Below are 88,005 nucleotides of genomic sequence, written 5' to 3' on the forward strand. Positions count from 1 at the left end.
ACCGTGGGCTCGCCGGCGGTCGCCGGGGGCGGCCCCGGCTCGCCGGCCGGCGCCGGGCGGGGTGCGGCGGTGCGCGCGGCCCAGTCGGCGGGCACCACGGCGGCGGCGGCCCAGTCGGCGGCCAGCAGGCCGGGCACGGCGTCGACCAGGGTGGCCAGGCCGTCCTGCGGGTTGGCCGCGACCTGGGCCAGCAGCTCGGCGTCGTGGCCGCCGGAGACCGGCGCGCCGATGGCCCGCCAGACGCCGTCGACCTGCACGCCGGGTATGGCGGCGAGGCCCGCGAGGAGTCGCTCGACGCGGGAGGCGCCCGGCCACACGACGGTGAAGTCGTCGACGGCCCGCCCGGCGAGTCGCTCCAGCACCACGACCTGGACGATGTCGGCCCCGGCCACGCCCAGCGTGCGCGCGATCTGGCCCAGTGCACCAGGACGGTCCGGCAGAGTGACTCGTACCCGCAGCAACATGCGACTCCTCCCGTCTGTGAGACGGCACGGCCGTGCCGTCCTTGGCACCAAGATTGCCCAAGCGGCGTTACACACCCGTTGCGTCGCCGTGTCCCGGTCGTCAAGGAGCAGAGATATGCCCTGAATCACACCAGGGCCGAATCACCTCAAGGCTAGGGCAGCGTCAGGCGGAAGCGCGACGGACCAGATGGGTGTCGAGCAGAACGTGGGAATTCGCCACGGGCTCGCGGCGGATGCGGCACACCAGCAGCTCCGCCATCCGGCGGCCCATCTCCTCGACGGGCTGGTGGATCGTGGTCAGCGGCGGCTCGCACTGCCGGGCGACGGGCGCGTCCTCGAAGCCGACCACGGCGACGTCCTGCGGCACCCGCAGGCCGGAGTCCCGCAGGGCGCGCAGCGCGCCGCTGGCCATCAGGTCGGACGCCGCGAAGACCGCGTCGAGGTCCGGCTCCCGCTCCAGCAGGGCGCGCATCGCCCGGGCACCGCCGGCCTCGCTGAAGTCGCCGTACTCGACGAGCTCGGTGCCGGTCACGGCCGCGCGGTAGCCGGCCAGCCGGGCCCGGCCGACCTCCATGTCCTGCGGCCCGGCGACCGTGGCGACCCGCCGGGCGCCGTTGCCGAGCAGGTATTCGACCGCCTGGCAGGCGCCGGCGGAGTTGTCGACGTCGACCAGGAAGTCGCCCTCGGCCGCGCGGGTGGAGCGCCCGCCGAAGACGAACGGCATGTCGCGCTCGCGCAGCACCGCGGGCAGCGGGTCGTCGTCGTGCAGGGAGAGCAGCAGCACGCCGTCGACGTGCTGGTCGGTCAGGTGGTGCTCGACCCGCTCGCGCTGCTCGGGCGAGGCGGCCATCGCCAGCCACAGCTGCAGGGGCGTCTCCAGCAGGGCCGCGTTGATGCCGCGCAGCACGCCGGCGAAGAACGGCTCGCCGAACACCCGCTCCTGCGACTCCGAGACGACCAGGGCCACCGAGTCCGTGCGCTGGGTGACGAGCGAGCGGGCCGCCCGGTTGGGCACGTAGCCGAGCTCCTGGATCGCGGCCTCGACGGCGGCCTTCGCCTGCGGGCTGACCTGGGACGACCCGTTGAGGACTCGGGATGCGGTGCCACGGCCGACCCCGGCGCGCGCCGCGACGGCGTCGAGCGTCGGTCGCCCCGGTGAACGGACGGGCTGCCTGGTCATCCGGGCATTATCGCCCTACGGCCCGCCGATGTCTCGCCCGTGGCCGGGAGAATTGACCATGCTATTCCGCGCTTGCCCGCCCGGGGCCTAGGGTTTGCCCATGATCTGCCGTGCGTGCCGCGAGCGACGCCACGACGACTGCCGGGGCGGGTCGTGGTGCGACTGCCAGCACCGGCCCGCCGAGCCGACGCCGCCCGTCACGGGGCCACCGGGCCCGTGATCGACGTATACGGCGCCGATCTCGTCGAGCTTTATCCCCGCAATGCGGACCCGGTGCTGCGGGTCAACTTCATCGCCAGCCTCGACGGCGCCGTCACGGTGGACGGCAAGTCCGCCGGCTTGGGCGGGCCCGGCGACAAGCTGGTCTTCGACTCGCTGCGCAAGGTCTGCGACGCGCTCGTGGTCGCGGCGGGCACGGTGCGCACCGAGAACTACGACGGGCTGCGCCTCGACGCGGCCGCCCGCGACTGGCGCCGGGCCCGGGGGCTGCCCGAGTTTCCGCTGATGGTCGTCGTGTCGGCGGCCCTGGAACTGGATCCGGCACAGCTGGTCTTCGCGGACGCGCCGATCCGGCCGCTGATCATCACCCACGCCGGCGCCCCGCCCGCCCGCCGGGCCGCGCTGGCCCCGGTCGCCGACGTCGTCACCTGCGGAGACACCGCGGTCGACCTGGCCGCGGCGGTCGCCGAGCTGCACGCCCGGGGCGCGACGCAGCTGCTCTGCGAGGGCGGCCCGCGGCTGTTCGGCGCGCTGATCGCCGCCGATCTGGTCGACGAGCTGTGCCTGACCGTCTCGCCCCGGCTCGCCGGCGGCGGCGCCGGCCGCATCGCGACCGGACCCGCCACCCCGCCGCGCGAGATGTCGCTGCGCAGCGTCCTCACCGATCGCGACATGCTGTTTCTCCGGTACGCCCGCAGCCGCTAGTGGTTGTGGACAAACCTGTGGATGACCCCTAGAAGTTGTGGACAACGCGTGCCAACCGACGTGCCGTCCGTCGGATGTCGTACGTCTGAGGCAACATGATCGGCGTGTCTGACGAAGCAGTCGAAGTGAGCGAGCCGGTCGGGCGGGTCCTCGGCACCGCCGATGCCACCCCGTTGCAGTTCTGGACGGCGGTCGCGCCGGGCAGCTACCTCCAGCTCGACGACGTGGTGGTGACCACGCGCGAGCTGCCCGACCGCGAGCCCGTCACGATCGCCGGCGTCGTCACCCAGGTGCGCGCGCGGCACGAGGGCGCACAGTTCGACTCCGACGTCTTCGCCATCGCCGAGGGCGCCCTGCCCGCCCTCGTGCAGGAGGCCGCCGAGATCACCACCACCCGCGTCGACCCGGAGCTCTATGTGCCGCCGGCGCCGGGCGCGGTCGTGCACCGGGCCTCCGGCGCCACCCGCGACGCGGCGCTGCACTTCGACCGGATGGAGCGCCGGGTCCCGATGGGCACCGGCCGCGACGGCGTCCCGGTCTTCCTCAACGCCGACTTCCTCGACGGCACCCGCGGCGCGCACGTCTCGATCTCCGGCATCTCCGGCGTCGCGACCAAGACCAGCTTCGCCACCTTCCTGCTCTACTCGGTCTTCCGCTCGGGGCAGCTGGGCGGCGACGCGGTCAACGCCCGCGCGCTGATCTTCAACGTCAAGGGCGAGGACCTGCTCTTCCTCGACCACCCCAACACCCGGCTCGACGAGGCGACCACGGCGGCCTACGCCCGGCTCGGGCTGCCGGCGACCCCGTTTCCGGACGTGCGGGTCTACGCGCCGCCGCGCGCCGGCGACTCCTCCGGCGCGCCCGACGTGCAGAGCCGGCTCACCGGGGTGGACAGCTTCTACTGGACCCTCGAGGAGTTCTGCGCCACCCGCCTGCTGCCCTACGTGTTCGCCGACGCCGACGACGAGCGGCAGCAATACACGATGATCGTGCACTCGGTGACCGCACACCTGGCGCGGCACGCGCTGCCCGCCGAGGGCGGCGTGAGCATCGACGGCCGGCGCCTGTCGTCCTACGGCGACCTGGTGGACCACGTCGTCGACCAGCTCACCGACGACGAGACCCGCTCGATGTGGGCCGGCAGCGCGGTCAACATGGGCACGGTCAACGCGTTCGCCCGGCGGCTGATCGCCAGCAAGCGCGACCTGGCCCGGCTCATCCGCGGCGACCTGGCGAGCCGGCGCCCGCACCAGATCAAGACCGCCGAGAGCGCCCAGGTCACGGTGGTCGACCTGCACAACCTGCCCGACCGCGCGCAGCGCTTCGTGGTCGGCGTGACGCTCAAGACCGAGTTCGACGACAAGGAGAAGTCGGGCACCGGGCGCCCGCTGCTCTTCGTGGTCCTCGACGAGCTCAACAAGTACGCGCCCCGCGAGGGCTCGTCACCGATCAAGGAGGTGCTGCTCGACATCGCCGAGCGCGGCCGCTCGCTGGGGGTGATCCTGATCGGGGCCCAGCAGACGGCCAGCGAGGTCGAGCGCCGGATCGTGACGAACTCCGCGATCCGCGTGGTCGGCCGTCTGGACCCGGCCGAGGCCTCCCGCCCGGAGTACGGTTTCCTGCCCCCGGCCATGCGCCAGCGCGCCCTGCTGGCCCGGCCCGGCACGATGTTCGTCAACCAGCCGGACATCCCGGTCCCGCTCTGCGTCGAGTTCCCCTTCCCGGCCTGGGCCACCCGAAAGTCCGAGTCGGGGCCCCCGCCGCCTGCCACGATGCGCTCGATCGTGCAGGGCGTCGACCCGTTCGCGGTGGTCGGCGGACGCGGCGGTTCGTCTGACGACGACATTCCGTTCTAGGGTTCTGCGATGCGCATCCTGCACACGTCCGACTGGCACGTCGGCAAGGTTCTCAAGGGCCGGACCCGGCACGAGGAACACATCCGGGTGCTCGCCCAGGTCGTGGAGATCGCTCGCGCGGAGCGGCCCGACCTGGTCATCATCGCCGGCGACCTCTACGACACCGCGGCGCCGTCACCCGATGCCGTGCGGGTCGTCACCCGGGCGCTGTCGGCGCTGCGGCAGACCGGCGCCGAGATCGTCGCGATCGGCGGCAACCACGACAACGGCCAGGCCCTGGACGCGCTGCGGCCCTGGGCCGACGCGGCCGGCATCACGCTGCGCGGCTCGGTGCGCGACAAGCCCGACGACCTGATCATCACCGGGACGACCGCCGGCGGCGAGCGCTGGCGGCTGGCCGCCCTGCCGTTCCTCTCCCAGCGCTTCGCGATCCGCGCCGTCGAGATGTATGAGCTGACCGCGGCCGAGGCGAGCCAGACCTACGCCGACCACATCGCCCGGCTGATCGCCCGGCTCGCCGAGGACTTCGCCGAGCCCGGGGTCGTCAACCTGCTGACCGCGCACCTCACGGTCGTGGGCGCCAGCACCGGCGGCGGCGAGCGCGAGGCGCACACGGTGATGGGCTACGCGGTGCCGACCACGGTCTTCCCGCCGGGCACGCACTACGTCGCGCTCGGCCACCTGCACCGCTCCCAGCAGGTCATCGGCCCCTGCCCGGTGCGCTACAGCGGCAGCCCGCTCGCCATCGACTTCGGCGAGGAGGAGAACGTCAGCTCCGTCGCGATCGTGGACGTCTCGGCCGAGAAGGCGGCGAAGGTCCGCGACGTGCCGGTGACCTCGGCGAAGACGCTGCGCACGGTGCGCGGCTCGCTGGATCAGCTCGCGACGGTGAACCTCCCGGATGCCTGGCTGCGGGTGTTCGTCCGGGAGACGCCGCGGGTGGGCCTCCGCGAGGACGTGCAGGAGCTGCTGCCCAACGCGCTCGAGGTGCGCATCGACCCCGACATGGTGCCGGACCGGGCCGGCGAGCGGATGGCGCAGCGCGCGGGCCGCTCGCCGCGCCAGCTCTTCGGCGACTATCTGGACAATCGTGGCAACGCCGAGGAAGGTGTCCGCGAACTCTTCGACGAGCTCTACGACGAGGTGAGCAGCACTTCATGAGCAGGCGAAGCGGGCTGAGCGGACGAAGCGAGGGGGTGGCGTGAGGCCTTTGCGGCTTGATCTGGCCGGATTCACGGTGTTCCGGGACGAGACCACGATCGACTTCACCGACGCGGACTATTTCGCGTTGGTCGGGCCGACCGGTTCGGGCAAGTCCACAGTGCTCGACGGCATCTGCTTCGCCCTCTACGGCACGGTGCCGCGCTGGGGCGGCAGCCGGGGCATCGTCAACGCGCTCGCGCCCTCGGCCACCGAGGCCCGGGTGCGGCTCGTCTTCGAGTCCGCGGGCTCGCGCTACGTGGCGACCCGGGTGGTGCGCCGCGACGGCCGGGGCAACGTCAAGACCGCCGGCGCGGGGCTGCAGCTCATGCCGCCGGGCTTCGACGTCACCCGGCTCGACACCGGGATGAGCCTCGAGGATCTCGGCGACGTGCTCGCCGGCACGCCGGCCGAGATGGAGGGCGCGATCGTCGAGGCGGTCGGGCTGCCCTACGAGCAGTTCACCAGCTGCGTGGTGCTGCCGCAGGGCCAGTTCGCCGACTTCCTGCACGCCAAGCCGGCCACCCGCCAGCAGATCCTGGTCAACCTGCTCGGCCTGCACGTCTACGAGGAGGTGCAGGCCAAGGCGTCGACCCGGGCCACCCGGGCCGAGGCCCGGCTGACCGCCGTCGACCAGATGCTCGCCGGGCTCGCCGACGCCGACGACGAGACGGTCGCGGCCGCCGAGGCGCGCCTGACCACGATGCGCGAGCTCACCCTGGCGGTCGAGCGGGCCGTGCCGATGCTCAGTGCGGTCCGCGACCGCGAGGCGCAGCTCGCCGTCACCCGCGACGCGATCGCCGGCGAGCTGGCCGCGCTCGGCCGGGTGAAGGTCCCGGCCGGCAGCACGAAGGTCGCCGCGGCCGCGGCCGCCGCCTACGCCGCCGCCGCCGAGGCGGCGGAGGGCGTGCGCGTCGTTGAGGAGCGCGAGGAGAAGGTGCGCGGCGAGCTGGCGGCGGCCGGCGACGCGGGCTCGCTGGGCCTGCTGCTGGACCGCCACGTCGAGCTCGACCGGCTGATCGGGCAGGCCGAGTGGTTCGCCGGCGAGGTGTCGGTCGCCGAGGTCGAATACAAGGACGCGGTCGCCGCCGCCGACCTGACCCGGGCCGCGCACAACGGCGCCGAGCAGCTGCTGGAGCAGGCACGACTCGACTACGCCGAGGCGCAGACGCTGGACCGGGCCGCCGCGCTGCGCGCGCTGCTGCAGCCGGGGCACGACTGCCCGGTCTGCGCCCAGCCGGTCGCCGAGGTGCCGCCGATGCCCGAGGGCTCGGCCGTGCAGACGGCGGAGCGGACGGGCACGGCGGCCCGCGCGGCCGCGGACGTCGCCTCGACGGCGTTCCGGCAGCGCGACGCCGTGGCCCGGGAGCTCGAGCGTGGCCTCGACCGCAAGCGGGCCCAGCTGGAGCAGCACCGGTCCCGGCTGAACGAGGTGCGGGCCGCGCTGGCCGACTCGCCCGGGGTCGAGGCGCTGCGCCACCGGCTCGCCGAGCTGACCGGGCTGCAGCGCAGGCTGGACGAGGCCGGCGCGGCCGTCCGCTCGGCCCGCGAGGTCCAGCGCCGCGCCCAGGCGGCGGTGACCGCGGCCGACGAGCAGCAGCGGGCCGCGTGGCGCACGTTCGACACGATGCGCGACGGGGTGGCCCGGTTCGAGCCGCCGCCGGCCGACCGGGAGGACCTGGCCGCGGCCTGGGCGGCGCTGGCCGAGTGGGCGCAGGACTCGGCCCGCCGGCGGGAGCAGGCCCGCGCCGAGGCCGTCGCGGCCGTCGAGGCGGCGCACGCCGAAACCCAGCGGGCCCGGGCCGCCGTGCTGGAGCTGTTCACCGGCGGCGGGCTCAGCGCGCCGCCCGGCGACTCCGACGCCGACCTGATCCGGGCCGCCACGGTGGCGGCCGAGCGGGCCGGTGCGGCCTGGCAGCGGCTGGTCGAGCGGCGCGAGCAGGCCCGCGAGTTCATCGAGCAGCGGGCCGCGCTGCTGCGGGAGGGCCGGGTCGCCAAGGCCCTGGCCGGGCACCTGCGGGCCAACAACTTCGAGCGCTGGCTGCTCGAGGAGGCGCTCGATCTGCTGGTCGACGGCGCGTCGCGGATCCTGCGCGAGCTGACCGGCGGGCAGTACGACCTGATGCACGACAAGGGCGAGTTCTACGTCGTCGACCACCACGATGCGGGGCTGCGGCGCGGGGTGCGGACGCTGTCCGGCGGGGAGACGTTCCAGGCCTCGCTGGCCCTGGCGCTCGCCCTCTCCGAGCAGCTGGCCGGCATGTCGACAACGGCGGCGAGCCTGGAGTCGATCGTGCTGGACGAGGGGTTCGGCACGCTCGACGCGGCGACGCTCGACGTGGTGGCGGCGACCCTGGAGAACCTCGCGGCCCGCGGAGACCGGATGGTCGGCGTGGTGACCCACGTCAACGCGCTGGCGGACCGGGTGCCGGTCCGCTTCGAGGTGCACAAGGACGCCCGCACGGCCTACGTGGAGAGGGTCGGCCTGTGACGCGGATGTTCGTCGACGCCTGGGATCCGGCTTACGGGGCGTCGTTCGAGGGCGGCGAGTCTTCCGACGGCCCGGCCTCGCCGAGCAGCGCGCAGGTGGACACCGACGTCGAGGTGCCGGCCGCGAAGTGGGCGCCGATGGATGTCGCGCCGGGCGTTCGGTGCCCGGACGTCGTGTTCCTGGTGGACGGGGTGCGGCGCAACGACGCCGGGCTCTGGACCGCCGAGGACGACGGCATGTCCTACGCCGGCCTCGCCGCCTCCTACGCCGCCGGGGTGGTGCGGTGCGACCTCGCCAACGGAGTGGCCGAGCTGGTCGGGGCGCGGGTCGGTCGTGGGCTGTTCACCGCCTCGCCCAGCGCCTCGGATCTGCGGGCCGGATCGGTGCTCTACGAGGTGCACCGGGTCAGCGGGACCGGCGAGGCGAGCAAGCTGCCCGCGGCCGTGCAGGCGCCCCTGACGGCCCTGGAGATCGACATCTCCGGCGCGGCCCGGGACGGCGGGTCCGACGGGGCCGATCTGCTGGTGGTCGACGGGCCGCTGCGCAATCGGCGGCAGCTGCCGCGGACGGTCGGATACGTGAAGACGCAGCAGAAGCAGTACCTGCCGGCCGCGCTGACCCCGGTGGTGACGTCCCTGCGGCCCGGGCAGCGGACCCCGGTCTTCCAGCTGGGCACCGTCTGGGGCGGCTGGTCCTGGTACCTGCGGTTGCCCGGCGCGACGGGCGCCCCCTGGTCCGGAATCGTGCGGGTGGAGTGTTCCCCCGACCTGTCCGCCGAGGTGGCGGTGGAGCTGGCCGAGGTTTCATCGGCCGTTCTACCCCGATTTGCCTCTTCTGCCTATAAGGATCCGCGGGCGCCGCAGAACCTCGTGCCGATCGCCGGACTGGAGCGGCGGCTGCGCGGCCTCCTGGGGGATTCGCGGGTCCTGCACCGGGCGTTGGCGCTGGCCACGGCCCGGTCCCGGCTCTCGTAGCCCGGCCGGGTCCTCGCCGGATCCCCGCGTGCCCGGCCGGGTGCCGCGCCGGATCGGGCGCGGGCCGGGCCGCTCGGGGAGCTCGGCGGCGTGAGGATCCCCGGCCCTCGCTCGCGTTTTTATGACTTTCCGTAACTGCCGGGGCACCGGTTGCTGGTGTTGCATCCGCTTTGCGGGTGGAGTGTGCACCGGACGCCTGTCGACCAACGGTTGTTGCTGAGTATTATTCGCGTGCCCCCGAGTACATATCGGTGTCTATGGATTAAGTCGCGGTCCCCCGTGGCTTGGACCCGGAGGAACCTCTTGCAACTGCTCGTCCCTGCCGGTCGGCCCCTCGGGCTCCCGGAAATTTTCCCGTTCGCTTTGATCCCGGCCGGGGTTCCCGGCCGTATGACAGGCGACGGGGAAAGCACCGGCTGGAGGAATCGATGCATGCGTTGGTCATGGAGCGGCCCACGGCGGACAGGGTGTGCGCGATGACGCAGCAGCGGTCCGGCGGCGGTTGGCAGGCTCTCGACGGAGGCCGTGGTGCGGATAATGATGATGCCGTGATTCCACGACAGGCCCGCCATGGCGCTGCGCCGGAAGCGGCGAGCCACGAAGACACCCTCGTCCGGATGCTCTATGAGGAGCATGCGGGTCCGCTGTTGATGTTCGTGCTCCGGCTCACCGGCGGCGACCGTCAGCGCGCCGAGGACATCGTCCAGGAGACGCTCCTGCGGGCCTGGCGCAACGCGCACCGGCTCGGCGCGCAGGGTCAGCAGTCGCTGCGCCCCTGGCTCGTCACCGTCGCCCGCCGCATCGCCATCGACGATCACCGCAGCGTCAGCGCCCGGCCGCCGGAGACCTACGACCGGGAGCTGGAGAGTTTCCCCAGCACGGCCGACGACACCGACCGGGTCCTTCAGCTGATGACTGTGACGGACGCTCTGCGTACGCTTAGTCAGTCGCACCGGGAGATCCTGGTCGAGACGTATTTCCGCGGCAAGACCGTCCCGGAGGCGGCCGAGGTTCTCGGTCTGCCCCTGGGCACAGCCAAGTCTCGGGTGTATTACGCCCTGCGGGCCCTGCGTACGGCTCTGCAGCAGCGGGGGGTGACGGAATGACGCAGGAACAGCACTTCGACGTGGCGGCCTATGCACTGGGCGTGCTCGACGACCGCGACGCGGCCCGCTTCGAGGACCATCTGATCGACTGCGCGACCTGCGCGATCGAGCTCGAGTCGATGCTGCCGGTCGTCGACATCCTCTCGGACGTCGACGCCGACGCGCTGGTCGCCACCGAGCAGTCGCGCCGTGACGGCATCATGCTCAAGAAGATGATCGGCGAGGTCAAGGTCGAGCGGCGGCGGGCCAACAGCCGGCGCCTCTACTCCCTGGCCGCCGCGGTCGTGGTCTTCGCGATGCTGTCGATCGGCGCCCTGTTCGCCGGGGGCCAGTGGCTGGCGCCCGACCCGCGGACGGGGACGAGCCTGGATCAGCCGCGCAACAGCAAGCTGCTGGACCCGTTGCCGCTCTCCGAGGGTGGCGTCGGCATCGGCGGCCCCGACCTGGCCGGCGAGCGGCTCGGCAGCACCGACGCCCGGTCCGGCGTCCGTGCCGACGTGGCGCTGGAGCCCAAGGACTGGGGCACCCAGGTCTCCTTCGCGGTCTCCAACATCAGGGGCCCGCTGACCTGCCGGCTGGTGGCGGTCCGCACCGACGGCTCGTCCGAGGTCCTGTCGACCTGGCAGGTCGGCGACAAGGGCTGGGGCACGGCCGCCCAGCCGGACCCGCTGCTGCTGGTGGCGGCCACGGCGCTGCCCCGCGACGAGATCGCCCACCTGCAGGTCCAGTCGATCGACGACAAGGGCGCGACCGAGACCCTGGTCCGCGTTCCCTGATTCCGGCTGCACAGAACGCCCCGAAGCCCGGCCGCGGCACCGCTGCCGGGCTTCGGCGTTCCCCCGTCCGCCGGATAGGCAAAGCTGAATCGCCGTCGCTTATCGGCCGCATTATTACCGCGCGTCAATGACCCTGCCACGCTGCGCTATTAAGGTGCCGATGGGCCAGTCAAATACGTACCGTGCGGCCGTTCGGTTCAAACAAAATTCCGGGAATTTCATTGGGTCGATCCTTCAACCGCTGGCGGCTCGGGCGCGTACTACTGCCCGAACACCGAGATAGACAATCCAGTTGGAGGGCACACCGTGGTTCCGGAGAAGCGAAAGTTGATGGTCATCGGCGCCGCTATCGCGGCGGCGTTCGCCGTGACCGGCTGCGCCCCGGCGGGAGTGGACACCGCGAGTGACTACGGCGCACAGCCGGCCGCCAACGCGGTTGACGTCGCCGCCACCCCGACGCCCGGTGCCGAGCCCGAGGGCGACGCGGCCGCGGCGGACGACGCCGCCGAGCTGAGCGACGACGAGACCACCGGTGAGCTGAACGCCACCAAGGTCAAGCGGATGGGCGAGACGGTCCAGAACGAGGACGGCTTCGTGCTCTACCGCTTCGACGACGACAAGGTCAAGCCCAAGGTCGTCTCCAACTGCAACGACGCCTGCGCCAAGGTCTGGCCGCCCGCGGTGGTCAACAAGGGCGAGAAGCCGAAGCTCAAGGGCGTGGACGCCGCTTCCGTCGGCACCGTCGCCCGCGAGGACGGCACCCTGCAGCTGACGATCGACAAGTGGCCGGTATACACCTACATCGGCGACAAGAAGCCCGGGCAGTGGAAGGGCCAGAACGTCGGCGCCAAGTGGTTCGTCGTCACGCCCGACGGCAAGAAGAACCTGACCTGCCTCCCCGCGGTGTCCAAGGCCGTGGCGCCCCCGTCGGACGACGCCGGCGACTCGAGCGGTGACGCCGGCAGCGACGACAGTTCCGGCTCGGACTACAGCTACTAAAGGATTACTCACGGTGCGGCCGGCCCAACGCCACTGCGGCGGCGGCCGGCCACATCCGCGAGGGAATTCGGTCCATAAGTTCTCGTTAATTCGAGCCTAAGTGTTCCGCATTCCAATTGATTTACCCGAAGTGTTTCTTCTAGCTTCTTCCCGAACCCATCGTCGGAGGTGTTGAAAGATGATTGCCGTCCGCTCCTCTCGCCGGCTTCAGCGCTGGCTGGTGGGCATCATGGCAATGGTCCTGGCGTTCCTGCTGGCTCCCGCGGGCCTGGCCCGGGCCGCCGACGTCCCGATTCCGGTCCCGCCGAACTCCGGCACCGGCCTGACCGACAAGGGCGCCGGAGTGGTAAGCGCCGCCGACCGTGACTTCGTCATCAAGGTCCGGCTCGCCGGGCTCTGGGAGATCCCGGCCGGGAACATGGCCGTGGAGAAGTCGGAAGACGAGCGGGTCGTCAACATCGGCAGGAGCATCTCGGCGCAGCACGTCACGCTCGACAAGCTCGACATCGCCGTGGCGAAGAAGCTGGGCATCGCGCTGCCGAACGAGCCGAACCGGGATCAGGAGGGCTGGCTCAACGAGATGCGCAACGCCTCGACGGCCCAGCAGTTCGACCAGGTCTACGTCGACCGGCTGCGGGCGGCGCACGGCAAGATCTTCCCGGCCATCGCGACGATCCGGGCCAGCACCCGCAACGACTCGGTCCGCAAGCTTGCGCAGGCGGCCAACCAGTTCGTCATGACCCACATGACGCTCCTGGAGAGCAGCGGCATCGTCGACTACGGCTCGCTGCCGACGGCGCCGGCCCCGGTCGCGCCCGGAAGTGGCCCGGTGCCGGTCGACAACCAGATGCTCGCCGCCGCCGAGGAGAACGGCATCCCGGGCGTGAGCACCTCAGTCATCCTCCTAGTTCTTGCCGGCGCACTCGTCGCCGGTGTGATCACCACCATGCGCATCTTCCGGACGCGATAGCCCGCGAACGGTTTCGACCTGGCCAGCCGACCAGGCCGTACGGCATCACCCCCAGGCGGCTGCTCCACCGCCCGCCAAGTGTGCGACAGAGAAAGGTGTCACCATGCGAAGGTCGCAGTACCGGCGCGAATCCAAGTACTCAAAGTGGTTCACCGGTCGGCGCCGGATCATCGCCGCGGTAGCCACCCTGGTTGCCTTCGGCGGCATCGTCACCGTCACGCAGGTTTCGGACGCGAGTACCAAGAATCGCTCCACCCAGCGTGCTCTGGCCGCTTGCAACAACGTCCGGGCGCCCAAGTCCACGAAGCTCTCCACGAAGACGAAGCGCGGCACCTACACCACCAACAATGGCCGGGTGACCCAGCACGCGGACGACGGTGCCGGCGACGTGCCGACCACCGCCCAGATGCAGCAGCGCTGTCGCCAGTGGGTTCAGCAGAACGCCGGCAACAACAACGGCGGCAACAACAACGGTGGCGGGGCGGCGACCGCCGCGCCGACGGCCAGCGCGAGCACCGCGGCCGGCGACACCGGCAACGCCGGCGGTAACAACGCCGGCGGTAACAACAACGGCGGCAACAACAACGCCGGTAACAACGGTGGCAACAACGGCGGCAACAACGGTGGCAACAACGGTGGCGTCGTCACCCCGCCCCCGGGCGCCGGTCTCGGCGTCCTCACCAACAGCTGCGACACCAGCCAGCTGACGCCGCACGACGGCTTCCAGAACGGCAACCGCTGCGTCTCCACCGAGTTCGGTGAGGTCGGCGCGCAGGAGAACAACCCGTCGCTGCTGATCACCGAGGCGCCGACCCAGGTCGAGCCGAACACGCCGTTCACGCTGCGGGTCAGCACCCGCAACCTGATCCGGGACCGCTTCCTCGCGGCGGGCGCGGGCGGTTACTACGTGGAGAGCTCGGTCCTGCAGGGCGGCCTCGTCCGCGGTCACTTCCACACCGCCTGCCGCATGCTGGCGAACACCAACGAGGCGCCGGACCCGGCCCCGGTTCCCGCGTTCTTCGTGGCGACCGAGGACAAGCAGGGTAGTGCCGCCCCGGACGTGGTGACCATCCAGGTTGCCGGCCTGCCGACCGAGGGCACCGCACAGTGCGCCTCGTGGGCCGGTGACGGTTCGCACCGCATCCCGATGATGCAGCGCGCCAACCAGACGCCCGCGTTCGACGCGGTCCGCATCGAGGTCGGCGGTGGCGACCAGGGTGGCAACCAGGACCAGGGTCAGCAGCAGCAGGACCAGGGTCAGGGCCAGCAGCAGAACCAGGGCAACAACAACAACGGCAACAACAACAACGGGAACGACCAGAACAACAACAACTGAGTACGGAGCCCTGCCGCAACCGGGTCCGAACCCACGCGGGGCGCGTCGCCGAGGTGACGCCGCCCCGCGCGGGACCCCCCGTCGGAACCGGCCGCCGTCCACCCCCCTGAGGACGGCAAGCAGCGGCAGGCGGCTCGAGTAAGGAATCGGCTGACGAAAGGAGGCGCGGTACCACTCTCGAGCCGAGCTACGCAGCTCCGCTACCGGGTGACGCGGACCGACTCGGGTGTCCGCCAACCCCCACCGATGGCCCTGACCGGGAGCGCGGTCAGGGCCATCGGCATGTCTGCGCCCGGGTCAGGGAGCAACTTCCAACCTGGCCTCGGGCGGGTGGTATCCGGGCCGTCGACCTCCGCCGGGCATTTGCGGCCCGGGCCAGGTTGAAACGCTCAGTGGTTGGTCGCCGGGACGAGATGGTGGGACAGTGGCCGGGTGACGAAGACCCGCCGGCTCGGCCTGCCGGACGGCTACGACTTCCACGGCACCCTGCGCTCGCTGCTCGTCGTCCGCCACGATCCCTGCGGCACGCTCGCCGGCGACGAATGCCGGCTTGCCGCGCGTACCCCCGAAGGGCCTGGGTCTTTGCACCTCGCCCGGGTGGGCGCGGAGCTGACCGCGACCGGGCACGGACCCGGCGCGGCCTGGCTGATCGACCGCGCGGACGCGATCGCCGGACTGCGCGACGACCTCACCGGCTTCCCCACCCTGGCCGCGTCGCACCCGCTGGTCGCGCGCCTGGCCAGGACCTTCTCGGGGATGCGGTTCCTCGCCACGGGCCGGGTCTTCCAGCGGTTGATGCGGGCGATCCTGGAGCAGAAGGTGACCGGGATCGAGGCGCACCGGGCATACCGGGCGATCGTGCGGCACTTCGGCGAGCCCGCGCCCGGACCGGCCGGGCTGCTGCTCCCGCCGGAGCCGGAGGCCATCGCCGCCACGCCCTACTGGAGCTTCCACCCGTTCGGCGTCGAGCAGCGCCGCACCCAGGCCCTGCAGCGCGCCGCCCTGGTCGCGGCGCGCCTCGAACGGTGCGCCGACAGCGCCGAGGCGACCCGGCGGCTGACCGCGATACCCGGCATCGGCGTGTGGACCGCCGCCGAGGTGGTCCGCACCGCATACGGCGACGCGGACGCGGTCAGCGTCGGCGACTTCCACATCCCGAACACGGTGGCCTGGGGCCTGGCCGGCGAGGCCCGCGGCACCGACGAGCGGATGCTGGAGCTGCTGGAGCCGTTCCGGGGGCACCGCGGCCGGGTGTGCGAGCTGCTCGCGGCCGGCGGGATCGGCGCACCCAAGTTCGGGCCGCGGATGCCGGTCCGCTCCATTGCGCGGTTCTAGGTTTCGCCCGGCAGACAGCCGTTGCACACTTGGGCGTGGCTTTCACGTTGACGATCGACTGCGGTGGCGGCGGCATCAAGGGCTCGGTGCTCGACGCCGCCGGCACGATGCGCGCGCAGCCGCTGCGCGTGCCGACGCCGTACCCGCTGCCGCCCGACCTCTTCGTCAAGACCCTGCTGGAGCTCGGCGAGCGGCTGCCGAGCGCCGACCGGGTCACCGTCGGGATGCCGGGCATGCTGCGCCACGGCGTGGTCGTCGCCACGCCGCACTACGTGACCCGCAGCGGGCCCCGGACGAAGGTGGACCCCGAACTGGTGAACGCCTGGCACGGCTTCGACGCGCGTACCGCGCTGGCCGAGGCGTTCGGGCTGCCGACGCTGGTGCTCAACGACGCCGAGGTGCACGGGGCCGGCGTGGTCGCGGGCACCGGCTGCGAGCTGATTCTGACGCTGGGCACCGGGCTGGGCTGTGCGCTGTTCGACGGCGGCCAGCTCGCGCCGCACCTGGAGATGTCGCAGGCGCCGGTGCGCTGGGGGATGACCTACGACACCTACATCGGGGAGCACGAGCGGCGCCGGCTCGGCGACGCCCTCTGGTCCCGCCGGGTCCGCAACGTGGTCGAGGGGCTGCGCCCGGTCTTCCTGTGGGACCGCATCTACCTGGGCGGCGGCAACTCCCGCCTGATCACCTCGACGCAGCGGGCCCGGATGGGCGACGACGTGGTGGTGGTGCCCAACACGGCGGGCATCGTCGGCGGGGTGCGCGCCTGGAACCTGCGGGCTGACGACTCTCGATAGGTTCATGGCATGCTGCCCAGCCCGCGTGCCCTGCTTCTCGACTTCGGCGGGGTGCTCGCCGACGCTCCCCGCCAGGATCCGGCATCACCCGAGCTGGTCCGGCGCCTGGACGACCTGACCGGCGGGGTGCTGCCGCCGGGTGAGATCGAGCGGTCGCTGGTCGCGGGCCAGGCCGCGTACGCGTCGTGGCGGGACGAGGATCACCCCGACGAGCTGACCCATGCCGAGGCCTGGGGGCGGTTCGTCACCCACGGCTGGCCGGGGGCGGCCCGGGACGCCGTGGACGCCCGGGCGACGCCGCTCAGCTACGACTGGACCTGGCGGCCGGAGTGGCGCCTGCGCCCCGGCATTCCGGAGGCGCTGCGCGCGGCCCGGGCGGCGGGCCTGCCGATGGCGGTCGTCAGCAACACGTTGTGCGGCGCGGCGCACCGCGACTTCCTGGCCGGTGCCGGGCTCGGCGGGCTGTTCGCGGCGCAGGTCTACAGCGACGAGGCGGGCGTCCGCAAGCCGAACCCGGAGATGATCCGGCTCGCCGCGCGGGAGCTGGGGGTGCCGGCCGGGCAGTGCTGGTTCGTCGGCGACAGCCTGCAGCGCGACGTCGCCTGCGCCCGGCGCGCCGACGTGGCCGCGGCGATCCTGATGCCCTCGCCGCGCACCGACCGCGAGGAGCGGGCCGACTGGCCGGAGCCGGACGCCGTGGTCCAGGACGGCTTCGGCCTGCGCGACCTGCTCCCGGCTGCGCGCCTAGGGGAGGTGGCCGAGGACGACCCGCTCGGAGGCGAGTAGGTAGTCGCGGAGCAGGTCCGCCGCGCGCGCGGCCTCGCCCGCCTCGTAGGCCGTCGTGATCTCCTCGTTCATCGTCACGAACGGGCGGTGCAGGCCCTCCAGGTCCGGGGCCGCCACGAACGCCAGGCGCAGCTCGGCCGTCAACTGGCGCATCCACGCGTCCAGGCGCGGGCTGCCGGCCAGCGCGACGATCCGCTCGTGGAAGTGCATGTTGGCGGTGCCGACCGCGCGCCATTCGCCGGCCTCGGCCGCGCGCCGGGCCTCGTCGACCGCGGCATGCATCCCCTCGGCGCGGGGCGGCCGGACCGGCGCCTGCCGCAGGGCCGAGCACTCCAGCAGCACCCGTACGCGGTAGATGTCGGCGATCTGTGCCGGGCTGAGCGTCGCCACGAACACCCCGCGGTGCGGCAGCCGGACCAGCAGACCCTCCTCGATCAGCGTCGAGAACGCCTCCCGCAGCGTGTTGCGGGAGACCTCGAGCGGACCGGTCAGGGACGACTCGGCGAGCCGCGTGCCGGGCGCCAGCTCCCCGTTGATCATCGAGTCGCGGAGCCGCCGCACCGCCCTGGCCGCCGAGCCCGGCTGCTCCACCGTCGTCACCGGGTCAGTCAATCAGCCGTGCCGCCGCGACCACGAAGCGGACCTTGGCGCCGGGCCGGGCCTGCGCGGCCCGGTCGGCGGCCGCCGGGGTCAGCACCGCGATCACCGGATAGCCGCCGGTGACGGGATGGTCGGCCTGAAAGACGATCGGCTGCCCGTCGGGTGGCACCTGCACGGCGCCGCGGACCACGCCCTCGCTGGGTAGCTCCGCGGTGCGGGAGCGGGAGAGGGCCGGGCCGGTGAGGCGCAGGCCGACCGAGTCGCCGGCGGGGGAGACGGTGTATTCCGCGCTGAGGAAGGTCGCGACGGCGGATGCGGTGAACCAGTCATCACGCGGCCCGAGATCGACCTCCCACGGCCCGTCCCCGAGGCGCGGCCCGTCCCCGGTGCTGCCGAGGGGAGGGATCTCGCCGTGCTGTGGCGGGAGCGCGCCGATCGGCAGCACGTCGCCGGCCGCCGGGCGGGGCGGACCGACCAGCCGGTCCGTGGAGCGCGAGCCCAGCACCTCCGCGACGGCGAAGCCGCCGCGCACCGCGAGGTAGCTGCGCAGGCCCCGGCGCGGCATCGTCACCGTCACCTCGGCGCCGGCCGGGATCTCGACGACCTCCTCGACGCCCGCGCGGTTGCCGCCCACCGAGAGGACCGCGTCGGTGCCGGCGAGGACCGCGACGGCCGGCTCGTCGAAGCGGACCCGCAGGCCGCCGAGGGTGCACTCCAGCGCCGCCGCGCCCGGCGGGTTGCCGACCAGGGCGTTGGCCCGCGCATAGGCCGACCGGTCGACCGCGCCCGACGGCGCCACGCCCTGCCCGGCGTGGCCCGGGCGGCCCCGGTCCTTGAGGACCGTCAGCGGGCCGGCCCGCAGGATGGTGACCGTCATCGCGGCACCACCCTGAAGGTCACCCTGACGCCGGGCACGAGCAGCGCCGGCTCCGGCCGGTCGAGGTCCCACATGCGCTCGGTGGTGCTGCCGATCAGTTGCCAGCCGCCGGGGCTCTCGCTCGGATAGACGCCGGAGAACCGGCCCGCCAGACCGACCGAGCCCGCCGGGATCCTGGCCCGCGGCGAGGTGCGCCGTGGCACGTCCAGGCGGGGATCGCCGCCGGTCAGATAGCCGAAGCCGGGGGTGAAGCCGGCGAACGCCACCGTCCACGGCGAGCCCGTGTGCAGGGCGATCACCCCATCCGGGGTCAGGCCGGTGTGCCGGGCGACGTCGGCCAGGTCGGGGCCGTCGTAACGGACCGGGATCTCCACCGTGCCGGTGCCGACCGTGCCGGTGCCGCCCGGGCCGGGGCCGTCGACGGGCAGCCCGGCGGTCGCCCGCTCGACCGCGGCCGGGGACGTGACGGCCGGGTCGAGATGGATCAGCACCGTCCGGGCCGCGGGGACCAGGTCCACCACGCCGGGCAGGTCGGCCGAGCGCAGGGCCGCGTAGAGCGAGAGGGCGGCGTCGAGGTCGTCGACCTCCACCAGCACCGCCTCGCGGCCGCAGCGGAGGAATCTGGTCACGGCGCCGTCCCCGCGAAGGCCTCGATCGGCACACCCGCCCCGGTGAGCGCGTCGTGCACCGCGCGGGCCATCTCGACCGCGCCCGGCGAGTCGCCGTGCACGCAGATCGAGTCGGCCTCGATCTTGATCACGCTGCCGTCGACCGCGACCAGCGTGCTGTCGGTCACCAGCCGGAGCATCCGCTCGGCGACCTCGGCGGGGTCGTGCAGCAGGGCGCCCGGCTCGCGGCGCGACACCAGCGTGCCGTCCGGGCGGTAGCCGCGGTCCGCGAACGCCTCGCGGACGACCCGCAGGCCGGCCTCGTGGGCGAGGTGCAGGAAGACCGAGCCGGGCAGGCCCAGCACCGGCAGATCCGGGTCGTAGCGGCGCACGGCGTCGACCACGGCGGCGGCCTGCTGCTCGTGGTGCACGATCGCGTTGTAGAGCGCGCCGTGCGGCTTGACGTAGAGCACCCGGTCGCCGGCGGCCCGGGCCAGGCCGTCCAGCGCGCCGAGCTGGTAGATCACATCCGCGACCAGGTCGGCGGTCTCGTAGTCGATGAAGCGCCGGCCGAAGCCGGACAGGTCCCGGTAGCCGACCTGGGCACCGATGACGACGCCCTTGGAGACCGCCCGCTCGCAGGTGGCGAGCAGGGTCCGCGGGTCGCCGGCGTGGAACCCGCAGGCGACGTTGGCGCTGCTGACCAGGTCGGTCATCGCGTCGTCGTCGCCCAGCCGCCAGGCGCCGAAACCCTCGCCGAGATCGCTGTTGAGGTCCATGGCCCTCCTCGATCGGGATGACACCGACCCTAGGGATTGTTCAACGATCACGCAAGAGTTGTTCAACAATCGCGATTACCGGTGGGCGGAGACCACCTGCCACACGCTCGTCCGGCGTACCGGGACGCCCTCGAGGGCCTCGACCACCGGCACCTCGTAGGTGCTGCGGTGGATCATTGATTCGGTCGGCAGGTAGGCCCGCCCCGGGTCTCCGACCAGCACCAGCGCGCCCCGGCCCGCGGCGCGGCGCAGGAACGGCAGCACCCGGGCGGCCATCTCGCGGCTGTAGAAGACGTCGCCGGCCAGGATCACGTCGGCCTCGGCGAACCCGGTCTCCAGCAGGTCCTCCTCGACGGTGCGCACCTCGACGCCGTTGGCCTGGGCGTTCGCCTCGGCGGCCGCGAGCGAGAGCGGATCGATGTCGTTGGCCGTCACCGGCCGCGCCCCGGCGCGGGCGGCGGCCACCGCCACCAGGCCCGAACCGGTCGCCAGGTCCAGCACCGCCCGGCCCGCGACCAGGTCCGGGTCGTCGAGCACGTGCCGGGCCAGCGCCTGACCGCCGGCCCACGCGAACGCCCAGAACGGCGGCGGCTGCTCGGTGCCCGCCGCCTCCGTCCGTTCCCAGAGCTCGATCGGCTCGTCGGCCTGATAGAGGACGAGTTCCGGCAGGAAGGGCACGGGCGCGAGCCGCGTGTTCGCGCGGACGAAGTTGTTGGACACACACCGATTCTGCTCAGTTGACCTGGCCCGGGACCGATCAGGGTGCAGCGTCGAAGATTGTTCGGGAGAGGAGCGGTATGCCGACTAGATTGGCGGCTGCCCTCTTCGGCGCCGGGATGCTCCTGCTCGCCGCGGTCTTCCACGCCCAGCCGCACTGGCAGGTGCCGCTGCGAGTGGTCGCCGGCCTCGCCGCGATCCTGGTGATCGCCGTCGGCGTTCGGCGGCATCGGCCCAGCTCGCGCGGCCCCTGGCACCTGCTCTCCCTCGCCATCGTCCTCTCCGTGGTCGGCACGACCGCCAGCCAGGGTGGCCCCGCGGTCGAACGCGTGATCGCGAGCCTGGATGAGATCGGCACCGGAATACTGCTCGCGGCCCGCCCGCTGCTGGCGGGGATGCTGTTCTGGTTCGTGCGGCTGAGCGCCGGCGGGCGGCGCGACCGCGGCGGCCTGCTCGACGCGCTCACCCTCACCTCCGGCATGGCGCTGCTGGCCTGGACGTTCGTGCTCGGCCCGCACCTGCGCGACGCCGACCTGTCGACGCTCGAGTGGTGGGTCACCGTGGCGTTCGCGGTCGGCGACCTGATCTGCCTGGCCATGCTGACCCGGCTGCTCACCACGCCGGGGCGCACCGCCGCGGCCGCCGTCTGGCTGGCCGCCGGCATCCTGGCGCTGCTGCTGACCGACGTCGCGAGCGTGGTCTCCTTCCACGACGAGATCGCGTTCCTGACCGCCTTCGGGCGGATCCCCCTGTACGCGGCCGCCGGCCTCGCCGCGCTGAGCACCTCGATGACCGCGCTGACCCGGTCCGCCGCGGCGCCGGACGCCGAGCTCGGCTGGGTCCGGCTGGCGCTGCTGGCGCTGGCGTCGCTGGCCGCCCCGGCCGTGCTGGTGTTCCAGGCCCGCGTCGACGGTACGGTGTCCGACCTCAACGTGGTCGCGGTGCTGAGCGCCTGCACGTTCCTGCTGGTCCTGGCCCGGATGGCGGGCATCATGGCCAGCCATCGCCAGGCCATGGCCCGCGAGCGCGGGCTGCGCCGCGCCTCGGCCACGCTGGTCTCGGCCGCCGACGCGGACGAGGTCGGCGATGCCGTCCGTACGGCGGTGGCCCAGCTGCTGCCCGCCGACGTGCCGCACCGGGTGGTGCTCGCCATGGCGTTCACCGAGCCCGAGCAGCCGGTATCGCCCGAGGCCGCGGCGCAGTCAGCCCACGACCGCAGCACCGGTACGGCCGCCCGCCTCGTCGCCACCCGCGACGTCGACTGGGCCGTCGCGGTCCGGCTGACCCAGTTCAACACGGTGCTGCGCTGCCCGCTGGTGCTGAAGGACCGCCCGACCGGTGACCCGCTCGTCGGCGTGCTGCACATCGGCGGCCCCACGTGGGCCCTGCGCAACCTGCAGCGGGCCCTCGAGGTGCTGGCCACCCAGGCCGCGCTTGCCCTGGAGCGGATCGCGCTGAGCGAGGAGGTCACCAGGCGCAACAGCGAGACCTACTTCCGCACCCTGGTGCAGAACACGTCGGACGTCATCCTGATCGTCGACGACGAGGACCGGGTGCGCTACGCGAGCCCGTCCGCGGTCCACGTGCTCGGCGCCGACCCGGCGGGCGTGCGCCTGCCGGACATCATCCACCCCGGCGACCGCACCCGGCTGGCCGACGTGCTGGCCGCCGTACGCGGTAGCACCGGCACCCAGCAGGGCCTCGACTTCCGGGCCGTGGGACGCCGGCGTACCGAGGTCATGCTCGAGATGCACTGCCGGGACCTGCGCGCGGACCAGACCGTCGCCGGGCTGGTCGTCACCCTGCGCGACGTCACCGAGCGCCGCCAGCTCGAGCGCGAGCTCACCCACCAGGCCTTCCACGACTCGCTGACCGGCCTGGCCAACCGGGTCCTCTTCGCCGACCGGCTGCAGCACGCGCTGGCCCGCGGCGCCCGCGACGGCGCGGTGGTCGGCGTGCTCTTCATCGACCTGGACGACTTCAAGATCATTAACGACACGCTGGGCCACGCGGTCGGCGACCAGTTGCTGATCGCCGTCGCCGAGCGGATCTCCGGCGCGCTGCGCGCCGACGACACCGCCGCCCGGCTCGGCGGCGACGAATTCGCCGCGCTGGTCGAGAACGTGCAGGACCCCGGCGCGGTCGAGGAGACCGCCACCCGGATCCTCGCCGCGCTGGCCCAGCCGATCGTCATCGACGGCGAGCCGCTGCAGGCCGTGGCCAGCATCGGCATCACCACCACGCCCGAGGCGGACACCGCCGACGCGCTGCTGCGCCAGGCCGACCTGGCGCTGTACGTCGCCAAGGGCGCCGGCAAGAACCAGTGGCGGCGCTACCAGTCGCACCTGCACGACGTCATGGTCCAGCGGCTAGAACTGCGCTCGGCGCTCGACCACGCCGTCAACGAGGGACATTTCCTGCTGCAGTACCAGCCCATCGTCGACCTGGAGACCGACGAGGCGGTCGGCTTCGAGGCGCTGGTGCGCTGGCACCACCCGACCCGCGGGGTCATCGCGCCGGACCAGTTCATCGAGGTGGCGGAGGAGAGCGGGCTCATCGTGCCGATGGGCCGCTGGGTGCTGGACCAGGCGCTGCACACGGTGGCGCAGTGGCGACGCATCCTGCCCCGCGCACGCCAACCGTACGTGAGCGTCAACGTCTCTGTCCGGCAGTTCCGCCAGCCGGGCTTCGTCGATCAGGTCCGAGGCTCGCTCGACTACGCCGGCGTGCCGCCGCAGGCGCTGATGCTGGAGATCACCGAGACCCTGCTGATGGGCGACGACGAGCAGATCTGGGCCGACCTCGCCGTGCTGCAGGACCTCGGCGTGCGAATCGCGATCGACGACTTCGGTACGGGCTACTCCTCGCTGAGCTACCTGCGGCAGCGGCCGATCGACGTACTGAAGATCGACAAGACCTTCATCGACGACATGATCGGCAGCGCGCAACAACTGGCGCTGGTCGCGGGCATCGTGAGCCTGGCGCAGACGCTGAACCTGACGGTGGTGGCGGAGGGCATCGAGGACGCCACCCACCGGCAGATGCTGGCGCAGCTCGGCTGCCCGCTGGGTCAGGGCTACTACTACTCGGCGCCGCTGGATCCGACCGAGGCGCTGGCCTGGCTGCGCGCGCCCATGCCGCTCGCCGCCGCCTAGGTTTCTGCTCCCGCATCGTGGGACCCGGGGCTCTGATTTCGGGTCGCCGGATGCGCGGTGTGGCCGGTGTGGATACCGCGGCAGACGGCCTTAATGGGAAAAAGTCCGAGTTTAAGGCTGCATCATATTTAATCCGCAAAAGCGAGAAAAAGGCTGAGGGCCGGGTCAGTATTTCGGGTGTCAGTACCTCACCTGAAAGGACATATCATGCGACGTCCTGGCCTCCTCATCGCCGGTGCCTTCCTCGCAGCCGGGGCCGGTCTCGCCATTGCGGCGCCCGCGTCGGCTTCTCCTGGCAGCAGCGGTGGCACCGCCGTCACTGCCGGTAGCTCCCACAGTTCCGACTGGTACTGGGACGACGACGACGACTGCTGGTACGGCATTTACGGCGGCTACAACTACTACCGTCCGTGGTATGGCGTCGGACGCCCCTGGGGCTACGGCGGCTACGGCGGCTACGGTGTCGGAGTAGGCATCGGCATCGGCGGATTCTAACGAAGTCGCCAGCCCGTACGGCCAGGTCCGGGCGCCTGTGTGGGGCCCCGGATCGGCCTTGTCCCAATAGGATCGTCTGACCCGGGCGCAACCGCGAAGCAGTTCGCGGGGGCGCCCGGGTTGGTCCTGTTCTTGGTCGCAAATCCTCTGACCCTGAGTGCCTGCGGTTCCCGGGGTGCTGGGTGGTCCGTCTTGGTGGGGGATTTGTCCGACTCTGAGGTCGTGGGTGTGTCCTGGACCGTTTCGTCACGGTAGGAATTGTCTGACCTATGTGCCGGTCGCGATGTGGTTTCGCGGGATGGTTGGGCTGGTCTTGTCTTAACGAGAATTCCTACCCTGGGTGCCTGCCTTTCCGGAGTGCACTATTAGTCCTGTTTAGTGGCCATTATGTAAATCTGGTGCCAGTCGCGAAGCACTTCACAGGGGTGCCTGGGTTGATCTTGTGTGCCGCTCGCGGAGCGGTTCTCGGGGTGCCTGGGTTGGTTTTGGCTCGGCACGAGTCGTCTGACCGGGGCGTCGGCCGCGGAGCTCTCCGTGGCGTGGCTGAGTTGTTCCTTGTCCCGCCCGGAATCGGTGCGGGAGCGCAGCACGCCGGGCCGGACGGCGAGATGCTGCCGGACGCGCACGCGCACGCGGACTCGGATCCGGACGCGGACCCGGACCGGACCGGACGTGTCCCGGTCCAGGGTGATTCCGGCGAGCAGCACCGGTGAGCCGGAGCCGAGGATGATCGCCCAGCCGAAACGGTAGTCAGGGTCGGCGCGGTGCTCGGTGCTGGATCCACAGCCCGTGCCCGGCGTGCGGTGTGCTGCCGGGCCGCGGAGCGGCATCGCGAGGTTCCGAGAAAGGCCGCCGGCGTGGCGGGATCGCGTGGGTGTGCGCGGGTTGGTCGGCGGCCACCCCGCAACCGGGAATCTCTCCCGTCCCGCTCGGGTGCGCCAGGTTCGCCGCTTCGTGTGGCCACGGACGACGCCTCGGGTACGGCCCGGTTCACCATCTCGAATCGGACCGCCCGGCTTGGTCCCCGGGAACCTTCGCGGCCGGCTCGACCGGATCGATCAGGCGGTGGTCAGGTGGCCGATGACCGCGTCGGGATGGAAAATCCAGTTCAGGTGACTGCTCTCGACGGTGACCACCCGGAACTTGTTGCGCGGGGTCAGCCTGTCGGCGTCGGCGATCATCAGGTCCTGCATGGGGAGCGGGATCGCCCGGTCCTCGCTGAGCCGGATGAACGTACGGCGGACGCGGCCCCACCTCTCTGCGGCCGGCGTGATGGGGGTGTAGTACATCAGGATCGACTCGTCCGGTTGGCAGGAGTTGAGGAGGACGCGCATCTGATCGTCGGTGCCGTCGGCCAGGAAGGCGGCCTTCGCCGCGGCGAAGAAGGCGGGGTCGGCGCTGCGCCAGTTGTTACGCAGCGCGCCGGTGCCGCCCGCCGGGTCCGGGTTCCCGATGTTGGGCACCCGCAGCACGAGAGACGGCTGGCCCTCGGGGGTGCCGTAGTACTCGATGAGCGTCGGCCGCGCCGGGTCGGTGCAGCAGAACGCCGACAGGTAGACCAGCCGGTGCACCAGGTGCGGCACGACGTCGGCCACCCCGGTGATGGTGACGCCGCCCAGGCTCTGGCCGACCAGGACGACCGGCCCGTGCGCGGCCGCGCGGCGCACGACCTCGACCACGTGGGCGACGTTGTCGGCGGGCGTCACCCCGTTCAGCGGCGAGACCAGCGTGCTCAGCGTGTCGAGGTCCTGCGGCGCCTGGTAGGCCGCCGGGAACCAGCCCTCGCCGCCGTGACCGGGCAGGTCGACCGCGAACACCAGGTGACCGCGGGCGGCGAGCAGCTCGGCCACACCGGACCAGACACCGGCCGAGCCATTGGCGCCGTGCACGAGCACGAAGACCTCGGCCCGTTTCGACGCCCGCCCGGCGGCCTTCGCGGGCGAGGCGGCCAGTACACCGGCGGCGGCGGCCGCGCCCGATGCCGCGCCCAGCAGGAGACCGCGCCGGGTAGGTCCACTTTCATTCGTACGTTCGTTCGCCATTGATCCACAGTAGATCGATGGCCCGGATCGCGGTGCCCCGTCCTCCTCGGCCCGGCCACCGATCACTCGGGGTAAGCGAAGGTCTCCGTGATCGGCCGTCTCACGAGCGGACGATGCCGGAGCCGTAAGAGCCCGGTTCGGCCCTGTTCATAGCCGCAAGTGATCGTCGGCGTAGGCCGGGCCACCGGTGGTTTCGGTAGCCTGGCCTGCGTGCGGATCATGGCGGAGCAGACCCTAGGGCGTGACGAGGCGTACGAGTTGTACGCGGCGGTCGGCTGGTACGGCTACACCAAGGATGTCGGCAAGCTACTGCGTAGCCTCGCCGGCTCGCACCTGTTGCTCACCGTCCGGGGCGACGACGGGTGCTTGCTCGGACTGGCCAGAACGATCTCCGACGGCGAGACCGTTTGCTATCTGCAGGATCTGTTGGTGCATCCCCGGGTGCAGCGCGGCGGCATCGGCCGCGCTCTGATCGAGGAGCTCAAGCGACGCTACGAGCACTGCCGGTTCTTCCTTCTCGCTACGGACTCCGCCGATGCCGAGGCAGCCCGGGTATCGCACCCCTTCTACCGTGCGCTGGGTTTTGTCGCGCATGACGAGCAGGGGATGGCGGCGTTCGGCTTACCGGTCAAGCGCTGAGTCCATCGCTTGATCTCTCGCCCGGGGCCGTCGTTCGAATAGTCGATCACCGGAAAGCTCTTCCTTGCTCGCAGCCCAGGTGCATTTTCGTGGTCCAGCCGCCACGGGAGCGGCCCAGGGCATGATCGGCGGGTGCGGGCTCGCCGGCAGTCCACTCCGGCCTTGACCGCCATATCCGCCTTGCTTGCTTGGAACGCGAGCCGAAGTTTCCCAATCTTGAAGAACGGGACCGGCGGCTTATTGAGGGCGAAATTCGACAGGTGCGAGGGTGTGCCAATCCCGTCAGTCGTTGAGCAATTTTCGATCTGGCTTCGGGCCAGCGGTTATCCGGGTCGTCGATCTCCGCCGGGCGCTTCAGCCTGGGCCAGGTGCGGGGCGAGGCGGGGCATGCGGGCGAGTGGTGGGGGCGTGGCTGTGCGGGCGTGGCAGTGCGGTGCGGGAGTGCGGGCAGGCCTGCGGGTGGACGGGGCGGGGTGGGGCTTCGTGTTAGGCGAGGGCCTGCTGGATGGCCAGGGTGTTCTGGTACTCGCGCCAGAGTGCGATCTTGCCGTCGCGGGCCGTCAGCACGCTGATGAAGGCGGCCGTCGCCTGCCGGCCGGTGGCGGTCGAGGTGCCGGTCAACTCGTACTCGACCACGATGGTGTCGGGGTCGGTGGTGTCGTGGACGGCGGTGGTGCGGCACTCGTCGAAGCGGACCGGGAATACGGCGCGCTGCGGGTTGGCGAAGTCGAGGAATTGTTGCCTGCCCACGATCCGGTGCGGGCCGGGCGCGGCGAACGGGCTCTCGATGATCACATCGTCGGCCAGGAAATCGCCGGTCAGTGTTGGGGTCGGGCCGAACCATTGCCGGCGCATCTGCTCGAACAGGTCGCGGGGCGTGCTGGGCATGGCGGCGGACCTCCGTAAGATGAGTGGTGACTCAGGAAACGAACGATAGTGAGTGGTGACTCATCTTGTCCAGTGAGCCGGACCGGCCCCTGCGCGCGGATGCGCTACGCAATCGCCGGAGGCTGTTGCTGGCGGCGGAGGAGGTGTTCGCCGAGCAGGGGACGCAGGCCTCCACCGAGGAGGTGGCGCGGCGGGCGGGCGTTGCGGTCGGGACGGTGTTCCGGCATTTCCCCACCAAGGCCGACCTGCTGCGGGCCCTGATGAAGGGCCTGTTGCAGCAACTCGTCGACGACGCCGACGCCCTGGTCGCGCGGGGGGATCCGGGGACGGCGCTGTTCGAGTTCTTCACGCGACTCGTCGAGCGGACCACGGCGAACCGGACCGTGGTGAGCCTGCTGGCCGCCGAGGGGATCGACGTGCCGATCGCCGGCGCCCTCGGGCCGCTCACCTCCGCCGTGCAGGAACTGCTGCGGCGCGGGCAGCGGGCCGGCGCGATCCGCGCCGAGGTCCGAACCGACGAGGTGATGGCGCTGCTGGTCGGCGCCTGTCAGGGCGCGCTGTACGGCGGGTGGAGCCCTGACCTGCGCCGGCGGACCCTCGGCATCATGTTCGCCGGCATGACGGCACCGCCGGTGTGATCCGCCCGGGCGTTGCCACCCCAGAGCCTTACCTGTGCGGCGGATCCTCAAATCATGTTCGCGGGCATGATGGCGCCGGTGGCGTGATCCGGCGGGGGTCGCCGCCTTGGAGTCATTGTCTACAGTGGCTGGTCCGGTGCTATTGGGTGCGGGCCGCCCGGCCGGCGTAGGTGCGGTCGGGGATCTGGGGCAGGGCGCTCGCCGCCGCCATCGCGAGGCGATAGCGGAACGGCACCACGATGCGCCGCCGCGGCCGGCGTAGCGCCCGTTCGATCGCGTCGACCACGACATCGGGGCCCGGCATCCGGCTCTTGCGGTGTGCGGTCAGCTCCGTGGCGATGTGCCCCGGTTCGATCAGGGTGACGCCGATGCCGGTGCCGGCGAGTTCCCGCCGGACCGAGTCGGTCATGCCGCGCAGCGCGAACTTCGTCGCCGAGTAGGTGCCGCTGATGCCGATCTCGCCGGCCACCGAGCCGATGTTGATGATCGAACCGGAGCCCGCCTCCCGCATCAGCGGGATCACCGCGCGCATGAGCCGGATCGGCGCCAGCAGGTTGACGTCCACCATCGCGGTGACCGTGGCGTCGTCGGCCAGCACCGACGCCGAGCCGCCGACGCCCGCGTTGTTGATCAGGGCGTCGACCGTCCCGGCCTTCTCGACGAGGGCGGTGATCTGTGCCGGGTCCCTGATGTCGGTCGGTACGGCCATGGCAATGCCGCCGTTCGACTCGATCTCGGCGGCGACCTCCGCGAGTTCCGCCTCGCGCCGGGCCGCCAGCACGACCGTCGTGCCCGGCCGGCCCAGCCGCAGCGCGGTGGCGCGGCCGATCCCGCTGGAGGCGCCCGTGATGATGACGACCCGCATGCCCGTACCTCCCGAAAAGCAGGAAATCGGCGCCGCCAGTGCGCGGCGGCGCCGATTTCCGGTGGAGCGTGAATCTATCGCTTGCTGTGGTAGGCCTCGACGATCGAGCCCGGGATCCGGCCACGCTCGGAAACCTCGTAGCCGTTCTTGCTCGCCCACTCGCGAATGGCCTGATTCTGGTCGCGGCTGGCGCGACCGGTGCTCGCCGGCGCGGCGCCCCGCCGGGTGGCCCGGGCCTCGACGCCCGAGCGGCCGATGCGCGTGGCGACCGACAGGTACGGGTCGAGCGCCTTACGCAGCTTGCCTGCGTTCTTTTCCGACAGGTCAATCGTGTAGTTCACACCGTCGAGTCCGAACTCGACCGTACGGTCGGCCTCGCCACCGTCGAGGTCATCGGTCAGAAGGGTAATTACCTGCTTGGCCATGGTGTGGTTGCTCCCGTGACGGTGCCATTGTCTTAGAGAATTCCTGCGCATTCATTCTGTCCTCGAATGATGTCGAGTGCAAATTGTCCGGCCTGCATGTCGCGAATGTCATCCGCCGCATTCGGGTGCGCGGCCGGGGGTTGCGCGGGGGCAATCGGGCCGGCGGGCGGCCCGGCGCGGCCGTCACCTCGACAGACGTTCGAAACTTTCCCGCAACACTTCTCATGACTATCAATCTGTTGTAGGTTGCGTGGGAGCGCTCCCATAGCCCCTCCCCAGGGGTTCCCCCACCATCCAGGAGCAGTCATGAGACGCGCCATCCGCGCCATCACGGCGGCCGCTCTGCTCGCAGCGGCCTCGATCACGTCATTCGTGGTCGCCGGTCCTGCGCAGGCGGACACGCAAATCTGCGAGCAGTACGGATCCACCACGATCGGCGGTCGCTACGTGGTGATGAACAACCGATGGGGCACCTCCGCCGAACAGTGCATCAATGTCACCGGCAGCGGTTTCTCCATCACCCGCCAGCAGGGCACCGGCAGCACCAGTGGGGCGCCGGTGTCCTACCCGGCGGTCTTCCTTGGCTGCCATTACACGAACTGTTCTCCCGGCTCCAACCTGCCGATGCAGGTCAGCGCGATCGGCAGCGCAAACAGCAGCATCAGCTACAACTACGTCTCCGGCGCCACCTATGACGCCGCCTACGACATCTGGCTGGACCCGTCGGCAAGACGTGACGGCGTCAATGCCATGGAAATCATGATCTGGTTCAACCGGCAGGGTTCGATCCAGCCGATCGGTTCCGTCGTCGGCAACACCACGATCGGCGGCCGCAGCTGGCAGGTCTGGCAGGGCAGCAATGGCAGCAACAACGTCATCTCGTACGTGGCGCCCTCGGCGATCAGCAGCTGGAACTTCAGCGTCCTGGACTTCATCAACGACGTGAAGAACCGCGGCGCGATCACCAGCGCGTGGTATCTGACGAGCATCCAGGCCGGATTCGAGCCGTGGATCGGCGGCGCCGGCCTGGCGGTCACGAACTTCTCGGCGACGGTCAGCGGCGGCACCCCGCCGACGACGCCGACCACCCCGCCGCCCAACGGTGGCACCTCGGCGTGCCGGGTGACCTATGCGACGGACGCGTGGGGCAACGGCTACGTCGCCAACGTGACGGTCGCCAACACCGGCAGCGGCGCGATCGACGGCTGGACACTCGGCTTCACGCTCCCCTCCGGGCAGACGATCACCAACTCCTGGAACGCGACGCTCTCCGGCACCAGCGGTGCGGTGACCGCTCGCAACGTCGCCTTCAACGGCAGCATCCCGGCCGGCGGCAGCACCTCGTTCGGCTTCCAGGGCACCTACGGCGGCAGCTTCGCCACCCCGTCCACCTTCACCCTCAACGGCGCGACCTGCACCCGCGCCTAGGGTCTGTCCGGCCGGTCCGGGGGTCGCCCTCGGACCGGCGGGACTGACCCGCTATCCCCGAACGGCCCCGCCTCGTCATCGATCAACCCGATGGCGGGGCGGCTGGCATTTCGGCCGACGTGCTTCACCGGTACTGCCAGGCGAGGCTGACGTGCTTCACCGGTACTGCCAGGCGAGGCCGACGTGCCTCACCGGTACTGCCAGGCGAGGCGCGGTCGGGCGAGGCCGGGCGGCGTCGCGGGTCCGGGCGGCGTCGCGGGTCCGGGCAGTGGCGCGGGTCCGGGCAGGGCTGGGGGGTTCGGAGCAGCGCGGATGGGGCGCGCACGGGTGGTCGGGGCGCAGCAGGCTCAGCCGCCGGCTCATCGGCGCCGGTCGATCACCGGGTCGATGTGGAAGTCGGCAGGCTGGTTCGGGTCGTGGTCTGTCAGGGTGGGGGCGGGGCGGTCGGCAGGATGCGCAGCGCCGCCGGCGCGTGCGGCGGGACCGCGGGGGAGCGCGGCGCGATCGGATCCAGCCGCAGGTAGTCCGCGTCCGGCGCCGGGCGGGCGTCGGCCTCGCCGGCGTTGGGCCACAACGACATCGCCCGTTCCGCCAGCGCCGTGATGGTCAGCGACGGGTTGACGCCGAGGTTCGCCGGAATCACCGAGCCGTCCACGACGTGCAGCCCCTCGTATCCGTACACCCGCTGGTAGGGGTCGACGACGCCGGTCTCGGGCGAGTCGCCGATGGTGACGCCGCCGAGGATGTGCGCGGTCATCGGGATGTCGAAGACGTCGCCGATCGCGCCGCCCGGGTGCCCGCCGATCTTCGTGGCCATTCGGCGCACCGCGTCGTGGCCGACCGGGATCCAGGTCGGGTTGGCCGGCCCGTGGCCCGGTCCGGTGGTGAGGCGTCCGGCGCGGGTCCGGCTTACGGTCAGGGAGTTGTCCAGGGTCTGCATGACCAGCGCGATGATCGTCTTGTCGGACCACCGCCGGTTGGAGAGCGAGCGAAGCAGCAGGCCCGGGTGGCGCAGCGCCTGGCCGAGGAAGCGGATCGGCCGCGGCACCCGGCCGCCGCCGTCGACCAGCAGGGTCGTGAGCAGGCCCATCGAGTTGCTGCCCGGCCCGTAGCGGACCGGCTCGATGTGGGTGTCGGCGTCCGGGTGGAAGCTCGACGTGATGGCGACCCCGGCCGAGAACGGCTTCTCCGGCACCTTCAGCGCCTGGGCGCCGAGCAGCGCCTCCGAGTTGGTCCGGGTCAGCGCGCCGAGGCGGGCGGACAGTTTCGGCAGCACGCCGGTGTCCCGCATGGCGTGCAGCAGCCGCTGGGTGCCGAGCGCCCCGGCGGAGAGCACGACCTGGCGGGCGGTGAAGGTGCCCTTGGACGTGGTCAGCAGCCAGCCGTCGTCGACGGGTCGCAGCGACTTGACCTTCGTCTCCGGGTGTATCGCCGCGCCGGCGCGCTCGGCCAGGTAGAGGTAGTTGAGATCCAGGCGGTTCTTCGCGCCGGTGCGGCAGCCGATCATGCAGTCGCCGCACTCGGTGCACCCGGTCCGCTCGGGCCCGGCCCCGCCGAAGTACGGGTCCGGCACGGTCTTGCCGGGCTCACCGAAGAAGACTCCCACCGGGGTGCGACGGAAGGTCGCGCCGACGCCCATGTCCTCGGCGACCGACTTGACCACCTCGTCGGACGGCGTCATCGACGGCTGCACGGTGACGCCGAGCATCCTCGTCGCCTGCGCGTAGTGCGGCTCCAGCTCGGCGGCCCAGTCGGTGATGCCGGCCCAGCGCGGGTCGGCGAAGAACGCGCCCGGCGGCTGGTAGAGCGTGTTCGCGTAGACCAGCGAGCCGCCGCCGACCCCCGCCGCGGAGAGCACGACGATGTCCTTGAGCAGGGTGATCCGCTGGATGCCGCGCAGGCCGAGCGCGGGCGCCCAGAGGAACGCCCGCAGGTCCCACGACGTCTTCGGCAGCGTCTGCGGCGTGTAGCGTCGGCCGGCCTCGAGCACGCCGACCCGGTAGCCCTTCTCCGTCAGCCGCAGCGCCGTGACGCTGCCGCCGAAGCCGCTGCCCACGACGACGATGTCGTAGTTCGTCATGCCGCCTACCTCACCACGTCGAGGGACTTCCGGCCAGAGGGCCCGCGGGTCGGGCGGGTACTACGGTGGGGCCGTGCGTGCAGCGACGATGGCCGACATCGCCCGGCGTGCGGGCGTTTCCCGCATCGCGGTGTCGTATGCGCTCAACGGCCGCCCGGGCGTCTCCGCCGAGCTGCGCCGGCGCATCCTCGGCATCGCCCGCGAGGTGGGCTACCGCGCGAACGGCCCCGCCCTGGCCATGCACGGCGCCTCGGCCAGCGCGGTCGGGCTGGTGCTGCTGCGCTCGTCGGCGGCGCTGACCGTCGAGGTGTTCCGGCGGCAGCTGATCGCGGGCATCCAGGCCGAGCTGTCGGCGCGCGGCTTCGCGCTGGCGCTGCAGCTCGTCGCCGATCTGGGCGAGGAGGCGAAGGTCCACCGGCGGTGGAGCGCCGAGCGCCGGGTGGACGGCGTGCTGATCTGCGATCCGCGCCTCGACGACCCGCGGATCCCGGTCGTGCTGGGGCTCGGCCTGCCGGCCGCGCTCGTCGGGGGTACGCCCGATGACGTGCTGCCCGGTGCCTGGTGCGACGACACCGGCTGGACCCGGGACCTGGTCGACCATCTGGCCGGGCTGGGGCATGTCCGGATCGCCCGGGTCGCCGGGCCGGCCGGGATGGTCCACACCGCGATCCGCGACGCGGCGATGCGGGAGGCGTGCGCCCGGCGCGGCGTCGAGCTCACCGTCGTGCGGGGCGACTACACCGGCGCGGACGGTGCCGCGCGCACCCGGGAGCTGCTGGGGCCGGGGCGGCGGCCGACGGCGATCGTCTACGACAACGACGTCATGGCGGTCGCGGGGCTGGGCGTCGCGGGTGAGCTCGGCCTGGCCGTACCGGGGGAGTTGTCGGTGGTGGCCTGCGAGGACTCGCCGCTGTGCCAGGTGGTCGGGCCGCCGCTGACGGCGATCCGGCGGGACATCGCGGCCTACGGGAGCCTCGCGACCGCGCAGCTCTTCGCCGCGCTCGACGGCGAGCCGAGGCCGCCGGTCCAGGCGCAGAGCGGCCGGCTCGAGGTCCGCCGCAGCACGGGCCGGCCCGACCCGGTCATTTAGCGAATTCGCAGGCTCAACTGACCGGCGGCGCGGTGCTGCCGCGCGCGACCAGGCGGGCGGGCTCGTCCAGCCGGCTGCCGACCTGCTCGCCGCCGATGACGGCCAGCAGCAGCCGGGCCGCGTGCGCGCCGTACGCCGCGATGTCGCGGGTCAGCGCGGTCAGCGGCGGATGCACCAGCCCGCACACGGGCGAGTCGTCCCAGGCCACGATGGACAGTTCCGCGGGTACCCGCAGGCCCAGCTCCCGCGCCGTCGCCAGCCCCGCGATCGCCATGATGTCGTTGTCGTAGACGATCGCCGTCGGCCGGGGGTGGCCGCCGAGCAGGTCCCGGGTCGCCCGGGCGCCGGCCTCCCCGGTGTAGTCGGTCCAGATGGTGTTCGCCGAGGTGACCGGCAGCCGCGGGCACGCCTCGGCGAACGCCCGGGTGCGCGCGGCGGTGTGTGCCAGGCCGGCGATGCCGGCGACCCGGGCGACCCGCCGGTGTCCCAGGCCCGCCAGGTGCTCGAGGGCCTCCGCCACCGACACGGCGTCGTCGGACCACACGCTCGCGGACCCGCCGCCGGCCGGCGGGCCGACGATCACCGTGGGCAGGCCGATCTCCTCGACGGCCGGCACCCGCGGGTCGTCGGCGCGCACGTCGCAGAGCAGCACCCCGTCGACCCGGCCCTCGACCCACCACTGCCGGTAGACGTCGATCTCCGCGGCCGCGTCGCCGTCCGGAACCATCCGCAGCAGCAACGCGTAGGAGCGGGTGGACAGCTCGGCCTCGACCCCGCTGATCAGTTCCATGAAGAACGGCTCGACGCCCAGGGTGCTGGGCGGGCGCTGAAGCGCCAGCCCGACGACCTTCGCCGGCGCGCCCGCGAGCGCGCGGGCCGCGGCGCTGGCCCGGAAACCCCGCCGGTCGGCGATGGCCAGGATCCGCTCCCGGGTCGCCTCGGAGACCCCGGGCCGGCCGTTGAGCGCGTAGGACACCGCGCCCTTGGAGACGCCGGCCTCGCGGGCGATGTCGGCGATCGTCGGCCTCTTCACCCTCGTCAGCATGTCACGGGTCACGGGGGTGGCGCCCCGGGGCCGCCCGGCCCATGATGCAGAAATGCTCTCCTACGCCTGCGGGATCTCCGATGTGCCGCTGCTCGGCGAGACGATCGGCGCCAATCTCGAACGCACGGTCGCGGCCTTCGGCGACCGCGAGGCGCTTGTCGACGTGCCGTCCGGGCGCAGGTTCACCTACTCCGAGTTCGACGGCGCGGTGAACGAGATCGCCCGCGGCCTGCTGGCCCGCGGCATCCGCAAGGGCGACCGGGTCGGCATCTGGGCGCCGAACTGCCCGGAGTGGGTCATCACCCAGTACGCGACGGCCAAGATCGGCGCGATCCTGGTCAACATCAACCCGGCGTACCGGACGCACGAGCTCGCCTACGTGGTCGAGCAGGCGGGCCTGAGCCTGCTGGTCAGCGCGGTCGCGTTCAAGACCAGCGACTACCGCGGCATGATCGCCGAGATCGGCTTCACCGCCACGATCTTCATCGGTACGCCGGACTGGGACGCCCTGATCGCCGCGGGCGAAGCTCGCTCGCTCGCCGAGCGGGCCGCGACGCTGGCGTTCGACGACCCGATCAACATCCAGTACACGTCGGGCACCACCGGCTTCCCGAAGGGCGCCACGCTCTCGCACCACAACATCCTGAACAACGGCTTCTTCGTCGGCGAGCTGGTCGGCTACGGCGAGGACGACCGGATCTGCATCCCGGTCCCGCTCTACCACTGCTTCGGCATGGTGCTGGGCAACCTGGCCGCCACCTCGCACGGCGCGTGCATGGTGCTGCCGGCGCAGGGCTTCGACCCCGCGGCCACCCTGCGGGCCGTCGCGAGCGAGCGCTGCACCTCCCTGTACGGCGTGCCGACCATGTTCATCGCCGAGCTCGGCCTGCCGGACTTCGCGGGCTACGACCTGTCCTCGCTGCGTACCGGGATCATGGCGGGCTCGCCGTGCCCGGTCGAGGTGATGAAGCGCGTGGTCGCCGAGATGAACATGCGCGAGGTCGCCATCTGCTACGGCATGACGGAGACGTCGCCGGTGTCCACGATGACCCGCCGCGACGACGGCCTGGACCGGCGCACCGAGACGGTCGGCCGGGTGCTGCCGCACCTGGAGTCGAAGGTGGTCGCGCCGGAGACCGGCCTACCGGTGCCGCGCGGCGAGGCGGGCGAGCTCTGCACCCGCGGCTACTCGGTCATGCTCGGCTACTGGGAGCAGCCCGAGGCGACCGCGGAGGCGATCGACGCGTCCCGCTGGATGCACACGGGCGACCTGGCGACGATGGACGCGGACGGCTACGTCAACATCGTCGGCCGGATCAAGGACCTGGTCATCCGCGGCGGCGAGAACGTCTACCCCCGCGAGGTGGAGGAGTTCCTCTACTCGCACCCGGACGTCTCGGACGTCCAGGTGATCGGGGTGCCGGACCTGAAGTACGGCGAGGAGCTGATGGCCTGGGTGGTGCTGCGCCCGGGCGCGGCGCCGCTGACGGCGCAGGCGGTGCGGGAGTTCTGCGCGGGCCGGCTCGCGCACTACAAGATCCCCCGCTACGTGCACGTGGTCGACGGCTTCCCGATGACGGTGACCGGCAAGGTCCGCAAGGTGGAGATGCGCGAGCGGGCGGTCGAGATCCTCGGCCTCGGGGACGCCGCGGAGGTCCGCAACGCCTAGATCATCCGGGCGTGCAGGCGGGCCGCGCGCTCCGGGTCGGTGATCGTCCGCAGCGCCAGCCAGGCGGCTCCCGCGGCCGGGTCCCGGGAGGTCGTGACCGGGGCCGGCACGGCCGCGAGCACCGCGGCGCGCACGGGGGTGTCCCTGGTCAGGAGGCTGCCGGCGAGCACGACCGGTCCGGACGGCGGGCCGAGTTCGGCGAGGGTGGCGGCGAGCCGGGCGCCGGCCTCGGCGGTCAGCCGCTCGGCGAGGGGATCGCCCGCCGCCGCCGCCGCGCAGACCAGCGGGGCCAGCGCGGCGAACGCGGCCGGCTCTCGGCTCCCGGCCCAGTGCACCAGGGCGTCGCGGGAGTCCACTCCGGCGTGCGCGGCGATCCCGGCGGCGAGGCCGGCCGGCGCGGCGGGCGCCGACCAGGCGCGGGCCGCCGAGCGCACCGCCCGCAGGCCCAGCCACAGGCCGGAGCCCTCGTCGCCGAGGAGCCAGCCGAGGCCGTCGGCGGTGCGGCCGATCCGCCAGTCGCCGATGTGGGCCGCGACCGCGCCGGTCCCGGCGATGAGCACCGCGCCGGAGGGTGCCGCGGTGCCCGCGGCGAACGCCGTCACCGCGTCCCCGATCACCGTGATCGGGCAGGTCAGGCCCGCCGCCGCCCACTCGTGGGCGAACGCCGCGGCGATCCGTGGATCCGCCGTGATCCCCGCGCCGGCCACGCCGACGACGCCGGCCGCCACCGCCGCCGGCTCGTGGTCACCGAGCGCCTCGCGCACCGCCGTACCGATGGCGCGTGCGGCCGCCGGGCCGGCGGTGGTGGGGTTGCCCGGGCCCGCGTGGCCGCGGCCGACGACGGTGCCGTCCGCGGCGGCCACCACCGCCCGGGACGCCGTGCCGCCGGCGTCCACACCCAGTACGAGCATCATGCAGCAGATCGAAACATAGAAACTTCTTATTGACCAGACGGCGAAGTGGTCGTAATTTTCATCGTCATAACCAATCGATGAAAAGGACGACCACTGGTGACGGGTGAGAGCGGCGGGCTGCTGGTGCGGCTGCGCATCGAGGGACCGACCATGCCGGAGGCGCTGGCGAAGATCGCCGAGACCATTCTCGGCGACCCGGAGACGGCCGCGCACGCGAGCATCGTCGATCTGGCCGAGCGATCGGGGACGTCCACCGCGACGGTCACCCGGTTCAGCCGGGCGCTCGGCTTCAAGGGGTACGCGAACCTCCGCGTCGCCGTCGCGACCGAGACCGGCCGGGCCGAGCAGGCGCGCTGGGAGACCGACATCTCCGGCGACATCTCGCCCGGTGATCCGCTCGACAACGTGCTCGACGTGATCACCGCGGCCGACACCCGGGCCATCCAGGCGACCGCCGCCGGCCTCGACACGACAGCGGTCGAGCGGGTCGCGGCCGCGATCGCCACCGCCGGCCGGGTGGAGATCTTCGGGCTGGGCAGCAGCGGCACCGCGGGCAGCGAGATGGCGTTCCGCCTCGAACGGATCCGGATCCCGGTGCGCTACCGCGCCGACACGCACACCGCGCTGACCAACGCCGCGCTGCTCGGGCCGGGCGACGTGGCGATCGGCCTGTCGCACTCCGGCCGGACCCGCGAGGCGATCGAGATGCTCGCCGAGGCGGCCGACCACGGCGCGCTGACCGTGGCCGTCACCTCCTTCGCGCGCTCACCGCTCGCCGAGGTGGCCGACGTCGTCTTCACCACCTCGGTGCACGAGACCACCTTCCGGCTCGCGGCCCTCTCGGCGCTGCACTCGCAGCTGCTGATCCTCGACCTCATCTACGTCGCCGTCGCCCAGCGCACCTACGAGCGCACCACCGAGGCGCTCGAACTCACCGTGCGGGCCGTCGACGCGCACCGCGTACCCGAGAACGGCACCGGCAACCGCAAGCGAGCACGGAGGGAGAAGCCGCTGTGACCATCTCAAGCGCCGACTACGTCGAGGTCATCGAGAGGGCCATCGCGCGGGTCGGCACCACCCAGGCCGACCCGGTGGCGCGCGCCGCCGACCTGCTCACCGCGACGCTGCAGGCCGGCGGGGTGATCCAGGCGTTCGGCTGCGGGCACTCCGAGGCGCTCGCCATGGAGATCGCCGGCCGGGCCGGCGGGCTGGTGCCCACCAACAAGATCGCGCTGCGCGACCTCGTCCTGTATGGCGGCGAGCCGGCGAGCGTGCTCGGCGATCCCGAACTCGAGCGCACGCCCAGCGTCGCGCAGCGGCTCTACGACCTCGCGCCGATCAAGCCCGACGACGCCTTCGTCATCGCCTCCAACTCCGGCGTCAACGGCGCGGTGGTGGAGATGGCGCGGCTGGTCAAGCGGCGCGGGCACCCCCTGATCGCGATCACCTCGATCGCGCACTCGGCCCGGGCCGGCTCGCGGCACGACAGCGGGCTCAAGCTCGCCGACCTCGCCGACGTCGTCCTCGACAACGGCGCGCCGTACGGCGACGCGTCACTCGCCTACGGCTCGGACGCCGGCGTCGGCGCCGTCGGCGCCGTCTCCTCCATCACCGCGGCGCTGCTGGCACAGCAGATCGTCGTCGAGGTGGTGGCGCGGCTGCTGGCGCTCGGCGTCACCCCGCCGGTCTACCTGTCCGACAACGTGCCGGGCGGGCGGGAGCACAACCAGTTGATCGAAGCGCGGTACGCCGGGCGCATCCGGCGTACCGCTTAGGGAAAAGGCCCAGCTTATGAACCGTTCGCCCCTTTCAGGACCGTACCCCACGAGACGAACCGTGCTGCGCACGGCGGTGACCGCCGGTGTGGCGCTGCCACTGCTGAGCGCCTGCGTCACCGGCGGTGACGACGACGATGACCCGGCCGCCGGCAACGCCGGCGTCAAGAGCGCCGACAACCCCCTGGGGGTCAAGCCGGACGCGCCGCTCGAGGTCGTGATCTTCAAGGGCGGCTACGGCGACGAGTACGCGAAGAAGGCCGAGGCGGTGTACAGCCGCAAGTACCCCGACGCGAAGATCGACCACCAGGGCATCCAGAAGATCGGGGAGGCGCTGCAGCCCCGGTTCGTCGCGAACACGCCGCCCGACGTCGTGGACAACACCGGCGCGAGCCGCCTCGACATCGCCACCCTGGTCTCGGCCAAGCAGGTCAGCGACCTGAGCCGGCTGCTGGACGCCCCCGCGTTCGACGTGCCGGGCAAGACCGTGCGCGAGACGCTGCTGCCCGGCGTGGTCGACGACGGCACGTTCGACAAGGTGCCGCTGACGCTCAACTTCACATACACGGTCTGGGGTCTCTGGTATTCGAAGCGGCTCTTCGCGGCGAAGGGCTGGACCTTCCCGAAGACCTGGGACGAGATGCTCGCGCTCTGCGCCACCATCAAGGCCGCCGGCATCGCGCCCTGGACCTACCAGGGCAAGTACCCGGAGTACATCAACGACCCGCTGCTCGGCATGGCCGCCAAGACCGGCGGGCTTCCGCTGCTGCAGGCCGTCGACAACCTCGAGCCCAACGCGTGGAAGGCGCCCGGCCTGCTCGGCGCGGCCGAGGCGTTCGCGGAACTGGCCGGCAAGGGCTACCTGATGCCCGGCTCCGAGGCGCTGTCGCACACCGAGGCGCAGGCGGCCTGGTCGCAGGGGAAGGCGGCGATCATCCCGTGCGGCTCGTGGCTGGAGAGCGAGCAGCAGGGCGTCACGCCGCCGAACTTCGACATGGTGCTGGCGCCGGTGCCGTCGCGTACGGCGGCGGACGCGCTGAAGCAGACCGCCGTGCAGGCGGCGAGCAGCGAGTCGTTCCTGGTGCCGGCCAAGGCGAAGAACCCCGCCGGCGGCATGGAGTACCTGCGGATCCTGTTCTCGAAGGAGTCGGCGAAGGGTTTCGCCGAGTCCGCCGGGACGCTGCCCGCCGTGATCGGGGCGACCGAGGGGCTGACGCTGAGCAGCGGCCTCGGTTCGGTCCGCGACGCGGTGGCGGCGGCCGGCCGGGAGACCTTCACCTTCCGGTTCCGCACCTGGTACGCGCCGCTGGCCAAGGCCGTCGACGACGCCACCGGGGAACTGGTCAACCGGCGCAGCACCCCGGCGCAGTGGTCGGACCGGATCCAGAAGGCGGCCGACGCGCTGGCCAAGGACTCCTCGGTGAAGAAGTACACCCGCTGATGAGACACGGCCGGTGGCGGTTCCTGGCCGGCGCGTTGATCCCCGCGCTGGTGCTGCACGTCGTCTTCGTGCTGTCGCCGTACGCGCAGGCCTTCTACCTGTCGCTGACCGACTGGACCGGCGTGGCCGGCGAGGCGCACTTCGTCGGGGCGGGCAACTATGCCCGCCTCGGCGGCGACTCGCTGTTCCTCGACGCGGTTCGCAACAACGCCGTGATGCTGATCGTGGTCCCGCTGGTGACGATCGGGATCGGGCTGTTCCTGGCCAGCGTGATGCAGCTCGGCGGGCGCGGCGGGAGGCGGGGGATCGCGGGCTCGGGCGCGTACCAGATCGTCTACTTCTTTCCGCAGTTGTTGTCGCTGGTCGTCATCGCGGTGCTGTGGGGCTTCGTCTACAACCCGAACAACGGCCTGCTGAACGGCGCCCTGCGCGCGGCCGGGCTGGACGGGCTGACGCGAAGCTGGCTGGCCTCGCCGTCGCTGGCGCTGCCCGCGGTGATGGCGGTGCTGGTCTGGTCCTCGGTCGGCTTCTACGTGGTGCTGTTCAGCGCGGCGATCGACGGCATTCCGCGGGAGTTGTTCGAGGCGGCGCTGCTCGACGGCGCCGGCGGCTGGGCGACGTTCCGCAGGGTGACGCTGCCGCTGGTGCGCGAGAGCGTGCAGGTCGCGTTCGTCTATCTCGGCATCGCGGCGCTGGACGCCTTCGCGGTCGTGCAGGTGATGACGGTCGGTCCCGGCGGACCGGACGGCGCGACCGAGGTCATCGGGCTCTCGCTGTACCGCAACGCCTTCCAGTACGGGAAGTTCGGCTACGCCTCGGCCATGGGCGTCGCGCTGTTCTTCGCCACCCTGACCCTGGCCGTGCTCGCGCTGCGGTCCGGCCGCAAGGAGAGGCTGGAGCCGGCATGACCCTCGTACGCGAACGGCCCGCCGTCTCCTCGCCGCCCGCCGAGTTCCGCGGCTCGCGGCGGTCCTATGCGGTGTTCCCGGTGCACCTGGCGATGCTGGCCTGGGCCGTGGTCACCGCGCTGCCGCTGCTCTGGGCGGTGGTCAGTTCCTTCAAGACCGACGACGAGATCCTCAACCACCCCTGGTCGCTGCCCGCGTCACCGCAGTACGGGAACTGGGCGCGGGCCTGGACCGAGGCGAGCATCGGCCGCTATTTCCTCAACAGCGTGCTGGTGGTCGGCGGTGCTCTGCTGCTGACCATGCTGCTCGGCTCGCTTGTCGCCTATGCCCTGGCGCGCTACGAGTTCCGGGGCAATCGGCTCATCTACTACACGTTCGTCGCCGCGATGTTCTTCCCGGTGTTCCTCGCCCTGGTGCCGCTCTTCTTCGTCGTGCAGCAGCTCGGGCTGCTGGGCACGTACCAGGGTCTGATCCTGGTCTATGCGGCGTATGCCGTGCCCTTCACGGTCTTCTTCCTGCACGCGTTCTTCCGCACGCTGCCCGGTGAGGTGGCGGAGGCGGCGTTCATCGACGGCTGCTCGCACGGCGCGGTCTTCTTCCGCGTGATGCTGCCGATGGCCCGGCCGGGCCTGGTCGCCGTCGGCATCTTCAATTTCCTCGGGCTCTGGAACCAGTACCTGTTGCCGCTGGTTCTCAATCCCGACCCGGACCGGTACGTCCTGGCGCAGGGTCTGGCCGCCCTGTCGGTCAGCCAGGGGTACCGCAGTGACTGGAGCGGTCTGTTCGCCGGCCTGACCATAGCCATGCTGCCGGTGCTCATCGCCTATGTCGCGTTCCAACGGCACATCCGCGCCGGTATGACCGCCGGCGCGGTCAAGTAGGTCCCTTCCATCCCCCTTCATCGGAGGACCCTGCTCATGTCAATCGATAAACGTAAATCCCTGAGCTATGCCGGGGCGGTCGCGTTACTCGGCTCGCTGGCCGTCTTCAGCGGCGCGCCGAGTGCCTCCGCCGCCGACTGCGGCTACCTGTTCGACGACTTCTCCTACACCTCGTCGAGCGACGGTTCGCTGAGCGCGCACGGCTGGACGGCGCGCAGCTACGCCGGCGGTCCCGGCGTACCCGGGGCGACCTGGTCGCCGAACAGCATCACCTTTCCCACCTCCGGCGGCCAGAAGGTCATGCAGCTGACCGCCTCCACCGACGGCACCGGCGCCGGCACCAACCAGGCCGAGCTGTACAGCACCCAGAAGCGCTACTTCGAGGGCACCTACGCCAGCCGGGTCCGCTTCACGGACACGCCCTCCGGCGGCAACGACGGCGACCACATCAACGAGACGTTCTTCACCATCAGCCCGCTCAACGGCGACCTCGACCCGACCTACAGCGAGCTGGACATCTCCGAGTACCTGCCCAACGGCGGCTGGGGCGAGACCGGCCCGATCAACTATCAGACCACCTGGTACACCTACCGCAACGAGCCCTGGTTCGCCGACAACGTGCACTCCGAGCAGCGCAGCAGCCTCGCCGGCTGGCACGACCTGGTGGCGACGGTCGTGAACGGCCACGTCATGTACTACATCGACGGCGTGCTGGTCGGCGACCACTCGGGGAAGTTCTATCCCCGGCAGACCATGACGATCAACTGGAACCTCTGGTTCATCGACACGGCGGCGCACACCGGCGGGCTGAGCACGTACGCCCAGCAGGTGGACTGGGTGATGTTCGCCAAGAACCAGGCGCTGACCCCGGCACAGGTGACGTCGAAGGCGGCGGCGTACCGCTCCGCGGGCAGCACGTTCGCGGACACTGTGGACTCGACGGGCGGCTGCACCACGCCGACCAACCCGCCGACCACCGCGCCCACGACGCCGCCCACGACCTCGCCGACCACCCCGCCGCCCGCCGGCAACTGCGCGACGGCGCCGGAGTGGGCGTTCAGCACGGTGTACCTGGGCGGGCAGACGGTGAAGCACGAACGGAGCCGCTACGGCGACCCGAACGGGCCGGCCTCGGGTGACGGCAAGCACCTGTGGCGGGCGCGGTACTGGACACAGGGCTCCGAGCCGGGCTGGACACAGCAGTGGGAGGACCTCGGCCGCTGCTGAGCTCGACGCCACCCCGCCCGGTCAGCCCCGGTCGTGGAACTCGCCGGGCGGGGTGGCATCCGGGGACGCGTGCTTGACGCGTTCCGCGTCGCGTAGCTGCACCCGGCGGATCTTTCCCGAGATGGTCTTCGGCAGGTCCGCGAACTCGAGGCGCCGCACCCGCTGGTGCGGCGACAGGTGGGCCCGGCAGTGCGCGAAGATCGACCGGGCGGTCTCGTCGTCGGCGGCCCAGCCGTCGGCGAGCACCACGTACGCCTTCGGCACGTACAGCCGCAGCGCGTCCGGCGAGGGCACCACCGCCGCCTCCACCACCGCCTCGTGCTCGATCAGCACGCTCTCCAGCTCGAACGGCGAGATCCGGTAGTCGGAGGCCTTGAACACGTCGTCGGTGCGCCCCACGTACGTGATGTAGCCGTCCGCGTCGCGCGAGCCGATGTCGCCCGTGTGGTAGAAACCGCCGGCCGTCGCCGCAGTCGTCAACGCGGCATCGCCGTGGTAGCCGACCATCAGGCCCAGCGGGCGGGGATCCAGCTCGAGGCAGATCTCACCCTCTTCGGCGTGCTCGCCGGACGCCGGGTCGACAAGCGCCACCCGGTAGCCGGGCACCGGCCGGCCCATCGAGCCCGGATGCACCGGCTGGCCCGGCGTGTTCGCGATCTGGACCGTGGTCTCCGTCTGGCCGAAGCCGTCGCGGATGGTGACGCCCCAGGCCTTGCGCACCTGCTCGATCACCTCCGGATTCAGCGGCTCGCCCGCGCCGACGACCAGCCGCGGCGGGCTGCTCAGCGCGGTCAGGTCGGACTGGATCAGCATGCGCCACACGGTCGGCGGCGCGCAGAAGCTCGTCACACCGCAGCGCTGCATCTCGCCGAGCAGCCGGGGACCGTCGAACCGCGAATAGTTGTGGATGAACACGCACGCCTGCGCGTTCCAGGGCGCGAACACGTTGCTCCACGCGTGTTTCGCCCAGCCCGGCGACGAGATGTTGAGGTGCACGTCGCCGGGGCGCAGGCCGATCCAGTACATCGTGGACAGATGGCCGGCCGGGTACGACGCGTGGGTGTGCTCCACCAGCTTCGGCCGCGCGGTGGTGCCGGAGGTGAAGTAGAGCAGCAGCGTGTCGCCCGCGTCGGTGACACCGTCCGGCGTGAAGTCCGCCGGTCCCGCGTACGCGTCGGAGAGGGCGAGCCAGCCGTCGGTAGCGGCACCGACCGCGATGCGGGTGACGTCGTCGCCGATGCCGGCGAACGCCGCCGTCGCTCCGGTGCTCGCGACGACGTGCCGGGCGCCGCCGCGCGCCACCCGGTCGCGGGCGTCCGCCGGGCCGAGCAGCGGGGTCGCCGGGATGATGATCGCGCCGAGCTTCATCACCGCGAGGATCGTGTCCCAGAGCTCGACCTGGTTGGCGAGCATCAGCACCACCCGGTCGCCGCGGCCGACGCCGCGCTCGCGCAGCCAGCCGGCGACCCGGTTGGACCGGTCGGCCATCTCGGAGAACGAGTAGCGCTGCTCCGAGCCGTCCTCCTCGACGATCCAGAGCGCCGGGTCGTCGTTGCCCTCGGCGATGACGTCGAACCAGTCGAGCGCCCAGTTGAAGGCGCCGAGCCGGGGCCATTCGAATCCCGCGTACGCCCCGGCGTAGTCCTCCCGGTGCTCCAGCAGGAAGTCCCGGGCCTCGCGGAACGCCGTCGTACCCGCACTCGCCGCCATGTCTGCCTCCTCGGACCGTCTGAGTCAGACTGCCCCGCCGCCCGGCCGTCCGCCACCCCCGGGGCGGGTGGCCGATCAGGCGTCGCGGCGGCGCAGGCGCCAGGCGCCGGCGCCCAGCACGATCGCGACGTAGAGCGAGAAGACGGCCGCGCCGGCCCACGGCGAGAGCAGCGCCGGGTCCGGGCCCAGGTTCGTGACGGCCAGTCCCGCGGGCGACGGCAGCCAGCCGTAGACGTCGTCGGCCAGGCTCGCGGGCAGGAAGCCGGCCAGCATCTGCGGCCCGAGCAGCACGCCGAACACCGCCGCCACGCCGCCGGCCGTGTGCCGCAGCAGGGTGCCCAGGCCGAGGCCGAGCAGCGCGACCAGGGCCAGGTAGCCGGCGCCGCCGACGAGCGCGCGGGCCACGCCGGGCTCGGCCAGGGAGGTGTCGAGGTGCTTGGCGGACAGCACGGACTGGCCGGCGAGGAAGGCCCCGACGACGGCGGGCAGGCTCAGCGCGAACGTCACGGCCGCGAGCACCACCGCCTTGCTCCTGAGCACCGGGGTGCGCCGGGGCACCGCCGCGAGGGTGGTGCGGATCAGGCCGTTCGCGTACTCGTTCGTGATGACCAGGACGCCGAGCACGCCCACCGCCAGCTGCGCCACCTGCACTCCGGCCAGGCTGACCGCGACGGCGTCGAAGCTGGAGCCCTCGGTCAGCGGGTGGCTCACCCGCACCATCGCGTAGAGGATGCCGAAGCCGACGATCAGGCCCGCGGCGCTGAGCAGCGACCAGGCGGTGGAGGCGACGGAGCGGAACTTGGTCAGCTCGGCCAGGACGACGTTCATCGGTTCTCTCCCTCTGCTGTGGACGTGCGGAATTCGGCCGCCCCGGCGGTGAGCGCGAGGAACGCCTCCTCGAGCGAGCCGTGGCCGGAGTCGGCGAGCAGCCGGTCGAGGCTCGTGTCGGCGATCAGCCGGCCCCTGCCGATGACGACGACGTGGTCGGCGGTCAGCGCCATCTCGGTCATCAGGTGTGACGAGACGAAGACCGTGCGGCCCTCGGCGGCGAGGTCGCGCAGCAGGCCCCGGACCCAGCGGATGCCCTCGGTGTCGAGGCCGTTGAGCGGCTCGTCGAGGATCAGCGTGTGCGGGTCGCCGAGCAGCGCGGTGGCGATGCCGAGCCGCTGCGTCATGCCGAGCGAGAACCGCCCGGCGCGGCGGTTCGCGACCCGGTCCAGGCCGACCGCGTCGATGACCTCGCGCACCCGGGAGCGGGGGATGCCGTTGGACTGCGCGAGTGCGAGCAGGTGGTGGTAGGCGCTGCGGCCCGGGTGCGCGGCCCGGGACTCCAGCAGCGCGCCGACCTCGCGCAGCGGCGTGCGGTGCGCGGCGTAGGGCCGGCCGTTGACGCTGACCGAACCGCGGGTCGGTGCGTCCAGGCCCAGGATCAGGCGCATAGTCGTGGACTTACCGGCGCCGTTCGGCCCCAGGAAGCCGGTGACGATCCCCGGCCGTACGGTGAATGTCAGGTCCTGTATCGCGTAGCTGTCGCCGTACCGCTTGGTCAGGCCCGTTGCCTCGATCATGGTGTCCTCCTTCGTGGTCGCCTCCAGGCTTCCGGCCGCCGCTCGTCCGGTCAGTGGGGTGTGCTCGCCGCCGGGGGTGGGGATCTCCACACCCCAGGCCGGGGGAATGCCGGATGGCTTTGCGGCGCCCGGCTGCCTACGGTCGACGACGTGGACCACCTGACCGACGCGAAGCCGATCCGGCACCTGCTGGCCGGAGCCGTGCTGTCGGCGCTGGGTGCCGCGCTGCTCGCCAGCCTGGTGATCCTCTGGGGAGCGGCGTTCATCAGCGTGCTCAACGGGCTCGCGGGCGGCTGGGACCTGCTCCTGCTCTACCTGGCCGCCGTGTCGGTGCTGCCGATCGTGCTGTCCTGGTTCGTCCACGAGATCGGCGTGCTGCAGCGGCTGCGCTTCCGGCGCCTGCTCGGCGTCGACATCCCGGAGCCGTCCTGGACGCTGCGCGGCACCGGCCGGCAGCTGGCCTATCACCTGTGGGCGCTGGCGGTGGCCGTGCCGGCGACGGCGCTGATCGTGGCGCCGCCGGTCGCCCGGCGGTTCGCCCTGCGTGACTCGCGGGTCGCCGAGGATCTGCTCGGCCCGGACGACGTCGAGTCGCTGCACGCGCGGGTGGAGTCGCTGCGGAGCAGCCGGCGGGACGTCCTGCTCGCCACCGATCAGGAGCGCCGCCGCATCGAGCGCGACCTGCACGACGGCGCGCAGCAGCGGCTGATGTCCCTGGCCCTCAACCTCGGGATGGCCCGGGAGGCGATCACCGAGCCGTCGCCGGCCCGGGAGGCGATCGTCGCGGCGCACGAGGAGGCGATGCTGGCGCTGACCGAGCTGCGGCAGTTCGTGCGCGGGCTGCATCCGGCGGTGCTCGACGACCGCGGGCTGGACGCCGCCATCTCGGGCATCGCCGCGCGCTCGCCGATCCCGGTCGAGGTGTCCGTCGACATCGGGCGCCGCTGCCCCGGCCCGATCGAGGCCGTCGCGTACTTCATCGTCGCCGAGGCGCTGACGAACGTGGCCCGGCACGCCTCGGCCACCCGGGCGTCGATCGACGTGCGGCGCCACGGCGGCCGGCTCGCCGTCACGGTGAGCGACGACGGCCGCGGGGGTGCGGCGACCCGGCCCGGCGGCGGCCTCGCCGGCCTCGCCCAGCGCGCCGCCGCGGTCGACGGCGAGCTGCGGCTGACCAGCCCGGCCGGCGGGCCGACGGTCCTGCGGGTGGTCCTGCCGTGCGGGTGATCCTGGCCGAGGATTCGGTGCTGCTGCGCGCGGGCCTGACGAGGCTGCTCACCGACGGCGGCTTCGACGTGGTCGACGCAGTCGGCGACGGCGAGGCGCTGCTGCGCTCGGTCGCCGAGCACGGGCCCGACCTGGTGGTCGTCGACGTGCGGATGCCGCCGACCCACACCGACGAGGGCATCCGCGCCGCGCTGGCGATCCGGCGGCTGTGGCCGGACGTCGCGATCCTGGTGCTGTCGCAGTACGTCGAGGAGCGGTACGCGACCGACCTGCTGTCGGCGGCGACCAGTTCGGTCGGCTACCTGCTCAAGGACCGGGTCGCCCGGGTCGGCGACTTCCTCGACGCGCTGCGCCGGGTCGCCGCCGGCGGCACCGCCCTGGACCCGGAGGTGGTCTCCCAGCTCATGGTGCGGCGCCGGCCGGACCCGCACGCCCGGCTCACGCCCCGCGAGCTCGAGGTGCTGCGGCTGATGGCCGAGGGGCGCTCCAACAACGGCATCGTCGACGCGCTCGGCGTCAGCCACAGCGCGGTCGAGAAGTACGTGGGCAACATCCTCGCCAAGCTCGACCTGCCGCCGGCCGACAGCGACCACCGCCGCGTCCTGGCGGTCCTCAAGTACCTCAGACGTTGATCCGCAGCTGCGAATCCGAGTCCGATTCCAGGTGCTGTGCCGGGAGGGCCCGGCCCAGGGCGGCCGCCGCCCGCACCTTGGCCAGGGCGACCGGGAAGCCGCGCGTCGCCCGCCACAGCTTCACGATCAGGAGCAGCTCGAAGGCGACCAGCAGGGCGCCCGCGACCAGCGAGGTGGCGATGATCCAGCCGGTGAGCGGCCCGATGATGAGGACCGCCATCTCGAACTCGATGCCGCTGACCAGGTGGGTACGGATCCGGTGCCGCAGCAGGGCCGCGCGCAGCCGGGCCCGGGGTCCCTGCGGCGGAGCCAGCACGGCGTCCGGTGCCGTGGTGCGCGGCAGCGGGCCGGAGGCCTCCTCCAGGTCCGCGCGCATGCTTTCGCGGGCCTTGTTCATCTGCTGCGAGTTCAGGTAGCGGACCAGGTCGAGGAAGGTCACGACGGTCAGGGTCCAGAGGTACGCGACCTCGCCGGTCCGGGCGTACGCGCCGCCGAAGAGCGCGACCGCGCACAGGAAGACGCGGAGCCGGTCGAACATGAAGTCGAACCAGGCGCCGAAGAGCGACCCGGTCCCGTTCAGCCGGGCGACCTTGCCGTCCATGCAGTCGACGACGAAGCTCAGGTGGAACAGCGCCGCGCCGGCGGCGAGCCACCACCGCTGCTGCGGAAGGAGGCACGGCGCCAGGAAGCAGGCGGCCGAGGCCACGCCCAGCAGCGTGGCCAGGCCGGTCAGCAGGTTCGGGGTGATCCATCGGTAGGGCGCGACGAGGCGTACCAGCCTCGCCGCGAGCGGATCGACGAGCAGGACGGTCCACCACGCGTCGCGGACCTTGTAGGTCTGCTCGCGGATTTCCTGCAGTGAAGAACGACGCACCATAACCCGTGTCAACGGCGCGATCCGGGGGCAGACACTACCTATGCCCCATTTGTGACGAATTGGCCGCATCGTTATCTGCGTTTGCGTGTTTGAGAGGTTACAAGCCGCAGTCGGCATAGTAACGTCCGTTCATGGTCAACCGTCGATCTCCGGTCGGCCCGGCGGGGGCCGACGGCGACGCGCCCGGCCCGGTGTCCACTGTGGAATCCGAGCGGTCCGCGCGGGAGGCGCTCGCGGACCCGGCGGCCGTGCACATCGACGACGAGGAACGCCCGGCCCGCGTGCTGACCGGCCCGATCGCGACGGGCGTGGCCGTGGTCGCCTTCGCCGCGGCGGTGCTCGCGCTCTGGCAGGTGTTCCGGCCGCTCGCGCAGGGCAGCCAGTTCTACCTGATCATCTTCCTGGCCCTGACGCTGCCGCTCGTCTTCCTCGTCTACCGCTCGGGCTTCCCCTCGCGCGGCGCGGCGCGAACCGGCCCGGACCGGCCGACCGTGCCCGACTGGGCGCTGGCCGCGGCGACCCTGCTGGTCTGCCTCTACCCGGTGAACCCGTTCAACGGCGGCTACGACGGCTTCCTCGACCGGCAGGGGCTGCTCGAGACCGCCGACGTCATCGCCGGGGCGATCATGCTGGCGCTCGTCGTCGAGGCCTGCCGGCGCACCACGGGGCTCGCGCTGCCGGTGGTCTGCCTGGCCTTCCTCGCCTACGGCTACTACGGCGGCCTGCTGCCGCAGGACTGGGCCATCGCCCACTCCGGCCTGGACTTCGACCAGATCGTCGACGCGCTCTACAACTCCGGCAGCGGCTTCTACGGCACGCCGCTCGACGTCGCCGCCACCTACATCGTGCTGTTCACCATCTACGGTGCCGTCCTCGATCTCTCCGGCGCCAGCAGGTTCTTCGTCGACCTCTCCGTCGCCGCCTTCCGCAGGTCGCGGGGGGCCGCCGGGCGTACGGCGGTGGCCGCGGGCTTCCTGCTCGGCACCGTCTCCGGATCGGGCACCGCGACCGCGGTCAGCGTCGGCGCCGTCACCTGGCCGATGCTGCGGCGCGCCGGCTACCCGGCCGAGCAGGCCGGCGGCATGCTCGCCGCCGCCGGCGTCGGCGCGATCCTCTCCCCGCCGACCCTGGGCGCGGCCGCGTTCATCGTGGCCGAATACCTCGATGTCTCCTACCTGACCGTGCTCGGCTGGGCGATGATCCCGACCGTCCTCTACTACCTGGGCATCCTGCTCGCGGTCGAGATCGACGTGCGGCGGTTCGGGGTGCGCGCCGTCGACCTGCCGCAGACCAGCGCCGGGCGGCTGCTCCTGCGCTTCGGCTACCACTTCTCGTCGCTGGTGCTGATCGTCGTCCTGCTCGCCACCGGCCTGAGCGCGACCCGCGCGGTCGTCTACGCGACGCTGCTCGCCGCGGCGCTCTCCTTCCTGGACCGAAGCGCCTGGCTGACTCCGCGGCGGCTGTTCGCGGCCCTGTCGGCCGGCGTCCGGGGCGTCCTGCCGGTGGTCGCGGTCTGCACCGCGGCCGGCATCATCACCGCGACCACCACCAAGACCGGCCTCGGCGCCCAACTGGCGTCGCTGCTGGTCAGCGGCGCCCAGGCGGTCACCGACAACCCGACAGCGGTGCTCGCGTTGACCGTCGTGCTGGCCGCGGTCGCGCTGGCGATCCTCGGCCTGGCGGTGCCGGTCACGGCAAGCTTCATCATCGGCTGGGTGATCATCGGCCCGGCGCTGCTCGCGCTCGGCGTCTCGCCGCCCGCGGCCGCCATGTTCGTCTTCTACTTCTCCGTGCTCTCCGAGGTGACCCCGCCGACCGCGCTCGCGGCGGTCGGCGCCAGCGCGATCACCGGCGGACGCCCGGTGCCCACCATGTGGCAGGCCCTCAAGTACGCGCTGCCGGCCTTCCTCGTCCCGATCGCCTTCGTGATCACCGACCCCGGCGAGTATCTGCTGGCACGCGGGCCCGCGCTCGGCATCGTCTGGGCCACCGTCGTCGCGCTCCTCGCGGTGCTCGGCCTGGCGATCGCGACCGGCGCCTGGGTGCCCGGCGTCGGGCCGGCCGGGCCGGCCAGCCGGATCCTGGCCGGCATCGCCGGGCTGCTGCTGCTCTGTCTCGCCCCGCTCACGATCGCGCTGGGCGCCGTCGCGCTCGCCCTCGCCGCGGGGATCGCATTCATCCGTCGAACCGGGAGGACCACGCCATGAAGGTAATCGCACTGGCCGCGGTCGCGGCGCTCACCGCGTCAGCGCTGGTGGGTTGCGGCGGCAAGCAGGACGCCGCGGCGCAGGACACGGGCGGCGAGGTGACCTGCCAGGTCGCCGCGGACACCCGGGTCGGCATCGCCACCGGCAACGCGACGGGCGTGTACTTCGCGCTGGGCAACGCCTACGCCGAACAGGTCAACACCGTGGGCGGCAAGCTCAAGGCCACCGCCTCCGAGACCGGCGCCTCGGTGCAGAACATCCAGCAACTCGTCGCGGGCGAGTTCGACGTCGCCTTCTCGCTGGCCGACAGCGCGGCGGACGCGGTCAACGGCACCAACAGCTTCACCGCCAAGCAGCCGGTGCAGGCGCTCGCCCGGATCCACACCAACTACACCCAGGTCATCGTGCGCAAGGCGGCCGGCATCACCGATGTGGCGGGCATGAAGGGCAAGCGGGTCTCGACCGGCTCGCCGAAGTCCGGCACCGAGGTCATCGCCAGGCGGATGCTGACCGCGGCGGGGCTGAACCCGGACTCCGACGTCCAGGCGCAGCGGCTCGACCTGGCCAAGACCGTCGACGGCATCAAGGACGGGTCGATCGACGCGCTGTTCTGGTCGGGCGGCCTGCCGACGCCGGGCATCACCGACCTGCTGACGACCTCGGCGGACCAGGTCCAGTTCCTCGACGTCACGCCGCTGCTGCCCGAGCTCAAGAAGATCAACCCGGTCTACGAGACGGGCACCATCCCGGCCGCCGCCTACCGGACGCCGGCGGACGTGCCGACGATCGTGGTGCCGAACCTGCTGCTGGTCCGCGAGAACCTGGACGCAAACGTGGCCTGCGTGCTGACCAGGACGCTCTTCGAGCGCCAGCCGCAACTGGTGCAGGCGAACGCGGCCGCCAAGGAGATCACCCTCGGCACGGCCCGCAGGACCGACCCGGTGGTCCTGCACCGCGGCGCGGTGGCGGCGCTGGACGCCCTGAACGCACCGAAGTGACGCGAATGCGGCCGAGCGCCCCCGGGCGCTCGGCCGCATTTAAATACGTTGAGCATTCCGGTGCCGATCTTTACCGTATGAATCACACCGCACGAAGTGACCGGCCGAAGGGGGCTCGAAATGTTCCGCACCATGAATGGTGACCGGATGAAGCGCCCCAAGATGGGCCGGCGACGCGGCTGAGACCGCGACGACAGACGCCGCCCATCCCGTACGGGAGGGCGGCTTTTTGCTGTACACACGAGTGCCGCTAGCTCAATTGGTCAGAGCATCCGTCTCTTAAACGGAGGGTTCGGGGTTCGATTCCCCGGCGGCGCACGCGCAGGGTGGAGCAGCTCGGAGTGCTCGCAGGTTTCATAGGCCTGAGGTCGCGGGTTCGAATCCCGCCCCTGCAACGAAAGGAACATCGCAGGCTGAGCGCCGGCTGCTCATCCGCCCCTCATAAGGGCGGCCCGCCCGGTTCGACACCGGGGCCTGCGACGCGCCGGCGGGCGGCGTCGGGGGTGATGCCCCCACGCCGCCCGCCGCGATCTGCGTTACGTCCCTACCTGGCCCGGGCCGCCTCGCGGAGCGGCGCGCCGACCTCGTGCAGGTGCCGCAGCGCCTGCCGGTACGACTCCAGCAGGCTCGTCGACTCGTACGCGACGCCGATCTCGGCGCAGTACGCCTCGACCATCGGCTGCACCTTGCGCAGGTTCGGCGTCGGCATGGCTGGGAACAGGTGGTGCTCGATCTGGTAGTTGAGGCCGCCGAGCGCCGCGTCCGTCAGCCAGCTGCCGTTCACGTTGCGGGAGGTCAGCACCTGCTTGCGCAGGAAGTCCTCGGTGCCGTCCGGGTGCGGCATGCCCTTGTGGTTCGGGGCGAACGTCATGCCCAGGTAGACGCCGAACAGCGCCTGGTGCACCACGAGGAACGCGATCGCCTGCAGCGGGGACAGGACCAGGAACAGCGCGGTCAGGTAGGCGACCGCGTGGGTGATCAGCAGCCCGGCCTCGAGGTTGCGGCGCTTCATGTCGCCGCGGATCAGCGCCTTGACGCTGGACACCTTCAGGTCGATGCCGAGCAGGGTGAGCAGCGGGAAGAACAACCCGGCCTGGTGGCGGGTGATGAAGCCCTTCAGCCCGCGACGGCCCCAGGCGGACTCGGTGGCCCAGATCAGCACCTCGGGCGCGACGTCCGGGTCGAGATCGTCGTGGTTGGGGTTGTTGTGGTGGCGGGTGTGCTTGTCCATCCACCAGCCGTAGCTCATGCCGACGGCCAGGTTGCCGGCGATCCGGCCGGCGATCTCGCCGGGCCGCTTCGTGCGGAAGACCTGCCTGTGTGCCAGGTCATGGGCCACGAGCGCCACCTGTGCGAAGGTCACGGAGAGGAACGCGGCGACCGCCAGCGTCCACCAGGACGAGCCGACCAGGAAGAACGCCGTCCAGCCACCCACGAGCGCCAGGGTCACGGCGGTGAGCCGCACGGCGTAGTAGGCCGGCTTGCGCTCCAGCAGTCCCGAACGGGTGACCCGCCGGTTCAGCTCGGCGAAGTCACTTCCGGCCGTCGACCGCGGTCGCTCAGTCGTTGTCGTCATACCTCCAGCCTGAAGGCCGATGGCCGAATGGTCAGGAGTGTCAGATCCCCGCGGATGGTGGTGCTAGCACCCCCGTCCGCCGGATCGAGATGTGCAGGTGGTGGTGCTGGTACCAGCGATTCCGGGCTGACCGGTGGGGAGAATAGAGCCATGGAGACGCGATCGTGGGTGCGCGACGGCCTGCGGGCCATCGCCGGTGGCGTCTACGCGGTGGGCCTCGCGATCACCAACCTGCCGCTGCTGGCGGTCTCGCTGGTGGCGCTGGCGCTCAGCCCCGTACCGTTTCTCGGCCTGGCCCTGCTGCCGTGGGTCACCGACCTCGTCCGGATGCGCGCCAACCTGGAACGACGGCTGGCCGGGCGGGCCGGGATCGCGATCGCCTGCCCCTACCACCCGCCGCCGGAGCGGGCGCTGCCCGGCGGCTGGAAGCGATTCCGCTGGATCGCCACCGACCCGGCCACCTGGCGCGACCTCGCGTGGCTGGTGCCCGGCGCCCTGGTCGGCTTCAGCCTCGGCCTGCTCGCCGTGGCCATCCCGCTCTACGGCATCGAGGGCATCTCGCTGCTGCCGCTCTGGCTCTACCTCAGCGTCGACTGGTACGGCTACGGCGTCTTCTGGCCCATCGCCAACTTCAGCGAGGCGATGCTCTCGATGCCGCAGGGCGTGCTGTTCCTGGCGCTCGGGCTCGGCGCCGCGCCCTGGCTGCTCGAGGTCAACGCGCAGTTCGCCAAGCTCTTCCTGGCCCCGACGAAGGCCGCCGAGCTGCGCCTGCGGGTGGCCCAGCTCACCGAGACCCGGGCCGACACCGTCGACGCGCAGGCCGCCGAGCTGCGCCGGATCGAGCGCGACCTGCACGACGGCGCGCAGGCCCGGCTGGTGTCGCTCGGCATGACCATCGGCCTGGCCGAGGAGATGATCGAGCGGAACCCGGCGGCCGCCCGCAAGCTGCTCGTCGAGGCCCGCGAGGCGAGCGGCACGGCCCTGCTCGAGCTGCGCAACCTGGTCCGCGGCATCCACCCGCCGGTGCTCGCCGAGCGCGGCCTCGACGGCGCCGTCCGCGCGCTGGCGCTGAGCCTGCCGATGCCGGTGACGGTGGAGGTGGACCTGCCGGCCCGGCCGCAGACCCCGGTCGAGTCCGCGGCCTACTTCGCCACCGCGGAGGCCCTCGCCAACGTGGTCCGGCACAGCGGCGCCCGGACGGTCGAGGTGTCGATCCGGTACGCGGACGACGTGCTCGCGATAACCGTCAGCGACGACGGGACGGGCGGGGCCGACCCGGCCCGGGGCACCGGCCTGCGGGGCATCGATCGCCGGCTGGCCGCCTTCGATGGCACGATGACGGTGTCCTCCCCGCCGGGTGGACCGACGGTCGTGACAATGGAGTTACCGTGCGTGTTGTCCTCGCCGAAGACCTCGCCCTCCTCCGGGACGGCCTGACCCGCCTGCTCGAGGCGTTCGAGTTCGAGGTCGTCGAGGCGGTGGACAACGGTCCGGCGCTGCTGCCGGCCCTGATCAAGCACCGTCCGGACGTCGCCGTCGTCGACGTGCGGCTGCCGCCGACCTTCACCGACGAGGGGCTGCAGGCGGCGATCGCGGCCCGCACCGAGGTGCCCGGCCTGCCGATCCTGGTGCTCTCCCAGCACGTCGAGCCGCTGTACGCCCGGGAGCTGCTGAGCGACCGCAACGGCGGCGTCGGCTACCTGCTCAAGGACCGGATCTCGAACGTGGCCCAGTTCGTCGACGCGGTCCGCCGGGTCGCGGACGGCGGCACGGCGATGGACCCGGAGGTGGTGTCGCAGCTGCTCGCCCGCCGGGAGCCGCTGGCGGTGCTGACCGCCCGCGAGCGCGAGGTGCTCGGCGAGATGGCCGAGGGCCGGTCGAACGCGGCGATCGCGGCGAAGCTCTTCGTCACGGAGAAGGCGGTCAGCAAGCACATCAACAACATCTTCACGAAGCTGGGCATGCCGCCGTCGGACGACGACAACCGGCGCGTGCTCGCCGTGCTCACCTATCTCAACGGCTGAGCGCGCTTCGTCACAGCCGGGAAGGCCGGTTTGCCGCTCAGCCGTGACGCTCGGGATGAAGTATCGGGGTATGGAGACCGCATCCCAGCCGATTGCCGTGACCGTCGCGATCACCCGCAGGGCCGACCCGTCGCGCAACGCGGAGATGCTCGCGTGGGTCCGCGCCGGCACGACCCTGGCCGAGGACTTCCCGGGCTTCCTCGGGGTGGGCTGGATGCGGCCCGTGCTGGGCTCGACCGATTGGCACATGCTGTACCGCTTCGCCGACGCCGAGGCGCTGCACCTCTGGGAGGAGTCGCCGCAGCGGCAGTGGTGGCTCTCCTCGGCGCAGGGCATGGTCGAGCACACCCGCGTCGAGCGGCGTACCGGCATCGAGGGCTGGTTCGACCCGCCCCGGGAGCACACGGTCTCCGACCTGACCATCGCGGTGGCGCCGCCGCGCTGGAAGCAGGCGGTGACGATCTGGCTCGGCTTCTTCCCGGTCAGCCTGGTGGCGACGGTGACGCTCGGGCACCTGATCGCGGGGCAGAACGCGGTGGTGCGCACGCTGGTGACCACGCTGTGTCTCACGCCACTGATGGCGTATCTGGTGTTGCCGCAGGTCACCAGGATGCTGCAGTGGTGGCTGCAGGGTCAGCCCCCGCCGTGGCGGCGCTGAGCGAGCACCGCAGCACCGGCCGGGCGTGACCGCCGGCGCAACTTCTCCGCCGATTTCTTCAGGTGGTCCTTCCCGCACCCGATGAAACCCGGCGAGGAGGCAATCAGATGCGGCTGCGCAACTGGATCGCTGTGGTCGCCAGCGTACTACTGCTGGTAACCGTCGGCATCGTCGGCGTTTTTGTGAACCGTTCGGCACTACGTGCCGCGGATACGGTTCACCGTGCCGACACGCATGCCCTCGCGAAGAACAACGCCACGCTGGCCGGGCGGATGCAGCTGCTGTCCGCCAAGGAACTGCTGACCCTCACCGAGGGCCGCGTCTTCGACCTCGGCGTCGGCAACTCGAAGGACCGCAAGGCCCTCGAGAAGCTGGCGAAGAACGGCGGCACCTTCAGCTACGGCTCCGCGATCGCCTCGCTCGACGGCACCGTCCTGAACGCCACCCGGACCCACGTGCTGCCCGCGTCCACGGACGCCGGCTACGCGCCGATGCTCCGGTCGCTGCGGGCCGGCCAGCCCGGCTTCTCCGCGGTGATGCTCGTCAAGGACTCCACCGACGCCGCCGCGCCCGTCGCGGTGCAGGCCTTCGCGGTGCCGATCAAGGTCGGCGGGACGCCGCGGGCGATCCTCATCGGCTACAACAAGATCGCCACCACGACGCTGCAGCAGTACACCTCGCAGCTGCGGTCCGAGGGCAGCCTCACCACCTTCGTCGACGGGGCCGGCCGCGTCGGTGCCACCAGCGATGGCGAGAAGATCGGCACGCTGGTCGCCCCCGCCGTCGTCACGGCGGTCCAGACGATCACCGCCGGATTCGAGTTCGTCGAGTACAAGAGCGGCAAGACCGACATGATCTCCATCGTCGAGAAGGACGAGGCGTCGCTGCCGGGCGGCTGGGCGTACGTGCGTACGCAGACCAAGGCGTCGTTCGACGGCCCGGTGCACAGCCGCAGCCAGAACATCAACGTGACGCTGCTGCTCATGCTCCTGATCGGCGCCGTCGGCATCTCGATCCTCGGTTACCGCACCCAGGTGCAGCGCCGCCGGGCGGACGAGCGGTTCCAGGCCCTGTTCCAGCACGCGCCCGACATGGTCGCCGTGCTCGACGCCGACGGCCGGGTCGCATACTCCAGCCCCAGCGCCGCGTCCCTGCTGCACTTCCCGGCCGGTTCGCTGCAGGGCTCGACCGTCTTCGCGCTCGTGCACGACGAGGACCGCCCGCGGATGGTCGAGGCCTTCGCCAAGCTGCTCACCGAGCGCGACGGGGTGCTGCGGTTGCAGACCCGGATCCTCAACGCGACGGGGCAGGCGACCTGGTTCGACTTCACCGCGTCCAACCAGATGCACAACCCCGCGCTGACGGGCATCGTCATCAACGCCCGCGACATCTCCGAGAACCGGGCGTTCCAGGAGCGGCTGCACCACGAGGCCACCCACGACGCGCTGACCGGGCTGCCGAACCGGCGCCGGATGCAGGACGCGCTGGGCTCCTCGCTGCAGGGCGACGCGGTGGCCGTGTTCTTCGTCGACCTCGACGGCTTCAAGCCGGTCAACGACGCGCACGGGCACGAGGCCGGCGACGAACTGCTGCGCCAGGTCGCGGACCGGCTCAGCGCCTGCGTCCGCGAGGGCGACGTGCTCGCCCGGGTCGGCGGCGACGAGTTCGTCGTGCTGATGCCCGGAATCACCATGCAGGGCGACGCCGACGCGATGAGCAACCGCGTCCGGGCCGCGATCGAGCGGCCGTTCCTGGTGTTCGGCAACGAGGTCACCATCGGCGCGAGCGTCGGCGTGCACCTGGCGACGCCGAGCGACGACCCGGACCAGGCCCTGCGCGCCGCCGACCACGCGATGTACGCCGTCAAGCACCTCGGCGGCGGCCGCCGCGCGGCCTCCGAACAGGTTGAGCCCGCGAGGGCGGGACGCCACCGCGCCGAGGTGTGAACCGTTAGGTTGACTCCATGGCCACCAAGCCGCCCGCGGTCGAGATCGAGGCGGGGCAGCACACCGTCCGGGTATCCAACCCGGATCGGGTGTATTTCCCCGAGCTCGGGCTGACCAAGCTCGACCTGGTCAACTACTACGTCAGCGTCGGCGACGGCATCGTCCGGGCGCTGCGCGAGCGGCCGTGCATGCTGCACCGCTTCCCCGACGGCCTGGCCGGCGACAAGGTGCACCAGAAGCGAGTGCCGCACGGCGCGCCGCCGTGGCTGCAGACGGTCCGGGTGGAGTTCCCCCGTTACGGCCGGCACGCCAACGAGCTGTGCGTGACCCAGCTGGGCGAGGTCGTCTGGGCGGTGCAGATGTCGACGGTCGAGTTCCACCCGTGGAACTCGCGCCGGGCCGACACGGAGAAGCCCGACGAGTGGCGCATCGACCTCGACCCGATGCCCGAGTGCGGATTCGACACCGTACGCCGGGTCGCGCACGTCGCCCACGAGGTCCTCGACGAGCTCGGCATCGCCGGCTATCCGAAGACCTCCGGCGGCCGTGGCCTGCACATCTACGTCCGCATCGCACCCGAGCACGGCTTCGGCGACGTACGCCGGGCGGCGCTGGCCTTCGCCCGCGAGGTCGAGCGGCGCGCGCCGCGGGACGTGACGACGACGTGGTGGCGCAAGGACCGGGACCCCGAGGCGCTGTTCGTCGACTACAACCAGAACGCCCGCGACCACACCATCGCGAGCGCGTACTCGGTGCGCGGCAACCAGCGCGGCACGGTCTCCACGCCGATCCGCTGGGACGAGATCGACGACGTGCGCCCCGACGACTTCACCCTGCTGACCGTCCCGGCCCGCTTCGCCGAGCTGGGCGACCTGCACGCGGACATCGACGACACCGCGCACGACATCGCACCGCTGCTGCAGTGGGCGGAACGCGACGAGCGGGCCGGACTTGCGGGCCCCGCCGACACGGAGTGACGTCTACCCGGGAGCCTGCAGTTCCCGGTCTCCGGTGGTCACCGTAGCCGCTCAGTGACAGCATGTGTCAATGCGCTTCGGCCCTCATGAAACCTCGAGCGATCCTCCGTCCTGGTTCGAGCCGGTTGACTTCCGGGCCCGACCGCGGCGCCCCGCCCTGACGGCCAGGGCCGAACCGAGCCGGATCGCCGAGTGGGCCGCGGCCCGCTGCGACGAGATCTTCGGCGACCTCCGAGGTGGACTCTGGCGGTTCACCGAGGGGATCGCCGATGTGCTCTTCCCCGGCATCGGTCCGGCGGTCGGCACGGCCCGGCGGGCCACCAAGTGGGGTCCGACGCTGCTCGGGCTCAACGACGGGCGCGGCGCCGACGTCAAGATCGGCCTGGTCGGCTCGGAGAACATCGGGCTCTGGGCGATCTTCCGGAGCCGGATCGGCCAGTCGGATCACGGTCCGCGCCCCGACTGGTGTGCCGACCTGCCGCTCGGCCCGCTCGGCACCGAGGGCATCCGCGCGGACGCCGCGGCGATCAGCGCGATCGAGGACGTCAAGCCCGCCGACGTCGCGCCCCTGCTGCTCGTCGAGCCGGCCGTCGGCGCCGAGACCCGGCTGCTGCTGCGCGTCGACGTGCGCAGCCACTCGGGCGTGGTCGCCGTCGACGCCGGCGACGGGGCCTGGCAGCGGCGGATGTTCTTCACCCTGGTGCATCCGGCCCGCCGCGGCGTCGGCCACCACGAGGCGTACCGGGTGGTCTGCCCGGTCTGCGGCCGCCGGCGGCTCGCACAGTTCCGCGGCTTCGACGTCTGCTCCGACTGTGGCTGGTTGCACACCCAGCCCTGATCGGCCTGACGGGGGGCGTCTACCTGGCCAAACGTCCGGTTACAACCCTGATATGCCCCTGAGATACCCCTGAGTAGTGGGAAACCCACTTCCGGTGTGCTAGCGAGCGGGCCTAGGCTCCCGAGGTCGGACGACTTGGGGGGCGCGAGATGGCTTGGCTGGTTTGTGGACGGTGGACGAAATGGATCGTGCTCGCCCTATGGGTGGTCGTGCTCGGCATAGCCGGTCCACTGGCCGGCAAGCTGACCGGCGTCGAGAAGAACGACAACTCCGCCTGGCTGCCCGGTAGCGCCGAGGCCACAAAGGTCTCCGACCTGCAGAAGCGGTTCCAGCCCGACGACATCGCCCCGGCCGTCATCGTCTACGAACGCGCCGGCGGCATCACGCCGGCCGACACGGCCAAGGCCACTCAGGACGCCGCCGCGATGCGCCAGGTCGACGGGGTGAGCGGGGAGGTCGTCGGGCCGGTGCCGGCGAAGGACGGCCAGGCCCTGCAGACCATCGTCCCGATCAAGGTCGACGCGGACGGCTGGGACAAGCTGGTCGACGTCGTCGACGCGCTCAAGGCCACCACGGGCACGTCGGCCGCCGGGATGACCATCCAGTTCGCCGGTCCCGCGGCCAACGCCGCCGACAGCGCCGAGGCGTTCGAGGGCATCGACGGCACGCTGCTCTACACCACGCTCGCGATCGTCGCGATCATCCTGCTGATCACCTACCGCAGCCCGGTCCTCTGGCTGTTGCCGATCATCAGTGCCGGCGTCGCGCTCACCACCGCGCAGGCCGTCATCTATCTGCTGGCCAAGCACGCCGGGCTGGTGGTCAACGCGCAGAGCGCGGGCATCCTGACGGTGCTCGTCTTCGGCGCGGGCACCGACTACGCCCTGCTGCTCGTCGCCCGCTACCGCGAGGAGTTGCGCCGCCACGAGGACCGCCACGAGGCGATGGCGCTCGCCCTGCACCGGGCGGGGCCGGCCATCATCGCCAGCGCCGCCACCGTCGCCGTCGGCATGTCCTGCCTGACGCTGGCCGAGGTGAACTCCACCCGCGGCCTCGGCCCGGTCGCCGCGATCGGCGTCGTCGTCGGCCTGCTCGCCATGATCACCCTGCTGCCCGCGATGCTTGTCATCTGCGGCCGCTGGCTCTTCTGGCCGGTGCGCCCCAAGGCCGGCTCCGCCGAGCCGACCGCGAACGGCGTGTACGCCCGCCTCGGCCGCCGCATCGCCCGCCGCCCGCGGGCCGTCTGGGTCGGCACCGCGGCCGCGCTCGGCGTCATGTCACTGGGCCTGTTCGTGTTGAAGGCGGACGGCCTCTCGCAGGCCGACCAGTTCGTGAGCAAGCCGTCCTCGGTGGTCGGCGAGGAGGCCCTCGGCCGGCACTTCCCGGCCGGGCAGGGCCAGCCGATCGTGGTGATCGGCAAGGCCGCGGCGGCGTCGGAGATCCGGGCGGCGGTCGCCGCCACGCCGGGCATCAGCGAGGCCGGCGAGCCCGTGATCAAGGGCGACCTGGCCCTGATCGAGGGCCTGCTCACCGCCGCACCGGACAGCGACGAGGCGACGGCCACCGTCCACCGGGTCCGCGCGGCGGTGCATCCGGTCGGCGACGCGCAGGTCGGCGGCATGACCGCGATGATCTCGGACATCAACGACGCCAACTCCCACGACAACCGGCTGATCATTCCGCTGGTCCTGTTCGTCGTGCTGATGATCCTCGGCCTGCTGCTGCGCTCGATCGTCGCCCCGCTGGTGCTGATCGCCACGGTCGTGCTGTCCTTCGGCGCCGCCCTCGGCATCAGCGCGCTCACCTTCCGGTATGCCTTCGGCTTCGCCGGCGAGGACACGTCGTTCCCGCTGTTCGTCTTCGTCTTCCTGGTCGCCCTCGGCATCGACTACAACATCTTCCTGATGACCCGGGTACGCGAGGAGGCGCAACAGCACGGCACCCGCCGCGGCGCCCTGATCGGCCTGGCCGCGACCGGCGGTGTGATCACCTCCGCCGGCCTGGTGCTGGCCGGCACGTTCGCGGCGCTCGGCAGCCTGCCGCTGGTGGCGTTCGCGGAGATCGGCTTCGCGGTCGCGTTCGGCGTGCTGCTGGACACGCTGGTCGTGCGTTCGGTGCTGGTCACGGCGCTCAACCTGGACCTGGGCCGGTGGATGTGGTGGCCGGGCAAGCTGATGAAGGTCCGCGACACCCCGACCCCGACCGAGCCCGAGCGCGACCTCGAAACGGTCTCCTGAGCGGGGTAGATTCCCTGGTCATGAGGTTTCGCGCAGTGTTGCAGGCGACCGGCGGGAACACCACGGGCTTCCAGGTGGACGACGACCTCGTGGCCGGCCTCGGCGGTGGCGGCCGCCCCAAGGTCGTCGTCACCGTCAACGGCTTCGAATGGCGGAGCTCGATCGCCCGGATGGGCGGCGACTACTGGCTCGGCGTCAGTGCGGAGCGCCGGGCCGCCGCCGGGATCGCGGCCGGCGAGCTGCTCGACGTCGAGGTCGTGCTGGACACGGCGGTCCGCGAGGTCGAGGTCCCGGAGGATTTCGCGGCGGCGCTCGAGGCCGAGCCCGCCGCGAAGGCCTTCTGGGACGGCCTCTCCTACACCAACAAGAGCTGGCACGTCCTGCAGGCCACCGGGGCCAGGACGGCCGAGACCCGGTCACGCCGGGTGGCGAGGTCGGTTTCGCTGCTGCAGTCCGGCCGCGCCCGCTGACCGAGTAGAAAAATGGACGTTCATTCATTATTCTCGGCGGCATGCGGAACAAGACGAGTCGCTCCGCGGAACACGTCACGTTGTTCCGCGCGCTGGAGTCCGCCCGGGGACGAGACAAGATCTTCGACGACCCCTACGCGGTGAAGTTCCTGCCCGGCCCCTACCGGCTGGTCGCCAGGCTCGCCCGCGTGCCCGCCATCGGCCGCCAGGTGGAGCACTACATCGATGAACGCTGGCCGGCCGGGCCGCGCGCCTCTGCCGTGGCCCGCACCCGGCTCATCGACGACCTGGTCGGCGAGGCCTTCGCCGACGGCGCCGGTCAGGTGCTGCTGCTGGGGGCCGGCTACGACAGCCGTGCCTACCGGCTCGCCGCGATGGGGTCGGCGCGGGTCTTCGAGATCGACCACCCGGCGACGCAGAAGACCAAGCTGCGGTTCATCCGCGCCCACGTCCGCCCGGACCGGCGCGCCCACGTGCGATTCGTCCCCGTCGACCTGGACCGGGACGACCTCGCAACCGCCCTGCGGGAGCACGGCTTCGCCGGCCGGGAACGCACCGTCGTCGTGTGGGAGGGCGTGACCAACTACCTCACCGGCCATGCCGTCGACGCCACCCTGCGCGGCCTGGCCGGCCTCACCGCCGGCGGGAGCCGGCTCATCTTCACCTACGTCGACCGCGCTGCCCTGGACGGAACAGGCGGGTTCAGCGGCGTCGAGGAATGGCACGCCGCCGTCCGGCGAAACGGCGAACCGTGGACGTTCGGCTTCGACCCGGACGAGCTTGCCCGATACCTGTCCGAGCGGGGGATGAGGCTGAGCCTCGACATGTCCGCCCACGCCGCCGCCGACCGGTACCTGACGCCGCTCGGACGGCACGAGCGGGCCGCACCGTTCTACCGGATCGCACAGGCGGAGGTGCTGTAGGTGCCCAAGGTCAGCGACGCCCATCTGACGGCCCGGCGGCGCCAGATCCTCGACGCCGCCGCTCGGTGCTTCGCCCGCGACGGCTTCCACCGCACGTCCATGCAGGACATCGTCCGCGAGACCGGCATCAGCGCCGGGCTCGTCTACCGGTACTTCGACGGCAAGGACGCCATCATCACCGCCATCGTGACCGAGTGGCACGAGCAGCGCCGGTCCGCCCTCGATCCCAGGCGTGACACGGCCGGCCACCCGGATGAGCCGAGCGACCTGGCGGCGTCCTACCTCGACCTGCTGCGGTCCGTCGGCAGGCCGCAGGCGCTGGAGGAGCTACGGCTGGCCGTGCAGGTCTGGGCCGAGGCGGTGAGGACGCCACAGATTCGCGAGCTGGTCCGTGGCGGCGTGGACGGGCCACGCCTCAGCGCCGCCGAGCTCATCCGCGCGGAGCAGGCCGGCGGCGGGTTCCCCCCGGGCCTCGACCCCGACGCGTTCGCCCGCATCCTCATCGCGGTCTACCAGGGGCTGACGCTGCAGACCGCCTGGGACGACACGGTGGACAACGACGCCTTCGTACGCACCCTGGAAACGATCCTGGGCACGCTCACGGCCCGTTACTGATCGACCCGCTTGAGGGTGGTGCCGACCAGCTTCTGCCAGTCGGCGGAGAACTGCGGGTTGGCGCTCGCGGAAGACTTGCCGAGGCGGTAGATCGCGTACTGGTCGACCAGCAGGACGTTGCCCCGGGCCAGGGCGGCCACGGCGACGTCGGCGGTCGCCGCGTGCGCCTTGTCGTACTGCTTGTTGCGGACGGTGACGAAGCCGGTCCAGGCGTCCTGCTCCAGCGGCGCCGTCGAGGTCGTCTCCGTGTAGGCGGGCTCCTCCCGGTCGCCGGACTTCGCGGGCTGCGAGACGCTCGGCACGCAGGCGTCGGCGACCGTGCGCAGCGCGGCGAGCGCGGTGGCGGCGGAGACGGTGTCCTCGTAGACAAGGGCGTTCTGGGTGAGGCTCTGCACCCCCTCCGCGCCCTCGTCGGACAGCGGCGCGGAGACGATCTCCGGGCTGCCCGGGATCGCCACCGGCGGTGTGTCCGCGCCACAGATGCTGACCAGCTGGTTCGGCGCCGCCGACTCGCCCGGAGTCTTCCAGGTCGGGCCGACGTCGGCGGCCTTCAGCAGGGCGTTCTGCATGGCATCCTTGCTGATGACGCCGCCGTCCGGCGCGGGCGGATCATCCGACGAACACCCGGCGAAAGCGGCGACTGCGCACGCGGCGACGACGACCCGGACGACCCTGCCGATCACAACCATCCGGCCATGATGGCAGACGCCCGGCGGTCACCCGCCGTCACCGGCACCTCGTAGGCGAATCGTCACTCACCGGATTCGAGCGCGGGCCGGAATCCACGGTGATCCCGGCCCGCGGGCCGCCGGACGCCGGGGCGCACCTTGCCGGATGGTCGCCGCCCGCCCGGCGGGGGCGGGCGGCGAGGACACGTCCCCCTCGTCCGCGTCCAAGAGAACAGACCATTGGGCGACCCGTGCTGATACCCGCCGGTTCCCGCCCCGGTGTCGGCTAGCCGACACCGGGCACCGGCCTGAATCAGCGGTTCGCGTACGCCTCGAAGGAACCGGCCAGCGCCTTCCGCAGCTGGGACCGGGGCCGGGAGCCGACGATGGTGTGCACGGCAACACCCCGCTTGAAGAAGATCAGGGTCGGCAACGACATCACCCGGTAGGCGCGGCCGGTCACGGGGTTCTCGTCCATGTTCAGCGTCGCGATCACCAGCTTGCCGGTGAACTCGCCGGCCAGCTCGGCGAGGGTCTTCGCGAGCGGCCCGCACGGCGGGCACCACTCGGCCCAGAAGTCGACAACCACGGGCAGGTCGTTGCCGAGCACCAGCTCGGCGAAGGTGTCGTCGGCGACGGTCAGCAGCGAATCTTCAGGCATCGGATCTCCCGTTCCTCGATGGCCTGGGCGAGCTGGCCGCGCAACCGGTCGCGGACGTCGGCGAGCTGATCCAGGTAGGTCTCGACCTCGGCGAGCTTGCGCCGCAGCACGGCGACGGAGTCGGGGCAGACGTGGCCGGCGGCGTTGCCGGCGCGCAGGCAGGCCACGAAGGGCCGGATGTCGTCGAGCCCGAAGCCGACGGCGAGCAGGGACCGGATCTCGTGCACGACGCGCAGCTCCGCCTCGTCGTAGCGGCGGTAGCCGTTCGTGTCGCGTCGCGGCTCGACCAGCCCGTGCTGCTCGTAGTAGCGAAGCGTGCGTGTGCTCGTACCGGCCCGTGCGGCCAGTTCTCCGATCAGCATGCGGCTCACCTCGTCCGTAGGTCTGTTCGCACGCTAGGCCCTGCCACCGGCGTCAAGGCAAGCCGCGGCCGCGCAGTGATCGGGCTCATGAACCGTCACGACGACCGTTCCGGTCCGCGATGCAGACCCGGGACTACGTGCGTGACCCGGCGAAGCTGACCCGGTGGGGTCCGCGACCCCGCTCACCCGGATCGTCAGCGGCGCGCCACGTAGCTGAAGGACGCCGCCGCGCTCCTGCCGCCGGGGGTGGTGACCACGACCGGTGCCCTGCCGGCCTTCGTGCGCGCCGGCGCGGTCAGCTTGATCCGGGTGTCCGACACCCGCGTGAAGGCCGTCGACACGCCGCCCACCGTGATCCGGGTGGCGCCGGCGAGGCCGGTGCCGGTGATCGTCATGGGCGTCCTGGTCTTCGTGGCGGCCCTGGTGACGCTCAGCTTGCCGATCACCGGGACCGGCGGGGCCCGGTAGGTGAAGGTCGCGGCGGTGCCGGGCCTGCTCGCCCCGCCCGGGGCGGTGATCTGCAGGTTCAGCCGGCCGGCGGGGCGGGCCGGCAGGGTCAGCCTGAGCTCGGTCGCGGACAACCTGGTGAACGGCACCGCCGAACCGCCGATGGCGACCCTGGTGGCGCCGGCGAGGTCGGTTCCCCGGACCACCACCGTCGTGGCCCTGTTCGCCGGGCCGCTGCTCGGCGTGATCGACGTGACGACCGGTGCCGGCGGGGCGACGTAGGTGAGCAGGCCGGCCCGCGCGCTCGTACCGTTCGCGTTGGTCACGGTGACCGCGACGGTGCCGGCGGCCCGGGCCGGCGCCACGAAGGTCAGCGAGATCGAGGCGACCGCCCTGGCGGGCACGCTCGTGGTGCCGACCTTGACGGCCGTGACCCCGGTCAGGCCGTAGCCGAAGAGGGTGACCGTCGTGCCGCCGACGGCGCTGACGCCGCTCGGCACCAGCCGGTCGATGCCCGGCGGCGGTGGGACGTAGGTGAACCTGGTCGCCGCGCTCGCCGGGCTGGTGCCGGACGGGCTCGTGACGGTGACATCGACGGCGCCGGCGGCGTGTGCGGGGGCGACCGCGACCAGCCTGGTGAGGCCGCGCGCGGTCTGCGGGGTGAAGGTGGCGGGCTCGGCGCCGAAGCGGACCGCGGTGGCGGTGGACAGGCCGGTGCCGGAGATGGTGACGGAGGTGCCCGCGACGGCCTTGGCGGTGGAGAGCGCGGTGACGGCCGGCGCCGCCGCGGCCGGCGCGGCCGGGGTGACGATGCCGTTGACCGCGTACCCGCCGTGGGCCACCTTGGTGATGAACGCCCAGGAGAGCTTCGCGTCGCCGCCGTTGCCCCAGCCGGTGCCCCACGAGTTGCGGATGAAGACGCCCTGCGCGTCGTAGCCGTACGCGGTGATCATGTGCCCGCCGAGGCTCTTGCCGGTCAGCGTGTTGTAGAGGCTGTGCGTACCCAGGTACATGAAGTCCTGGAAGACCGGGATGCCGAGGGCGACCGGCCGGCCGGACGCCAGCGCCTGCTTGACCAGCGTCTGCGCGGCGCTGCCCTGGTTGTCGCCGACGAACAGCCGGTTCCAGCCGCTCACCCGGTAGTTCCGGGCGTTGTCGATCTCGTCCTGGGTGGGCGCGGTCTTCCAGTTCGTCGTGCCCTGCCAGTAGTGCTCCTGGGTGTCGACGCCCGCGGTCTGCGCGTTGCCCAGCACGGAGTCGGGGTAGAGCCCGGCCGTCGGCGCGCCGTTCGCCTCGACGTTGCGCAGGTACAGGAAGAGCGGGGCGTACGGGGCGCCGGCGCCGCCGGTGCGGTTCGCGTAGTAGCCCATGATGCTGTACCCGATGCTCCAGGCGACGCAGGAGCCGATCTGGCCCTGGTCGCCGGGCGGCGGGGCGTACGAGCGCAGGTCGACGCTCTCGGGCAGCACCTCGAAGGCGGAGGCGTTGCCGAGCCTGGTCGCGGCGGAGGTGACGACGGTGCCGGGCACGTAGCCGCCGACGGCGTGCGGCAGCGCCGCCGGGGTGGCGGGCTGGGCGCCGAGGGCCGGCGTGGCCACGGGAAGGGCGGCTACGACAGCCGCGGCGAGCATCAGCCAACTCCGGGTCAAGGATCCTGGCCTGAGTCGCATCCGTGGTCCTTCCGAGGAGGCTGCGCGAGGCCAGACCCATCGGCACGGTGCGGGAGGTCATGAGATCAATTCACGGACGGGTTCCGTTCCCGGGCCGGGTGGCTGACGTGCGCGGTGACGATGCGCCAGCCCTGCGGGAGGCGGACCCAGGTCTGTGACTGCCGGCCCAGGTCGTCCGCGCCCGGATAACCGAACAGCGTCGTCACGACCGCGACGTCCGCGCCGTACCCGGTGATGATCGTGTCCTCGAGGCGGCGGCCGGGCGGCAGCGGCGGCTGCGCGCGCCGCCAGGCGGCCTGCTCGAGCAGGCCGGCCTGCTGGTCCGCGACGCCGAAGCGCACCGCGTCCGCGGCGAAGAAGCCGACGATCCGCTCCACCTCGTTGGCCACGAGGGCGTCCTCGTAGTCGGCGAACGCGGCGGCGACCTCGGACACGACGTCGGGCCGGTTGATCTCCATGAAGCCTCCTGGCGGGGTTAGGCGGCCCGGCGCGTGACGCGCCGGGCCGCCGGGTGTACGGGCCGGTCAGACCGGGCTGGTCTCCCTGCTCGGTGCGGGCACGCCGCCCTCGGGCGCCTCGGTGAACTGGTTGCCGCCGGCGTGCAGGCGCTCCAGTTCCAATTCGTCGGCGTCCGGCTGCCGGGGCTCCGGGCGGCCCAGCGCGAACAGCACGCAGACCACCGTCAGCATCAGGTAGCCGAGGCTGACCGGGCCGTCGGCGTTGAACTGCACCTTCTCCGCGTGGATCAGGCCGACGAAGGTCAGCGCCGCTCCGGTGGCGGAGAAGATCGCCGCGTGCCAGAAGCGCTTGTCGATGATGAAGGCGACGATCGCGCCCAGCACCAGGCCGGCCAGGATCGCGCCGGAGCCGAGCGTCTTGAGCCCGTCGTAGACGACGCCCGCGCCGGCCAGGGTGCTGATGCCCACCTCGGCCGCCGAGGTGCCCGCCGCCGCCAGGGCGTTGTCCATCTGGCCGGTGGCCCAGCTCGCGATGTTCGGGATGAGGGCGGCGACCACGGCCGCCGCGTGCGCCCGCGGGGTGGCCTGGAACGCCTGCGCGCCGATGAGCAGGCCGATGTAGAGCAGGATCGGCACGATCGCCGCGACCGGGAAGAGCGTGGCCAGCAGCCCGAACATCCCGAAGAAGCAGAGCAGGGCGATGACGACGCCGGTGGCCATCGAGTAGCCGGTGCGGCCGCCCGCCGCCTTCCAGCCCGGGTGGCCGACGTACACGGCGGGCGGGAAGGGCGAGCCGAGCATCGAGCCGATGACCGCGCCGCCGCCGTCCGCGAGGAGCACGCTGCGCAGGTTGTAGCGGTCGCCGGCGCTGGCCGCGCTCTCCACGTTCGTCATCGCCTCGGTGAAGTTGTAGACGCCGAGCGGGATCGCCGTCGCCAGCAGCGGGGCCATGTCGCGCAGGCCGTCGATGAGCAGGTCGACCTTCAGGTGCGGGAAGGCGAAGGCGATGTCCTTGGCGGCCGCGGTCACGTCCGGCACCGACATGACGCCGCCGATCCAGCCGATCGCGCTGCCGACCAGCAGGGCGACCAGGCCGATCGGCAGGTTGAACGGGAGCTTGACGTCGGTGAGCAGGCCGATCAGCAGCAGGCCGAAGACCGGAAGGGCGATCCAGGCGGCCTTCCACATCTCCCCGGCCGGGTTCATCGAGATGAAGGTGATGGAGATGCCGGCGAGCGTGCCGAGCAGCGCGGCGCGCGGCGCGTACTTGCGGATGTAAGGCCCGACGAACGCGCCGATCAGCACGATGATGCCGATGATGAACGCCCAGGCGATGCCGGCCGTCCACGCCTGGATCGGGTCCTTCGTACGCAGGTAGATCGGCAGCATGATGACGAAGATGACGATGAACATGTGCGGGACGCTGGGCCCGTACGGCATCGCCGTGACGTCGGCGCGGTTCTCCTTGGCGGCCAGCCGGCGCGCCAGGTGGGTGTAGTACATGTTGCCGAGCACCAGGGCGATGCCCAGCGCCGGCAGGATGACCCCGAAGACGTCGCCCGGGTCCATCCCGATGACGCCGATGCAGAGGCCGGTCAGGGTCAGCACGTTGACGAGGACGTTGACGCCGAAGCCGAAGAACGCGTTCGTGTCGCCGCGTACCCAGTAGGGAGGTTTCATGGCTCGCTCCTAAAGACGCACGGAGGTGGAATCGGCGACCCAGCCGAAGATGCCGCCCTGTGCGGCGATCATCTGCAGGCCGACCCGCTGGAACTCGGGGAAGTAGGAGCCGACGCAGTCGGCGAGCACGAGGCACTCGTAGCCGCGGTCGTTGGCCTCGCGCACCGTGGTGTGCACGCACACCTCGGTCGTCACGCCCGCCACGAGCAGGCTGCGGATGCCGCCCTTCTCGAGCAGGTCCTGCAGCTCGGTGGCGTAGAACGCCCCCTTGCCGGGCTTGTCGACGACGGCCTCGCCCGGCGCGGGCCGCAGCTCGTCGATGATGTCGTGGCCGTACTCGCCGCGGATGAGGATGCGGCCGAAGGCGCCGGGATCGCCGATGCGCTTGCTCGGTGCGCCGCGTTCGAGCTTGGCGGGCGGGCAGTCGGACAGGTCCGGCAGGTGGCCCTCGCGGGTGTGGATGATCGGCAGGCCGGCGGCCCGCCAGGTGGTCATGAAGGCCGCCAGCGGTGCGATCGTGCGGCGCAGCTGGGAGACGTCGTTGCCGAGGCTCTCGCCGAAGCCGCCGGGCTCCAGGAAGTCCCGCTGCATGTCGATGACGAGCAGCGCGGTGCTCGTCTCCGCGAAGGTGAAGGGGCCGGGTCGCGCCTCGACGGTCGGCATCTCAGGACTCCGTCGCGGCGATGACGTCGTCCGAGGTGGACACGCAGCCGAAGACGCCGCCCTGCATGGTGACCATGTGCAGCGCGGCGGCGTGGTTCGACGCCTCGGTGGCGCCGGTGCAGTCGGAGAGGATCAGGCATTCGTAGCCGCGGTCGTTGGCCTCCCGCATGGTCGTGTGCACGCAGACGTCGGTGGTGATCCCGGTGAGAATCAGGTGCGTGATGCCCCGGGTACGCAGGACCAGGTCGAGGTTCGTCGCGTAGAAGGCGCCCTTGCCGGGCTTGTCGACGATCACCTCGCCGGCCACCGGGGCGACCTCGGGCACGATCTCCCAGCCCGGCTCGCCCTTGACCAGGATGCGGCCGCACGGTCCCGGCGCGCCGATCTCGGCTCCCACCTGTGCCGAGCGCCACCGCTTGTTGGCCGGCAGGTCGGACAGGTCGGGGTCGTGGCCCTCGCGGGTGTGTATGACGAGCATGCCGAGGCCGCGGGCGTGCGCGAGCAGCCGGGCGGTGGCCGGCAGGCCGGCCCGGGTGAGCGCGATGTCGTAGCCCATCGACTCGACGTAGCCGCCGGGGCCGCAGAAGTCGGTCTGCCAGTCGATGCAGATCAGCGCGGTGCGCTCGACCGGCACCGAGCCGTCGTAGGGCCATAGGTATGGGACGGCCTTGACCGGGCCGATGATCGCGGTCATGTGTCCTGCCTCTCCGATGCGTAGCGGTGTGCCCGCCAGCCGCCGCCGGCGGTGATGTCCTGTGCCGCGGCGACCGCGTAGGCCTCGCAGAGGAAGCCGGTCACCTCGGTGCCGTCGGCCAGCACGACCCGGCCGAGCGACAGCGGGGCGGGAATGCCGGCGAGCAGGCTGCCGACGGTCGCGGCCGGCAGCCGCCAGAGCTCGACGTCGATCGAGGCGCCCGTTTCGTCGCGTACCAGGCCCGGCGCGCCCGAGGGCAGGGCGTAGAGCCGGTAGCAGGGCGCGGTGCGGGCGGCGCCGATCAGCGTCGCCCGGCGGTCGGTCAGTTCGGCGTTGCGCGGCTCGCCGCTGAGGTGCAGCCCGACGACGGCGACGGTCATGAGGTCGCCCGCCCCGGTCAGCTCCTCGGCGAGCAGGGCGAGGGTCTCGTCGCTGAAGGCCGGGCCGAACAGCGTCAGGCTGGCGGGCCGTCCCTCCGCGGTGAATCCGTTCGGTACGGTCACCGCGGCGAGGTCGAGCAGGTTCGCGAACTGGGTGTACCGGCCCAGGTTCAGGTTGCGCCCGATGGGGTCGGCGGCGATCTCGGCGTGCGTGTACGTCGTCGCGATGGTCGGCAGCACCAGCACGTCCACCGTCTGGAAGAGCCGGTCCGTCCACGCCTTCAGCTCCCGCAGCCGGTGCACGCCACGCCAGGCGTCGGCCGCGGTGAACCGCAGCCCGGTCTCGAGCACCGCGCGGGTCACCGGCAGCACCGAATCGGGATGACTGCCCAGGAAGTCGCCGAGGTCGGCCAGCCGCTCGGCCACCCACGGGCCGCGGTAGAGCAGGTCGCCCGCCTCCAGCAGCGGCTCGACGTCCACGGCGCGGACGTCGCCGCCGAACCTGCCCAGCCCGGCGGCGAACGCCTTCTCCTGGCCGGCGTCGCCGAAGAAGTCCAGGCCGCGGGCGGCGCCGACGCGCAACTCGGCCGGGCCGCGCAGCGGGTACGAGCCGGTGCGGCCCCACGCGTCGCCGGTGGCCAGGCCCTTCGCCACCCGCAGGACGGCCGCGGCCCGGCTCACGTCCGGCGCGAAGATCGACACGCAGTCGAGCGAGCGGCAGGCCGGCACGACCCCGGCGGTGCTGAGCAGCCCCCGGGTCGGCTTGAGGCCGACGATCCCGTTGAGCGCCGCGGGCACCCGTCCGGAGCCGGCGGTGTCGGTGCCGAGGGAGAAGTCGACAAGCCCGGCGGCGACCGCGACCGCCGAGCCGGAGCTGGAGCCGCCGGAGATCAGCCCGCCGCCGAAGACGCTCTCCGGCGTCCCGTACGGCGACCGGGCGCCGGTCAGCCCGGTGGCGAACTGGTCCATGTTGGTCTTGCCGACCAGCAGCGCGCCGGCGTCGAGCAGCCGCCGCACGACGGGGGCGGTCCGCTCCGGCAGGTACGCGAAGTCGGGGCAGCCCGCGGTCGTCGGCATCCCGGCGACGTCGATGTTGTCCTTGACGGCGAAGGTGAGCCCGGCCAGGGGCAGCCCGGTGTGGACGGCGGCGGCCCGGACCCGCAGGTCCGCCTCGGAAACGGTGCTGATCCAGACGCCGTCGGCGCCGCGGTCGCGGATGCGCTGGAGGACTTCCATCATTCTGTCGATTGTCGACCGTTCTGTTTCGGCCGAGTCCACGTCAGGTAACGGACAGATGTCTTGCTGTGATCTAGGGCAGGTAAGCGCGGGCCCCGTGGGCGCTCAGTGCCGAAACGATGGCATTTGTGTCGCCTTGCTCGACCGCCGCGAGCAGGCGCTCGTGCCGGAGCACCCCGTCGGACGGCTCGGCGACCTCGGCCTCGCGGCGCAGATTGACCGCCATGTAGAGCTGGAGCCGGACCAGCACCGATTCATACAGCGCGGACAGCTGGCGGTTGCCGCCGAGCGCGACCACCGCGACGTGGAAGTGCCGGTGCGCGTCGGCGATCGCCGGCCGGTCGCCGGCCTCGGTCGACTTGCGCATCACCTCGAGCGCGGCCCGCACGGCGGAGAGGTCCGCGCCCGGGGTGATGCTCGCGACGGCGTGCCGCTCGAGCACGTCGCGGACCTCGTAGAGCTCGCGGACGTCGTCGTCGGAGAGCGTCGCGACCCGGACGCCGCGCCGCGGGATGTGCTCCACCAGCCCCTGCTGCGCCAGCAGCCGCAGCGCCTCGCGCAGCGGCGCCCGGCTGATGCCCAGCCTGCGGGTCAGCTGCTCCTCGACGAGGCGCTCGCCGGGTGCGGTGCGACCGCTGAGAATCTCGCGGCTGAGCCGGACGAACGCGAGGTCGACGAGGCTGTGACTCTCCAGCTCCTCGTCGCCCACGCGTCGAGTGTGCCAGCACGACGCCGCCCGCCACCGACCGGCTCCGCGCGCCGGCCCGCAGCCGCGGGCCGGCGCTCACCGCGTACGGATCAGAAGTCGCCGGCGGTGTTGCACTTGGCCCGCTGGACGACGCAGTTCTTCACGCGGTGCCCGAGCGCGGCGTTGTCCCAGGCGAGGAACGCGTCGCCGTGCATCGACGAGGCCATCTTGGAGGCCAGCTCGAAGCCGTCCGCCGAGCCGCTGGTCGGGTACGCGATCAGGAAGGAGATCGACGGGATGGCGACCGGGAAGGCCCCGCCGCAGGTGCCGTCGTAGGTGTAGGAGACGTGCGCCTTGTGCGTCGGGCTGTCCAGGTGCACGCCGTCCCAGCAGTCCGGGAAGACCAGCTGGAACATCAGCGTCGCGCCCGGCGCGCACCGCGGCCAGTTGCCGTCCGCGCTCCGGCCGATCTCGCCGCCCGCGCCGGCGCAGTAGAACTGGTTGACCGAGCCGGCCGGGGTGGGCGCCTGCAGCTTGGCGTCGCCCGCGATCATCCGGAAGCCCTGCGGGAACGGCACCGTGCCGGCCGGGTCCGACAGCCGCGAGCCGTAGTAGACGACCACGTCCTTGGGCTCGACGACCTGTCCGTGCTCGTAGAGGCTGGGAATCCAGTACGCCGAGAGATCCTCGGCCGGCCGGCAGCTCGTGCCGGCGTTGCGCAGCAGCGTGTCCGTTGTCGTGGCCGCGTCGGTGCTGTCGTTGCCGATGAAGCTGTGCATGTGCGAGGCGCCGGCCATGCCGGGGAAGACGATCGGGTCGTCCGGCTTCGAGTGGCTGTAAAGGCAGGACGCGTTGAACTCGGGCACCCGTACGTTGCCGGCGGGCACCGGCCGCGGCGCCATGGCCCGGAACTCGGCGAGCTGGGCGTTCCATTTGGCCTGGTCGATGGTGATCCAGCCGTCGGCCGGCGCGGTGCCGCCGGAGCCGAACGAGAACCAGTTGATGTTGACGAAGTCGCCGGCGCCGGTGTTCTTCATGACCGCGACGACGGTCTGCGCGCCGGTCGGATGGGTCGCGGCCGTCGCGGTCAGCGTGACCCAGTTCTGCCAGCCGCCGGTCGCGGCGATCGGGAACTGGGCGAGCAGCGGTCCGGTCGCCGAGCCGGTCCGCAGCTCGACGCTGCCGGTGCCGATGGCCGAGGCGACCCGCGCGGTCACGGTCAGCGCGCCGGCGGCACCGAGGTCGACGCCGTCGTACCGCATCCAGTCGCCGGCGGCCAGGTAGGCGGCGTTCTGGCCGCCCCCGGTGTCGCCGGTGGGTTCCACTTGCACGCCGGACTGCGCGGCGTACGCCTCGGCCTGCACGACGATGGTGGCCGCCGCCGCGCTGCCGGCCGCCGTGACGCACAGGGTGCCGGTCAGGACGGCGATGAGGGCGGCGGCGAACAGGGTTCGGGGTTTCGGGGATCTGTGCATGGCGATCCTTCGGGGATGGGACCACCCTCGCCGCGATGGGGGATCGGCTGGGGAGGGCCGGTCGGGTCGTTCGGGGTGCCCCGGAGTATGCCGCCGGGGAAGCGCTTTCTCAGCGCTTCCGAGGGGATTCTGGGCGTCATGTGCGGAAACATGCGCGAAATCGCCGAGCGATACGGCCGCCGGCGGGGAAGCGTTTCCCCGTCAGGGCAGGAGTTGATCCAGCGCGGGCGGCTTGGTGAAGATCCCGTCCTGGCGGCCGAGCGCGGCCAGCCGTTCCAGCGACGCCCGGTTGATGTCGCCGGACCAGTTCGGCAGGATCATCGCCGTCCGCACGGTGTCGGTGATCTTCGTGTACGTGCCGACCGTCGCGCGGATCTCCTCCGGGTGGCCGTCGGCGTACCGCAGCGACTCGTTCACGGCCTCGGTGAAGCGGGCGACCAGGTCCGGATCCCCGGCGATGGTCGGACGGCTGGTGAAGTACATGGCCACCGTCAGGTTCGGCGCGGTGTCGACGAAGTTGGACGCCACCACCTGGCCGCCCTGGGTGAGCACCTCGGACAGTTGCGGCTCCACCACCCACGCCGCGTCCACCTGGCGGCCCTGCAGCGCGGACGGCATCGCCGAGAACGGCATCGCCTGGAACCGGATGCCGTTCGGGTTCCCGCCGGCCAGGCGCACCGACTGCCGCACGGTGGTGTCGCCGAGATTCCGCAGCGTGTTGAGGGCGATCCGCTTGCCGGCCAGATCCTTCGCCGACCGGATCGGGCTGCCGTCGGAGACGACGATGGCGGAGAAGTCCCGCCCGGGCCGCCCGGTCGAGGCGACCCCGTTCGCCACCGCCTTGAGCGGCGCGCCCTCGGACTGCGCCGCCATCAGCGAGGTCACGTTGCTGAAGCCGAACTGGTAGCGGCCGGAGAGCACGCCCTTGACGATCGGCGCGCCGCCCTGCTCGGGGACCAGGGTGAGATCGATGCCCCGGCGGCTGAAGAAGCCCTTCTGCCTGCCGAGGTAGACCGGCGCCACGTCGATGATCGGGATGACGCCGAGGCTGATCGCGGTGCCGCCGCTCGCCCCCTCGGGCTCGTCGTCCGAGGAGCAGGCGCACGTCGCGAACAGCGTGGCCAGCACGGTCGCAGCGGCGAGAATCCGACGCATTCTGTGCACTCCTGAGGTCATCGACGGGGTGTGCCCGGCGAACCGTACCCCGTCGCCCGGCCCGGGGCGCGAGCGGAACGGGCAGAGGTCGATGTCTACCTGGGCATTGCGGTGCCGCCCACTCACCACAGGGGACAAACCCCTCTCTCGTCCGTACCGGATGAGGCGCGGGGCGGCGGAACCCGGCAGGCTCGGCCCGTGACCAACTACCTGATTCGGGTGGCCGGGCATCATTCCGACGAGCTGCTCGCCGCCTTTCCGTTGCTGTCCGCCCAGCCGCAGACGGTGTTGCGCGGCGAGCTTCCCGACCAAGCCGCGATGTCCGATGTGCTCAATCGGCTCGACGAACTCGGCATGCAGATCATCGAGGTGGTGTACCTGCCGGATCGCCCCGGTCCGTCGATGCTGCGCGGCCGGACCCTGAGCTGACCGTTTCACGTGTCAGAGCGGAACGATCCGTTCCGGTAGGCTGCCGCCATGACGACGAAGATGCCGGGTCGCCGTACGCAGGCGGCGCGCAACGACACCGTGATCCTCGAGGCCGCCCGCGAGGTGTTCCTCGCCGACCCCAAGGCGCCGATCGCCGCGGTGGCCGAGCGGGCCGGCGTCGGCATCAGCGCGCTGTACCGCAGGTACGAGAACAAGGAGGACCTGCTGCGCCTGCTCTGCCACGACGGCCTGCGCCGCTACCTCGAGATCGCCGAGTCGGCGGCGGCCGAACCCGACGGGCGGCGGGCGTTCACCGACTTCCTGCGGCGCCTGGTCGACGCGGACGTGCACTCGCTGACCGTGCGCCTGGCCGGGACGTTCACGTCGACGCCGGAGATGACCCGCGACGCGCAGCGCGCCGGCGCGCTCGCCACCGAGTTGCTCCGGCGGGCACAGGCGAGCGGCCGGCTGCGCGCCGACGTGGTGGCGCAGGACGTCGGCCTGGTGCTTGAGGGCTGCGCCGCGGTGCGCGTGCCGGACCCGGAGCGAACCCGGGAACTGCGGCAGCGCTTCCTGGCGATTCTGCTCGCCGGCCTGGCTGCCGGCGACGGCGAGCCGCTGCCCGGCCCCGCGCCCTCGCCGGAGGAGATGGCCTGGCGCTGGCGGCGCTGAGCCGTCTTCATTCGATACCCGATTTTCGGGGGTTCCGGCAACATTTCGACGATCCTTCGGAGTGTCCCCGGGCGGGTGCCGGCATTTTGCGGTGCGTCGCCGCCTATTGCGCGGAGATCCGGCCGTCGCCCGGTACGATCGGCGCCCGCCGGATCGGGGCATCCGGGTATTCCGCGCGTCTCGCGAGTTATTGTTTTCGGCCCGGGAATGACCGCCCGGCGGGTGGCATTGCGTCGGAAATGGCGGGTCCTCCGATTCGCCGTCGCGCCGATAGATCGCTGCTGGAGTGCGGCGGAGAGCCCTCTGAATACGTCAAACGAGCGCAATAGCATGGGCGGCCGCGATTGGTTGCGTGTTTCTTATCAGCCGAAAGGTCAGATCTTCCGACCCGGTTGGCGGGAAGTGATCGGCCGCCCGGCGGATAGGGCAAAAATCCCCGGAATTACCCTCGGGTTTCCGGGCCGTGGGTGCGCGACACGCGGAATCACCTAATCGGGTTAACGTCCCCGTAATCTGCGAATTCCGGCGGTCGATTGTGTTTGTGTTGATCAAGCAATTGATCGCCGAGAAAAGGTGGTTTCATGAGTAAGGCAACACGATTTCTGACCATGGCCGGAATGGCCCTGGTCGCCGGGGCGACGATGGCGGTGGGCCCCGGGGTCGCGGCCTCGGCGGCCCCGCAGGGAAGCGCGGCCACCACGCAGAGCGTCCAGCAGCAGTCGAAGGCGCCCCGCGATCGGGTGGTCGGCATCTACCGCACGCGGCGTGAGTGCGACTGGGCGGGACGTCGCGGGCAGTTCCGCGACCGCTGGGACTACTACTACTGCGAGCGGACCCGCTGGGGGCGCTGGGCCCTGCGGGTCGGGTGGCGCTGGAACAACGGTGGCGGCGGCTGGGACAACCACGGCGGCGGCGGCAACCACGGCGGCGGCGGCTGGGACAACCACGGCGGCGGTGACAACCACGGCGGCGGCTGGGACAACCACGGCGGTGACAACCACGGCGGGGGCTGGGACAACCAGGGCGGCGGCCACCGCTAGCCACACCTGAGCCGGCGGAGGCGGCCGCCGGGCGGCGGGCACCGAGGTCGGCGGCACGCGGCACGAGACGGGCCACACCCGAATCCGGGTGTGGCCCGTTTGCCGATTCCACGCGGGGATTGCCGGAATCATCCGCCGATGGGGGAAACGACGGGGGCGACACACCAGGAGATCGACAAGTACCCTGACGCGGCTCCGCCCCCGTATCGAGTTGAGGAATATACGTGTCCTATTCAGATCAGCCGTCCGTCGCGCAGGTCCCCTATGCGCAGCTTGCCGTCGCCTCCTGCCGGATGTGCGGCAGCGTGCCCGCCGCACCCGTGACCTTCCGGGGGCACCGGGGCCTCTTCGTGATGATGCAGTTCCTCAGCGAGCAGGGGCCGTTCTGCCGCGACTGCGGGATGGCCACCTTCCGCGCCATGACGGCACGCACCCTGGTCCAGGGCTGGTGGGGATACGGGTCGTTCATCATCACGCCGATCACGGTGCTGATCAACCTCTTCAAGCGCGGCAAGGTGGCGAACCTGGCGCAGCCGCAGCCGAACCCGTACGGGCCGAGCCGCCCGCCGATGCACCCGGGCCCGCGCCTGCTGCAGCGGCCGATGGCCATCATCGGGCTGGCCATCCCGATCGCGCTGGTGCTCCTGTTGATCACAGTGGCCAGCCTCGATTCGTGATGCCCGTGGCGCGCCGGGGTGGGCGGGACGCCCGCCCCGGCGGCCGGGTGCCGCCGCCCGTTCAGGCGTTTCCCTCTCGCGGTGCCTACCGCGGAGGGAGAATTTCGTCATGCGGATCGGAATCATCGGCGGTGGTGAGCTCAGCGGATCGTTGGCCGAGTGGTGGAAGCAGGCAGGTCACGAGGTCATCGTCAGTTCGCCGGCGGACGACCGGGAGCTCACCGGCATCGTCACCGCGACGGACGCCGCCGCCTTCGGTGAGGTCGTACTTTTCGCGCCCGACTGGGCGTCCGCGCACACGCTGATCGACGCGACCGCGGGCGCGATGACCGGAAAGCCCGTGCTGGACGCGACCGATCCCGTCGTCTGGAGCACGGACCACGGCTACGAGCGCGCCGTGCCGATCGGCCACAGCGGCATCGAGACGCTGTCGGACTGGGCACCCGACGCCCAGTGGGTCAAGGCGTTCAACACCTGCTCGCCCGGCGTGCTCCGGCGTCGCCGGGGCCGGGACCCGCTGCTGGCGGAGTTCATCTGCACCGACCACCGGGCGGCCCGGGTCGCGGCCGCCCGCCTCATCGAGGACGTCGGGTTCGCGCCGTTCTTCGCGGGCGGGGTGACCAACGCCTGCCTGACCGAGGCCGGCGGCCCCCTGCGGTTGCGGGAGGTCGACGTCGCCGACGCGACGGCCGTCTTCGCGCAGGCCGTCTCCGGCGGGCGATAGCCGCCCCGGCCGGCCCCCGCAGCACGACCCGCCGGCGGGTCGCTGAGCCGTTTCACCGCGGCCCGGGCGGCAGCGCCCGGCCGAGGCCAGGCTGACGTTCTGCTCACTGCATCATGTCTGCTGCATGAGGTCGAGGCTCTCGATCGGATGACGCTCGGGCATATGCGGTCACCGTTATTGACCGCCCGCCGTCAAACGTTCCAGACTGCCGATGAGGCATGAAAACGGGCATTGTTCAGGGGAGAAGAACGATATGGAGGTCGAGCCTCCGTACGTGATCAGCAGGGACGAGGGGGCCGAACCCGGGCTGTCGGTCACCCGGGCCGCAGACAGTTCGATGATCGAGATCGCGGTGCGCGGCCGGTGGAGCCGCCGGCTGTGCCTCGACGTGCACGCCCTGTTGCGCGGGTGCCTGGCGGAGCACCCCTCGGCGATCATCATCGACCTGCACGAGCTCGGCGACCTGGACGGCGCGAGTGCCGGCGTGTGGCTCGCCAACGCCCGGGCGGCGAGCGCCGGGCAACCCGCGACTCAACTCGTCCTGACCATGCCGCCGACCAGGCAGCTGGCCGGCCGGCTGCGCAGGCTCGGGGCCGTGCGCCACCTGCGCATCTTCGTCACCATCGAGCAGGCCCGCGCCGCCGTCGCCGGCCGGATGCTGCTGACCGATCGGCTGTACCTGAGCCGGCTGCGGCCCGAGCTTGCCTCGGCCGACGCCGCCGGCGACCTGGTCACCGTCGCCTGCGATGCCTGGGGCCTGCCGAACCTGGTGGATTCCAGCCGGCGGGTCATGTCGGCGCTGGTGACGAACGCGGTCGAACACACCGGCACCGACATGGCCGTCACGGTCTCCCGCCGCGGCGCCGGCATCTACCTCGGGGTGCGCGACGGTGATCCGCGGCTGCCGTACGTGGTCGATAGGGCCGACGACTCCGGTGTGCCCGTGCGGGGGTACGGCGAGCGCCTGCGCGTGGTGGACGCCCGCGCCAGTGCGTGGGGGGCCGTGCAGTCCCACGACGGCAAGGTGGTGTGGGCGATCGTGCGCCCGGTGCCATAGGGGTTGCGAGTGTTGCGGGCCGGGCGTGCAGGACCCGGCCCGCATGATCGGCTTGTCAGCTCGCCGTGCAGGTAACGGCCGGGACGCCGTTGGTGCCGTTCCAGGATCCGAGGAACCCGAATTCGGTGCCGGCGCCGGCGGCGAGGCTGCCGTTGTAGCTCACGTTGCGCGCGGTGACGCTGGAGGAGCTACTGGTGATCGTCGCGCTCCAGGCCTGGGTGACGCTCTGCCCGTTGGGGAAGGTCCAGCTCACCGTCCAGCCCTTGATGGCGGTGCCGCCGGCGGTCACCCGAACGGTGCCCTGGAAGCCGCCGGACCACTGGCCGGCGACGGTGTATGCCGCCGTGCAACCCTGACCGCCGGTCGGCGGTGCAGAGGTCGGCGGCGTGGTCGGCGGGGTCGTAGCAGGTGTGGTCGGCGGTGCGGTCGGTCCGCTGCTGTAGGTGGTGGCCTCCCGGGCGGTGGCCTTGATGCCGTTGGCGCCGTTGAAGATTCGCTCGCCCCAGGTGGTGAGCTGGGCCGGGTTGAAGCCGGTCGCCATGTCCAGGTACGGGTCGGTGTTACCGGACCAGGACCAGCCCAGGTATCCGAGGCCCCGGGCGGCCGATTCGGCGAGGATCGTCTCGTGATCGACGTTGCTCGACGAGCGCTGCCACCCGAACTCGCCGATGACCAGCGGCCAGCCCGCCGCCTGGAAGCGGTCGAGGTAGGCGGTGATGCTCGCGGCCGTGCTGAACACGTCGTACATGTGGATCGACAGCACGGTGTTGTGCAGGGTGTCGGCGTTCAGCACGGTCTGCGCGTTGTCCCGCATGACGTACTGCCAGTCCTGCCCCCAGTTGGGTGCGTCGATCATGAGCAGGTGCTGGAATCCGTTGCTGCGCATCTTCGCGATGGCGCCGGTGGTCGCGCTGGTCCACTGGGCGGCGTTGGTGTTGCCGATCGGCTCGTTGCCGATGTTGATCGCGACGTAGCTCTCCTGGCCGGCCAGCACGCTCTTCTGGCTGATCCAGTAGTCGACCGCCTCGTCGAGCGTGGCGGCGGCGCTGTCCTCGCCGTACCCGGTGGTGTCGTGCACCTCGAGGACGCAGATCAGCCTGTTCTGTTTGCACAGCGAGATCACGTTGGCGACGTCCGTCGACGGGCCCCAGCGCTTGCCGCTGCCCAGCACCACGCGCACGGTGTTGGCGCCGAGGGCCTTGATGTCGGCGAAGGAGTTGGTCTGGTTGGTGTACCAGACGTGCGGGTGGTTGACCCCGCGCATGACGAACGTCTGACCGTTGGCCTCGACGATGTTCCGGCCGCTGATGTGGAGCCCGACGGCGGCGGAGGCCGGCGCGGAGAACACCACCATCGAGGCGGCGATGGCGAGCAGGGATGCGCCCAGGATGGCGAGTCGTCTCTTCATGGGATACCTCAGGTGGAGAAGGCCCCGGAGGTGGGGGCAGGAGGCGTCCGGCCCACGGACATGGACCCGACGAAGACTGCCCTGCTCGCGACGGAGATCAGCGTAGGTCAATGTCCCGGTGCGGGACAAGGCGGTCCGCGCGCTACCCGCTCAGGGAATCCTGATATTCGGCGGTGCGCCCGGTGAGGGCACCGAGGAGGCGGGCCAGCTCCGGCAGGCCGGCGGCGGCCGGCCCCTGCGGCATGTCTGTGATGATCTTGGCACTGAGCCGGGCCTTGTCGGCCGCGGTGAGGCTGCGCGCGGTCAGGACCACGACGGGGATCCCGCTGGTGGCCGGGTCGCCGTGCAGGGCGGTGATGACGTCGAAGCCGTCCATGCCGGGCATGAGCAGATCGCAGATGATGAGGCCGGGCCGGTGGCGGCGGGCGAGGGCGAGCCCCTCGGCGCCGTTGCCGGCCCGGAGGACCCGGATTCCCTCAGCGGTCAGGCTGGCGTCGATGATCTCGAGGCTGTGCGGGTCGTCGTCAATGGCGAGGATGTCGAGGGTCCGGTCGGTCGTCGCCGGGACGAGTCCGTGGCGCGTCAGCCAGGTCAGCAGGGCCGGCCGGCTCAGTGGCTTGACGAAGTAGTCGACCGCGCCCAGCGCCATGCCGATCGCGCTGGGGCCGGCGACGCTGATGACGACCACCGGGATCTGCCGTAGCTGGTCGTCGGCCTTCAGGGCGGTCAGCACCTCCCAGCCGTCCATGCCGGGCAGTTGCAGGTCCAGCAGGATGGCCTCCGGCGTGCTCGCCCGGGCCAGGGCGAGCCCCTGCTCCCCGGTCGCGGCGACGCGGACGTCGTAACCCGCCGTGTCGAGGTGGGTCGACAGCATGCCCGCGGCGCCGGCGTCGTCCTCCACGATCAGCACCCCCGTCGTGGACGACCCGTCGACGCCGGGTGCCGCGCCGTTCGCGAGGGCCGGCGCGACCGGCAGGTAGACCGTGAACTTGGCGCCGTGGCCGAGCTCGGATTCCAGCTCCAGGCGCCCGCGGTGGGCGTCGACCAGCCGGCGGGTCAGCGCCAGGCCCAGCCCGGTGCCCTGCGCGCGGGCGCCCTGCTCGCCGGCCTGCTGGAACTCCTCGAAGACCCGATGGTGGTCCGCGGCGGCGATGCCCGGCCCGGTGTCGGCCACGCTGAGGGCGACGTCGGCGCCGAAGCGCCGGCCGGCCAGGAAGATCTGCCCCCCGGCGGGGGTGAACTTGATCGCGTTGGCGAGCAGGTTCGTCACGATCTGCCGCAGGCGCATCCGGTCCGCGTTCACCGACAACGATGCGACCGCCACGGTCACCTCGAGCTGCTTGTGTTCCGAGAGCGCGCGCAGCGAGGAGACCACCTCGGCGACCGCGTCCGGCAGGAACACCGCCTCCCGGTGCAGCTCGACCTGGCCGGATTCGACCTTGGCCAGGTCGAGGATCTCGTTGATGAGCCCGAGCAGGTGGTTGCCGCTGGAGTGGATGTGGTGGATCCACTCGGTCGGCACCAGGCTGTTCTTGCCGACGACGGGCTCCGTGCGCATCAGGTCGCTGAACCCGATGATGGCGTTCAGCGGCGTGCGGAGCTCGTGGCTCATGTTGGCCAGGAATTCGCTCTTGGCCGCGCTCGCCGCGCGCAGGGCCGTCACCGTGGCGGACAGCTCCGTGGTGAGCTGGTCGCGGTGCACCACCGCGCTGTCCAGGGCCGTCGCCATCCGGCCCAGCTCGTCGCGGCCGGACACCCCGGTGCTGACGCTCGGGCGCCCCGAGGCCAGGTCCATGGTCACCCGCGCCACCGCCGCCAGGGTACCCATGATGCCGCGCACGATCAGGTACGCCAGTCCGAAGGCGAGCAGCACCCCGATCAGCCACACCGCGATCATCTGGGTGCGGGCCGACCGGTACGCCGCCGCGGTCGCCGCGCGCTTCTCGACCGCCGCCCTGGTCTCGATCAGCACCAGCTCCTCCAGCGCGTCGGCGGCGGAGTTGAGCGCCGGGCGCGCGACGTCGTCGACCACCCGCCGGAAGCCGTGCACGTCCCCGCTCTTGGCCAACGGCACCAGTTGCTCGTCGCGTACCTTGCGCAGCGTCGCCAGGGAGGCGCGGAACTGCGCCACCGCCTGCTCGCGCCCGGTCATGTCCGTGGCGGTGTAATCGGCGAACGCCCGGTCGGCCTTCCCGTCGGCGGCGGACATCGCCGCCATGTCGGTGTTCATGTCGGCGGGGTCGTCGGAGACGAGGGTGTCGAACAGAGCTATCCAGGATCGCTGCACCTCGTGCTGGACCGCGCCGAGCTGGGCCACCGGCACCAGCGTCTGGCTGTAGAGGTACTCCGAGGCGACCGCCGTGGCCGACAGCTTCTGCAGGCCCACCGCGCCGACCACGCTGGCGGCCACGACAGCCACCAGCACCGCCGCATAGATCTTCAGAGCGATCGAAAGATCATTGAACCAACGCATGAAGACCCCCGTCCCGTCCCGCCGCGTCGACAGCCCCGCCGTTAACAACAACATATAAGGCGAGAAAACGGTGCTAACCCGGTGCTACTGCCCGGCCTGAAGGGTCGGACCTTTCGCGACGGTCCGGTCCCGCGGATGGCAGACTCCGGTGCCATGGCACTTGCCGGCGTCGACGAGGTGGCCTGGGACCTGCTGTCCCACGCCTACGGTGCCGCGACCGACGTGCCGGACCTGCTGCGCGCCCTCACCGACCCGGACCCCGCCGTGCGGGAGAACGCGCTGGACGCCATGTACGGCGCCGTCCACCACCAGGGCGACGTCTACGACAGCACGGTGGCCGTGATCCCGTTCCTGCTGCGCCTGGTGGCCGACCGGCGGCGGCCGGGGCGCGCCGCCGTGGTCGAGTTGCTGGCCGGCATCGGCGGCGCCGGAGACACCGGCCCGCCGACCGCCGAGGGGGCGCGGGCCGGCGAGGCGGTCGGCGCGGCGTACCCGCTCTGGCTCGAACTGCTGAGCGACCACGTGCCCGCCGTACGCGCGGCGACCTGTTTCGCGCTGCTCGCCTGCCGGGACCGGGCGACCGGGGCGGCCGCCGCGCTGCGGCAACGCTTCGAGGCGGAGGGCGACGCCCGGACCCGTACGGCCATCGTGGGCGCGGTCGCGGAGCTCGCCCGGCGCGCGGACGACGGCGCCGCGGCCGGCTCCTGGCTCGCCGGGGTGCTCCGCGACGACCCGGATCCCGGGGTGTGCGTCGCCGCGCTGACGCAGGCGAACACCCTCGCCGCGCACGGCGGGCCGCCGGTCGCGGTGGAGACCGCCCTCACGCTGCTGGCCGAGCGCGGTGCCGGGGCGCAACGGCGCCGGGTGGACCTGGGCAAGCAGGTGCTCGGGCTGAGCCGATCGATGGGCGATCAGGTCGCTGCGCGGGTGGACCTGCTGACCGCGCTGCTGCGCTCGCCCGACCGCGGATGCCGGATGAGTGCCCTGCTACCCGCGGGCGACCTGGTCGAGGGCTGGCGTGCCGACTTCGTGCCGCTGATCGCCCTGGTCGCGGAGCAGGTGACGCTCGGGCCGGCGGCCACCCGGGCCCGGGCCGTCCGGGTGCTGGAGACGATGGACGTGCTGGCGGCGCCCGCCGCCGACGCGCTCGTCGCCGCGCTCGAGGGCTCCGCCCGGATCGTCGACGAGTCCGCCATGGACAGACGGTCGCCGTGGGTCGTCCGGTGGCAATCCGGCGGCAGCGGCATCGGCCCGGCGCTGTGCGCGCTGGCCGGCGCGGGCGACCCCCGCGCGCTGCCCATGCTCGCCTGGGCGCTCGAGGCGGAGGTGCTGCCCCGCAACGTCGGCGAATACGTGGGGCGGTTCGGCGCGCGGGCCGCGGATCTGGCCCCGCTGATCGTGCGGCGCTGGCGGGACCTCCGGCCG

General features: G+C 71.9%; 79 protein-coding genes, 2 tRNA genes and 2 pseudogenes. 50 read left to right on the forward strand and 33 right to left on the reverse strand.

The window, feature by feature from the left end:
• Window positions 1-464 (reverse strand): annotated as a pseudogene (locus AB0F10_RS06135) (amino acid-binding protein); the annotation flags it as partial.
• A 163-nt stretch (window positions 465-627) separates the two neighbouring features.
• Window positions 628-1,644, reverse strand: coding sequence for a LacI family DNA-binding transcriptional regulator (locus AB0F10_RS06140; RefSeq protein WP_360620718.1), 1,017 nt, complete (start codon window positions 1,642-1,644; stop codon window positions 628-630).
• A 216-nt stretch (window positions 1,645-1,860) separates the two neighbouring features.
• Here AB0F10_RS06140 and AB0F10_RS06145 point away from each other — a divergent pair, with 216 nt between their 5' ends.
• The 13 genes from AB0F10_RS06145 to AB0F10_RS06205 all read left to right on the forward strand — a co-directional run bounded on the left by AB0F10_RS06145 (window position 1,861) and on the right by AB0F10_RS06205 (window position 17,194).
• Window positions 1,861-2,568: a pyrimidine reductase family protein gene (locus AB0F10_RS06145; RefSeq protein WP_360620719.1), complete on the forward strand. Its 708-nt coding sequence runs from the start codon at window positions 1,861-1,863 to the stop codon at window positions 2,566-2,568.
• A 104-nt stretch (window positions 2,569-2,672) separates the two neighbouring features.
• Window positions 2,673-4,424: an ATP-binding protein gene (locus AB0F10_RS06150; RefSeq protein WP_360620720.1), complete on the forward strand. Its 1,752-nt coding sequence runs from the start codon at window positions 2,673-2,675 to the stop codon at window positions 4,422-4,424.
• A 9-nt stretch (window positions 4,425-4,433) separates the two neighbouring features.
• Window positions 4,434-5,585 carry an exonuclease SbcCD subunit D gene (locus tag AB0F10_RS06155; RefSeq protein WP_360620721.1) on the forward strand — a complete coding sequence of 384 codons (1,152 nt, stop codon included), beginning with the start codon at window positions 4,434-4,436 and terminating at the stop codon, window positions 5,583-5,585.
• Window positions 5,586-5,625: 40 nt separating this feature from the next.
• A complete protein-coding gene (locus AB0F10_RS06160) occupies window positions 5,626-8,115 on the forward strand; it encodes an SMC family ATPase (protein WP_360620722.1) in 2,490 nt (829 codons plus the stop codon).
• Window positions 8,112-9,089 (forward strand): hypothetical protein, encoded by a 978-nt coding sequence (locus tag AB0F10_RS06165; protein ID WP_360620723.1) that lies wholly within the window; start codon window positions 8,112-8,114, stop codon window positions 9,087-9,089. The genes AB0F10_RS06160 and AB0F10_RS06165 overlap by 4 nt, the downstream gene beginning before the upstream one ends.
• 428 nt (window positions 9,090-9,517) lie before the next feature.
• Window positions 9,518-10,195: a sigma-70 family RNA polymerase sigma factor gene (locus AB0F10_RS06170; protein WP_360620724.1), complete on the forward strand. Its 678-nt coding sequence runs from the start codon at window positions 9,518-9,520 to the stop codon at window positions 10,193-10,195.
• On the forward strand, window positions 10,192-10,971 hold the full coding sequence (locus tag AB0F10_RS06175) for a zf-HC2 domain-containing protein (protein ID WP_360620725.1): 780 nt from the start codon (window positions 10,192-10,194) through the stop codon (window positions 10,969-10,971). Before AB0F10_RS06170 ends, AB0F10_RS06175 begins: the two co-directional genes overlap by 4 nt.
• A gap of 330 nt (window positions 10,972-11,301) precedes the next feature.
• Window positions 11,302-11,970: a hypothetical protein gene (locus AB0F10_RS06180; protein WP_360620793.1), complete on the forward strand. Its 669-nt coding sequence runs from the start codon at window positions 11,302-11,304 to the stop codon at window positions 11,968-11,970.
• Window positions 11,971-12,148: 178 nt separating this feature from the next.
• Window positions 12,149-12,940, forward strand: coding sequence for a DUF4142 domain-containing protein (locus AB0F10_RS06185; protein ID WP_360620726.1), 792 nt, complete (start codon window positions 12,149-12,151; stop codon window positions 12,938-12,940).
• Window positions 12,941-13,043: 103 nt separating this feature from the next.
• Window positions 13,044-14,276 carry a Pecanex-like protein 1 gene (locus tag AB0F10_RS06190; RefSeq protein WP_360620727.1) on the forward strand — a complete coding sequence of 411 codons (1,233 nt, stop codon included), beginning with the start codon at window positions 13,044-13,046 and terminating at the stop codon, window positions 14,274-14,276.
• Window positions 14,277-14,708: 432 nt separating this feature from the next.
• Entirely contained in the window at window positions 14,709-15,611 is a 903-nt protein-coding gene (locus AB0F10_RS06195) for a DNA-3-methyladenine glycosylase 2 family protein (protein WP_360620728.1), read from the forward strand.
• 35 nt (window positions 15,612-15,646) lie between these two features.
• Window positions 15,647-16,408, forward strand: coding sequence for an ROK family protein (locus tag AB0F10_RS06200; protein ID WP_360620729.1), 762 nt, complete (start codon window positions 15,647-15,649; stop codon window positions 16,406-16,408).
• A 9-nt stretch (window positions 16,409-16,417) separates the two neighbouring features.
• Window positions 16,418-17,194 carry an HAD family hydrolase gene (locus tag AB0F10_RS06205; RefSeq protein WP_360620730.1) on the forward strand — a complete coding sequence of 259 codons (777 nt, stop codon included), beginning with the start codon at window positions 16,418-16,420 and terminating at the stop codon, window positions 17,192-17,194.
• Here AB0F10_RS06205 and AB0F10_RS06210 read toward each other — a convergent pair.
• The 5 genes from AB0F10_RS06210 to AB0F10_RS06230 form a co-directional block, all read right to left on the reverse strand.
• The gene (locus AB0F10_RS06210) at window positions 17,153-17,794 is read right to left on the reverse strand and encodes a GntR family transcriptional regulator (RefSeq protein ID WP_360620731.1); all 642 of its coding nucleotides are present in this window, start codon (window positions 17,792-17,794) and stop codon (window positions 17,153-17,155) included. The genes AB0F10_RS06205 and AB0F10_RS06210 overlap by 42 nt on opposite strands.
• Before the next feature lie 4 nt (window positions 17,795-17,798).
• Window positions 17,799-18,671, reverse strand: coding sequence for a biotin-dependent carboxyltransferase family protein (locus AB0F10_RS06215; protein WP_360620732.1), 873 nt, complete (start codon window positions 18,669-18,671; stop codon window positions 17,799-17,801).
• The gene (locus AB0F10_RS06220) at window positions 18,668-19,300 is read right to left on the reverse strand and encodes an allophanate hydrolase subunit 1 (protein ID WP_360620733.1); all 633 of its coding nucleotides are present in this window, start codon (window positions 19,298-19,300) and stop codon (window positions 18,668-18,670) included. The genes AB0F10_RS06215 and AB0F10_RS06220 overlap by 4 nt, the downstream gene beginning before the upstream one ends.
• Entirely contained in the window at window positions 19,297-20,058 is a 762-nt protein-coding gene (locus AB0F10_RS06225; protein ID WP_360620734.1) for a 5-oxoprolinase subunit PxpA, read from the reverse strand. Before AB0F10_RS06225 ends, AB0F10_RS06220 begins: the two co-directional genes overlap by 4 nt.
• A gap of 75 nt (window positions 20,059-20,133) precedes the next feature.
• Window positions 20,134-20,778, reverse strand: coding sequence for a 50S ribosomal protein L11 methyltransferase (locus tag AB0F10_RS06230; RefSeq protein ID WP_360620735.1), 645 nt, complete (start codon window positions 20,776-20,778; stop codon window positions 20,134-20,136).
• A 77-nt stretch (window positions 20,779-20,855) separates the two neighbouring features.
• Between AB0F10_RS06230 and AB0F10_RS06235 the strand changes: the two genes are divergently transcribed.
• The 3 genes from AB0F10_RS06235 (at window position 20,856) to AB0F10_RS06245 (ending at window position 25,138) form a co-directional block, all read left to right on the forward strand.
• Window positions 20,856-23,930: an EAL domain-containing protein gene (locus AB0F10_RS06235; protein ID WP_360620736.1), complete on the forward strand. Its 3,075-nt coding sequence runs from the start codon at window positions 20,856-20,858 to the stop codon at window positions 23,928-23,930.
• A gap of 207 nt (window positions 23,931-24,137) precedes the next feature.
• A complete protein-coding gene (locus AB0F10_RS06240; protein WP_360620737.1) occupies window positions 24,138-24,425 on the forward strand; it encodes a hypothetical protein in 288 nt (95 codons plus the stop codon).
• Window positions 24,426-24,964: 539 nt separating this feature from the next.
• Entirely contained in the window at window positions 24,965-25,138 is a 174-nt protein-coding gene (locus AB0F10_RS06245; RefSeq protein ID WP_360620738.1) for a hypothetical protein, read from the forward strand.
• Between the two features lie 345 nt (window positions 25,139-25,483).
• Here AB0F10_RS06245 and AB0F10_RS06250 read toward each other — a convergent pair whose 3' ends face one another.
• Window positions 25,484-26,467 carry an alpha/beta hydrolase gene (locus tag AB0F10_RS06250; RefSeq protein WP_360620739.1) on the reverse strand — a complete coding sequence of 328 codons (984 nt, stop codon included), beginning with the start codon at window positions 26,465-26,467 and terminating at the stop codon, window positions 25,484-25,486.
• A gap of 219 nt (window positions 26,468-26,686) precedes the next feature.
• Between AB0F10_RS06250 and AB0F10_RS06255 the strand changes: the two genes are divergently transcribed.
• Window positions 26,687-27,106: a GNAT family N-acetyltransferase gene (locus AB0F10_RS06255; RefSeq protein ID WP_360620794.1), complete on the forward strand. Its 420-nt coding sequence runs from the start codon at window positions 26,687-26,689 to the stop codon at window positions 27,104-27,106.
• Between the two features lie 486 nt (window positions 27,107-27,592).
• On the opposite strand, the gene AB0F10_RS06260 is transcribed toward AB0F10_RS06255, so the two are convergent.
• The gene (locus AB0F10_RS06260; RefSeq protein ID WP_360620740.1) at window positions 27,593-27,994 is read right to left on the reverse strand and encodes a nuclear transport factor 2 family protein; all 402 of its coding nucleotides are present in this window, start codon (window positions 27,992-27,994) and stop codon (window positions 27,593-27,595) included.
• 65 nt (window positions 27,995-28,059) lie between these two features.
• Between AB0F10_RS06260 and AB0F10_RS06265 the strand changes: the two genes are divergently transcribed.
• Window positions 28,060-28,632, forward strand: a complete 573-nt coding sequence (locus AB0F10_RS06265; RefSeq protein WP_360620741.1) for a TetR/AcrR family transcriptional regulator — start codon at window positions 28,060-28,062, stop codon at window positions 28,630-28,632.
• Between the two features lie 139 nt (window positions 28,633-28,771).
• Here AB0F10_RS06265 and AB0F10_RS06270 read toward each other — a convergent pair whose 3' ends face one another.
• Both AB0F10_RS06270 and AB0F10_RS06275 read right to left on the reverse strand, forming a co-directional pair.
• The gene (locus tag AB0F10_RS06270; RefSeq protein WP_360620742.1) at window positions 28,772-29,497 is read right to left on the reverse strand and encodes an SDR family NAD(P)-dependent oxidoreductase; all 726 of its coding nucleotides are present in this window, start codon (window positions 29,495-29,497) and stop codon (window positions 28,772-28,774) included.
• Between the two features lie 74 nt (window positions 29,498-29,571).
• Window positions 29,572-29,922, reverse strand: coding sequence for an Lsr2 family protein (locus tag AB0F10_RS06275; RefSeq protein WP_360620743.1), 351 nt, complete (start codon window positions 29,920-29,922; stop codon window positions 29,572-29,574).
• Between the two features lie 306 nt (window positions 29,923-30,228).
• Here AB0F10_RS06275 and AB0F10_RS06280 point away from each other — a divergent pair, with 306 nt between their 5' ends.
• Entirely contained in the window at window positions 30,229-31,350 is a 1,122-nt protein-coding gene (locus AB0F10_RS06280; protein WP_360620744.1) for a GH12 family glycosyl hydrolase domain-containing protein, read from the forward strand.
• 424 nt (window positions 31,351-31,774) lie between these two features.
• On the opposite strand, the gene AB0F10_RS06285 is transcribed toward AB0F10_RS06280, so the two are convergent.
• On the reverse strand, window positions 31,775-33,430 hold the full coding sequence (locus AB0F10_RS06285) for a GMC family oxidoreductase (protein ID WP_360620745.1): 1,656 nt from the start codon (window positions 33,428-33,430) through the stop codon (window positions 31,775-31,777).
• Window positions 33,431-33,518: 88 nt separating this feature from the next.
• On the opposite strand from AB0F10_RS06285, the gene AB0F10_RS06290 reads away from it, so the two are divergent.
• On the forward strand, window positions 33,519-34,520 hold the full coding sequence (locus tag AB0F10_RS06290; RefSeq protein ID WP_360620795.1) for a LacI family DNA-binding transcriptional regulator: 1,002 nt from the start codon (window positions 33,519-33,521) through the stop codon (window positions 34,518-34,520).
• A 13-nt stretch (window positions 34,521-34,533) separates the two neighbouring features.
• Here AB0F10_RS06290 and AB0F10_RS06295 read toward each other — a convergent pair whose 3' ends face one another.
• Complete coding sequence (locus tag AB0F10_RS06295) at window positions 34,534-35,553, reverse strand: LacI family DNA-binding transcriptional regulator (RefSeq protein ID WP_360620746.1); 1,020 nt, start codon at window positions 35,551-35,553, stop codon at window positions 34,534-34,536.
• 64 nt (window positions 35,554-35,617) lie between these two features.
• On the opposite strand from AB0F10_RS06295, the gene AB0F10_RS06300 reads away from it, so the two are divergent.
• Window positions 35,618-37,234 carry an AMP-binding protein gene (locus AB0F10_RS06300; RefSeq protein WP_360620747.1) on the forward strand — a complete coding sequence of 539 codons (1,617 nt, stop codon included), beginning with the start codon at window positions 35,618-35,620 and terminating at the stop codon, window positions 37,232-37,234.
• On the opposite strand, the gene AB0F10_RS06305 is transcribed toward AB0F10_RS06300, so the two are convergent.
• A complete protein-coding gene (locus AB0F10_RS06305; RefSeq protein ID WP_360620748.1) occupies window positions 37,231-38,148 on the reverse strand; it encodes a BadF/BadG/BcrA/BcrD ATPase family protein in 918 nt (305 codons plus the stop codon). The genes AB0F10_RS06300 and AB0F10_RS06305 overlap by 4 nt on opposite strands.
• 96 nt (window positions 38,149-38,244) lie before the next feature.
• On the opposite strand from AB0F10_RS06305, the gene AB0F10_RS06310 reads away from it, so the two are divergent.
• From AB0F10_RS06310 to AB0F10_RS06335, 6 genes are all read left to right on the forward strand, one after another.
• Window positions 38,245-39,165, forward strand: coding sequence for a MurR/RpiR family transcriptional regulator (locus AB0F10_RS06310; protein ID WP_360620749.1), 921 nt, complete (start codon window positions 38,245-38,247; stop codon window positions 39,163-39,165).
• Window positions 39,162-39,923 carry an SIS domain-containing protein gene (locus AB0F10_RS06315; protein ID WP_360620750.1) on the forward strand — a complete coding sequence of 254 codons (762 nt, stop codon included), beginning with the start codon at window positions 39,162-39,164 and terminating at the stop codon, window positions 39,921-39,923. The genes AB0F10_RS06310 and AB0F10_RS06315 overlap by 4 nt, the downstream gene beginning before the upstream one ends.
• Before the next feature lie 61 nt (window positions 39,924-39,984).
• Window positions 39,985-41,364 (forward strand): N-acetylglucosamine/diacetylchitobiose ABC transporter substrate-binding protein, encoded by a 1,380-nt coding sequence (gene ngcE, locus AB0F10_RS06320; protein ID WP_360620751.1) that lies wholly within the window; start codon window positions 39,985-39,987, stop codon window positions 41,362-41,364.
• A complete protein-coding gene (locus AB0F10_RS06325; RefSeq protein WP_360620752.1) occupies window positions 41,364-42,272 on the forward strand; it encodes a sugar ABC transporter permease in 909 nt (302 codons plus the stop codon). The genes ngcE and AB0F10_RS06325 overlap by 1 nt, the downstream gene beginning before the upstream one ends.
• Window positions 42,269-43,153 (forward strand): carbohydrate ABC transporter permease, encoded by an 885-nt coding sequence (locus tag AB0F10_RS06330; RefSeq protein ID WP_360620753.1) that lies wholly within the window; start codon window positions 42,269-42,271, stop codon window positions 43,151-43,153. The genes AB0F10_RS06325 and AB0F10_RS06330 overlap by 4 nt, the downstream gene beginning before the upstream one ends.
• Before the next feature lie 36 nt (window positions 43,154-43,189).
• Window positions 43,190-44,380 carry a glycosyl hydrolase gene (locus AB0F10_RS06335; protein WP_360620754.1) on the forward strand — a complete coding sequence of 397 codons (1,191 nt, stop codon included), beginning with the start codon at window positions 43,190-43,192 and terminating at the stop codon, window positions 44,378-44,380.
• Between the two features lie 21 nt (window positions 44,381-44,401).
• Here the strand turns inward: AB0F10_RS06335 and AB0F10_RS06340 are convergent, their stop codons facing one another.
• The 3 genes from AB0F10_RS06340 to AB0F10_RS06350 form a co-directional block, all read right to left on the reverse strand.
• A complete protein-coding gene (locus AB0F10_RS06340; RefSeq protein ID WP_360620755.1) occupies window positions 44,402-46,090 on the reverse strand; it encodes an AMP-binding protein in 1,689 nt (562 codons plus the stop codon).
• A gap of 75 nt (window positions 46,091-46,165) precedes the next feature.
• A complete protein-coding gene (locus tag AB0F10_RS06345) occupies window positions 46,166-46,918 on the reverse strand; it encodes an ABC transporter permease (RefSeq protein ID WP_360620756.1) in 753 nt (250 codons plus the stop codon).
• The gene (locus AB0F10_RS06350; protein WP_360620757.1) at window positions 46,915-47,658 is read right to left on the reverse strand and encodes an ATP-binding cassette domain-containing protein; all 744 of its coding nucleotides are present in this window, start codon (window positions 47,656-47,658) and stop codon (window positions 46,915-46,917) included. Before AB0F10_RS06350 ends, AB0F10_RS06345 begins: the two co-directional genes overlap by 4 nt.
• Before the next feature lie 150 nt (window positions 47,659-47,808).
• On the opposite strand from AB0F10_RS06350, the gene AB0F10_RS06355 reads away from it, so the two are divergent.
• Together AB0F10_RS06355 and AB0F10_RS06360 are read left to right on the forward strand one after the other, a co-directional pair.
• A complete protein-coding gene (locus tag AB0F10_RS06355; RefSeq protein WP_360620758.1) occupies window positions 47,809-48,885 on the forward strand; it encodes a histidine kinase in 1,077 nt (358 codons plus the stop codon).
• Window positions 48,876-49,517: a response regulator transcription factor gene (locus tag AB0F10_RS06360; protein ID WP_360620759.1), complete on the forward strand. Its 642-nt coding sequence runs from the start codon at window positions 48,876-48,878 to the stop codon at window positions 49,515-49,517. Before AB0F10_RS06355 ends, AB0F10_RS06360 begins: the two co-directional genes overlap by 10 nt.
• On the opposite strand, the gene AB0F10_RS06365 is transcribed toward AB0F10_RS06360, so the two are convergent.
• Window positions 49,507-50,394: a CDP-alcohol phosphatidyltransferase family protein gene (locus tag AB0F10_RS06365; RefSeq protein WP_360620796.1), complete on the reverse strand. Its 888-nt coding sequence runs from the start codon at window positions 50,392-50,394 to the stop codon at window positions 49,507-49,509. The genes AB0F10_RS06360 and AB0F10_RS06365 overlap by 11 nt on opposite strands.
• A gap of 131 nt (window positions 50,395-50,525) precedes the next feature.
• Here AB0F10_RS06365 and AB0F10_RS06370 point away from each other — a divergent pair, with 131 nt between their 5' ends.
• The 4 genes from AB0F10_RS06370 (at window position 50,526) to AB0F10_RS06385 (ending at window position 53,994) form a co-directional block, all read left to right on the forward strand.
• Window positions 50,526-52,601, forward strand: coding sequence for a TRAP transporter fused permease subunit (locus tag AB0F10_RS06370; protein WP_360620760.1), 2,076 nt, complete (start codon window positions 50,526-50,528; stop codon window positions 52,599-52,601).
• Complete coding sequence (locus tag AB0F10_RS06375) at window positions 52,598-53,599, forward strand: TAXI family TRAP transporter solute-binding subunit (RefSeq protein ID WP_360620761.1); 1,002 nt, start codon at window positions 52,598-52,600, stop codon at window positions 53,597-53,599. Before AB0F10_RS06370 ends, AB0F10_RS06375 begins: the two co-directional genes overlap by 4 nt.
• 244 nt (window positions 53,600-53,843) lie before the next feature.
• Window positions 53,844-53,917 (forward strand) — tRNA-Lys (locus AB0F10_RS06380).
• Between the two features lie 2 nt (window positions 53,918-53,919).
• Window positions 53,920-53,994: transfer RNA gene (locus tag AB0F10_RS06385), tRNA-Met, on the forward strand.
• Between the two features lie 149 nt (window positions 53,995-54,143).
• Here AB0F10_RS06385 and AB0F10_RS06390 read toward each other — a convergent pair.
• Window positions 54,144-55,175, reverse strand: a complete 1,032-nt coding sequence (locus AB0F10_RS06390) for an acyl-CoA desaturase (RefSeq protein ID WP_360620762.1) — start codon at window positions 55,173-55,175, stop codon at window positions 54,144-54,146.
• A gap of 150 nt (window positions 55,176-55,325) precedes the next feature.
• On the opposite strand from AB0F10_RS06390, the gene AB0F10_RS06395 reads away from it, so the two are divergent.
• From AB0F10_RS06395 to AB0F10_RS06440, 10 genes are all read left to right on the forward strand, one after another.
• Window positions 55,326-56,612 carry a sensor histidine kinase gene (locus AB0F10_RS06395; RefSeq protein ID WP_360620763.1) on the forward strand — a complete coding sequence of 429 codons (1,287 nt, stop codon included), beginning with the start codon at window positions 55,326-55,328 and terminating at the stop codon, window positions 56,610-56,612.
• Entirely contained in the window at window positions 56,564-57,199 is a 636-nt protein-coding gene (locus AB0F10_RS06400) for a response regulator transcription factor (RefSeq protein WP_360620764.1), read from the forward strand. Before AB0F10_RS06395 ends, AB0F10_RS06400 begins: the two co-directional genes overlap by 49 nt.
• Before the next feature lie 70 nt (window positions 57,200-57,269).
• A complete protein-coding gene (locus AB0F10_RS06405; RefSeq protein WP_360620765.1) occupies window positions 57,270-57,857 on the forward strand; it encodes an antibiotic biosynthesis monooxygenase in 588 nt (195 codons plus the stop codon).
• A gap of 107 nt (window positions 57,858-57,964) precedes the next feature.
• Window positions 57,965-59,803, forward strand: coding sequence for a sensor domain-containing diguanylate cyclase (locus tag AB0F10_RS06410; protein WP_360620766.1), 1,839 nt, complete (start codon window positions 57,965-57,967; stop codon window positions 59,801-59,803).
• Window positions 59,804-59,820: 17 nt separating this feature from the next.
• A complete protein-coding gene (gene ligD / locus AB0F10_RS06415; protein WP_360620767.1) occupies window positions 59,821-60,780 on the forward strand; it encodes a non-homologous end-joining DNA ligase in 960 nt (319 codons plus the stop codon).
• Between the two features lie 70 nt (window positions 60,781-60,850).
• Window positions 60,851-61,618: a hypothetical protein gene (locus tag AB0F10_RS06420; protein ID WP_360620768.1), complete on the forward strand. Its 768-nt coding sequence runs from the start codon at window positions 60,851-60,853 to the stop codon at window positions 61,616-61,618.
• Window positions 61,619-61,767: 149 nt separating this feature from the next.
• Window positions 61,768-63,855, forward strand: coding sequence for an MMPL family transporter (locus AB0F10_RS06425; protein WP_360620769.1), 2,088 nt, complete (start codon window positions 61,768-61,770; stop codon window positions 63,853-63,855).
• A gap of 20 nt (window positions 63,856-63,875) precedes the next feature.
• A complete protein-coding gene (locus AB0F10_RS06430) occupies window positions 63,876-64,325 on the forward strand; it encodes a YdeI/OmpD-associated family protein (protein WP_360620770.1) in 450 nt (149 codons plus the stop codon).
• A 41-nt stretch (window positions 64,326-64,366) separates the two neighbouring features.
• Complete coding sequence (locus tag AB0F10_RS06435) at window positions 64,367-65,248, forward strand: SAM-dependent methyltransferase (protein WP_360620771.1); 882 nt, start codon at window positions 64,367-64,369, stop codon at window positions 65,246-65,248.
• A complete protein-coding gene (locus AB0F10_RS06440; protein WP_360620772.1) occupies window positions 65,249-65,863 on the forward strand; it encodes a TetR/AcrR family transcriptional regulator in 615 nt (204 codons plus the stop codon).
• Here AB0F10_RS06440 and AB0F10_RS06445 read toward each other — a convergent pair.
• The 12 genes from AB0F10_RS06445 to AB0F10_RS06500 form a co-directional block, all read right to left on the reverse strand.
• The gene (locus AB0F10_RS06445; RefSeq protein ID WP_360620773.1) at window positions 65,857-66,552 is read right to left on the reverse strand and encodes a hypothetical protein; all 696 of its coding nucleotides are present in this window, start codon (window positions 66,550-66,552) and stop codon (window positions 65,857-65,859) included. The genes AB0F10_RS06440 and AB0F10_RS06445 overlap by 7 nt on opposite strands.
• Before the next feature lie 292 nt (window positions 66,553-66,844).
• On the reverse strand, window positions 66,845-67,192 hold the full coding sequence (locus tag AB0F10_RS06450) for a thioredoxin domain-containing protein (RefSeq protein ID WP_360620774.1): 348 nt from the start codon (window positions 67,190-67,192) through the stop codon (window positions 66,845-66,847).
• Window positions 67,171-67,554: a MerR family transcriptional regulator gene (locus AB0F10_RS06455; protein WP_360620775.1), complete on the reverse strand. Its 384-nt coding sequence runs from the start codon at window positions 67,552-67,554 to the stop codon at window positions 67,171-67,173. Before AB0F10_RS06455 ends, AB0F10_RS06450 begins: the two co-directional genes overlap by 22 nt.
• 194 nt (window positions 67,555-67,748) lie before the next feature.
• Window positions 67,749-69,632, reverse strand: coding sequence for an IPT/TIG domain-containing protein (locus tag AB0F10_RS06460; RefSeq protein ID WP_360620776.1), 1,884 nt, complete (start codon window positions 69,630-69,632; stop codon window positions 67,749-67,751).
• 104 nt (window positions 69,633-69,736) lie between these two features.
• A complete protein-coding gene (locus AB0F10_RS06465) occupies window positions 69,737-70,129 on the reverse strand; it encodes an AtzH-like domain-containing protein (protein WP_360620777.1) in 393 nt (130 codons plus the stop codon).
• A gap of 66 nt (window positions 70,130-70,195) precedes the next feature.
• A complete protein-coding gene (locus AB0F10_RS06470) occupies window positions 70,196-71,809 on the reverse strand; it encodes a regulator (protein ID WP_360620778.1) in 1,614 nt (537 codons plus the stop codon).
• Window positions 71,810-71,818: 9 nt separating this feature from the next.
• Window positions 71,819-72,472, reverse strand: coding sequence for an isochorismatase family cysteine hydrolase (locus AB0F10_RS06475; RefSeq protein ID WP_360620779.1), 654 nt, complete (start codon window positions 72,470-72,472; stop codon window positions 71,819-71,821).
• Between the two features lies 1 nt (window position 72,473).
• Window positions 72,474-73,166, reverse strand: a complete 693-nt coding sequence (locus AB0F10_RS06480) for an isochorismatase family cysteine hydrolase (RefSeq protein WP_360620780.1) — start codon at window positions 73,164-73,166, stop codon at window positions 72,474-72,476.
• A complete protein-coding gene (locus AB0F10_RS06485; protein ID WP_360620781.1) occupies window positions 73,163-74,824 on the reverse strand; it encodes an allophanate hydrolase in 1,662 nt (553 codons plus the stop codon). Before AB0F10_RS06485 ends, AB0F10_RS06480 begins: the two co-directional genes overlap by 4 nt.
• Window positions 74,825-74,855: 31 nt before the next feature.
• On the reverse strand, window positions 74,856-75,491 hold the full coding sequence (locus tag AB0F10_RS06490; protein WP_360620782.1) for a GntR family transcriptional regulator: 636 nt from the start codon (window positions 75,489-75,491) through the stop codon (window positions 74,856-74,858).
• A gap of 89 nt (window positions 75,492-75,580) precedes the next feature.
• Window positions 75,581-76,945, reverse strand: coding sequence for a DUF1996 domain-containing protein (locus AB0F10_RS06495; RefSeq protein WP_360620783.1), 1,365 nt, complete (start codon window positions 76,943-76,945; stop codon window positions 75,581-75,583).
• 201 nt (window positions 76,946-77,146) lie between these two features.
• Window positions 77,147-78,100 carry an ABC transporter substrate-binding protein gene (locus AB0F10_RS06500; protein ID WP_360620784.1) on the reverse strand — a complete coding sequence of 318 codons (954 nt, stop codon included), beginning with the start codon at window positions 78,098-78,100 and terminating at the stop codon, window positions 77,147-77,149.
• A gap of 198 nt (window positions 78,101-78,298) precedes the next feature.
• Between AB0F10_RS06500 and AB0F10_RS06505 the strand changes: the two genes are divergently transcribed.
• From AB0F10_RS06505 to AB0F10_RS06530, 6 genes are all read left to right on the forward strand, one after another.
• Window positions 78,299-78,529, forward strand: coding sequence for a hypothetical protein (locus AB0F10_RS06505; protein ID WP_360620785.1), 231 nt, complete (start codon window positions 78,299-78,301; stop codon window positions 78,527-78,529).
• Between the two features lie 48 nt (window positions 78,530-78,577).
• Entirely contained in the window at window positions 78,578-79,201 is a 624-nt protein-coding gene (locus AB0F10_RS06510; RefSeq protein ID WP_360620786.1) for a helix-turn-helix domain-containing protein, read from the forward strand.
• A gap of 581 nt (window positions 79,202-79,782) precedes the next feature.
• On the forward strand, window positions 79,783-80,241 hold the full coding sequence (locus AB0F10_RS06515) for a hypothetical protein (RefSeq protein ID WP_360620787.1): 459 nt from the start codon (window positions 79,783-79,785) through the stop codon (window positions 80,239-80,241).
• A 224-nt stretch (window positions 80,242-80,465) separates the two neighbouring features.
• Window positions 80,466-80,918 carry a hypothetical protein gene (locus tag AB0F10_RS06520; RefSeq protein ID WP_360620788.1) on the forward strand — a complete coding sequence of 151 codons (453 nt, stop codon included), beginning with the start codon at window positions 80,466-80,468 and terminating at the stop codon, window positions 80,916-80,918.
• Between the two features lie 109 nt (window positions 80,919-81,027).
• Entirely contained in the window at window positions 81,028-81,642 is a 615-nt protein-coding gene (locus tag AB0F10_RS06525) for an NAD(P)-binding domain-containing protein (RefSeq protein WP_360620789.1), read from the forward strand.
• A 253-nt stretch (window positions 81,643-81,895) separates the two neighbouring features.
• On the forward strand, window positions 81,896-82,699 hold the full coding sequence (locus AB0F10_RS06530) for an ATP-binding protein (protein ID WP_360620790.1): 804 nt from the start codon (window positions 81,896-81,898) through the stop codon (window positions 82,697-82,699).
• Window positions 82,700-82,754: 55 nt separating this feature from the next.
• On the opposite strand, the gene AB0F10_RS06535 is transcribed toward AB0F10_RS06530, so the two are convergent.
• Window positions 82,755-84,107, reverse strand: a complete 1,353-nt coding sequence (locus AB0F10_RS06535; protein WP_360620791.1) for a cellulase family glycosylhydrolase — start codon at window positions 84,105-84,107, stop codon at window positions 82,755-82,757.
• 142 nt (window positions 84,108-84,249) lie between these two features.
• Entirely contained in the window at window positions 84,250-86,580 is a 2,331-nt protein-coding gene (locus AB0F10_RS06540; protein ID WP_360620792.1) for a response regulator, read from the reverse strand.
• A gap of 135 nt (window positions 86,581-86,715) precedes the next feature.
• Here AB0F10_RS06540 and AB0F10_RS06545 point away from each other — a divergent pair.
• Window positions 86,716-88,005, forward strand: a pseudogene (locus tag AB0F10_RS06545) (hypothetical protein); the annotation flags it as partial.

It is taken from the genome of Actinoplanes sp. NPDC026623 (genome assembly GCF_040638275.1).
Classification (GTDB): domain Bacteria; phylum Actinomycetota; class Actinomycetes; order Mycobacteriales; family Micromonosporaceae; genus Actinoplanes.

Coding starts and splice junctions, on each gene's coding strand:
- AB0F10_RS06470 (WP_360620778.1), bottom strand. CDS start 71,809: ATGAAACCTCCCTACTGGGTACGCGGCGACACGAACGCGTTCTTCGGC.
- AB0F10_RS06540 (WP_360620792.1), bottom strand. CDS start 86,580: ATGCGTTGGTTCAATGATCTTTCGATCGCTCTGAAGATCTATGCGGCG.
- AB0F10_RS06180 (WP_360620793.1), top strand. CDS start 11,302: ATGGTCATCGGCGCCGCTATCGCGGCGGCGTTCGCCGTGACCGGCTGC.
- AB0F10_RS06240 (WP_360620737.1), top strand. CDS start 24,138: ATGCGACGTCCTGGCCTCCTCATCGCCGGTGCCTTCCTCGCAGCCGGG.
- AB0F10_RS06525 (WP_360620789.1), top strand. CDS start 81,028: ATGCGGATCGGAATCATCGGCGGTGGTGAGCTCAGCGGATCGTTGGCC.
- AB0F10_RS06270 (WP_360620742.1), bottom strand. CDS start 29,497: ATGCGGGTCGTCATCATCACGGGCGCCTCCAGCGGGATCGGCCGCGCC.
- AB0F10_RS06185 (WP_360620726.1), top strand. CDS start 12,149: ATGATTGCCGTCCGCTCCTCTCGCCGGCTTCAGCGCTGGCTGGTGGGC.
- AB0F10_RS06455 (WP_360620775.1), bottom strand. CDS start 67,554: ATGCTGATCGGAGAACTGGCCGCACGGGCCGGTACGAGCACACGCACG.
- AB0F10_RS06255 (WP_360620794.1), top strand. CDS start 26,687: ATGGCGGAGCAGACCCTAGGGCGTGACGAGGCGTACGAGTTGTACGCG.
- AB0F10_RS06410 (WP_360620766.1), top strand. CDS start 57,965: ATGCGGCTGCGCAACTGGATCGCTGTGGTCGCCAGCGTACTACTGCTG.
- AB0F10_RS06535 (WP_360620791.1), bottom strand. CDS start 84,107: ATGAAGAGACGACTCGCCATCCTGGGCGCATCCCTGCTCGCCATCGCC.
- AB0F10_RS06305 (WP_360620748.1), bottom strand. CDS start 38,148: ATGATGCTCGTACTGGGTGTGGACGCCGGCGGCACGGCGTCCCGGGCG.
- AB0F10_RS06390 (WP_360620762.1), bottom strand. CDS start 55,175: ATGACGACAACGACTGAGCGACCGCGGTCGACGGCCGGAAGTGACTTC.
- AB0F10_RS06335 (WP_360620754.1), top strand. CDS start 43,190: ATGTCAATCGATAAACGTAAATCCCTGAGCTATGCCGGGGCGGTCGCG.
- AB0F10_RS06375 (WP_360620761.1), top strand. CDS start 52,598: ATGAAGGTAATCGCACTGGCCGCGGTCGCGGCGCTCACCGCGTCAGCG.
- AB0F10_RS06340 (WP_360620755.1), bottom strand. CDS start 46,090: ATGGCGGCGAGTGCGGGTACGACGGCGTTCCGCGAGGCCCGGGACTTC.
- AB0F10_RS06190 (WP_360620727.1), top strand. CDS start 13,044: ATGCGAAGGTCGCAGTACCGGCGCGAATCCAAGTACTCAAAGTGGTTC.
- AB0F10_RS06280 (WP_360620744.1), top strand. CDS start 30,229: ATGAGACGCGCCATCCGCGCCATCACGGCGGCCGCTCTGCTCGCAGCG.
- AB0F10_RS06155 (WP_360620721.1), top strand. CDS start 4,434: ATGCGCATCCTGCACACGTCCGACTGGCACGTCGGCAAGGTTCTCAAG.
- AB0F10_RS06175 (WP_360620725.1), top strand. CDS start 10,192: ATGACGCAGGAACAGCACTTCGACGTGGCGGCCTATGCACTGGGCGTG.
- AB0F10_RS06460 (WP_360620776.1), bottom strand. CDS start 69,632: ATGCTCGCCGCGGCTGTCGTAGCCGCCCTTCCCGTGGCCACGCCGGCC.
- AB0F10_RS06395 (WP_360620763.1), top strand. CDS start 55,326: ATGGAGACGCGATCGTGGGTGCGCGACGGCCTGCGGGCCATCGCCGGT.
- ligD (WP_360620767.1), top strand. CDS start 59,821: ATGGCCACCAAGCCGCCCGCGGTCGAGATCGAGGCGGGGCAGCACACC.
- AB0F10_RS06290 (WP_360620795.1), top strand. CDS start 33,519: ATGGCCGACATCGCCCGGCGTGCGGGCGTTTCCCGCATCGCGGTGTCG.
- AB0F10_RS06205 (WP_360620730.1), top strand. CDS start 16,418: ATGCTGCCCAGCCCGCGTGCCCTGCTTCTCGACTTCGGCGGGGTGCTC.
- AB0F10_RS06285 (WP_360620745.1), bottom strand. CDS start 33,430: ATGACGAACTACGACATCGTCGTCGTGGGCAGCGGCTTCGGCGGCAGC.
- AB0F10_RS06450 (WP_360620774.1), bottom strand. CDS start 67,192: ATGCCTGAAGATTCGCTGCTGACCGTCGCCGACGACACCTTCGCCGAG.
- AB0F10_RS06275 (WP_360620743.1), bottom strand. CDS start 29,922: ATGGCCAAGCAGGTAATTACCCTTCTGACCGATGACCTCGACGGTGGC.
- AB0F10_RS06370 (WP_360620760.1), top strand. CDS start 50,526: ATGGTCAACCGTCGATCTCCGGTCGGCCCGGCGGGGGCCGACGGCGAC.
- AB0F10_RS06365 (WP_360620796.1), bottom strand. CDS start 50,394: ATGGTGCGTCGTTCTTCACTGCAGGAAATCCGCGAGCAGACCTACAAG.
- AB0F10_RS06445 (WP_360620773.1), bottom strand. CDS start 66,552: ATGGTTGTGATCGGCAGGGTCGTCCGGGTCGTCGTCGCCGCGTGCGCA.
- AB0F10_RS06235 (WP_360620736.1), top strand. CDS start 20,856: ATGCCGACTAGATTGGCGGCTGCCCTCTTCGGCGCCGGGATGCTCCTG.
- AB0F10_RS06405 (WP_360620765.1), top strand. CDS start 57,270: ATGGAGACCGCATCCCAGCCGATTGCCGTGACCGTCGCGATCACCCGC.
- AB0F10_RS06530 (WP_360620790.1), top strand. CDS start 81,896: ATGGAGGTCGAGCCTCCGTACGTGATCAGCAGGGACGAGGGGGCCGAA.
- AB0F10_RS06515 (WP_360620787.1), top strand. CDS start 79,783: ATGAGTAAGGCAACACGATTTCTGACCATGGCCGGAATGGCCCTGGTC.
- AB0F10_RS06260 (WP_360620740.1), bottom strand. CDS start 27,994: ATGCCCAGCACGCCCCGCGACCTGTTCGAGCAGATGCGCCGGCAATGG.
- AB0F10_RS06430 (WP_360620770.1), top strand. CDS start 63,876: ATGAGGTTTCGCGCAGTGTTGCAGGCGACCGGCGGGAACACCACGGGC.
- AB0F10_RS06510 (WP_360620786.1), top strand. CDS start 78,578: ATGACGACGAAGATGCCGGGTCGCCGTACGCAGGCGGCGCGCAACGAC.
- AB0F10_RS06500 (WP_360620784.1), bottom strand. CDS start 78,100: ATGCGTCGGATTCTCGCCGCTGCGACCGTGCTGGCCACGCTGTTCGCG.
- AB0F10_RS06170 (WP_360620724.1), top strand. CDS start 9,518: ATGCATGCGTTGGTCATGGAGCGGCCCACGGCGGACAGGGTGTGCGCG.
- AB0F10_RS06325 (WP_360620752.1), top strand. CDS start 41,364: ATGAGACACGGCCGGTGGCGGTTCCTGGCCGGCGCGTTGATCCCCGCG.
- AB0F10_RS06465 (WP_360620777.1), bottom strand. CDS start 70,129: ATGGAGATCAACCGGCCCGACGTCGTGTCCGAGGTCGCCGCCGCGTTC.
- AB0F10_RS06475 (WP_360620779.1), bottom strand. CDS start 72,472: ATGCCGACCGTCGAGGCGCGACCCGGCCCCTTCACCTTCGCGGAGACG.
- AB0F10_RS06250 (WP_360620739.1), bottom strand. CDS start 26,467: ATGGCGAACGAACGTACGAATGAAAGTGGACCTACCCGGCGCGGTCTC.
- AB0F10_RS06480 (WP_360620780.1), bottom strand. CDS start 73,166: ATGACCGCGATCATCGGCCCGGTCAAGGCCGTCCCATACCTATGGCCC.
- AB0F10_RS06435 (WP_360620771.1), top strand. CDS start 64,367: ATGCGGAACAAGACGAGTCGCTCCGCGGAACACGTCACGTTGTTCCGC.
- AB0F10_RS06215 (WP_360620732.1), bottom strand. CDS start 18,671: ATGACGGTCACCATCCTGCGGGCCGGCCCGCTGACGGTCCTCAAGGAC.
- AB0F10_RS06495 (WP_360620783.1), bottom strand. CDS start 76,945: ATGCACAGATCCCCGAAACCCCGAACCCTGTTCGCCGCCGCCCTCATC.
- AB0F10_RS06140 (WP_360620718.1), bottom strand. CDS start 1,644: ATGACCAGGCAGCCCGTCCGTTCACCGGGGCGACCGACGCTCGACGCC.
- AB0F10_RS06225 (WP_360620734.1), bottom strand. CDS start 20,058: ATGGACCTCAACAGCGATCTCGGCGAGGGTTTCGGCGCCTGGCGGCTG.
- AB0F10_RS06345 (WP_360620756.1), bottom strand. CDS start 46,918: ATGAACGTCGTCCTGGCCGAGCTGACCAAGTTCCGCTCCGTCGCCTCC.
- AB0F10_RS06350 (WP_360620757.1), bottom strand. CDS start 47,658: ATGATCGAGGCAACGGGCCTGACCAAGCGGTACGGCGACAGCTACGCG.
- AB0F10_RS06300 (WP_360620747.1), top strand. CDS start 35,618: ATGCTCTCCTACGCCTGCGGGATCTCCGATGTGCCGCTGCTCGGCGAG.
- AB0F10_RS06425 (WP_360620769.1), top strand. CDS start 61,768: ATGGCTTGGCTGGTTTGTGGACGGTGGACGAAATGGATCGTGCTCGCC.
- AB0F10_RS06420 (WP_360620768.1), top strand. CDS start 60,851: ATGCGCTTCGGCCCTCATGAAACCTCGAGCGATCCTCCGTCCTGGTTC.
- AB0F10_RS06330 (WP_360620753.1), top strand. CDS start 42,269: ATGACCCTCGTACGCGAACGGCCCGCCGTCTCCTCGCCGCCCGCCGAG.